Origin of the sequence: Nostoc sp., assembly GCF_036918015.1 — a bacterium.
Classification (GTDB): Bacteria; Cyanobacteriota; Cyanobacteriia; order Cyanobacteriales; family Nostocaceae; genus Nostoc.
In genome coordinates this window covers 57,672-173,014 of the sequence record NZ_JBALEO010000083.1, presented here as the reverse complement: position 1 = coordinate 173,014, position 115,343 = coordinate 57,672, and the positions used below count along the sequence as shown (strand labels likewise).

The following is a 115,343-nucleotide window of genomic DNA, read 5'->3' as shown; positions in this document are numbered from 1 at the left end:
CCCCAGCAACAGCGTCATTTATTCGGTATGGGTGGCTTGTTGATGCTGGTAGTGGCTCTGAGTTATGGGCTGAGTCGCTATGAACTCGTGTATTCTAGCCGTGGCGTGAGTTATGGTGCTAGCTATACCGATGTGACAGCCCAGTTGCCAGCTTATACCGTTTTGTGCGTTGTGGCAGTAGCGATCGCCTCGTACCTACTTGGGCGAACGTTTTTCTGGAAACCCAAATCTCAGTATCGTCGCTTGGTATTTTACGGGTTGGGGGTTTATCTAGTACTAGTTGTAGCTGCTGATGTTGTTTTACCTACGGTAGTGCAATATTTAATTGTCCAACCTAATGAGTTGCAACGAGAGCAACCCTACATTCAGCGGACTATTGCCTTAACTCGCCAAGCATTTGATTTAGAAGCGATCGATGTTAGAACCTTTAACCCGCAAGGAACATTGACTGAAGCTGACATCCAAAAGAACGACTCGACAATTCGGAATATTCGCCTTTGGGATCAGCGACCACTGTTAGAAACTAACCGTCAGCTGCAACAAATTCGACCGTATTATCGGTTTCCCGATGCCGATATCGATCGATATACTCTGAAAACAGATGCAACTTCACGCCGACCCTCTGCCCCACAAAAGCTACCAGAACCTAAGCAGGAAGCAGTTGAATCAACAGAACGGCGGCAGGTACTGATTGCCGCACGAGAATTAGACTACACTGGCGTACCACAGGAAGCTCAAACATGGGTTAACCGCCATTTAATTTATACCCACGGTTTTGGGTTTACTGTTAGCCCAGTTAATACAGTTGGGGCGGGTGGTCTACCAGAATATTTTGTCAAAGATATTAGCGGTGATAGTAGCGCTCTGACAACTTCTAGTAAAGCCATTCGTGAAAGTATTCCGATTGGGCAACCCCGAATTTATTACGGTGAAATCGCCAATGCCTATGTAATGACTGGCACAAGAGTTAGAGAGTTAGACTATCCTAGCGGTAGTGACAATGTTTACAACTCTTACGATGGTCTGGGTGGTGTTGAAATCGGTTCAGCATGGCGACGCTGGCTGTTTGCCACGTATTTGAAAGATTGGCAGATGGTGCTGACGCGGGACTTTTTGCCAGAGACAAGGGTGCTACTGCGGCGAAATGTCAAGGAAAGAATTCAAGCGATCGCACCCTTCCTAAAATTTGACAGCGACCCCTATTTAGTTGCTACTAACGCTAATCAAGATTTTCCCAGTAATCCCAGTTATCTTTACTGGATTGTTGATGCTTACACAACAAGCGATCGCTATCCCTACTCAGACACTGGTAGCGATGGTATCAACTACATTCGTAACTCGATCAAGGTAGTGATTGATGCTTACAACGGCAGCGTTAATTTTTATATTGCCGATCCCAACGATCCCATCATTGCCACTTGGTCAAGGATATTTCCCAACACCTTCAAACCACTCAGTACTATGCCAGTGACTCTCCGCAGTCATATCCGGTATCCAGTGGACTTCTTCAAAATTCAATCTGAGCGGTTGATGACCTACCACATGACCGACGCCCAAGTATTTTACAACCGGGAAGACCAGTGGCAGATTCCTAATGAAATCTATGGCAGTGAACCCCGTCCGGTAGAGCCGTATTATTTGATTACTAGTTTACCCACCGTAGATTTTGAAGAATTTCTGCTGTTTTTACCCTATACTCCCAGACAGCGGACTAATTTAATCGCTTGGTTAGCGGCGCGATCGGATGGCAAAAACTACGGTAAGCTGGTGCTATATGTCTTTCCTAAAGAACGCCTGATTTACGGAACAGAGCAAATCGAGGCGCGGATTAACCAAGACCCAGTAATTTCTCAGCAAATTTCCTTGTGGAATCGCCAGGGTTCGAGAGCTATTCAAGGCAATCTACTAGTAATTCCCATTGAGCAATCGCTGCTGTATGTCGAGCCAATCTATCTAGAAGCCACACAGAATAGTCTGCCAACTTTGGTACGGGTAGTAGTTGCTTACGAAAACCGGATTGTCATGGCGCAAACCTTAGAACAAGCATTGCAGGGAATCTTTAAACCAGAAGTTACACCAGCGCCGGCGATTATCCGTCCCTTTGAAGAAGCAGTCCCACCAGGTTAACCCGGATTTCTCACGCATAGTGTAGGCAGAGGGGGAAGGGGAGTGTGGGGAGTGTGGGGAGTGTGGGGGATAAGACTTCGATAAGTTTTATTATAAGTAATCACCCAAGCTTGATATCATGCGATCGCTACGTGATTTTTCATTGAATACAAGAGCCGACTGAAAGTATAAAAGTTATTCGCAGTCTTTGCAATTGCCCAGGAAAGCTATAGGACTCATATTTTATTTTTGAAATATACGTAGGGTGCGTTATGCCTCTGGCTAACGCACCATCCGAAGGCTTAGGTGCGTTACGCTACGCGATAACACACCCTACACATAAATCACTAAAAATTTATTCACCATTGATGAGCTAGAAAATTTATTATGTCTTTTTTAGATTGGAAAAGTCGATTTGTCAGTAAGTTTAATCGCCGAGATTTCAGGACTAGCCAGTTAAGTTCGCTGATTATATCTAGCATCTTTTTATTTTTAGGAACTACTGGTGGTGTAGTGCAAGTTAAAACAGCACAGAAGTCAAGGTTCACACTACAACTTTTACATACTTCCGACCAAGAAGCAGGTGTCCCAGCGCTGAAAGATGCACCGAACTTTTCGGCGGTGTTGAATGCACTGAAAAATCAGGATGCTAATGGTGATGGCAAACCTGATTATCCTAATACCTTAATCCTTTCATCTGGAGATGCTTATATTCCCAGTCCCTTCTTATTTGCCAGTGACACAGTTTTTGGTGGTCAGGGACGAGGAGATATTTTAATTTTAAATGCTCTTGGGTTTGGTGCGATCGCATTTGGCAATCACGAATTTGACTTAGGTACGGGTGTTGTTGCCGACTTACTCCGTGCTAAACAAGATTACCCAGGTACAAAATTTCCCTATCTCAGCGCGAATCTAGACTTCACCACTGATAAAGAACTGGCAAAATTAGTTACTGCTGATGGACAAGAGGCAAGTAAAATTCCGAATAAAATTGCCCGTAGCACCATCATTACTGTCAATGGTGAAAAAATTGCTGTAGTTGGGGCGACAACTCCCACACTGCGGACTATTTCTTCTCCTGGTGGTGTGACTGTGTTGCCTAAAGAATTTAATGACCGCGATGCCGCAGATATTGTCGCCTTAGCTGCTGAAATTCAAACTTCTGTTGACACGCTGCTGACAAAAAATCCAGAGATTAATAAAGTCATTCTATTGGCACACATGCAGCAAATAGCGATTGAGCAAAAGCTAGCAACATTACTTAAGGGAGTAGATATTATTGTTGCTGGCGGTTCCAATACCTTACTAGCCGACAAAACAGACCGTCTGCGAGTCGGTGATAAATCTGCTGGAACTTATCCAATCATCAAAAAAGCCGCAGATGGAAATCCGATAGCTGTAGTTAATACTGATGGAAACTATCGTTATGTTGGTCGTCTAGTAGTTAACTTTGATGCCAAGGGAGTAATTATTCCTAAAAGTATTGACCCTAAAATCAGCGGTGCTTATGCGACTGATTCTCAAGGGGTAGCAGCTGTAGGTGGAAAACCCGATGCTAAAATTGTCGCCATTACAGAGGCGCTCAAAAAAGTGATTATTGCCCAAGATAGTCAGATTTTTGGGAAAACCAACGTTTTTCTTAACGGCTGGCGGGGTGATGTCCGCACCCAAGAAACCAATTTAGGGAATTTGACAGCCGAAGCTAATTTAGCGATCGCTAAACGATACGATCCTAAAACTGTCATTTCTATCAAAAATGGTGGTGGTATCCGTGACAATATCGGTATCTATACTTTTCCCCCAGGTTCGACTCGTTCGCAAGATGCTATCAAACTGCCACCCCAAGCAAATCCTGTAGCAGGCAAGAAAGAAAAAGAAATTTCCCAACTTGATATCGCCAATGCTTTACGGTTTAACAATAGCTTGACTTTAGTGAATTTGAATGCTAAAGAACTAATAGCAGTGATTGAACACAGTGTAGCAGCCATAGCGCCGGGTGCTACCCCTGGCAGTTTTCCCCAAGTAGCAGGATTAGCCTTTAGCTTTGACCCGGACTTGCCAGCAGGTAAGCGTGTTAAATCCCTGGCTATCAAAGATGGAAAAGGCAAAATTATTGATGTAGTGGTGAAAAATGCAGAGTTAGTGGGTGACTCTAATCGCATCTTCCGCGCTGTCACCCTAAACTTCTTAGCAAATGGTGGTGATGGTTATCCTTTTCCTAAAAGAGAACGGGTTGATTTGATATCAAAAGATACTAAACGTACAGGTTTAGCCACATTTGCTGCTGATGGTTCTGAACAAGATGCATTAGCAGAATACCTGGCTGCTAACTTTAAGCAGATTCCATTTGCTCAGGAGGATGTACCACCTAGCGAAGATACTCGCATTCAAAATCTGAAGCTGCGTAAAGATGTGGTATTTTAAATCAATGGTGAGAATTCCAGTAATTGATTTCACTAATTTTACTAAGGGCAACGCAGCAACTCGGCAAGCTGTCATCAAACAAATCTATGAAGCTTGTCATGAAATTGGCTTCATGTACTTGCAAAATTCGGCAATATCAAAAGACCTAATCGAGGAAGTATTCACTCACAGCAAATCTTTTTTCAATTTACCTTTAGAAGTTAAGCAAAAGCAAGCTTGGAGTGATGAATTTATTAATATGGGTTACGTTGGGATTGAGAGAGAACGTCTAGACCCCAATAAACCAGGCGACTTAAAAGAGGCGTTTAATGTAAACAAACAAGCGGTAGGGATAGATGCTTCTCTTGTTAGCTTCTATGATAGGTGTACAGAATTTGCTAATACGATATTACAAGCTTATGCGTTGGCGTTGGAATTGCCAGAAGATTTTTTTACTATAAAACATAATCAACAAAATCATACCTTGCGACTATTACACTATCCGCCATTGCAGACACCACCGAAACCCGGACAGGTGCGTGCTGGTGAGCATTCCGATTATGGCAGTATTACCTTACTTTTCCAAGATGACGTTGGCGGGTTAGAAGTAAAGAGAGCATCTGGAGAGTGGATTGTCGCGCCTGCAATTCCTGATACTGTAATAGTCAATACTGGCGATTTAATGCAACGGTGGACAAATCATCGATTTTGCTCAACTAAGCATCGAGTGATGATTCCCACTGATAATAGGGTGAACCAATCGCGGTATTCTATGGCTTTTTTCTGTCATCCTAATGATGATACAGAAATTACTTGTTTGGAGAGTTGCCAGAAAGAACAATCACCTATCTATCCCCCTATCCTGGCGGGAGAATATCTTTTAAGCCGTTTACAAGCAACTTATGGTAATTCGTAATTCGTAATACTTCGGCTACGCTCAGTACAAGTTCGTAATTCGTAATTAAGAAAGACATTTAATAATGAAAACCTACGACTGGATTGTGGTTGGCGGCGGAATTACGGGTGCTGCACTCGCTTATGAACTGGCTAAAACTGGCTTTTCTGTACTTTTGTTGGAGCAACACAGCAGACCAGAGAATGCAACTCGCTATAGTTATGGTGGGCTGGCCTATTGGTCGGGTACTACACCACTAACTCGGCTATTGTGCGAAGAAGCGATCGCACGTTACCATATCCTATCTCAAGAGTTAGACGCTGATATTCAATTTCGGGAATTAGATTTATTACTGACTATTTCAGCCCATAACGACCCAGAAACAACTGCGGCATCATATAATGATTGTGCCATTCCACCCCGTTTACTCAGTGTCCAAGAAGCTTGTGAGTTGGAACCGCAGCTAAATCGAGAGGCGATATCTGGGGCTTTAACTGTCAAACACGGTCATATTCATCCAGAAAAAACAGCACAAGCTTACATCCAAGCTTTTAAGCGGGCTGGGGGTGAAATGCAGATTACCCAAGTATTGCAAATATTGCAAGATGGCGTCCAAACCACCAGTGCAACTTTCCACAGCGCTAACGTTGTCGTTTGTGCGGGTGGACTCAGCCGCCAACTTCTCAAATCTGCTGGTGTTTCCATCAAGCTGTATTTTACCCACGCAGAAATCATTGAAACCCCAGCCGTTGATGTCAGATTACGCACCTTAGTTATGCCAGCGAATCAGCAACGGTTTCAACTAGAAGCTGAATCTACTCAAGTTGATGAATTATGGGATGAACTTGGTAATGAGTTAGTACCACCGATTTTAGATGTGGGTGCGATTCAGTTTCAAGATGGTAGTATTCGCATTGGGCAGATTAGCCGTGCGATCGCAGATCCTCATGCCAATGTAAACTCAGAGGTAAGCGAAAAATGGTTGCGAAAAAGTGTTGGTCAAATTTTACCAGCATTGGAGAATTTACCAGGGACTTGGTATCACTGCTTAGTGGCATTTAGTAGCAATCAACTCCCCTTAATTGGTGCTATCCCAGGATTGGAAGGCGTTCATGTTTTCTCCGGGTTTAGCAATCCCCTAGTACTTATACCACCTTTGGCAAATCGCTTTGCTAATTTTGCAACTGGCCAGGAAGATGAAATTATTACACAAATGCTAATCTAAAAGCCCACAGCGAAAAACACAATCAGAGCAAGGATTATCAGGACTAAAGTCCTTACTACAAACTTTAAATTTATTTATGCCTAGATACTTATACCAATTCTGTATGAAGATGCGCTAAACCATATTGAAGTACAAGAAATAAGAAAGAGAAACGAACCGCAAAGGACGCAAAGGACACAAAGAAAGAAAGAAAGAAAGAAAGAAAGAAAGAAAGAAAGAAAGAAGTTAAAAGGGTTTGGCGCAGCCTCACAAAGAAATGGTATTAGCAGTTTTTAACTGTCTAGAATCAAAGATGTTCGTGAAAGAGAAAGGTTTTCTTCTTCCATAACATATTGCATAGATATGAGAATATTTATAAAGTTCACAAAGCTTAATCTTAAAAAGTTTGTTTTTTATTACAAAAACAAGCTTTTTTGTATAAGGCGTCACTTTTTACTAGTAAACTATCGCACTAATATCACACTTTAAAGATTGATATTGTCAGCTTTCTATAAGTTGGCTGATTCATCAACAGGAAAATTCATAAAAAGATGAGAAGACAATTTAACCGACGCAAGTTTATAATCTACGGTTCTTTAACTTTTGGTAGCAGCTTTTTTTTGAAAGCTTGCGCGAATAATTCTCCAACTGCTACAGAGAGTCCAGCCGCACCTCCTACTGCTTCACCAGCGGCGGCGACTGCTGGTGACACTATCAAAGTCGGTATTTTGCACTCTCTGAGTGGTACGATGTCTATTAGTGAAAAAAGCGTTGTTGATGCTGAAAAGTTAGCAATCAAAGAAATTAACGCTGCTGGTGGTGTTTTAGGTAAACAAATTGAAGCAATTACCGAAGATGGTGCTTCTAACTGGGATACTTTTAGAGAAAAAGCAACGAAGCTAATCGATCAAGATAAAGTAGCTGTAGTCTTTGGTTGTTGGACTTCTGCTAGCCGCAAGAACGTTAAGCCAGTATTCGAGAGCAAAAACCACATGCTCTGGTATCCTGTGCAATACGAAGGTCAAGAGTGTTCTAAAAATATTTTCTACACTGGCGCTGCACCAAATCAACAAATTGAACCATCTGTTGATTGGCTGTTAAAAAATAAGGGCAAAGAATTCTTCTTAGTTGGCTCTGACTACGTTTTTCCCCGGACTGCTAATACAATTATTAAAGCTCAACTAGAAGCTTTAGGCGGAAAAACAGTTGGTGAGGATTATTTACCTCTTGGTAATACAGAAGTTACACCAATTATCACTAAAATTAAGCAAAATTTACCCAATGGTGGCGTGATTTACAACACCTTAAATGGTGATAGCAATGTTGCTTTCTTCAAACAATTAAAAGGGGCTGGATTGACACCAGAGAAATATCCCTCTATGTCTGTAAGTATTGCTGAAGAAGAAGTTAAAGCGATTGGTGTAGAGTATCTCAAAGGTCACTATGCAGCTTGGAATTATTTCCAAACAGTAGACACACCTGCTAATAAGAAGTTTGTCGCAGCTTTCAAAAAAGAGTATGGTGAAAATCGGGTGACAAATGACCCAATGGAAGCAGCATACATTGCAGTTTATTTGTGGAAACAAGCAGTCCAAAAAGCTGGTACTACAGATATAGCTAAGGTAAGTGCTGCGGCTTATGGTCAAACTCTAGATGCACCTGAAGGTAAAGTGACAATGGGTGCTAATCATCACATATCCAAAATTGTGCGGATTGGTCAAGTTAGACAAGATGGTTTATTTGATATTGTCTATGCTACTCCGACAGCAGTTGAGCCAGTTCCTTGGAATCAATTTGTGAAGGAAACTAAGGGATTTGCTTGTGATTGGAGTGACCCTGCTAAGGGTGGTAAGTACAAGAAAGTTTAATTCATTAGTCATTAGTCATTAGTCATTTGTCATTAGTCATCGGTTAATAGTTACAAGCAACAAATGACAAAGGATAAAGGACAAAGGACTGATGACTAAAAAAGCTGATAGCTGTTGTGGAGAAATAAGTGTTAGCAGGATTTTTGGAAGCTGTATTTAATGGTATTAGTATTGGCGCTGTATTATTGATTGCCGCGTTGGGATTAGCCATTATATTTGGATTGATGGGCGTCATCAATATGGCGCATGGTGAATTGATGATGTTCGGCGCTTATACAACTTATGTTGTGCAAAATGTTTGCAAACAATTGGGTGGGGTGTGGTTTGAAGTCTATATATTTTTGGCTTTGATTATCGCGTTTATATTCACGGCTGGTGTGGGATTAATTCTAGAAAAAGGTGTGATTCGTTATCTCTATGGACGCCCATTAGAAACTCTATTGGCAACTTGGGGAGTAAGTTTAATTTTTCAGCAGTTTGTCCGCAGTGTGAATTGGGTATTGATAATTGGTCTAGGCCTATTTTCTCTGCTGTTTTTTGGAGGTTTATGGATTTTAAATTCTCGCACAGATTTGGGAAGGGTTCGTAACTGGATTGTGGCGGTGATATTTTTATTATCGCTGGGGGTGACAATTACAACAGGCAATTTATTGAGTCAAACTTATCAGTTAGCAGTAACTCAACCTTGGTTTGGCGCTCAAAATGTAGATGTAACAGCACCGACTTGGTTACAAGCAGGGATATCTTTAGGTGGTGTGCAATTGCCCTTTGCCAGATTATTTATTATTGCTTTAACAATAATCTGTGTAGCAGGAATTTACTTATTTTTACAACGTTCTAGCTGGGGTTTAAGGATTCGGGCTGTGACGCAAAATCGGAGTATGAGCGCTTGTTTGGGTATCCCAACTGAAAAGGTTGATGCGATTACTTTTGCGCTGGGTTCTGGTTTAGCTGGTGTGGCTGGATGTGCGATTAGTTTGCTTGGTTCTGTAGGGCCAAATACGGGACAAAACTATATTATTGATACTTTTATGGTGGTTGTCGTTGGGGGTGTGGGCAATTTAGCCGGGACGATTGTGGCGGCGTTGGGTATTGGTACGGCTAATTTTTTAATTGGTTCTGGTACTTTGGCTTTGTTGTTGACTCCTGTTAAACCTTTGGCTGATTTGTTTACTTTTTTTGCGACGACGAGTATGGCTAAGGTGATGGTGTTTGCGCTGATTATTGTGTTTTTGCAGTGGAAGCCTGGGGGGATTTTTCCGCAAAAGGGACGTACTGTTGATGTTTAACGAACCGCAGAGACGCAAAGGACGCAGAGAATGAGAAGAAAGGGAGGAGGGTTATTAATTGAGGTGGGGGTGGCGATCGCGATCGCACTTTTCCTTATAATTATCATGCCACTGGTGCTGTCGGAGTTTCGCCTGAATTTGTTGGGACGATTTTTGTCGCTGGCGATCGCAGCTTTGGGTATCGATTTGATTTGGGGGTATACTGGTTTATTGAGTTTGGGACATGGTATTTTCTTTGGTTTGGGTGGATATGCGATCGCAATGTACCTGAAACTGCAAGTCCCGACTGGAGAATTGCCTGATTTCATGGGACTTTATGGGGTTACAGAACTTCCCGCCTTTTGGCAACCTTTTTATTCTTTTCCTTTGACAATAGCTTTGGTGGTATTAATTCCAGGGTTATTGGCGGGATTGTTGGGATATTTGGTTTTCCGAAATCGTCTCAAGGGAGTTTATTTTTCCATCTTGACTCAAGCCGGAACTATTGTATTTTTCAACTTCTTTAATGGTCAACAACAATTTTTCAACGGTACGAATGGACTGATAGATTTTACAACTTTGTTTGGGGCAACGGTGAGCGGTGCCAAAACGCAGTTTGTTTTCTACACGCTGACGGTAATATTTCTCACAATCACCTACGGTATTTGTCGCTGGTTGACAACTGGGCGCTTTGGGAGGTTGTTGATAGCGATTCGGGATGATGAAAGTAGGGTAAGATTTTCTGGCTATGACCCTACAGATTTTAAGGTGTTGGTGTTTGCAGTTTCCGGTGCGATCGCAGGTATAGCAGGAGCATTTTACACTATTCAAAGTGGTTCTGTATCACCCAGAGCAATGGATATTGCCTTTTCGATTGAAATGGTGATTTGGGTAGCAGTAGGCGGACGCGCTACTTTAATTGGGGCAATTGTCGGAACTTTGTTAGTAAATTATGCCCGCACTTTTTTAAGCGAACAATTTGCCGAAATCTGGCTATTTTTCCAAGGCGCACTATTTTTGATAGTCGTCACAGTCCTTCCCGACGGTATCGTGGGATGGTTGCGTAGTCAGAATATTTCTCTTTTCCACCGTCATCAAGAAATTGCTACATATCCCACCTTGGAAGAAGACCCGGAAGTGCAACATGAACGCGAAAATATTGGAAACTGAAAACGTAACTGTTAGTTTTGACGGTTTTAAGGCTTTAAATCAGCTTAATTTTAGTATGGATGTGGGTGAATTACGAGTAGTAATTGGCCCTAATGGTGCGGGAAAGACAACATTTCTGGATGTGATTACAGGTAAAGTTCAGCCAACCGTGGGGCGAGTTTTATTCAAAGGAAGAAATCTGCGTTCTTTACCTGAATATAAAATTGCCCGATTGGGAATTGGACGCAAGTTTCAAACACCCCGAATTTACCTGAACTTAACGCCCCGTGAAAATTTAGAAATTACCAGTAACAAGAAGAAAAATGTCTTCTCTACTTTGTTTGAACATTCTAATGCTGTTGAAAAGAATAATATTAAAGGATTATTAGAAACCATCGGTTTAACGCCAAAAGCCGATATCAGAGCAGCTTTACTTTCTCACGGAGAAAAGCAACGTTTAGAAATTGGGATGTTAGTAGCACAGTCACCTGATTTATTACTAGTTGATGAACCAGTTGCTGGTTTAACAGATGAAGAAACATACAACATCGGCGAATTACTTTTAGCATTAGCGCAGAATCATTCAATTTTAGTAATTGAACATGATATGGAATTTGTACGTCAAATTGCCAAGAAAGTAACGGTCTTACATGAAGGTTCGGTGTTGTGCGAAGGAAATTTTGAAGAAGTGCAAAATGACTCTCGTGTAATTGAAGTATATCTGGGAAAACAAGAAGACTAAATTTTTAGCTCTACAAGGCTTAGATATACTATAGTTATAAGCTTAGTGGATGAGGAAATATGAAGTTCAATGTAACGCTTGATCGTGATGAAGATGGTGCATGGATTGTAGAGTGCCCCAGTATTCCGGGTTGTGTTAGTCAAGGTCAGACTAAGGAAGAAGCATTAGAGAATATCAAAGATGCAATAGCTGCCTGCCTACAAGTTCGTGCCGAGCGCGGTTTGCCACTTACCATAGAAACTCACCAAGTAGAGGTTGTGGCTTAGTTATGGCGTCTACTCTTCCTATTCTTAGTGGACGTGAAGTTGTTCGTGTATTTGAGTCATTTGGTTGGGAAGTTGCACGTCAAAGTGGAAGCCATATCATCCTGGTTAAGGAAGGAGAGTTAGCCACACTGTCTGTTCCTGAGCATCGTGAAGTAGCAAAAGGAACGTTGCGAAGTTTGATTCGCACTGCTGGGCTTACAGTCAACGAGTTTGTTTCTGTAATTTGATGCGGAGTGCATCCCAGTTTTTATTTTTCAATAAGATTCTATTCGCCTGGTAATTTTGGTAGGTTTGCGCTGTTAAACACCTGCTCTACTGTTAGCGCCCAATCACCAACTACCACTGATTCCATACAAGTTGCACCTGTAAATATCTTATCCTCATACTGTCCCTCCACCCACTGACAAATTGTAATAAATTTATTGTTTGTAGTAAGGACTTTAGTCCTTATAATCCTTGCTCTGAGCGATAAATCGCTCACTACAAACTAGGAGTTTATTTTATATTTAATTATGTCTATAGGACTAGTATTTGATTTTTGAAATACACGTAGTGGACTGTCTAGGCTAAAATAGTACATTAGACGTAGGTTGGGTGGAGCGGAGCGCAACCCAACATATATCAGGATGTTGGGTTACGCAAAGCCTCCACCCAACCCAATACTGCACGCTTTGTGCATTTTTAACTCGGAATTGGGTTTTGGGAAAAGGTTAAAGGGTAAAGGTTAAAGATTTTTTCTTTCCCCTTTCCCTTTTCCCCAAAACCCGACAAGTATTGCCACCCAACCTACAATTTTTTTGCAACTTATCCCTGTTTTGTCACTCTCGGAAAACAATAATAGAAGCAAGTTTCCGAAACTTTTATTGAGTCAAGCTTTGAGCCTTTATTTTCTAACAGCAACTCAAGTTTGTAGCTAAAACCTGAAAATTAAAGCTCTGAAAGGCTTTCAGTGATTGGATTCTCCCAAAGTGATAAAAGAGGGTTATTATCCTATATCCTATTATCAAAACTTGATTATTCAGTGGATAAGAATTTGTCAAAGCCAGTTACCAACTAAAACATAGGGTGCCCAGTAACCAGGACGACTGTAATTGGGATAATCTTTTAACAACTTTACTTGGGCACGACGCAAGGCTTCAGCTTTTGTCACCTCATTTTTAACTAACTCACGATAAAATTCACCGATTAAGATCGCAGTAGATTTATCACTGATATGCCATAGTGAAGCCAAGGTACTACGGGCACCGGCTTTCACGGATGCTCCTGCTAGCCCTAGCGTGGCGCGATTGTCACCAGTAGCGGTTTGGCAAGCACTTAACACCAGCATTTCCAAGGCTTCTGAGCGAGTTTGATCTCGACGGCGCAGTAGGCTATCAAATTGCGTAACGTTGATCGGCCCATCATCTGCAAGTATAAAAGTATTCTCAACACTGGAGCTAAATTGACCGTGAGTTGCCAGATGTAATACATTAAATGGTACAGTATTTACCTTACTCTCTAGGTTTTTGCTGTTGAAGTCTCGATCTAGTAACTGGGTGGTAGAGGCGATCGCTTGGGAAATAGAGTCGAATTCTGCTTTAATTTCTGGTAGCGGTGGAAACTGCTGTTGAAAGCCTTGTGGTGGTTGCACTAACCCGGCAGCTAGGACATTGAGTTTTGTTTGTGCCAAGGGTTTGAGTGCGAGTAACTGGAGTCCTAAGCTGAGTGCTACAGCGTATTTTTCTACCAGATATTGCTGACCGTCATACAATATGGCCATTGGCACATTTCGCAATATTCCATCCAGTACAAATACAAGGGTTTTGACTCCACTATCTTTTAAATCTGACTCAATTTCTTTGATTAACCACCCATAGACTTCCTGTGATAACGCTTGCACTTCCTCATTGCGATCGGGTTCTAATAGATACTCTCTGAGTTGTTTTATAGTACCTTCTACCTGATTCTGTGACTTGTTTACTGTATAATTACGCAGTGGTTGTTTAGGAATTTTGACAATTACTTGCAGTTGATCGGGCAGAATAATTGGATAAATAATTGCGGCTGTGGGATTATCTTTATCTACCACTGTGTCAAGCAAAACAGTTTTAGCATTAATGCAAGCTTCCCGGAAAAAGTCGTCTAATTCCGCTAGTTGCAGTGCTTCAATCCTCTGTCTAGCTTTGTCTAGGATTGGTTCGCTGGGATGAGTTTGCTGAAACTGCAACAATAATTCTACGGACTCTCGATATACAGGTTCTACACTTTCTTTAAAGGAAAACTGGACATCTCGATTCACAACTACTAAGTCACTACGGAGAGTCTGCAACTCACCGATCGCAGTATCATAGCTGGCAATAGCACCCTCAATCTCTTTTTGCTGTTTTAACAAGCGTCCCAACTGCCAATGCCAACGATAAGCGATATCTGGGGCGTTGATTGTTTGGGCTATGTTCAGTGCCTCTTGGGTGAGGTTCTGGGCTATTGACCATTGTTTTGTTTGTTCGTATACACTGCCCAGAGTCCCAAGGGCAAAGCTCTCGGCTCGTTTATCTGCCAAATTTTGAGCTTGTTGCAGGGCCCTCGCGCAGATTTGAGCGATCGCTTGGGGTGTAGTTCCGAATTTCATCAAGCTTTGAGCTAGATTAATCTGCGCATAAATAGTTGTCACAGAAGCAGGTAGTTGTGTCAGTTGAGTTTGGATTTGCGGCAATAGTGTCTGCACGGCGGCTGTTTGTCCCGTGTTCACTAGTAAGTTCAACTGATTAACTTGAGCCTGAACTTTGCTAATCGGGTTAGGAGCGATCGCAGCAGCTTGCTGATAAAACTGTATTGCACCCTTAAAATCTTGCTGTACTTGTGCCGTGTTGCCTAAACTGAATAAAGCCGCGCTCACATCTTGAGGAGAATCCAATTTTTGGGCAATTGACAAACTTTGCTGTAATACCTGACGAGATTGATTCAAATCTCCGGCTAATTGCAGAGCATTCCCAAAAGACCGTAATTCTACTGTTTTACTGACTGAATTAGGTTTTGATTGTAACTCCTGCTGCAATTGAGTCAAGATTGTCAAACCCCGACGGTAAAATCCCAAAACTTGCCATGCTTGTGCTTGATTGATGCGATCGCGGATAATGCCATTGCGATCGCCTAATTGCTTATAGCTGGCTTCCGCACGTTGCCAGGTGTTAAGTGCTTGTTCAGCTTGTCCCAAGTCTAGTTGAATACTACCTTGAATATCTAGAATTGGAGCCAAAACCTGAAGATTTTGGGCAGGAGAGGATTTTTCGAGCAACTTCAAGCTATCCGTAATTGCCTGTTGCGCTGGTGGCAAATTACCCAGCTTTTGATATGCCAACGCCAAATTACTTAATGCCACAGCTTGCTGCAATTCATTGCCTTGGCTGCCAAAACTTTTAACTGCTTGTTGCAAAACTCTAACCGCTTCTGCAAATTTTCCTGCCTCATACAGCAGTTTACCCTGTTGCAGCAAGTCTTGTGTTTGTGCAGGAGGATTTTGGATTGACACTCCAAGAGTTACGATATTTTGTGTCTCTATAGTTGCAGCAACAGGAAAAGCAATAACGCACAAAAAAGCTGTCACCAGAACCAAGAGTATGAAAACAGGCAACTTATGGATTTTAAAGGGATGAATCAACCATATATTAAATCCGTCACATATCCGTTGCCACTGATTGTTTTTATGAATCTTGGGTTTCATCAGAATTCCTCCCTTGAATCTTGGAGTAATGAATTATTGACCACAAGACATGACAGAGGGAATAAAAGAACTTTGCACAAATGGAGCCACAAGCATAATATCACCGTTACCATCAACAATCCATCCTTGAGCCTCCACAATCTAATTAACCTGAGTTTGGGATAAGAAAAAGGACAGGTAGTAAGCTGAAAATAACAACAAATCCAGTAACCTGTCCTATGTTTAGTTTAGATGCTTTGTTTTGTCATGTAGATGATTTCTATAAAGCGTTTTGTCGTTATTAAACCAAAACGATGTCAACACTAGGAAGAAATCCGCTCCCTAAGTTGGTTTGGAGAGAGGCAAATTGAACCGATCCGATCGCATCAAACGGAGATTTATCAAAAGACAAAGCACCTGTGCTGTTGTTATAACTAAACTGACTGGTAGAACTCGCACCAAATCCAAATTTAGAAATCTGAATTTTATCTCCTTCAAAGTACTTAAAGTCTGCAATGTAATCAATTCCATCAGACAGAGAGTCGAAGACAAATTTATCGGCTCCACTTCCTCCCACAAGGTAATCGTTGTCTGTACGACCATTTAAAATATCATTGCCGTCTCCTCCGTAGAGAGAGTCGTTACCACTGCCGCCATTAAGATAGTCATCGAAAGCCCCAGCATCCAAGATATCATTGCCACCATTGCCGTATAGGGTGTCAGTGGTATTGTTGAAGGTAAAATTATCAACTCCGTTACTGCCATTGAAGGAAACTTTTTCGATGTTATTGAAGGAAAAGCTGTACGGATCGCTGACATTAAAGTAGTCGACTACGAGTAAATCAATCCCCGTGCCGCCATCTATATAATCATTAACTCCAGATCCAGGATTAAGGGTATCGTTACCATCGCCTCCGTAGATAGAGTCACTTCCACTGCCGCCATTAAGATAATCATCGAAAGCCCCAGCATCCAAGATATCGTTGCCACCATTACCGTATAGGGTATCAGTGGTATTGTTGAAGGTAAAATTATCAACTCCGTTACTGCCATTGAAGGAAATTTTTTCGATATTATTGAAGGAAAAGCTGTAGGGACTGCTGACATTAGAGTAGTCGGCTACGAGTAAATCAACCCCCGTGCCGCCATCTATATAATCATTAAGTCCAGACCCAGGATTAAGGGTATCGTTTCCTCCAAACCCAAAGATACTATCAGTAAAAATACTACCGATAATATTGTCATTTCCGTTAGTTCCACTATAGGTTGGCATTTTAATTATTCCTCTGAGTAGTAAAAGTAAAAGGTTTTAGTTTTTTGGTTTCAGCAAGGTCTATCTAGGGTGATATTTCATCACACAGAGACGCAATCGGAAGTCCGGTTTTAGCTCGACTTTATCGGTTTTGTTGCTAATAAGATATCTGCAACAAAACGCTAAATAAGGTCTACACTATCCTTGAAACCTTTAAGGGAAGTTAGTTTTACTTAAAAAGCATTTTCCCAAGAGCCAGGGTTTTTGCTGAATAAAGTTGAGCTAAGTGAATCTCCCTGCTGAACTTATATACGATGAGTTTTATTTTTTATGCACCCCAAGCAGAAATTTTGTATTATCGGTCGATAGACTTCTTGCACAAGTAGGGAAATGGTATAAGAAAAAACCCTTTTCCCAAACCACCGCAGAAGTTGTTGGCACAGTGATGACAGTATTGCCTCTGCCTCCTTTGACAGGTGTAAGTAGGTAGGCATAAAAAACCAAACTATGTGAAGATAATACCAATTAGAAAAAAGAATGCGACAAATAGACCATTTGTAGAGACGCGATTCATCGCGTCTTTACGCAAAGATGTGTTGCAATCATTAATTGAATTGGTACAAGTAAATACGGAGAATATATCTGCCGAGGTAACTAAAATATATGAGCGATCGTTTAAGAGTATTCCTGAGTTCGGAATTCCTCCCTTGAATTTTGGAGTAACGAATTATTGACTACAAGACATGGCAGAGGGAATAAAAGAACTTTGCACAGATTGAGCCACAAGCATAATATTACCGTTACCATCAACGATCCATCCTTGAGCCTCCACAATCGGATCGGTAGATTTGGTCATAGATGCAGTAGATGATTTATCCGCGATGGCTGTTGCTTGTGCGGGCAAATCTACCCAACCAGTAATCACTGCTCGTCCTCGCAACGGTTCATTAGGGCTTTGGGGTAATCCACCGCGTCCGGTAGCGATAAAACGACTGGCATTTTGTCCTCTTCTAGCAGTGCAACCTTGAGCAATTTGTCGGGATGCATCCACGAGGTTGGAGGGTAGTTGAGTTAATCCGCGACTAGGGTCAGTATCAGGACTGTTGATAGTTACTTCCCCGCTCACCCCCAATTCCGAACTCGCTGTAATGTCGCTCTTTTCGGTTAGGCGTTTTTGCGGCAGAATACCGAAAATACCGTTTGTTGTAATGTCAACTCTACCACCAGTTCCCGTAAAGGCGTTAGCGCTGATATCGCTATTTTCTTTGGGAACAGCGACAATGAAAGGGCTATTAATGGTGATGTTACCGCCATTGCCACCGAATTCGCTACTGCCGGCAGTGGTAGAAATTTGACTATGATTGCGTAGTAATAATAAGTCTTGCAACTTCAGGGTAATATTACCACCATTCCCCGCTCTGGTTATGGCGGCGATCGCTCCTTGATTATTCAGGCTCAGAGAACGAGCTTGGATCTCAAGATCGCCTGCCGTCCCCGCTCCGGTACTACTGACAGTGACTTCACCTCCATCCCGAACACTCATCTGCTCAGTTTCAATCTTTAAACTTCCCCCACTACCAGTACCTTCTGACGTCACCGCAGCGCTGATTTGGCTGTTAAAGTTACCATTTGGTGATTTCCCAACAACTTCCACAGATTTCGACGCATGAATTCGCAATCTACCTGCATTGCCCACTCCAGCAGTGCCAACCGATATTATTGCACCACCTCTCACACTCAAGCGATCGGTTTCAATTGTTAAATCGCCACCATTGCCTCTGGGTGGAATAACTGTTTCGTCTGCGTCTAGTTCAATACCTGCATTGATCCCTGTAGCAAAGAGGTTATCAACAGGTGTATCAAATACCTCTACTTCAGAAGCCCGAATAGTGAGATTACCAGCGTCGCCTTGACCAAAAGTAGCGACTTGCACTTTGCCTCCATGACTGACACTCAAGCGTTTTGTCTCAATAGTCAAGTTGCCACCGCGACCCTCACCTCTAGGGTTTACCTGAGCGAATAAGCCAGCAGGATTTTCAATATTAGATGTAAACGATTTGATTTTTCCACTGATTTCCACTGACTCGGCAGCGTGAATAGTCAAATTTCCTGCAAACCCTTTACGGTAAACACTGCTTCCCACTTGACTATCAATGATATTCATCGTGACAGTTTCAATGTTTATATTGCCAGCATTCCCTTGTCCAAAAGTACTGGCAGATAGTTGTCCTTCTCGGACAATCAACTGATTGGTATTAATTGCCAAATCTCCTGCTGTTCCTGTACTCAATGTTTGAGTCAACAAGCTGCTGGGAAAGGGAAATAGACTATTACTATTAATAGCAGATCCTATCAGTTTAACTGATTGCGAGGCATTTACCGTCAAACTTCCTCCAGCGCCACTACCGCTAGTTCGAGATGAAATAGCTGCTCCATCTTGGATTAACAACTGATTGGTATTAATCGTAATCTTTCCTGCGGGCCCAGTGGTATAAGCGTTAGAACTTATTTTGCTAGGATACCATCTATTAGGAAACTGTGGAAGAATAGCAGTACCGACTAGCTGCACTGATTCGGCATTTACTGTTATACTCCCTCCAACCCCTTTACCTTCGTTATCAGTTGTGATTCCGGCTCCGTTTTGGATGAGTAACTGTCTAGTGTTAATCGTGATGTCTCCGGCGTCTCCCACTCCATTAGATGCAGCAAATATACCAGTAGAGCCTAAATTGGGATTATCTGGAATGCCAATTAGTTGTACTGATTCTGAGGCATTCACGGTCAAATTTCCTGCCACACCTGCATTTGTTGTACTAGATGAAATTTTTCCTCCTGCTAAGAGTTGTAACTGTCTGGTGTTAATTGTCAGGCTTCCTGCATCTCCTGCCCCAAAAGTTTCAGCAAATAAACCACTACGAATTCCAGTAGGTGATTCTCCAACGACTTGCACTGATTCGGAAGCATTTACACTCAATCCTTTTCCAGGTAATGCTCCTAAAGTGCTGGCTTCAATCTGGGAACCTCCATTGACTGTAACTCCTTTACCCCACACCTGAATAGCGCCGCCACCTTCGCCACTGGTACTGACCAAGGCTTGATTACTGAGTGAGATATCGGCTTTAGCTACATTATCAGGAACAATCAAACTCAAATTATTACCATCCACATTCAGTCCGACTGTCCCCTCACCTGCAATTCCTGCCAATTCCACTCGCCCACCCGGAGCATTCAATTTACCTTCGTTGATGGCAATTTCTCCACCCACTAATAGCAAACTCCGACCATCTGGCACTCGTAGACCAAAGATATTATCTTCTACTGGTGCAATTGACCTGTTTTCAATTCTGCCAGCCGGAAGTTGATTGAATAGCAAAGCGGAAGGATTAACTGTTAGTAACGAAGAAGGAGTCTGAGGATTAGTTGCACTAAATTCCAACCCATTGCCAAACACAAAAGAATTCGCCGTACTTGCTACAAAGGAACCCGCTACATCCAGCCGTGCATTGTTCCCAAATAAAATGCCATTAGGATTGATCAAAAACAAATTTGCGCCACCATCTACCCCTAAAGTGCCGAGAATATTGGAGACGTTACTTCCCGTCACCCGTGTGAGAATATTGGAGATTCCTGTGGGATTGGCAAAATAAACACGCTGCAACTCTCCCACATTGAATTCCTGGAAACTATGGAACAGGTTTGCACCGCGAGTTGCACCACCATCAATGCGGTCAGCCGGAAGTCCTTTAATATTGACATTGGGAGTGATTCTTGAAGAGTTATTACCCAATGTTCCATCAGGCGTAATCTGAGCTAACGCGTGATTTTCAGCACAAAATATGCCATGAGCAAGCACTCCAATAATGCCAAAAACTTCTAATAAATCTGAGTGCCAATTCCTATCTTTACAGGTTCTCATATCAGAACCAGCCTCGCTTGCTCATTTCCTACCTGTGAATATGCAATTTTCTTACGCCACAGCTTTGAGCCACATCTTCAAGGATTTTCAGCTAGCCGTATTGATAAATTTTTCTACAATTAATTTCAGCAGATATTTTAACTAGATAAAAGTAAACTTTTTAAAACTTAAAATTAGGTAATGCATCTGATTGTTTTGATCGCTCTTGGGTTTCATCGTAATTCCTGCCCTGACTCCTGGAGTAACGAATTATTGACTACAGGAAATAGCAGAGGGAATAGAAGAACTTTGCACAGATTGAGCCACAAGCATAATATTACCATTAGCATCGACAATCCATCCTTGAGCCTCCACAATCGGATCGGTAGATTTGGTCATAGATGCAGTAGGTAATTTATCCGTGATGGCTGTTACTTCTGTGGGCAAATCTACCCAACCAGTAATTACTGCTCGTCCTCGCAACGGTTCATTAGGACTTTGGGGTAATCCACCGCGTCCTGTAGAGATAAAACGACTGGCGTTTTGTCGTCTTCTGGGAGTGCAACCTTGAGCGATTTGTTGGGATGCATCCACGAGGTTAGAGGGTAGTTGAATTAAGCCGCGACTAGGGTCAGTATCTGGACTGTTGATAGTTACTTGCCCACTCACTCCCAATTCCGAACTCGCTGTAATGTCGCTGTTTTCGGTTGGACTTTTTTGCCGGACAATACCGAAAATACCGTTTGTTGTAATGTCAACTCTACCACCAATCCCTGTAAAGGCGTTAGCGCTGATATCGCTATTTTCTTCGGGGACGGCGACAATGAAAGGGCTATTGATGGTGATGTTGCCGCCATCGCCACCGAATTCGCGATTCCCGGCAGTGGTGGAGATTTGACTGTTGCGACGGAGTAGTAGCAGATCCTGTACTGTTAGCGCAATATCTCCACCTTGACTGCTGTTTGCTATTGCCGAGAGGAAAGCCTTATTGTCGAGGGTAAGAAAGCCTGCTTGTACCTGTAAGTTGCCACTCTTCCCGGTTCCTTGGCTATCTACGGCGATACCCCCACCATCTGCGATCGCTAACCGCATCGGGTCAATGAAGATACTACCACCATTTCCACTAGAGCCAGTCGCGGTGTTGGCAAACAACCCTGCTTCTGGGCGAACAGGATCAATTGTAGCCTTGGCTTGCTCCTCACCAAAGACTTTAGCAACAGAGTTAAAGCGATCGCTGAAGGTGGAATCACTGCCTGAAATAGTGATCCGGTCTTTAACTTTGACGGCGATGTTACCTGCATCGCCGCTGTTGAAGGCAGTGGTAAGAAATTGCCCACCATTTGTTACTTCAAGCACATTAGCATTAACAGTGATATTACCACCCTTGGAGCCGCTTTGGCTGCGGGCGCTCAAAACCGCCCCATCTGATACACGTAAAATACCAGTAGTAACGCCCAGTTCACCACCTTGTCCAGTGGCTCCTTTGTTGGTGGTCGTAAACAACCCACTAGAGAATCCGCCTGCACGACCATCTTCAAGGATTGGGAACGAAGCAACTCCAGAGAGTTCAACAGAATCTGTTGCATTGACCAAAATATTTCCTGCATTTCCCCGCCCTTCAGTGCTAGCTGCTAGTTCAGCGCCACCCGTTACAGAAAAAGACCGGGATGAGATGTCGATATCACCACCCTTGCCTACTCCTCCACGATTTACATTACTGAAGATACCAGTGCCACTACCTGCCAGATAAACCGAATCTTTAGTTTGCACAAATACGTTACCAGCATTCCCCTGTCCACGAGTACTCGAAATTAGTGCAGCGCCATTGGTCAAAAAGAGTGAGCCAGTGGTAATATCGATCTCGCCACCCTTGCCTACCGCTTCAGAAGATACATTACTGAGGATACCAGTGCCACTGCCTGCTAGATAAACTGAATCTTTCGCTTGGACAAATACGCTACCAGCATTTCCCTGCCCACTAGTACTAGTTTCCAGTTGAGCACCATTGGTCAAGGAGAGTGAACCAGCAGTAATATTGATATTGCCACCCTTGCCATTGCCCAAAATTCCTTGATCTGGTACCAATCCCAAACCCAAAAATCCGAAAGCCTCGAAGAACTGGCTAGCTGAGAACCCTCCCACTCCGCTGTAAACGCTGCTTGGTACAGGGATACCACTTATTTCCCCCACACCGTCCAATAAAACTGCACCGTCAGCTTTAATAGTTACGTTTCCTGCATTCCCCTGTCCACCAGTGAAGGTATTCAATTGAGCGCCATTGGTTAGAGAAAATGAACCTGCGGTGATATTGATGTCGCCACCATTGCCAATGCCCACACTTCCTAGAGTTGCTACTGGTATCACCCCGCTGTAAGCCCCGCTAGCTATAGGAAAGCCATCTATTACCCGCACACCGTCCAATAAAACTGCACCATCAGCTTTAATCATCACATTTCCTGCATTCCCCTGTCCAAGAGTGGCAGTAAATAGAGCAGCGCCATCAGTTAAGGAAAGGGAGTCGGCGGTGATATTGATGTCGCCCCCCGTTCCTACTCCTATAACATTGCTAGAGATGTAGCTGCCACTCGCAAGGGAGACTCTACCCGATGCCTGTACAAATACGCTGCCTGCATTCCCTTTTCCAAAGATGCTGGTAACTAGAGCAGCTCCATCAGTTAAGGAAAATGTCTTAGCTTTAATATTGATATCGCCACCATTGCCGGCTGCCCCACTATCTACACTGTTAAGCATGTTGCTATTTGTGAGAGAAACCAAGTCCGACGCTTGCACAAAAATGCTGCCACCATTCCCCTGTCCAGAGGTGCCGGCATTCAGAGAAGCGCCATTAGTTAAGGAGAGTGACCCAGCGGTGATATTGATGTCGCCACCATTGCTGCCGACTACTTCTTTTGCTACATTGCTGCCAATAAAGCTATTATTTGCAAGGGAGACTCTACCCGAAGCTTGCACAAAAATGTTACCGGCATTCCCCTGCCCATCTGTGCTGGCAAACAGGTTAGCGCCATCACTTAGAGAAAGCGCCCCAGTAGTAATATTAATATCACCACCATTGCCGACCGCTTCATTTTGTACAGGGCTGCCAATGATGCTATTGATGAGAGAAACCGAGTCAGAGGCTTGCACAAATATGTTACCTGCATTCCCCCGTCCAAGGGTACTAGAAATTAGGTTGCCATCAGTTAAGGAAAGTGTCTTAGCTTTAATATTGATATCGCCACCCAGTCCTTCCGCTTCATTTCCTACAGCACTGAGGATGTTGCTATTTGCGAGTGAAACCGAGTCAGACGCCTGCACAAATATGCTGCCAGCATTCCCCTCTCCATATATACTGGCATCCAGTTTAGCGCCATTGGTTAAAGACAGCGACCCGGTGGTGATATTGATGTCACCCGCATTGCCTATCGCTCCGTTGTCCACATAGGTGTAAACTGCACTAACACGTCCGTTATTCACACCATCAATAGTGACAGCATCACGGACATCAATATTCACATTGCCAGCATCGCCACGCCCAGCAGGGGGATCAGAAGTTCCCCGAACGAAGGTTAGCAGTTGAGCACCATTGGTCAAAGACAGCGACCCGGCAGTGATATTGATGTCGCCACCCGCTCCGACTGCTCCTGTTTCTACAGTGCTGTAGATGTAACTATTCACCAAAGAGACAGAACCTGATGCCTGCACAAATACGCTGCCAGCATTCCCCTTGCCAAAAGTGCCGCTCTCTAGATAACTCCCATTGCTAAGAAAAAGTGACTCAGCATTAATACGAATACTACCACTGTTACCAGATGCATTATATACTGAATCCCATATTGAACTTGCATCAACTTTGATTGCTCCCGTTACGTTGAGTGTAATATCTCCTGCCTGACTATCCACAGATCCTAAAGACGGTCGTATTCCTCCCACAAGCTCGCTCATTCCACCAATATTTAGATTTCGCCCGTAGATGGCAATGTTGCCGCCATCTCCAGCAGCGACATCTAATCTAGCTGCGTTAGTAACAGACACATCTGTTCGCTCTACTCCGTCAGGAAAACTCAGACTTAGATTATTACCATCTATATTTAGTCCAACTGTTCCCGCTGCTGCTAATCCTCCTAACTCCACCCGCCCACCAAAGGCATTTAACCTCCCGCCATCAATGCTGATATCGCCACCAACTAACAGCAAACTTTTACCATCTCCTACTCGTAAACCAGATGCATTAAAACCTGTGGGATCTATTCCTGCTGGTGCGACTGAGTTGTTTTGAATCGGTGCAGCAGTAATTTGATTGAATAGCAAAGCGGAAGGATTAACTGTTAGTAACGAAGAAGGATTCTGAGGATTTGTTGCACTAAATTCCAACCCATTGCCAAACACAAAAGAATTCGCCGTACTTGCTACAAAGGAACCCGCTACATCTAGGCGTGCATTATCCCCAAATAAAATCCCATTGGGATTGATAAAAAACAAATTTGCGCCACCATCTACCCCCAATGTGCCGAGAATATTCGAGACGTTACTTCCCGTTACCCGTGTGAGAATATTTTTAATTCCCGTGGGATTGGCAAAATAAACTCGCTGAGATTTTTCGACATTGAATTCACGAAAACTATGGAACAGGTTTGCACCGCGAGTTGCTCCACCATCAATGCGATCAGCCGGAAGTCCTTTAATATTAACATTGGGAGTGATTTTTGAAGAGTTATTACCCAATGTTCCATCAGGGGGAATCTGGGCTAAGGCGTGATTTTCAGAACAAAATATGACATGAGCAAGCACTCCAATAATGCCAAAAACTTCTAATAAATCTGAGTGCCAATTTCTATTTTTACAGGTAGTCATATCAGAACCAGCCTCGCTTGCTCATTTTCATCTGTGAATATGTTACATTCCGTTACACATTGGTTGCCCGAATTCAATCAACGACTGCCCGAATTCAATCAACGACTGCCCGAATTCAATTAACGATTGCCCGAATTCAATCAACGACTGCCCGAATTCAATTAACGATTGCCCGAATTCAATCAACGACTGCCCGAATTCAATTAACAACTGCCCGAATTCAATTAACGACTGCCCGAATTCGATAAACGACTGCCCGAATTCAATCAACGACTGCCCGAATTCAATATAGGAATTAAAAAAGTTACAAATCACTAATCAACCTCGCCTTACGGAGGACAAATTGCAGCACAGTTTCTTCACGGGAAATAATATCAACCCTACCTTCCATGCCCAATTGAATGTGACACTGGTTTTTCCCTTTACCTAAAACCAGAGCTTCCGGTTCAATTGTCACTTCATAAAAAGCACCAGGTGCAGTAGCTTTTGGGCTAGTAGTCCCATTCATCGATGAATTTGTGCCATTCTTTTGAGGTGCGATCGCATCTGGAGAAATCGTTTGTACTTGACCATTTAGAGTACCATAATCTGGGTAGGGGCAAGCGCTGACCCGCATTTGGACTTTTTGACCAATTTTTAACTTACTTTGCTCATCTGATGCTACCGCAGCCTTCAAAACTTGAGGTGCATCAGTGGGGACAATTTGCAATACTTCTTCGCCAGCACGTACAGTTTGACCTGGGTTTCGCAGATTGAGTTGGGAAATGATACCATCGGCAGTAGCTGCAATCGCAGTTTGAGCTAAATCTATTTTGGCTTGTTTGAGTTCGCTAGTATCATGCTCTAACTGCTTTTCAATTTCAATCCGTTGGTTAACTAAGGCTTGGCGTTCCTTTTCTATTGTTGCTTTGTTGCTTTCCCCTCCGGCTTTTTCTTGAGCGATTCGCTCAGTAGCAACAGTTACTGCTACATTACTTGGATTGACGGCAACTTGGGCGCGTTGTTTTCTGGCAATCACAGCAGATACCGCTTGTTGTAACCGTTCAATTGTCTGTTTTTGCGCCTCCACTGCTGCTTGTTGCGCCTTTACCGCTTGCTCTTGCTGTCTGGCAGATAATTGTGCTTCTTCCAATTGATCCTGAGATAGCGCCCCTTGGTTGGCTACACTCTCATATCGCTTCTGTTTTGACTGGGCTACACCCAAAGCAGCTTCAGCAGCATGGAGATTTGCTTGTGTTGTTTTTAACTGTGCTTCCCCAGCCAGCAATTCTTTCTCAGCAATTTTGACGTTAGCATCAGCTTCTTGGAGTTCGGAAACAGTAGTCAGATTTTTATCTTGATATTCCCGACGGCGGCCGCTCAATTCGGCTTGGGCGCCAGTAATAATCCGGTTAAGGCGGTCAGTTTCGGCTTGAATCTGGCTATCAAGGGAACTAATCTGGGCATTGATTTGCACTAGTTGTAACTTAGATTGTTGAATACTAGTTTGCAATTGGCTTTTTTTGGTTTGCAGACGGGAGTCATCGATAGTTGCGATCGCATCTCCTTTTTTGATAAGCTGATTTTCTTTGACATAAATGTGCATAACCTGACCTTCGGTGGCCGCTTGCACAATTCGCAATTCACCCGCCGGACGCACAACCGCCTGTGCTTGGACTGTAACCTTATATTTACTAATAGCAGCAAGTGGCCCAGCTAATCCGAGAACGCAGAGAATAAACATACCGCCCCATGTTGTCCAACGAGTAATTGGTGGGAGAAATTCGTTTGTTTGAATGGGGGGAAGAAAATTTGTGTTGCTAACCATGTCTCTTACAAATTACGAATTACGAATTACGAATTATCTTAATTAATGGTGGCAGTCTTACCGTTATGATGAGCCGGGGAAGATATCAGTGCCAACCCATTATGAGAGGGAAAAATATCATCTAAGAAATCTAAATGTTCGCCAGGTAAAGAGCGCAATTCTTCTGGTGTCCCTTGGATTTTTAAGCGCCCTTGTTCTAAAAATACAATTAAATCTGCCCTCTGTATCACCTTGGGACGGTGACTAATTAAAATAGTCGTTTGATTGTGACGATGGGATAAAAGTCTATCTAATACTTGTCTTTCGCTTACGGGGTCGAGTGCGCCCGTGGATTCATCTAAAATTAAGACTGGTGACTGAGTAACTATGGCTCTGGCTATGGCTAATCTTTGGCGTTGTCCGCCAGATAGATTTGCCCCAAATTCTCCTAAAACAGTTTGATATTTATCAGGGAGTTTGCTAATAAATTCATCTGCACCTGCAATTTGACAAGCTTTGACAATTTCTTCAAAACTAATATGGGGATAGCTAAAGTTGAAGTTATCAATAATCGAACGACTCCAAAAGTGGGGTTCTTGAGGAACTAATACCACTTGTTGACGCAAACATTCTAAGGATAAATCTTGCTGATTATATAAACCATAACGAATATTCCCAGACTCGACTTTATATAAGCCAGTCAGCAATTTTGCCAGGGTACTTTTACCACAGCCAGATTTGCCAATTAAAGCAATAACTTTACCGCCAGGAATAGTTAAGGAAAAATCTTGTAAGAGGTCAACTCTACCTGCGTGATGAAAGTTAAGTTCAGTGCAAGTAATATCTGCATTACCAGGAATTTGTGCCCAAGGCTTTTTAAAATCATTTTCGGATTCTGGGGTAGCGTCAATAACTTCTGTCATCCGTTGAAGAACTATCTGGGCTGTGATAAACTCATCTACTAAGCCGATGGCAGCACCTAAGAAGCCGAGAAAGTTGCCACTCATGCCGTTATATGCCATTAATTGACCGATTGTTAAGGTGCGATTAATGACTAAATAGCTACCTATCCAAAGGATACCAATACTAATGAAGGTAGAAAGAATGCCAGTAACTGTACTGCTATACAGTCCCAGTTTCATCATACTCCAGCCCAAGTTAGCAAGACGACCATAATTCCCTTGGTATTCTGACCAAGCTTGGGGAGTGGCTTGGGTAGTTTTTAATACTTGGATGCCGCGAAATGTTTCTACCAAAAAGCCTTGATTTTCTGTACCAGAAATAATCAGATTCCGGGTTTTCTGGCGCATCGCGGGTAAGAAAAGCAGGTTAACACCCGTGACAACTATAAATGCAACTATGGAAGCGAGAGTTAGTTCCCAACTGTAAAAGAGCATAAAACCCAAGGAAATTACAGCAATAAAGAATTGACTGGGTAATCCGAGGACAATTTGGGAAACTAAGTTATTGATGGCTTTGACATCGGCAATGCGGCTGACAACTTCTCCGCTGCGTCGTCCTTCAAAGTAGGATAGGGGTAAATGTAAGAGTTTGCGTCCGTATTCTAGAATTAGTCCTAATTGCAATCTTTGACCGAAGTGACCGATGAGGTGAGATTGGACTAAACTAATGGCGCTTCTAATTAAGTTCATGGCGATAACGCCAATGGCGACGGTGGTTAGTAGTTGAGTATCACCTCGTACTAAGACATCATCGGTGAGGAGTTGCATCATGAAGGGAGATGCCAAAGAAAGTAGTCCAATGGCGATGTTAAGGGCGATCGCTTGAGCGAGAATAGAACGATAGGGCCAAACCCGTTGCAGATATCTTCCCAGTCCGCCAATTTTATCTGATTCTTGTTGATAAAAACGACTGTCGTCTGGAGTCAGCAGTAACATGACGCCATTACCCCAACCTGCCATTAACTCTTGACGGGTAAGATGACGGATACCAACACCAGGGTCGGCAATGACGTATTTTTTGCCTTTTTGCCCGTATAATACCACCCAGTGGTAGCCTTTCCAGTGGATAATTGCTGGTAAGGGAGCTTGATCTAATTGGTCGATTAATTGGGGACTGGCTTTTACTTGGCGGGCGTTGAATCCTAGTACTTCTGCACCCCGCTTCAATCCCAGCAAGGATGTTCCTCTAGAACCAGTACCTACGGCTTCTCGGACGCGGTTGAGGGTAAATGTGCGTCCGTAATGTTTGGCAATGGTGGCTAGGGACGCTGCACCACAGTCTTCTTCAGTGTGTTGGAGGACTATTTGGTATTTCATAATTCGAGCTTTTTGGTAGCCAAGAAAGAAGGTCGGGTTTAAAAGCCCCGACTTATGGGAGTGTTTAGCTTGTCAGCCCAGATTTGTGACAGCTTGTTTATTTCAGCATTTGCGCTGAAGAATCAGATTCAAATATCCACCACCCATAATTTGGAGTTTAGGCAGTGATTTTGTAAATATTTTTTTCAAATTGCACATTAGCCTGAAAACGAAAAATCAAGGTTTTCAGACATATTTGACAAAAAGAAGTGGGGATTTTTAAAATAGTGGGATAGGTTCTACGGAATAGAGATCGATATCAGATGGATTGTCAGTATTTAAGTTGTTTTGAAACTCATATACTCCATCAGTCAAAGTGTATTTTTTTAATTTTATGTAGTCAATTCTAACGTCAGCATCAAATTCAATGGTTAATCCATCTCCACTGTACACAGTCCATATACGATCGGAGCCAGGTGCTGGATCGCCTGTTACTGTACCATCGATAGCGTAGGGGACATTATATACCGTTTTATTTTTAATTTCAAAAACCCCGTAGCCGCCACTAATTGTTTCAGTAGCTTGTTCGTCAAGTTCTTCAATTAAACCAAAAGATTCTAGGCAGCTTTGATTAGTTAACATGGCTTTTCTCTCTTTGTTAATTAGGTCATGCAGAGATAATTAGGCAACTTTTAAGAAGTTGCAGTTCAGACTTTTGATAGCTTGGGTGACGCGCTAAAAAGTCATTGCGCTTGCCATAACCCTCTTTACGACTACTTTGAGTTTTTATGCACTTGGAGTATAACTATTTTGAAAAATCTGGCAAATCCTTATGCATAAAAAAAATCGGGGCACTTGCCCCGACGTTATATTGTATTCAGCTTTTTAGCCCAGATTTTTGAGTAGTTAGCTCTTTGAGCTGAACCGAGATAGGACAATCTAACCTTGAAAATTCAAATCAGTAAATTAACTTGAGAATTGCAGATTAGTCTACCCGATAGAGTTCGATATCATAGGGATTGCCAGTAGTATTTAGGTTGTCTTGAAACTCATACACTCCTCCATCGGCCAGATTGTATTTTTTATATTGTTCGTAGCCACTTCGACCGTCAGTGTCAAATTCAATGATTCCTCCACTGTAAGCAGTCCATATACGATCGGAGCCAGGTGCTGGATCGCCTGTTGTTGTACCATCGACAGTGTAGGGGATATTGTATCCCGTTTTGTTTTTAACTTCAAAAACTTCGTAACCGCCACTAATTGTTTCAGCAGCTTGTTCGTCAAGTTCTTCAATTAAACCAAAAGATTCTAGGCAGGTTTGATTAGTTAACATGGTTTTTCTCTCTTTGTTAATTAGGTGATGCAGAGATAATTAGGTAACTTTTAAGAAGTTGCATAATTGGGGGATAAATTTGCGGATGTAACTATCGAAATTTTGTTCTGTAGACGAACTTCTTCAATGATTCCGCTAGTCCCCAAAGAAAGCATCTTTTTAAATGAACTTCTCTGCATATCACTCTCTACGATGACTTTTAGTCTTTATGCACTGAAATCGGAAAATTTTTGAAAAATCTGTAAAATCCTTACGCAGCAAGGAATTAGCTTTTGGACATATTGTTGTATAATTGAAATCGGCTATGTTTCAAACAGCGGCAAGTATTCCATGCAACCCCGACAGGGCATTGTTGAAATCTTTTCTACCTTTGTGCAATTCGATCTAGATCAATTTAGTGGTTGGGCAACAGATGCCAAACTGCGACGCAGTATGAAAGTTTGCCTGGAGTCGTCAACTGAGAAATCAGATACATTTTGGGCACTTTACTGGTATAAAGCTTGGCAAACTCAATCTAGTGCTGTGGCACTTGCACATATTTCTGCTTACTTACAAGAGGTTTGCTATTGGACTGCCAAAAAATTCGCCCTCAACTTTCCCACGCAGTCGTCTGTAGCAGACTGTTTTCAGATGGCGATCGCTAATACTCACAAAATACTCAAAAATTTCAATCCTCAATACAGTTCGCATTTAAAAGCCTATGCACAATTAACTTTTGAATCGATTATCAAAGATGCAGTGCGTTTACAGCGGGAAGCAAACATTTGCTCAGACTGGGCATTATTGCATAAACTCAGCCGCAAACGACTAGTGCAGTCATTACAAAATGCCGGATTTAACAAAGAAAGCATCGAGAGTTATGTTTTAGCCTGGGAATGCTTTAAGGAACTCTACACAGGTGACAATACAAAAATTCGTCAGCTTCCCAAACCAGATGCTTTGACTTGGGAGGCTATTAGTAATCTTTATAATGCACAACGTTTCAGCCAATTGAGTTCGCCCGCTGCCGCAGTCAATCAGCAAACCATAGAAACCTGGGTATTATCTGCTGCTAAAGCTGCCCGTACTTTCCTTTATCCTCAGATTGTTTCCGCAGACGCTCCCCTCAAAGAAGATGAGGGTAATTTATTAGATATATTGCCTGTAGATTTGCAAACATCTTTACTAACGGAAATTATTGAGCAGGAAGAAGCGGTGAATATGCGATCGCAGCAAGCTCAGTTAAACCAAGTTTTGTCCCAAGCGATCGCTGCACTCGATACTGAGTCACAAAAAATACTACAAGCTTACTACGTTCAACAACTGACTCAACAAGAAATTGCTGCCCAGTTAGAAATTAAGCAATATACTGTTTCTCGTCGCCTGAGCAGCATTAAAAAGTCATTGCTGCTGACTCTCACGCAATGGAGTCAAAACACCTTGCATATTTCCCCTAAATCCGACGTAGTAGATGCCATAAACACAAGTTTAGAGGAATGGCTCAAAGTCCAATATAGCCATACCCAAATTCAATCAGCAGACAAGAAATAATTTTGTCTCTCCCCTCTCCCCAATATTGGTCTTTATATGGAGCCATTCTAGAATTTTTATGTTGAACCCACCTGCCCCATTCACTATTGACTCACAGCATTTATACTTGGAAATTACTCAATTTCCAGAAGTGCAAGAACAACCATACTCAACAGCTGGTGCTTGTCAACGTGGGTGGATAAATCAAAAATGCTTGCAAGCATTTTTGCCTTGGTTCCAGGAGGAAATTGCTCCCACCGCCAGGGTTTATCCTCACAGTGCGGCATTGCCGAGTTTTTGGGAAGTAGTCAATGGCACAGCTATTACTTTCGATCGCGATCGCCTGGTATTAATTCCCACCCTGGCGATGGATGACGATGAGTTACGCGTACCGCAGGAATGGGTAGATATACCAGAGTGGGTTGCTGACTATTACATAGCAGTACAAGTTAATCCCGATGATGGCTGGATGAAGATTTTTGGCTACACAACCCATCAAATTCTGAAAACAAAAGGGGTTTATGATGCTGGCGATCGCACTTACAGCTTGGAAAAAGAAGATTTAATTCCAGATATTAATGTGCTGTGGGTTACACGCCAACTTAATCAGCTAGAAACCTTACGTGCTGAGATTGCACCTTTAGATTCTATTAGCAAAACCCAGGCAGAAAACCTTTTAGAAAGATTGGGCGATCGCGATGTGAAATTCCCGCGTTTAGCAGTTCCATTTTCACTCTGGGGTGCGCTCTTGGCACATAGCGGTTGGCGAAAAAAGTTGTATGAACTGCGTCAGGGTTTACTTATACAGCGATCGATTCCGCAATGGTTGCAGGCAGGAGTAGCCAATTTAGCCCAACAGTGGGGATGGGAAAAAAGAGAATTCGTTGTGCTACCTGCCGGAATGCGGAGTGCAGAACCAGTTCTCGGCTTGTCTCGGCAAATAAAAGTTGCAGAGCAAACATACGAGTTACGCATTTTCCCAAAAAGCGCTTCTGAGGATTATGTTTGGCGTTTTGAATTGCGAAGTACAACTCTTGATGGTCAAATTCCGGCTGGATTTAAGCTTCGACTACTAACGGAAGACTTACAAGCTTTTGAAAATAATCAAGATACAGCAACAACTCCTGTAGATATGTTGTATTTGGAAGTAATTTTGGAACTAGGAGAAGGATTGGTTTGGGAAATAGAACCCACACCTGAAGACTATGAGCGAGAGATTTTGCGGTTTTAAATATTACCTTCAAAAATCTTCACGTTCAGCCTCTATTATTTACTCTTAAACTGAATTTCACAACACACAACAACCTATTTAAGAATCAAGATATATATAGCAGGGTTAAAGGTGTTAATTTAACGTGAAACCCTTGTCAAGACGTGATATTGAGTTCATTCACTTATGCTTACTCACAGCGTCACCTCACCCCGGTTTTGTCTAAAGCCAAAACCGCCCCTCGCCTTGGTAAGGGGCTACGGGTGTACACACAAGTCAAATTACCCCCCTCAATCCCCCCTTGTAAAGGGGGGAAGCCGGAAATCGAGTTCCCTCCCCTTTACAAGGGCAGGGTTAGGTAAGGGGATAAGCCGGAAATCGAGTTCCCTCCCCTTTACAAGGGGAGGGTTAGGGTGGGGTAAAGCGTATGTGGGACAAGCATTTAAGCTTAAGTTGACACCAATAGTCAATGCCCTGCCCCTACAGGTGTACTCAACATCTAGGAAGAACTAGCTGTGGACAAGTTAATCATCTTAAAGTTAGGGGAGGGAAACTTTGAACAAGGGTTTACCGTGACTCTACAGATTGGCGATGAAAATGTCCGCCCGACTGTGGAAATCACAGGTGAGCTTCCCCCCAACCCGGAAATTCTCCGCGATTATCACCGTTGGCAATCTATTTATCGTAATTTAAAGTTGCCATCTCGTCCGATTGGTTTAGCTAAAGAACTTAACCAAGCCCCCAGCCTAGAATACTGCCAGCAGGTGAGTGAGGAATTTAAAGTCAGTTTTAATACTTGGCTTGCTTCCGATTCCTTTCGTTCTATCCGCGAGAAATTGTTAGAAAAACTCATGCTTGCGGATAATATTCGGATGCTTTTACAAACCAAAGACCTGCGATTACAGAAACTCCCCTGGCATCTTTGGGATTTGATAGAACGCTATCCCCAGGCGGAAATAGCCCTGAGCGCTTCTGGCTACGAACAAGTCAACCTTAACCGCATAGCAACTACATCCGACAAAGTAAAAATCTTAGCGATTTTGGGTAATAGTCAAGGTATTGATACCAAAACAGACAAGGCGCTACTTAATTTGTTACCCAATACAGATATTACTTTTTTAGTTGAACCACAATGCCTTGACCTTACCGATCAGCTATGGGAACAGAATTGGCAGATTCTATTTTTCGCCGGACATAGTTCTACTCAGGAAACGAATCAAACAGGAAAAATCTACATTAATCAAACAGAAAGTCTCACAATTAGCCAGTTAAAGTATGCCTTAAAAAAGGCAGTAGAACGGGGTCTAAAACTAGCGATTTTCAATTCCTGTGATGGCTTGGGGTTGGCATGGGAGTTTGCAGATTTACATATTCCTCAAATTATCGTCATGCGAGAGCCTGTACCCGATCGCGTGGCGCAACAGTTTTTAAAGTATTTTTTGGAAGCCTTCGCACGGGGAGACTCGTTGTATTTAGCCGTCAGGGAAGCACGAGAAAGATTACAGGGACTAGAAAACCAATTTCCCTGCGCTACATGGTTGCCTGTCATCTTTCAAAATCCGGCTGAGATGCCGTTGAATTGGGGAGAATTGTTTAGAAATACACCCAATCTCCCTGCATCTTTGTCTCAAACCACGCCTGTTAGAGAAACCACAAATCGGCTTGGCTTCTCATCGATCTTACTGGCGAGCATGGTAGTAACTGGAATATTAATTGGGGTAAGGTATTTGGGTGTGCTGCAACCATTAGAGTTAAGTGCATTTGACCAACTGGTACGCTTGCGTCCTCCTGAAAAACCAGATTCACGCCTACTGATTGTGACTGTGACTGAAGAAGATGTCCAGGCGCAAAAACCGGAAAAACCTCAAGGTTCGTTGTCAGACAAATCACTTGCCCAACTGTTAGAAAAATTAGAGGCATATCAAGCACAAGTTATTGGTTTGGATATCTACCGAGATTATCCAGTGGGTAAGGATTATCCAGCATTGGCAGCAAGGATGCGAAAAAGCGATCGCTTTGTGGGAGTGTGTCAACTCAGCGATTCCCAAGCAGGAAAACCAGGTGTAAAACCACCCCCAGAACTTTCTTCACAGAATCTAGGTTTTAGCGATATTGCCATTGATTCAGATAATGTTGTGCGTCGCCATCTGTTAGCGTTAACTCCTGCGCCCTCATCTCCTTGTACTGCGCACTATGCCTTGAATGTTCAACTGGCGCTGCGTTACCTGTACGCAAAGGGAATTCGGTTGCAATTTACCCCTGATGGCGCATGGCGATTAGGGAAGGTGACATTTAAACCAATAGAAGCTCATACCGGAGGTTATCAAGGGGTTGACGCTTTTGGACACCAAACTTTATTAAATTATCGTTCTTCTGGTTCCCCAGAAGCGATACCTTCGGCAGGCTTCTCTACGAGAGGCTACGCCAACGCCAACGCACCAAGTATGACCTTACAAGAAGTGCTAACAGGTAAGCTAAATGCCAATGCAGTCAAAGGCAAAATAGTCATTATTGGCACAACAGCAGAAACTTTTGGTGATTACTGGTTAACTCCCTACATCACTCCTCAAGGAAAATTACAGGCAATACCAGGAGTATTTTTACAAGCCCAAATGGTCAGTCAACTGCTAAGGGCTGCTTTGGACGGACAACCTTTGTTGTGGACTTGGCCGCTTTGGGGTGAGGTAATTTGGGTTTGGGGTTGGTCTTTTTTAGGCGGTTTGTTTACTGCTTATCTGCACCGATTCATTTACTTAAGCTTGGCAGGAGGAATAGCCATTATCAGTTTATACGTTAGCTGTTTTATATTTTTAATTGTATATAGTTGTTGGGTTCCGCTAATTCCTGCTATGTTGGCTTTAGTAGGTAATAGTTTAATAGCTACAACTTACTTAAACATGAAATTTAAAAATTAATATTGAAGAAGAAGTCAGAATTCAGGAGTCAGAATTCAGATGAAAAGCTATTGGCAAAAAATACAATTAATCGCGGCATTGGGAATTACTTTATGGGGAATTATCGGCTATTCTCCAATGATTTGGATGACACCAGTTGCGGCCGCTCCTAAGAAATTTTCGCCTCCTCCGCCTCCTCCAGACAGGGGTGCAGCAGGCGATCGCGGCGGGGCTGCAAGTCGTGGTTGTGGTGTTGGTAATAAGTCTATAGTTGCACTTACACCTGTATATAAACAGATACTCAATCAAGGACAAACAGAAGCTGTTGCTGTTACTAAAGTTTGGGGCTTGACGAATGAGGAATATCCAACTTTTTGGTTTTTTGTCCCCTATCAAAAATCTCTAATTGATTCCATTGAGTTTGTTGTCAAAGATGAGTCAGGTAAACAAAGTCAAACTCTTTACCGAACAATAGTAACAACACCAGAAGTACCAGGAATTGTTAACATTCGCTTAAACGCAAATACTCCCCCATTGCAAGTAGACAAGATGTATCACTGGTTTTTTAAGATAAAAATCATTTGCAATCCCCAACAACCTCCAGAACGAGAATATGTGGAAGGATGGGTGCAACGAGTCAATCCAAATCCTCAATTAGTAGATAGCTTGAAGCAAGCAACTCCTCAGCAACGGGTAAACCTTTACGCCGAGAATGGTATTTGGTACGATGCCTTGACTACTTTGGCTGAATTACGTCTTAGCAAACCTGAAGATCCAACTCTAGCGGTGGAGTGGATGAATTTGCTTAAATCCATAGATTTAGAGAATTTAGCTAAACAACCTTTGATAAAATGTTGCCAAGCCAATGCAAAGTAGGGGCGCAAGGCCTTGCGCCTCTACTGTGTGGTCTATTTACCTGAAAATAGCTGTAATGCACAGATGTGCGCCCCTACGGGTGTATCTCACGCAAACGAGAAGCGCTATATGTAATGTATTGAGCAATTTTAAGTATTTTTAATTTAGAACTAAAAGTTATGTCATTCAACCAAAAAGTTAACTTACCAAAGGTAACGCTTCCTAATAGTAGTGAGATTCTTTGTCTGCAAAAAAATGAAGAAATATTTTTAATGTACGAGCAAGTACAAGAGTATTTTAGACATGGAATTGAACTAAATGAAGGTGATACAGTATTTGATGTAGGAGCTAATATTGGTATGTTCTCTTTATGGGTATATAAATTGTGTAATAAAAATATAAACATTTATGCCTTTTAGCCTGTTCCTCAAACATATAAAGTGTTAGAGCAGAATGTTAAAGCCCTCGATCCAGAAAAAATAAAGGCAATAGCTTGCGGTATTTCACGAACATCAAAGGTTGAGACATTTGCTTACTATCCTAATACTACATCTATATCCACTGCATACCCAGATGGTTCAAGAGAGGAAATAGATAAATTTAAAAAAGCTGCTTTTCAGAAAATCGATGCTATTCGTGATAGTGAAGATTTATCTTCGCCTTTGTATTGGTATACTAAAATACCTCGTTTCTTGCTTTCGTTGATACTTGACTATAAATTCAAGAAAGCTTTCATCGTAGAACAAGTTACCTGTCAGTTAAGAACTTTATCCGAAGTTATACAAGAGTACAAAACTCATAGAATTGACTTACTAAAAATAGATGTAGAAAAAAGTGAATTAGATGTACTTTTGAGAATCGAAGAACAAGATTGGTCAAAGATTAAACAGATTGTTCTTGAAGTACACGATCTAGAAAATAGAGTAGAGAAAATTTCAGTATTATTGAGAGATAAGGGATTTAATAAAGTTATAGTAGAGCAAGAAAAATATCTCAAAGGTACTGATATCTGCAATATGTATGCTTTGCGAGAGTTCGGTATGCCGAGTTGAAAAAACAACGATTGCTTTTTGCAACGAACGTATACATAGAACTTTAGTATCCAGGCATTGTGATAATTCGGAAATATCGGGGACATATATGAGACGCACGGTTGGGCTAAAGCGGACTGGGGTCAACTTTGCTGTTATTCCTGCGGGTAAAGAATCTTTTGTTTACCATTCCCACCACTGTGAGGAAGAATGGATTTATATTTTATCGGAATAAGCGATCGCAGAAATCGACAAAGAAGAATTTGAGGTTTTCCCAGGAAACTTTATGGCATAGTAAAACACGATACGATTTAGGAGTAATATCTTTGATAAAAAATATCTTCATCTGTGCAGTTGTAATCTGCACAACTTGTATTTACCCAATTAAAATATTAGCAGGAGAAAAACCTTCTGCAATTTTTCATGCATTTGACCAGCAGTACACTGATATCGAAAAGTTTGTCTGTGAAATAGGGAAGCAAGGATATTCTCACATTCAAATTTCTCCAGCCCAAAAATCTAATCCCGCTCCAAAATGGTGGACACGCTATCAACCAGTAGACTACAGCATTATCGAAGGTAGAGGTTCACTCTTCAATTTAAAAAACCTTATTAGTAAAGCCCACAGTTGTCAAGTCAAAGTGATTGCTGATGTTGTTTTCAATCACATGGCTAATTTAGATGGCAATGATGATTTTGAAGATTTAACTAAATTTCCAGGTCTTTCTATCAATGACTTTAATTCGGACTCAAACCGTCCAGGTAAAAAATCTTGTAGCATTAATTATAGTGATGGTAACAGAGATTCAGAAATTAATTGTTGGTTAGGTGGACTTCCTGAATTGAGATTTACCAATAATGTTAAAAAAATTCAAAAAGCTCATTTAAAAAAATTGCTAGATTTAGGGATTGATGGATTTCGGTTTGATGCTGCCAAGCATATCCCAGTAGATGTTGTCAAAGAGTATATCAGCTATGTGGATCAACAAAGTCAAGGAAAAGCATGGAATTATCTTGAGGTAATCACAGATAGCGACACCAGTGCAGAAAATTATAATTGGATTGCTGCTGTCACAGATTTTGTTCTCTACAATTCAATGAAAAATGCCTTCAGCTTTGGTGGAGATTTGCGTTTTCTGCGAGTTCCTACAGCCATAAACGATCCGCGTAGTGTCACTTTTGGCAGAAACCACGATACTATCCGCGAGATTAATTCCAATGCTATTAACCCCTATAGCGATCCTTCTGACTCTTTCCTCGCAACAGCATATATCCTGGCGAGAGAAAGTGGCACTCCTTTAATACTGAACTGGGATAATAGAGATGCTGCTTTTATCAAATATGGTGTCAAATTCCGTCAAATTATGCATCAACGAGGAACTCAAGGAAAAAATACTAAAGAAAATGTTTTAGCAGCAATTGATAATCCGACTGTATTACTAATGGAGCGGGGCAGTGAAGGATTTTTTGTTGTCAATAAAGGGGAGAATAAATTTAATATCCCAGCACTGGATTTGACCTTGACGAATTTGGATGGATGTTATCGGGAACTCCGTAATAATTTTACTGTTGCTATTGAACGTCGCGATCGCAAGAAAAAATTTATAACTCGTTGGGGAAGCTGGAATAGAGGCGGTATGGAAGTTCAAAAACGCGATGCACTCTATTTTATTCGAGAACCTTTTAATCAATGTCAAGTGTAGATGCTCCCTCATGCTCTTAGGCAAGAGACGCGATGAATCGTAGGCAAGAGACGCGATGAATCGTAGGCAAGAGACGCGATGAATCGCCGTCTCTACAATAATTAGTCTGGCGATTTATTGCGTCTTGGTGATGATTTATGATTATTGCAAGCGTACAGATACACTACCTGCATGGGCTGGCAAACCTTCTGCCTCTGCTAAGGTGACAGCTGCTTTGCCTATTGTCTGTAATGATTGTTTGTCACATTCTAAAAAAGTAATTCGTTTGAGAAAGTCGTAGACACTCAAACCAGAAGCAAAGCGGGCAGAACGGGCAGTTGGCAGTACATGATTGGGGCCTCCTAAATAATCGCCAATCGCTTCTGGAGTATAACGTCCTAAAAACACGCTGCCGGCGCACTTAATTTGATTGGCCAGGAGTTGCGGGTTGTCCACACACAATTCCACGTGTTCTGGAGCTAGTTGATTGAGCAGTGGTATACTCTCGGCTAAATCGCTAACCAGAATCACGGCTGCATAATTTTGCCAACTTGCACTGGCAACTTCTCTGGTGGGTAAATCGGCGAGAATTTTCTCAACAGCCTTGATTACTTGTTGCGCGAAGATTTCGGAATCAGTAATTAAAATTGACTGGGCATTAGGATCGTGTTCTGCTTGCGAAAGTAAATCCCAGGCAATCCAATCTGGGTTGTTTTGGCTGTCGGCTACCACTAAAATTTCTGAAGGGCCAGCGATGCTATCAATGCCAACAGTGCCAAAGACTTGACGCTTGGCTTCAGCAACATAAGCATTACCAGGGCCAACAATTTTATCTACCGGGGCAATGCTTTCTGTACCATAAGCTAATGCTGCGATCGCTTGCGCCCCACCAATGCCATATATTTCTGTAACACCAGCAACTTTTGCAGCAGCCAATACGACAGGATTAATCTCACCGCCAGGCATCGGTACTGTCATGACAATTCTTTCAACACCAGCAATCTTAGCTGGTAAGGCATTCATCAACAAAGAACTCGGATAGCTAGCCCGTCCCCCTGGTACATAAATTCCCACTTGCGACAGCGCTACCCAATTCAATCCCAGTTTTACCCCGACTGCATCGGTGTAGCCAATATCTTGCGGTAGTTGTTTTTGATGGAAAGCCACAATCCTTTCAGCAGCAAATTCCAGCGCCGCCAAGACATTGGCAGGACATTGCGTTGCGTGTTCGGCAATAAAGGTTTCACTAAGATGCAAAGACTGGAGATTGTTGCGATCGAAGCGGCTAGTATAGTCCTTGACTGCGGCATCACCACGCACTTTGACATCAGCTAGAATCTCGCGTACTGTCCCACTAACATCAACTGTAACTTCCCGGCGATCGCTTACAAGAGCTTTAAATTTGACAGAAAAATCTTTGTCGGTAGTTTGAAGTAGCTGCATGGACAGTATCTTTAAAGCAGTGAGGTCAATAATTAGTTTAACTCCTGATTAACTTGCTAGATATGACTGTGGTTTATATCCATCACTCTTTTTCAGATGTAAGCTAAAAGCACAAAAGATTATGAGTTAACATCCTATGCAGCAGTCTACAAGAGGCAATTACCAGGATCTTTGGCGGCAGCTTGTTACTTTGGCTGCAATCTTTGGTGCTTTTGTTATCAACGTCGTATCGAATATTTTTCCGCTTAATGGACTTAGCATCGGGGAAATTTCCAATACTTTGTTTAAAAATGTCCTGATTATCCCTGCAAATTACGCCTTTGCGATCTGGGGGCTGATTTACCTGGGGTTGTTTGCTTTTGGGGTATACCAAGTTCTACCTAATCAACGACATGAGCCTGATTTACGTAAGACAGGTTATCTGTTGGCGATCGCCTGTATTGCTCAAAGCATCTGGGTATATCTATTTTTGTCTCGGCTTTTTGCTCTTTCTATCATTGCAATGCTCTTGATTCTGTTACCCCTGATTGCTATCTATGTGCAGTTAGAAATTGGCAAATCGCGTGTACCTCGGCTGAAAAAATGGTGTATTCACTTTCCAATTAGTATTTATCTAGGCTGGATTAGCGTGGCGACAATTGTCAATGTAGCGTGTGCTTTGGATTTTCACAGGTGGAACGGTTGGGGGATTTCTGCTGTAATCTGGACTCTGATCATGGTATTGATAGCAACAGCAGTTGCAGCAGTTATAGTTATCCAGCATCGAGACATCGCTTATACAGGAGTAACAATTTGGGCATTGGTGGCGATCGCACTTAAACACTTTGATAACTCAATGCTCAGAAATACCGTATTGGTTTTGGCAATTTTCCTAGTTTTAACCGCAACGATTAACAGCTTACGCACCCAACAAGAACATATTTAAGTATGATGACATACCCGCCTAGCGTTTCTCAAGAGAGAACTTTTTGCAAGCGTTCGTTAAGCACGCACAATAATGGTCGGTTGTTACACACACCAGTCTGATTCTTATTAGCCAGAATAGATAGTTAGAGCCGTAATCGTCTGAAAAGACCAAAATTTATAGAAATGAAAAATATTATCTCGACTAGTTGGAATAACTGGTTAAAACGGCATAAAGAATCTATTTTACTATTTGACTCAATTGCTGCCGCTAATGAGATTGCCCTGATGCTTAACGGTCAATGGGATGGCTGCAATGGTGTAATCGTGGCTTCTAGTGATGAGGTAGCTGTTAACACTGCTGCCAAACTATTACAAGCTACATGGTGTTATCAAGGCGCATCAAAAGCTGTTTTAGACAGAGTAACAACGAATGAAATTTTACGCCGTTATGCAATGGGAGAAAGAAATTTTGTTAATGCTAATTTGAGGTGTGCAGTACTTGCATCAGTGAAGCTGAGTGAAATTAACCTAAGTTATGCCTCCTTGAGTTGGGCGGACTTAAGTCAAGCCAATTTAAGTAAAGCTGATTTAACAGCAGCAGACCTCAGTCAAGCTAATTTAAGTAGAGCCGACTTGACTAAAGCATACCTAATGAGGGCAAACCTAAGCGAGGCAGACTTGCAACGAGCTTCACTTCAAGGGGCTAACCTAAGTAGTGCTAACTTAAGTGAAGTCAACCTCAGTGGTGCAGATTTAACAGGAGCTAATCTGTCACTAGCAGACCTAAGAGGGGCAAATTTTCACTTGTGCAATTTGAGTGGGGCTAATCTAACAAATGCCAAGTTAATTGAAAGTGACTTAGCTTTTGCTCAACAATGAGCGATCGCCGGACTCCAGTATTACCTCTAGTAGTCTGTCAAGAACTAATTGACGGATAAATTCCTTGTAGAGACAGCGATTTATCGCGTCTCTCTAACCTTCCGCCTTGCGGTACTAGTCAGTTCCACCCCAAGTCCAGTTAGGATTGCCATTCTTTAAACTATTTTTTAGCACTACTAGGGGATAAGCATTAGCATCAGAGCCACCAGCCAAATCTAAGATGAAGTAAACTTTACCTTTAACAAAGTGCATCCGTAAATAATTAATCTTTCCAGAGTAGTCTTGCCCATCAACCTTAGTCATTCCAGCAGAAGCAAAGCATCTAACATATTTTGGCTTGAGTGTACCAACCCATGTAACACTAAAGCTATTACTGGCTTGAACAGAGATATTACTGGCATAAGCACTCAGGTTAATAGAGCCATCTGTTGCAAAACTGCCTTCTTGATAAGGGCGGGGTTTTTCAGTAACAATTACCTTGTCTGGACAGCTTTGTTTTTGCTCGTTTTCACTATAAACTTTTAGCTCAATTTTTTGTGATTGATTTTGTGCTTGGACGCACCAGTTGGATAACAGAGGCAGTAAACCAATACTTGTGCCTATAATCAAAATCAAAGGTCTAAATGAAATCATACTCATATCCCAACAAATACTAAATTGAATTGGGTTAGCGCCAAAAACCTTAAGTTGTGTAGTTGTGTAGGTTGGGTTGAGGAACGTAGACCCAACATTTTCATAGCTTTGTTGGGTTGCGCTTTGCTTCACCCAACCTACAATTTTTATTAACTAAGAAAAGGCTGTTTATCAAGCAACAGCCTCTTGCTTAGGCTTTCGCACCGGACGCTTGCGATCGCTTCGACGAACGCCCCCTGCCATTTTATACTCATCGCTATTCTTGCCATACTTTGCAGCTACACTGAGTAACATATGTTCTGTTAGTTCCATCAGCGACTTTTCGGCAACTTCTAAGGCTCCCTGAGTCAGATCCACGGTAGAGAGGCTTGAGTTATAAGCTTCCAACTTGTCTTGCGTTGTTTTGATGACTGCTGCAAAGGAGTCAATTGTTACCCCATTGCCTAAATCTAAGGTGGGACTGATCGATTTCAAAGCCGCAATCCGACGCTGCGCTCTATCAATTACTTTAGACCCGCGTTTTGGACGTGACATAAATCACTTTCCTGTTATTAATAATGCGCCAGGATAAAAACTGACTTCCACCCTGAACTTTACAGCACTAGGATAAACAGAATTAGGGTTACTTGACACCAGCATTATTCAGTATAAATTGATTTATTTATCACAAATATATTGAGTGGCTTTATGTAAATTCTTGGGGATTGTCCAAATTCAATCAACGACTGCCCGAATTCAATAAACAACTGCCCGAATTCAATAAACAACTGCCCGAATTCAGTAAACGACTGCCCGAATTCAGTAAACGACTGCCCGAATTCAGTAAACGACTGCCCGAATTCAATAAACAACTGCCCGAATTCAATAAACGACTGCCCGAATTCAATAAACGACTGCCCGAATTCAGTAAACGACTGCTCAAATTCAATATAGGAACTTAGCAAACTTGCTTTTATTCGTCACTAGCACTCTCGTTCCCAGTCTCAGACTGCTACGGTGTACACACAAGTTGAATTACCCCCCTTAATTCCCCCGATATATTGGGGGGAAATCAGAAATTTGGTTCCCTCCCCTTTATAAGGGGAGGGTTAGGGTGGGGTAAAACCTTGGTTAATCAGCTATTTCAGACTTGTGTGTACACCGTAGGTCTCAGACTGGGAACGAGGAAAAACGAGGAAAAATTTACACCAATTCCTCATGGATATTTCTATGTAACAATACTTAAAGAACAGGGATAATGTGAAGAATATGCTTTAGATGTGTTTTTAAGCAAAGACATCTAAGTAAATACGGTAGTATATGGTTAGTGTTAGGTTATTTAAATATTTTGTATTTTTAAGGTAGATATGCACGCAGAATGTCTCAGAACGAATGTGTAAAGTGCGTAAGTCCTAAGTACTACTGAAAAGCCTTTTCATAGGGTAAATCTTTGATGAATATTACTGTTCCTAATTCTTAAGGTATACGTCAACTTCGGTAAGTATTGTGTGCCCGAAAATAGCACCAAATTCAAGGTTAAGAACTGATAATTACTGAAAAAATGGAATCAGGTAGGTAAAAATTATGGCAAATATCATTGGAACCGACGGCTACGACATACTACAAGGTGGTACTGGGAATGATACTCTCATTGGTGGTCAGGGGGATGATTATTTAACTGGTGGCGGTGGCAAGGATAAATTTGTTTACAACTTGGGTGACGGCACTGATACAATCACTGATTTCGGTGGCATCGGTAAAGGAACCAACCCGACAGCAGCAGTTATTGCTGAAGTGGACACCATCAAATTCCAGGGTGCAGGATTAACTGCTCAAAATTTATTGCTGATTCAGAATGGCAACAATCTGGAAATCTCCTTTGAAGGGAATGCTAATACCCTAGTTATCCTGCAAAACTTCAAACTAGAAAACTTGGAGAATCTAAAAGCTTCTGGAGGCAAACCAGCACTTGGTAATATCCTGTTTGATGGGCAAAATAGTATCACTGACAGCTTTAATGTCCTCGATTCCAACTCTACTGATACTAGCCTGGGCATCAAGAACACAGTAACTTTCCTCAATGACCTCAACAATAACATTACGGGGTTAGAGGACTCAAATGATGTAGTTAATGGTCAAGGCGGTAATGACAAAATCGATGGGTTGAGTGGAAACGATTTGCTGCGAGGTGGTGCGGGCGATGATACCCTCATTGGTGGTGCGGGAAATGACTCCCTCATTGGTGGTACGGGGAATGATTCCCTTGCTGGCAATAATCTGCTTTCTGGGGGCGATGGCAATGATTATCTCTCCATCTCTGGCTACGAGAGCTTTAGCTACCCAGACTACGAATACAACTCTCGCTCGTCTGGTAAGAATACCCTCAACGGTGGCGCAGGTGACGATAACTTGAGTGCTAGCGGTTCAACAGGCAATAATTTGCTCTCTGGGGACGATGGCAATGATAATCTCTCCATCTCTGGCTACTACAATGGAGGTAACTACGGAGCCGACGACTCTCGCTCGTCTGGTAAGAACACCCTCAACGGTGGTGCAGGTAAAGATACCTTGAGTGCTGGCGGTTCAACAGGCGATAATTTGCTCTCTGGGGGTGATGGCAATGATTATCTCTCCATTTCTGGCTACTACAATTACACTCCTAGCGACCCCTACTCACCCCGCGATGTCTCCATTACATACGACTCTCGCTCGTCTGGAAATAACACTCTTAACGGTGGTACTGGGGATGATAACTTGAATGCTAGTAATTCAAAAGGTAATAACTTACTGGATGGTGGTGCTGGCAATGATTATATCTCCGCCTCTAGCGCCTTTGGTAAGAACACAATCTATGGTGGCAGCGGGAATGATATCCTGATAGGTGGTTTTGGTAATGACACCCTCTATGGAGGCACTGGTACTGATACCTTTGTTTTCAATAGTTACAATAAAGGTGTTGACAGTATTTATGACTTCAACGCGACTAATGAACTGATTCAGGTATCGGCTGCTGGCTTTGGCGGCGGGTTATCAGCAGGTTCACTTAAGACAAGTCAGTTCACCCTCGGAACATCTGCAACGACAAGCAATCAACGATTTATCTACAACAGTGCTACAGGTGGACTGTTCTTTGACATTGATGGCAGCGCGTCTGGGTTTACTCAGGTAAAATTTGCCCAACTATCTGCTGGATTGTCACTCAGCGTAAATAATTTTGTGATTGTTTAATCGGAATTAGCGCTTTTTGATCGCCAAGCGGTAGGGTTTGCGAGGTACTATTTTTAGCGTCTCGCATTCGATTAACCATTTTATTGAGGGATAGCGATTCTTGCAGAGATAAGTAAGATATTCTAACCTGGATTTCTCACAAGTGAGAAATCCAAGGGGTGTGGGAGGTGTGGGAGGATGGGGAAGAAGTCTTACCCCCCACACTCCCCACACTCCCCACACTCCTCTTCCCCTGAAGCCTACACTATGCGTGAGAAATCCGGGTCTAAGGGTTTTCCTAATGGGACTTTTTGTATTCAAGGTAATCTTATACAAGATTGCCACACTTAATCTTCATAAACCTTCTACTTAGTTGCATTCGCAATCAGGTATCATAAGGGGTTAACCAGACTCTTAATACATTGTGGTTAATCATTTCTGAACAGAGCGATCGCCAGTTAAAAACTTAACATCAAAACTAAACAGTTAAAAATTCTTTTATGCTAAAAATTTCTAATCTTAACGTTTATTATGGCGAAAGCCATATTCTCCGCAATGTAGATTTGAGCGTACCATCTGGGCAAATGGTTTGCCTAATTGGACGCAATGGTGTTGGAAAAACTACCTTACTCAAAACTATCATGGGTTTACTCAAACCCCGTAGCGGTACGATTAATTTAGCTGAAGAATTAATCAATTCCAAATCCCCAGACCAAAGGGCAAAGTTGGGAATTGGTTATGTCCCCCAAGGACGAGAGATTATCCCTCGTTTGACAGTTAAAGAAAATCTACTGCTGGGGTTGGAGGCTAGACGCAAACCAGTCAAAAAAGCAGAAATTTCAGAGGAAGTTTTTAGTTTATTTCCGGTGTTAAAAACCATGCTTTCGCGGATGGGTGGTGATTTAAGCGGAGGACAACAGCAACAATTAGCGATCGCACGTGCTTTAATGGGAGAACCTCAATTACTCGTCTTAGACGAACCCACTGAAGGTATTCAACCCTCCATCATCCTAGAAATTGAAGCCGCAGTCCGTCGCATCGTTGAAACCACAGGTATTTCGGTGTTATTAGTAGAGCAACATTTACACTTTGTCCGTCAGGCTGATTACTATTACGCCATGCAAAAAGGTGGTATTGTCGCCTCCGGTTCCACCACCGAACTTAGCCAAGATGTGATTCAGCGCTTTTTAGCTGTTTAATTTTTGATATTTCTATATCAATTGTGTCGGCAGCAATCAAGTCTGCTGCTTCTTGTAAAAGCTCATGTTGTTCTTTTTGAATTGCTGCCAAACGACTAGAAATTTCTACTAATCGTTGTTGTTTATTTGGTTGAAAACTTTCAGGTAGTAAAGTAGGCAGGTTCTCAGTTTTTTTGACACCTGTGATTCTTTGAACAGCAAAACTCCCAACTTTAATTAAGGATAGAAAGCTAACTTTAATCAAAGCCTGAAGCAATTTTAATGGAACTTTGAGTATTGACCAACTAGCGGTTTCAATTAAGCGGACAATTGCTTTGATGATGCTCCAAAGTAGAGCAAGTGCAAACAGCAAAATTACTACACTAATAATTGGGTGATTAGCCGTCCAACCTAGTATTTGAACTAATCGAAAAAATATCGGGTGTTGTGTCAGCCAATCACTTGCAGAAGATGCCATTGCATCTTTAACTGCTCCCGATGTTGTATTTTTAAATTGCTCTGCTGTTTGCCAAGTTTGCTCTAAACTTGTTGTAACTGTATCAATTGCTTTATCAGTCGTTGTAGTGGCTGTTGTCTTCAAAGACTCACCAGCTTGTTGTGCTGAGTTACTTAGAGAGTTAACGCTTCCGCCCACAAAATCTTTCACATTTTGCAAGCGTTGTAAAACTCCGTTAGGTAAATGTACGTTTATTTGGGATGCCATAGAACATTTCACCAAGGTTGAAATCTAACCCGCAACCCATCTTTAGGGCGATTGCTGGGAAAAAACATGGTTTCTAAACTTTGATTGGGTAATATCTCCCAATGATAATTGCGTAGAAGATGAGCAGCAACAATCTTCATTTCCATTTTGGCAAAGGCTATACCAATACAGATGCGTGGCCCACCGCCAAAACCAACTAAACTAAAAGGATACTTTTTATGTTCTTGGCGCTGGGGACTGAAATGGTCTGCTTCAAATATCCTTGTCTCTTGCACCAATAGCCCAAAACCTGTCATCTGTCATTATTTTTCCTAAGATTACATAATAAATTTACATAAATTTAATATTACTTTTTATTCAATAAAATTGCTGAACGTTAAGATGTTGTGGATCTATTGTTGAAAAGTAAAAATTTTATGCATCTGGATTTACCACAACTGATTAAATCACTCGGCTATTTTGGGGTCTGGGCGATTGTATTTGCTGAATCTGGCTTGTTAATTGGTTTTTTTCTGCCTGGGGATAGCTTATTGTTCACTGCTGGATTTGTTGCATCTCAGAATTTATTGAACATTTGGGTTCTGATGATTGGTGCTTTTATTTGTGCAGTCTTAGGTGACAATGTTGGCTATGTGACTGGGCATAAATTTGGCAGAAGACTATTTAATAAGGAAGATTCATGGCTGTTTCATAAAAAACATCTTGTGAAAACTCAAAACTTTTATCACCAGCACGGTAAAAAAACGGTTGTTTTAGCACGCTTTTTACCGATTGTACGGACTTTCGCGCCCATTGTGGCCGGGATTGGTGCAATGCATTATCGCACATTTATGTCTTACAACTTAATTGGTGGCTTTCTTTGGACATTCGGCATTACCCTGTTAGGGTTTTTCTTAGGAAAATCTCTGCCACCTGAACAGGTAGATAAGTATTTATTACCGATTATTGGATTAATTATAGTTATTTCTTTAGTACCATCGATTATTCATTTGGTACAAGAAAATAGAGCAAACAAAAGTTGAAATGTTTTTTGCAGATCCTTAGTAGATGTTTTATTGTAGAGACAAGTATATTGATTTACTGAAGCCATAAACATCAGAGCTTGATCGTACCCTCATGAGCGACAAACAAAAGGATACAGAGCAACTAAATTTATTTATGGGAATTTTGAATTTTGAATTTTGAATTCGGAGCGTTCGCCCTTGGCGTCTCGAACAGAAGCGACATGACTTCCTTAAACATCAACCTCTATCTGTTCCTAGAAAATCTCCTGTTTTTCCTTATTGCCACACTTTTCATTGTGGTTGTGAACTGGGGATGGAAAAACGCAAAGCCTTATACTCTACCTTTACCATTTCCCGGTTGGTATAAAATCTGGTTTGGCTCGGTGCAACTGCTAGCAGTAGTGCCGCCATTAGTGGTTATGCTATTGTGGGGTGTATGGTGGGGCGATCGCACGGTGTTAACTGTGCTTGCTTGGTATTTTATCGTCTTAGGGCTGCAAATCATCTCTGAAAGAGTAACGCTTGGGCAGTTGCAAAATGTTGTGTGGGTGATGGTTCCTTATATATATCTCCCTTACCGCTTTTGGCAGTTGTATGAGGGTTTGACACTTTTGGATTCTACAAGCGAGTTGCAGTGGGTACGATATTTATTGATTTTTGAATTGGTGATGTGGATTGTTAACTACGCCATAGATGTATCTCAATTGCCGCGGCTGTTTCGTTGGGAAGTAGAATCAAATGACGTGAGCTAGGGATTAATCGCAGAATTAGCCATTTTTACTAAAGAAGTGCGATCGCCTGCTTTTAATCCAAAAACATATTGCACACCTTGTTGTCTCCAAGTCAAGGTAGCATCTGAGCAACCAGCACCACAAGTAAAATCTACAAAATAACCAGTAATGCCCTTAGCTAAGGATACACGTTTCCCAGTCAGGCTGGGTGTTTTGCGGGTTATGGCTTCAGCAGAAACAACGCCTAAACGACAGGCAGAAGCACCATTACAGTCGGAAGTGTAACCCAGTAAAATATCATACTTTTTTTGCGTAGCAGCTTCTATAGTTGCGTAAATTGGATTTTCCCCATCCGACTCAGGAATAAACTTCGGTAAAATAATCCGAATTTGAGTTTTTTGCTTTAATTTAGGCAGAATAGATTTAAAAACTGGGTTTACCTGAGTTTTACTCTGCTGTGCTATTATTTGGGACTGGTTGTTTATATTTGCTATGGCTGACTTGTGAAAGCTGCTGACACTGACTAATAAAAATACGGCACATACAGCACTAGTATTTCTAACGCTTAAAATCATCTTTGAAAACCTATTCGATCGAAAGTACTTATTTGTAATACCCAGTTTTAGTATAAAAATACGCATTTAACAGCTGAAGCGATCGCTGGGAATAAGAAATACAAAATTAATCAGTCATAACGGCATATATGGCAGCTTTACTCATTTCTGGGAGACGTTCATAATCCTTACTGAGACGACGGTAGTAGTTATACAGAAATATTCTAATGTTGATGAGAAATATTCCAGCATTAATAAGGAATATTCTAATGTTGATGAGGAATATTACAATGTTCCTTATAGATGTTGTAATGTTGATGAGAAATATTCTAGCATTAATAAGGAATATTCTAATGTTGATGAGAAATATTACAATGTTCCTTATAGATATTGTAATGTTGATGAGGAATGTTGCAATGTTGACAAGAACTACTTGTACATTGAGAGTGACGGAGAAAAAAGTGGCGATCGCTAGTGCATGAATATAGGTTGCGATCGCACCAGAGATAACTCTACACCACATCCTGTACTACTTGGCAAAACTCTGTGTCCCTCTGCATTTAAAAAAGTAATATTTTGAAACGCTCCAGGCTTTAGTAAAGTATGGCGTGTTTAGACCTGAACCTGTCCTAAATTGTTTTAGAATGAGCAAAAAGACGAAAATGAGTAGTTTTGCTGAAAAATTTGCTCAGTTATCCTTAAACGACCAGCGAAGCATCCTCATTGACCCTCGTGTTCAAGCCAACATAGGAAAGTGGAAACCGTTTTATAAAATACTGACTGATTTTAATTTTATCGATGCTAAAATCAAGCATTCTGATTTTGGTGTGCAGTCACTAATTGCGGATTATGATTTAATTAATGATTCAGAACTATTAAACAACTCAGAATATAATCCAGATCAAGTTAAAACGCTGAAATTGATTCAAGGAACCTTGCGACTGTCAGCGCATATATTAGTAAAAGATAAAATGCAATTGGCTGGGCAATTGTGGGGGCAAATGCAGCACTTTGCAGTACCGGAAATTCAAACGATGCTGGAAGTAGCAAAGCAGCAGCAAGTTTTACCTTGGTTGCGTCCGTTAACATCTAACTTAATTTCCCCTGGCGGAAGTTTACTTCTCACCCTTGCAGGTCATAGCGACCGGGTAAATGCAGTAGCCATCACCCCCGATGGCAAGCGGGTGATTTCTGCTTCAGATGACAAGACACTCAAACTCTGGAATCTAGAAACTGGGGAGTGTGAGCAGACTTTCCAGGGTCATAGCTACTCGGTAAATGCAGTAGCCATTACCCCCGATGACAAACGGGTGATTTCTGCTTCAGATGACAAGACACTCAAACTCTGGAATCTAGAAACTGGGGAGGATGAGCGGACTTTCCACGGTCACAGCAGTTACGTAAGAGGAGTAGCTCTTACTCCCGATGGCAAGCAGGTGATTTCTAGTTCAGCTGACAAGACACTCAAACTCTGGAATCTGGAAACTGGAGAGTGTGAGCAGACTTTCCACGGTCATAGCGGCTCGGTAAATGCAGTAGCCGTCACCCCCGATGGCAAGCAGGGGATTTCTGGTTCAGGTGACAAGACACTCAAACTCTGGAATCTGGAAACTGGGGAGTGTAAGCAGACTTTCCACGGTCATAGCGACTGGGTAACAGCAGTAGCCATCACCCCCGATGGCAAGCAGGTAATTTCTGGTTCATGGGACAACACACTTAAACTCTGGAATCTAGAAAATGGGGAGAATGAGCGTACTTTCCACGGTCATAACGGCCAGGTAACAACAGTAGCCCTCACTCCCGATGGCAAGCAGGTGATTTCTGCTTCATTGGGCGGCGACACACCCAAACTCTGGAATTTGGAAACTGGGGAAGATGAGCGGACTTTCCACTGTCATAGCAGTTGCGTAAGAACAGTAGTTCTTACTCCTGATGGCAAGCAGGTAATTATTTCTAGTTCATGGGACAAGACACTCAAACTCTGGAATCTAGAAACTGGAGAGGATGAGCAAACTTTCCACGGTCATAGCGACTCGGTAAATGCAGTAGCCCTCACCCCCGATGGCAAGCAGATGATTTCTGCTTCAGATGACAAGACATTTAAACTCTGGAATTTGGAAACTGGGGAGGATGAGCGGACTTTCCAGGGTCATAGCGACTCAGTAAATACAATAGCTGTCACCCCCGATGGCAAGCAGGTAATTTCTGGTTCAGATGACAAGACATTCAAACTCTGGAATCTGGAAACTGGGCAGTATGAGCGTACTTTGCATACTTTCCAAGGTCATAGCTACTGGGTAACAGCAGTAGCCGTCACTCCCGATGGCAAGCAGGTGATTTCTGCTTCAGATGACAACGCACTCAAACTCTGGAATCTGGAAACTGGAGAGGATGAGCAGGCTTTCCACGGTCATAGCAGTTACGTAAGAGCAGTAGCCATTACTCCCAATGGCAAACAGGTGATTTCTGGTTCAGATGACAACACACTCAAACTCTGGAATCTGGAAACTGGGGAGGATAAGCGGACTTTCGACGGTCATGACAACTCGGTAACAGCAGTAGCCCTTACCCCCGATGGCAAGCAGGTAATTTCTGCTTCAGGTGACAACACACTCAAACTCTGGAATCTGGAAACTGGGGAGGATGAACGTACTTTCCAGGGTCATAGCGGCTCGGTAGATGCAATAGCCCTTACCCCCGATGGCAAGCAGGTAATTTCTGCTTCAAGTGACAACACACTCAAACTCTGGAATCTGGAAACTGGTGAAGAAATTGCCACTTTTACGGGAGAGTCCGCATTTTTTTGCTGTGCTGTTGCAGCAGATGGGGTGACAATTGTGGCAGGGGAGTTCTCAGGGAGAGTGCATTTTTTGCGGTTAGAGAATGTCTCGTAAAGTATGAACACTTCACCTCGACTCGTTTCGGAGAGAGGTCAGAGTGCATTCGATAATAAGAACGCGTCTGCCATACACTAAAATTCGTGAGAGAGTTGACCTGGGGAACATCCTAGAGTCAAGATAAAAGGGTTGATATATCTTGTCAAAGTACTAAGCACATCCGATATCGCCTGATTTTCTTTCATTTCCCTGCTTTTGGGTTAAAGAGAAAGGCTATGGGCGATACTTATTAACGTGGCAAAAAACTGAAAAAAGTACGCGCGGATTGCTAAGACGTGCCTGGACGCAGAGGGTTAAGCCGTTGCACCCCGATGAAGCGTCAAGAAATAGCTGATTAAATCAAATTCTAAGCGATTTAATCATATATTTTGTAGCAGATACTTGTGGAAAAGAAAATGCTAGGTGTAAATGTTGTTATGAAAGTTGGCGATCGCGTCCGCGTTAAAGATTCGGTAGTGGTGTATCATCATCCTGAACATCGGAATCAGCCTTTTGATATCAAAGGTACAGAAGGCGATGTAGTAGCTATTGCCACCCAATGGCGAGACAGACCAGTAAGCGCTAATCTGCCGATTGTAGTCCAGTTTAGTAAAAAGTTTAAAGCCCACTTACGTGAAAATGAGTTAGAAGTCATCTAAAGCACTTATCTGCGGCGAAACCACTGAAAAATATTCAGTTCGCCGCGCATTCTTTTAAGCTCTTGGCGGTTTTGTTCTGCTGTGGTATAATACCAATCACAATAACGCTGAAACTCCGACCGTGACCGAACTTCGTGGTAAAACTGATGGGTTGTTTGGTAAGAGGCAAAAGCTTCCTCAACTTCAGGTTGAGCAACTGGAATAATATAAGGTAAATTTTTTGACATAAAGTTGATTTAGTTTGTCATTTGTCATTGGTCATTGGTCATTAAGAGTTTCAAATTCAGGCAATTACCGCACTTCCTAACTCATAATTCCTAACTCATAATTCCTAACTCATAACTCATAACTCATAACTCCTAACTCCTAACTTTAATTAAAGCCAACCGCGTAAGCGATAAACGAAAGAACCAATATATTCTTTTAAAGCGGTGGTAAATTGGTGTAAGTTATCAGTATCAGGTAATAAATTTAGTATAGCGGCTTTGGGAGTACTACCGAGTTCTTGCAACTCACCCTCACTAACTAGAAAGTCAGTGGGTGCAGGAATGGCATTGATTCCTTGACGCTGGAAAATCTGAAGCGATCGCGGCATATGCATTGCCGAAGTAACTAATAATACTTTATTTATCCCACGAGATAACAAGATTTTGCGGACATTTACAGCATTTTGATAAGTATTGAAAGAGTCAGGTTCTTGAACAATTGCCTCAGATGGAATACCAATAGATGTGAGTATTGTGGCCATATCTGCCGATTCTGGTGAACCACTTCCACGCCAATCAATGCGCCCCCCGCTCAGAATGATTATAGGCGCTTTTTTCTGGCGATAGAGTTGTGCGGCGTAGATGACGCGATCGCCTGCTTCACTTAAATCGACGGTAGGTCTGGGAGGAAAAGCTGATTTTGTTGCGCCACCCAAAACCACAATTGCTTCTGCATTAGTTATTTGGGCGGGTGGAAGATTTTGCCATTCTAGCGATCGCACTAATGATTTAGCGATCCAAGCATTGCTACAAAATAGCAATAAAGTTAGGGAAAAAGCAATTGCGATCGCAGCAGTCCTTGGTCGTTTCCACAAAGTCACTAATGCTACTACCAAGCTTACACAGGCTAATCCTAGTGGATAAAAAAATAGCGGCAGTAATTTGGATAGATATAAAAACATATTATTAGGGCGTGGGGCAGGGAAGCAGGGGAGCAGGGGAGCAGGGGAGCAGAGGAGAAGTTGCAGTAAGTCTTTCCCTCTGCCCCTCTGCCCCTCTACCCCTCTGCCTTTTGTGCCCAATGCCCAAATTACTACCTTTCCCAAAACTTGAAATTGAAACTACTTCCAGGAGCGCGACGATAACGGCGACCGGCTCTTCTGATTTGCCGTTTGTTGATCCTTTCATTCGTTGGCTCAACTTCAACCTCTTCTGATTCTTCAACTTGCAACTGAGTTCTAGTTTCTTCCTTACTTCCCCACCAAGCAGTAATCCAGCCTCCAGCTAAAGCGCCTAATCCACCTAGCAAGATACTCATAGGTGCTGGATAGCCCAAATATACAAAGCCCAGCATGAAAAATAACCAGTATTTCAATCCCGTATCGACACCATCAGATGAGGCGACAGCTGGAGCCTGGGGGCTATTATCGGTTAAATTTGTGATCCAGCTTAAGATGAAACCGCCCATGATTCCTAAAAAGATGCTCAGGGCTGGTGCGGAGCCGGTCATTATTAATATAAATGTTAAAAATGCTCCAAATAATAGTTGAGAAAAGAAACTGGGAGAAATACTGAAAAAGTCGTTCTTTTTGTCTGCCATAAAATAAAAAACTTATTTAACTAATTACTAATTCATAATTCGTAATTGAGTTGAAAATTACGAATTACGAATTACGAATTACGAATTACGAATTACGAATTATTTTAATTGTGCCTGTTGTGGCTGAGTTGTATCCCAAATCTTTACATAAGGTTGTTCCTCTTCAGTGAAAGGTTCAGCTTGTTTGATTTGTGAGGCTAATAAATCGGCGGTGGCATCAGCAATATCACCAGTGCGATTGTTCAAACGCTCTTTTAGGACTTCCAGCGGTGCTGTGCATTGGATAATCTGAAGGGGAAGTTGATGTTTTGTAGCTTGGGCGATCGCTTCTTGCCGTAACTGTTGTTTATCATACTTGGCATCCAAAATCACCGAAAAACCTTGTTCAGCCAAGATAATTCCCAATTCTAACAGCCGTGTGTAAGTTTTCTCGGTCATCTCCGGCGTATACAAATCATCGCCACCCCGTTCCCACAAAGGAATTCCCCCTAAATGCTTCCGCACCGCATCCGAACGCAGGTGAATTGCTCCCTGTTGACGGGCTAAAGACCTTGCTGTGGTACTTTTACCAGAACCCGACAATCCCGACATCAATATTAGTTGTCCCAGATTTGGTTTAGTGTATTCCCAAGCCTGTTTGTAATAATCAGCAGCCGTTTTTGTCGCTTCTTCCTTCACCGTCGCGGGTACGCTTGGATCGTCTAGCAAAAAGGATGTCACCTTAGCTCGGACATAAGCCTGACGACTTAAATACAAGGGCAACACCTGTAAACCTTCCCAGTCTCCAGTTTGCTCTATATAGGCATTCAAAAACGCATTACCCAAGTCTTTGCGTTGGCGAGCTTCCAAATCCATCACCGTGAACGCCACATCATACATCACATCGACAAAGCGAAATGGCTCATTAAATTCAATGCAATCGAACAACAAGATTTTATCGTGCCACAGGGCAATATTTCTCAGGTGTAAGTCTCCGTGACATTCACGAATATAGTCGTTGTGAATTCTGCTAGCAAATAATTCTGGACGTTCAGCAAAAAATTTATCTGTATATTGCTGTGTTTCTGTAAATTGCGCCTGAGTCTGGGGGCCACCAATATACTTCTCAGTTTGCTGATAATTCTCATCAAAGGCAGCCCGGACATTTGGCACTTCGCCAAAAGTGCGAATGTAATCATTCGTCTGTGCTTCGGCATGATATTGAGCCACCACCCGTCCCAACTCATCTAGCCGCGTCTCATTTAACTTACCTTCTTCAAAAAGTGTGCTTAATAGCGACTCTTGAGGAAACTGGCGCATTTTCAGCACATATTCTACAGCCTCGCTCGCTCCCCCTAACTGGTATTGCTCCCCTACCAAAGTTATGGGCAAAACTTCTAAATATAATTCACCAGCACCCCGCTGATTTAACCGTAACTCTTCCTGACAAAAATGCTGCCGCTTATCTAAGGTGGAAAAGTCCAAAAAGCCAAAATTCACAGGTTTTTTCAGTTTATAAGCGTAATCTCCAGTCAACAGCACATAAGAAATGTGAGTTTGAATTAGTTGAATGGGTTCTGTTACCTTATGGGGATAAACTCCCGGCTGCAACATTTGCTGAATTAAAGCTGGAAGAGTCGCTTCTGTCATCTCTGTCCTCTGCGCTCTCTGCGCCTCTGCGGTTCAAATACAAAAAAACCAGGAGTTCCCCCCTGGTGTCATCAAAAATTATTACACAGTTTACCTAGCTTAAGAAGCTGCTTCAGTTTCAGTTTCTGTTCCAGCATCTTCAGCGCTAATTTGTGGTGGCAAAACGCTGACAACAAGTCGCTCTGATTCAGCTAGAGGTGTAACACCTTCAGGAAAGGGTATATCACTAATACTCAAGCTGTCTCCAATTTGCAGGTTAGAGACATCGATTTCGATAACATCTGGGATGTTTTCTGGCGCACAACTAACTTGCAATTCAGTAATTACGGTGTCTAACACGCCACCTTCTTGTTTAACACCAACAGCAGTTCCCACAAAACGCAGACGTACTTCTACAGTGGTGTCACCGTGGCCAGCAACCGCGAAAAAGCTGAGGTGGTAAGGCGTACCTTTGGCTGGATGGATCTGAAGTTCCCGCAGCAAGGTTTTACCACGCCAAGGTGCATCAGCAACATTCAACTCAATCAAGGTATTGTTGACGGAAGCTTTTTTGAGCAAACGCTCAACAGTTTTAGCTTCAATGGTCAAAGAAATGGATTCTGTACCCTTATGACCATACAAATTGGCAGGTATCAATCCAGCACGGCGCAAAGCTCTTGGCTTGCTGCCTTCTGGACGTTTTTGAGATTCGACTGTAATAGCCATAAAAGTTGTCCTTTGTCAGTTGTCAGTTGTCCTTTGTCCTTTGTCATTAGTCATTTACTAATGACCAATGACAAATGACTAATGACTAAATTTACGCACTAAGTAGGGTAGCAGGTGTACCGTCGGGGTGCAATAAAGCGCGTTTGGGCCCGTGGATGGGGTCTTCTACGATTATGGTTTGATCGCGGCTGGCTCCTAATGAGACGATCGCGATCGGGACTTCCATCAATTCGGCTAAGAATTTGAGATAATCCAATGCTGCTTGTGGCAAGTCTTCTAGGGTGCGGCAGTGAGTTGTTGACACTTTCCACCCTGGCAAGGTTTTGTAGATGGGGCGACATCTAGCAAATTGACGAGAACTGGTGGGGAAGTGTTCGCTGCGTTGGCCATCTATGTCATAAGCGACACAAACTTGGATTGACTCTAATTCATCGAGAACATCCAGTTTGGTGAGCGCCATACAATCCATACCGTTAATCCGCACGGCATAGCGACCGATGACAGCATCAAACCAGCCACAGCGCCGTTTGCGTCCGGTGGTTGTGCCAAATTCGGCACCGCGATCGCACAGCAATTCTCCTAACTCGCCATCCAATTCAGTCGGAAATGGCCCCTCTCCGACACGGGTTGTATAGGCTTTTGACACCCCAATTACCCGGTCAATCATTGTCGGACCTACCCCTGCACCAACGCAAGCCCCACCCGCCACCGGGTTAGAGGAGGTGACATAAGGATAAGTTCCATGATCTAAGTCTAGGAGTGTACCTTGTGCGCCTTCAAACAAAATATTGCGCCGTCGCTGAATTGCATCGTATATTTTTAACGATGTATCAATAACGTAAGGCCGCAAGCGTTCTGCATAACCCAAATACTGTTCAATCACCTCTTGTGGATCTAGAGGCGGCAAGTTGTAAAGCTTTTCTAAAATGACGTTTTTATAATTAATCGTCCACTCCAGCTGCTCGCGCAGCCCATCAGGGTTCATCAAGTCTAAAACCCGAATGCCTGTACGTTCAGATTTGTCAGCATAAGTCGGCCCAATGCCCCGACCTGTTGTGCCGATCTTATAGCTTCCCCGTCGTTCTTCAGATGCCTGGTCAATCAATCGATGATAAGGCATCGTTACGTGGGCTGTCTCAGATATCAGCAGGTGGTCAGTGGAAATATTTAACTCTTTTAGTTGGTCGAGTTCTGCGATCAAAATCTGTGGATCGATGACTGTTCCACAGCCGATAATGCAATCGGTATTTGGATACAAAATCCCAGAGGGTATCAAGTGCAGTTTAAAGGTCTGACCTTTAACTACAATCGTGTGTCCAGCATTGACACCCCCTTGGTAACGCACCACAACATCTGCGGAACGGCTGAGTAAGTCAGTTATTTTACCTTTTCCTTCATCGCCCCATTGGGCACCTATGACAATGACGTTAGCCAAGAGCTTATATTAAGAAGTAAAGTTTCCACAAACTATTATTATTAACATATTGCTTGGGTCGTGTCAAGATAATTGTAGTAAGAGCGTACAGACGTGCGCCTCAACAGCAAATTCCATTGTTGATGTATGATGTCACCCTGTTATGACAGCGATTACCATCAACTTTAATAACGTTATCAAACTTACCAGTGACCAATTTTACCAACTGTGTGATTCCAAAAATTGGATAATTTATTTTTTGGAGTTCCCTAATTAAAATTCCAAATCAGAGATGTTGCATTGCAGCGTCTCTGCAAATATTATGGATAGGCAAATTACCCGATCCGAAGTGTATTAGCGATACTACAGATCAAAATGAATTTATATTAAAATTTCGCGGATTTCTTTGTGAGTATCATGTATAAATCATCATCCTTAAAAATCCAGATATTTACAACTATAACAGATTGTATTTTGCTACCCGTGTTATTAAAATCCTTAAAATATTCTCAGTATTTGTTTTTAATCTTTAATCTTAACTGATGAAGGGCATCTGCGGCAGAAGGGGCGATCGCATGAGCAAAAAATGGTATCGAGTCCAAAAGCTGAAAGCAATATTCGTCCTAGCATTGGCTGTTGTATTTACTAATGCTGTAGTTTCGTATAGCAACACTGTGAAGCTGATTCACAACCAGCAATGGCTAACATACTCCTATAAAGTTATTACCCAAATTGAAAGTATCCAATCTACACTCAAAGATACTGAAACTGCACAACGTAGTTATTTAATTACAGCAGATGCAGATGATTTACAAACTTATCTTACAGCTGATCAACAAACAAATAGCAATATTCAGATTCTCAAGAATTTAACTGTTAATAACCCTAAAAAGCAGCAGTGGATTGCTTTACTAGAGCCGAAAATTACCAAGAGACTCAATATTCTCCAACAAGAAATTTACCTCAGAAAAAATCAGGGATTAGAAGCAGTTCGGCAGCAAATATTATCTGATAATGACAAGCAAATTGGTAAAGAGATTCAACAACTGATTAACGACTCTTTGAAAGCGGAGAAAAATTTATTACAGCAGGAAATGCAGCAGTCACAAGCGAATTCCCAAAAGGCGATAGTGACATTTTTTATCGCTGCGATTGTGGATTTGGTGCTAGTGGCGTTGCTGTATGATTTGTTGTGGCGTTATATCAGGCAACTTCAGCAGACGGAACTGGCCCTACGCCAAAGCGAAAATCGTTTACGAGCCGTGATAGATGCAGAACCAGAATGCATCCAGCTAATTGCCAGAGATGGCACCCTTTTAGAAATTAATGCAGAAGGGCTGGCAATGATGGAAGTGGAAAGTGCTGATATCTTGATTGGTAAACCAGTTGATGCTGTAGTTGCGCCAGAGTACAAAGCAGCCTTTGCCGACTTGCATGAAAGTGTCTGCCAAGGTAATAAGGGGACTTTGGAGTTTGAAATCGTGGGATTTAAAGGCACTCGCCGCTACATAGAAACTCATGCCGTACCACTACGTAACGAATCTGATGGCACGTTTATCCATTTGGCAGTGACGCGAGATATAACCCAACAAAAACAGGCAGAACAGAAAATTCGCGAACAAGCAGCGCTATTGGATGTATCAACTGATGCAATTATGGTGCGAAATATCCACCACCAAATCTTATTTTGGAATAAAGGTGCTGAACGTCTATACGGGTGGAAGGCTGAGGAAGTTGTGGGGAAGAATGTTTTACAACTTTTATATAAAGAAATTTCACCACAGCTAAAAGATGCTTACTTGAGGGTGATGAATACAGGTGAGTGGCGGGGTGAGTTGCATCAACTGACAAAAAAAGGCAAAGTAATTATCGTTGAAAGTCGGTGGACATCGATCCGAGAGGATAATGGACAACCCAAATCTATTTTGAGTGTGAACACTGAGATTACGCAACAGAAACAACTAGAAGCTCAACTTCTGCGATCGCAACGTTTGGAGAGTATCGGCACTCTAGCTGGCGGTATCGCTCACGACCTCAACAACATACTATCGCCAATTTTAATGTCAGTTCAACTGTTGCAGAAGAAATTGCCCGATGCGCAGAGTCAGCAAATACTGCAAACTTTAGAAAATAATGTCAAACGCGGCGCTAATTTGCTTAAACAAGTATTATCTTTTGCACGGGGTATTGAAAGCAAACGGACAATTGTGGAAATTCAGCCTTTGATGGCAGAGATTGAGCAAATTATCGCTCAAACATTCCCCAAATCCATTAGTTGCCAGATAGATATCCCTAAAAATCTCTGGTACGTTCGTGGAGACATAACTCAACTACATCAGGTATTGATAAACTTGGTAATCAACGCCCGCGACGCTATGCCCAATGGCGGTATTCTCAGGATTGCGGCGGAAAATCTGGTGATTGGCGAACATTCTGCCCAGATAAATATAGATGCGAAAGTTGGTTCTTATATTGCGATCGTGGTGACGGATACTGGTATGGGAATGTCGTCAGAAGTCCAGCAAAGGATTTTTGAACCATTTTTCACTACCAAAGAGGTAGGCAAAGGTACAGGTTTAGGACTTTCTACGGCGTTGGGTATTATTAAGAATCACGGTGGTTTTGTAAATGTTTACAGTCAAGTAGGCAGAGGTACTCAATTTACAGTCTACTTGCCTACCTCAACATTTAGAGACACACATTCGCTGTCTCAACAATTGGAATCAGTTATAAAAGATGGCTAATTTATTTTGCTGGTGAAAATATCACAGACTACAAAAATAATATTAACCAATTTCTATACACGTTAGAAATTGGTTAATAGAAATAAAAAATATTCAGTTAACATGATATGCCGTTATAGCGTTTCCTAATCACATAAGGTACATCTTAGCCCCCTCTTCGCTTGCGGGGAGGGGGTTGGGGGTGGGGTTCTTGTACCTCACAAGGGCCGAGAACCGCTATATCACTATTCTCTTGTCTGAACTATAGGAATCCGGTTTGATTTCTGAAAAAAATTAAGTATTTGTAGGGTGCGTTATGACTTTAGTCTAACGCACCAAACCCTTGAAAATGGTGCGTTACGCTTCGCGATAACACACCCTACGTGTTGTTCAAAAATCAAATAGTAATCCTATATATACGGACTCGACTCTTGGGTATTCGTTATGAATCCACCATACTTTTATTCTATTAGACTGTGCAGGTGCGCTACCTGAGATTGAATATCCTGCCTGAGTCATTAAGGTTTCAAAAGTATTTGAGTCGAGAACTGTACTTTTTAATTGCTGTTAGTCCCTGTATTTGATGTCTGTTTAGGGTCATAGCTACCCTGGTAAGTCGTAAAAATTCTATATCCTGGTAATACTAAAGCAATTCCAGTGTTACTGTAAATTTTACCGGGATATTTATAGGGAATATCATCTGGTACGCTTCCACCAATGCGAAAACTAAAACCAAGTAGCCATATATACAAACCAGGTAGTAGTAAATCCATGCTATATGCGATCGCTCTCATTGCTTCATTTTCTTTGAAAGAAGCAGAATTTCTGGCTAGAGCGAATTTTTTGGAGATATTTTTTAGGTTTGTGTTTCGTAACATGGTCTTAATTTCAATCCCCAATAGGGATTTAGTAATTTTCAAGCGTTTCAATCTCTATGAGGGACAAGGTGTTTTGCAACGCTTGCCTCTTAATTGTAACAAGTGGTTTCCATTGAGTAGAGCTTTTGAGAGCATTTTTACCATCAGCCAAAAATTAGCGATCGCCCAGAAACAGAAATATCACAGAGTCAGCGTCAATTACTTTTATGCTTAATCCAGTTTTTAAAACTTTGATTTTTTGCGGTTCATTAGGTAGTAACCAACGCGCAAAACTGTGAAGGTATTTTTCTGCTAATCTTTTACAGATGTTGTCAAAGTATTATTAAATCAACTTTGTTTTAGCTAACCGCAAGTGAGTTTAAAAGTGAGAAAAATCAAACTACTGGCTTTGATATTAATTAGTTTGGCAATGGTGTTGTGGTTTAATTTGCGTTTTTCAACACCTTCAATACCCACTATTGCGGCTTCACCACCAAAAACTATCCGCTACTTCGATCGCACTTTGCCCCAAAGCATCGCTCACGTCGTGTTGATTCCAGCTAATAGCAAATTCTTGGTGACTCCTGCATTATCACAGAAGGTAGCCACTGTAGAGGAATTTGCCCAAAAGTATCAAGCCGTGGCTATTTTGAACGCAGGATTTTTTGACCCAGCCAACCAAAAAACTACATCTTATGTTGTCCGACAAGGAAAGTTGATAGCCGATCCCAAGGAAAACGAGCGGCTGGTGAACAATCCCAACTTAAAATCTTATTTGGATCAAATATTCAATCGCACAGAATTCCGTCGCTACTTATGCGGGCAAACTACCCACTATTCCATTGCCCTACACAATCAGTCACCACCAGCAGGTTGTCAGTTAGTTGATGCTATAGGTGCTGGCCCACGCCTATTACCAGAACTCACCTTAGAAAAAGAGGGCTTTGTAGATAATGCCAATAAACGAGATGCCCTTGGCAGCAATCAACCCAATGCCAGAACTGCTGTAGGTATCACTCGTGATGGCAGCGTTATTTTAGTTATGGTGGCTCAAAAACCCTCGGCTTCGGCGAACTCTGGGGTGTCGTTGCCAGCATTAGCTGATTTGATGAAAACTCTTGGTGCAGATCAGGCGATGAATCTGGATGGGGGAAGTTCATCTTCGCTTTATTACAATGGGAAAACCTTTTACGGGAAGGTTGATTTGGAGGGAAATTCTATCAAGCGTCCTGTGAAGTCAGTTTTGCTGGTTCAGGAAAAGTAGGGGCTGTGGGAATTATACCTACCCACTGGTAGATTTTTGCCATATCCTCAATTCCCGAATCCGAATTGAGTCACAATAAGAATAGGCAATCATTAAAGGTGCTGTTATGCTTCGTCTAACCCAAATTATTCGGAACTTGTTCCTTCGTATTGAAGGCTTGTTTGGTGTTTTATTCCAAAGTATTTCTAATTTTTTCGGAAATTTATTTGGTTTTTTTGGCAAGCTTTTCGGATTTTCTCAGTCTGGTTATTTCTTGGAATCGGATGGGGTGCAAGACGTAAAACAAGCTTCAGCTAAACAGCCAATTGAAACGAATCGGGATAACATTGCTAAAATTCCTGCCACTAACCGCCGTCGTTCTAATGCCAAACTTGACGACTACTACCTAAACATGGCTCGTGATGTGAAAAAGAACTAACAAAAGCCATAAATTAGATTTTTATCTCAGAATTTTATCAATTATTGTTCTCTATGCTAGTGGTCTGTCCTATTAGTTACGAGGGGTGAATAAGTTTGTAGTAAGGACTTTAGTCCTGGATTTTTAAGCACTGAAGTGCTTACTACAAACTCATTATATTGAATGGGACAAGCCACTAGGTAGTGTAAGGTTGCGAAAAGCATCCAGCCATAATTAACAGATTTGTATGTGCGTAGACATCGCACCTTTCGCAAAAGTTTTGTCCAGTTTGAGGCTGGACAATAGCTAGAAATATTTTTGAGCTTGAATATTTACTTAGTTTTTAGCTTACCAAATCAACTAAGGCGTTGCTTTGGAAGCGAACTATAGATGAAACTGAGCAACCGCGATAATTCTCAGAGGTGAATACTGATAGTGTGATATTAGCTTGACCTGGATCTAAAATGCGTTTTACCTTGCAGGTTTGCATTTTATTGTTGCAGTAAGCAATAATCCGATCGCCAGCCTTGACTTCCAACGCTTGAATTTTCAATTAATACCAACCTTGCCAGGAATTTGCTTTGTTAAAGGAAAAATATATTGCTATATCTCACTCGTTTGACAATAGCAATGTTTTTTTAGTATAGCACAAAAATTAAGGATATCAATGCTATCAATTTAATCTTGGTAATGTCAAGTTTATTCATACTGCAAATACTAGTGCAGGAGGTAGGAGGCAGAAATTGATCTGTTGCTCTCAACCCTATCTAATTCCAAGCCACCAAATCGTTTGCCCAGTTTATCAGTCGGAGTATTTGTTGAAATTCAGATGGAGGGAAACCTCTACTCTAAAGAAGTTAGAGCTAAATTTTTTTGGTGGAAGATTTTTCTCTCAATGTTTTTGTTACAATCATTGAAATTTTTACCTAAAAATAACACTATGGCTTTATACGCTGAACTACATAGACATCTAGGCGGCTCGGTCGTACCACGAGTTTTATGGCGATATTTCGAGCGGCATTCTTCGGAGTTAATTTCCCGCTTTGCTGACTATTCAGATTTTGAAGATTTTTATACCCGCCCACGTAACACTCTAGATGAGTATCTAGAATTACACACCTTGGTAGAAAGCGTGCAAACTGTGGAGACTTTGCCTTACTTTATCTATCGCTTGGTGCGGGGTGCTTACATATTTGAAAATTTGGCTTATCTGGAACTGCGCTACACTCCTTATTTGCGGACACCTGAACATCTGAGTCAATCGGAAAGAATTGACAAGATGGCAGAAATTGTGCGAGTAGTAGGACTTGCCAGCCATCAGCCAGAATATCCGATTGTTACTAGCCAAATTCTCTGTATGCACACACGCCTACCTTATGAGGTGAACAAGGCGATTGTTGATTTGGCGGCGCAAAATAAACAGTATGTCTGTGCAGTAGATGTAGCAGGAGGTGATAGTTATTACGCCGATCGCTTAGAAGAATGGATTAGCTTATATGATTATGCGCGATCGCAGGGTGTTAACACCACGGGACATCTATATGAAACTACCGCTGGTTGTTACCCAGAACTGCTACCCTATCTGATGCGGATTGGTCACGGTATTCAAATTCCCCTACTATATCCAGAGCTACTTAATGATGTGGCTAGACGCGGACAATGTTTAGAGGTTTGTCCGACAACTTACCTAAAAACTGGAACCTTGCAGGATATACGTCAACTCAAATTAGTTTTTGATCGTTGTTTTGATGCTGGAGTCGAGATTGCTATATGTACTGATAATGCTGGATTGCACAATGTGCGTCTACCATTTGAGTATGAGAATCTCTTGACTTACAACATCATTAGTTTTAAACAACTACAAGCTTGTCAAGATGCAGCTTTCCGTCATGCTTTTGCTTGGCCTTACAGTCAACCTCCTGCATCACTGTTGAACGGTTTGCTCAAACCTGAACCAGCTAAAATTTTGTCCCTGAGAGATACTAATTAACAAATCGCCTAAAGATATTCATAAAGTCAGGTGATTTAATGTTAATTAATGTTGCAATTACTAATTTCTTCTGATGCCATAGAGAAAGTTGTAATGCACAATAGATATCTTGCAATAATTAATGTTTTAGAAATTAAACCACAGATGCACACAGATAATTTATCAGTGTTTATTTGTGGTTCTTTTGTTGCTGAGAAAGGATTCGTTGCTATAAGTCGTATATAGCGTGCCCCCAGAAGCTATAAACTATAATTTATGGCATCTACTATTCAAGCTCTACCAACAGAAGTCGTATATCTCATTACAGCTGGTGAGGTAATCGACTCTTTAGCTTCTGTGGTGCGGGAATTGGTAGAAAATTCCCTAGACGCAGGTGCAACGCGAATTGTGGTTTCTCTGTGGCCGCAGCAATGGCGAATTCGTGTAGCAGATAATGGTTGTGGAATGAACTTAGATGATTTGCAACAAGCAGCCACAGCCCACAGCACTAGTAAAATTCGCTCTAGTGCCGATTTGTGGAAAATTAACAGTTTAGGGTTTCGTGGTGAGGCGTTGCACAGTTTAACGACTCTGGCTGATTTAGAAATTTTGAGTCGTCCTCTGGGGGGAAATTTAGGATGGCGGATAATTTATGGCGATGGCGGGAAAGTTGTACAAGTTGAAGCAACTGCGATCGCACCTGGTACAGTAGTTACAGTTTCCCATCTTTTCGGTAATTGCTCATCTCGTCGTCAGGGATTGCCCACAACAGCACAGCAAATGAAAGCCGTGCAAGCCACAATTCACCAAATCGCCCTGTGTCATCCCCGCGTCACCTGGCAGATTTGGCAAAATGACCGTCAATGGTTCACCATTTGTCCTGCTGCCACAACTGGACAACTACTACCGCAGATTTTACCGCAAGTGCGACAAGGTGACTTGCAAGAAATAAGACTCGAAATACCCAACCCACTAAACTCAGAACTCCTAACTCCTAACTCCTCACTCCTCACTCCTCACTCCCCACTCCCCACTCCTCACTCAGCACTCAGCACTCAGCACTCAGCACTCACTTTAGTGGTAGGATTACCCGATCGCTGTCATCGCCATCGTCCAGATTGGGTACGTGTAGCCATTAACGGCAGGATGGTGAAGACACCGGAACTAGAGCAAACGATATTATCAGCATTTCATAGAACATTACCGCGCGATCGCTATCCAATTTGTTTCTTACATCTTGCCATTTCCCCCGATCAAATTAACTGGAATCGCAATCCAGCAAAAACAGAAATTTACCTCAACGAAATCATTTATTGGCAAGAGCAAATTACCCAAGCAATTAACCAAGCACTCAGCATTTCTTCTAACAATCTCAAAGAAGCTGTTCACACCACACGAGTTAGTAAATTACTCAAAGCCGCAGAAGCAAAAGGCAGCTACAATTTCAATTCTCAAAATCCTAACGAAAATCCTAAAACTCCTAACTCCTCACTCCCAACTCCTAACTCTTTAAAAGCTGTCGCTCAAGTTAGCAATACTTATATCGTGGCGGAACATTCAGGTGGTATGTGGTTAGTAGAACAGCACATTGCCCATGAGCGAGTTTTGTATGAGCGATTATGCGATGATTGGCAACTTGTCCCCGTCGAACCGCCAATAATTCTTTATCAATTATCGCCAGCGCAAGTATCGCAACTGCAACGCATCGGTTTAGACATAGAACCTTTTGGCGAACAACTTTGGGCTGTCCGTAATATCCCCGCACCTTTGCAGCAGCGAGACGACTGTGCAGAAGCAATTTTAGAACTTAGTTGGGGAGGCGATTTACAAACAGCCCAAGTAGCCGTCGCCTGTCGCAGTGCCATTCGTAACGGTACACCGATGAACCAACAAGAAATGCAGACACTTTTAGATAATTGGCAACGCACTCGTAACCCCCGCACTTGTCCTCACGGACGCCCAATTTATCTATCTTTAGAAGAATCAGCATTAGCTCGGTTTTTCCGGCGTAATTGGGTAATTGGAAAAAGTCATGGAATTTGATGTTTTTGGTAATGCCAAATCTCTTTTTTCTCTCTGCGCCCTCCGCGTCTCTGCGGTTCAAAAGCATTACTAATCATAATCTATTGTCTTCTTGTTTGGCTTTAAGATAATCAGCAATTTTTGTTTTATAATTAACAGACAGATCAGAATCACCATTAAAACATCCAACTAAACCAAGTTCTTGAAATATTTGTAATGGAGGTTTATTAGTGGTGTTAATTTGGTTGTAATATTGCTCAATAGCTTGTTTAATCGCTGCGCTAAAATCTTGATTTGTTTGTTCCTGAATATACGCAAGTTTTTGAACAGAGTCATCATCAAGGGGAGCATCCCAGTTTTTATTTTGCATCAAAAGAATAATATTGTCATTGCGAGGAGGAACGACGAAGCAATCCCACAATCTTCAATATTAACGAATTGATGGGATTGCCACGCTCCACTTCGTTGCGCTCGCAATGACAATCCCAGTTTTTATTTTGCATCAAAAGAATAATATTGTCATTGCGAGGAGGAACGACGAAGCAATCCCACAATCTTCAATATTAACGAGTTGATGGGATTGCCACGCTCCACTTCGTTGCGCTCGCAATGACAAGTAAAAAAGTGGGATGCTTCATCATCTAGTTGAATTTCTAATTGCATAATCTTATCTCATTAGTTGACGATTTGACTGAAAAAATCAGAGAGTGTTTGTTTAGTTGATGAAAGTTAAAAAAAACTGTCGTTTTTGCGTAACTACACTCTACCTACTATATTTACAGTACCACCAGCAGTTAAAACTTGTTTTGCAGTTAATTGTAAACTGGGAAAAATAGAAGAAACAAGGAGATCATCATTTTGAAACAATTGCTTTTGATACTCATCTTCTATTAACTTACAAATTGTAATCGTTGGCTGCTTAGTTTTGCCAATATATTCTCTACCACCTAGCCCCAAATAATCTATAATCCAATATTCAGGTACACCGAGTAAAGCATAATCTTCAACTTTTCGAGCGTAATCATTTTGCCAGTTGCTACTAACAACTTCCGCAATTATTTTAATAGATTTCCCCGATGTGATTACAGGTTCTTGTTGCCATAAAGGTTCATTAATTAGTTGTGTTTGATCGAGTACAATTACATCGGGGCGAAAAGCCGTACTTGTTCCCAATAGTTTAATCAAACAGCGATGGGGTGTAAAGTATAGTAAATTATGACGATCAATTTCTACATTCAGTTTTCGACTCGTAAAAGATGATACTTGTTCATGGGGGCCTGTGGGTTCCATCTCGATTAATTCCCCATCAATTAGTTCATAATGATTGTTATCGCCATATTGAGTAATAAATTCATTAACATTGATTAATTTTGGTACTGCTTGTAGCATAATGGTTTTAACCTAATTACAACTAATTCAGTGCATTAGACGTAGGTTGGGTGAAGCGGAGCGCAACCCAACATTAATCCGGGCGTTGGGTTACGCAAAGCCTCCACCCAACCTACAATTTTATTGCTATTTATTATTCTTATATAACAAGCAGCACATAACCGAATCGGCTCAAGCTTCATCCCCACCGCAGCAGGTGGTAACATCTGCGCTAACTTATCGGCATCAACCCCCCCCAAAACCTTAGCCAATACCTCCAACTGCTGCCGAGAAGGAGGAGGATTAAAACGGCTCCGCCCGCCGCAGGCATCGCACCCCAAAGTCCTGCGGTTTTACCTAAACCAGTAGGGGTTAAATCATTTAGTAACTAACACTTTCAGATTTTACGCAATAAAAAACCCCACTAACTTATAGAAAGTGGAGCAATTAATGTTACAAGTTTAGGAGTCAATCATCGATAAAATCGCTATTTGCACTCGACAAGCGAAATTATTCTAAAGCTTTCTTAAGTTCGTCTTTAATATTTTCTACGGTGTGAGTAACTTGGGCTTCAGCTTGCTTTGCTTGTCCTTCAGTTTTATCTTGTGGATTACCTGTTATTTCACCCACAACCTCTTGAATTTTTCCTTCAATATTTTTTGCAGTTGCTTCTATTCTCTTTTCGGCACTCATGGTTTTTATCTCCAGCTTGTAGTTGATTCAGGGAACTCCAAAAATAAATTACTACTACTTGCAAAGTGGGCCGAAAAGCCCGCCCATTTCACAGGACGGGCAAGACGCTCACCCTACAAATAATAAAATATTGATTATTTTATTACTTGGAAGTCCCTAAGCTATTACATAATATAACATCTATGTATTCTTTTTTACTTCCATCAACCGAGGGAATATTTTGGTAAATTATATCAACTTAAGATAGATGTCGATCGGGCTAATAGCACACAATGTAAAACATGAACATCTGATAAATAAAATTTATATATATTAAAAAAATAACTTTTTCGCAGATAAATGAACTATAAGTTAAAGCAAAATTTAAATAAAAGGAAAATAAAGGAGTGCCAACAAAAAGTCAAAAAAATGTCTGGAAGAATGAGATTAATGACATCATTCGAGGTGCTTGTGGAGGTTTTTTATTTGGCATACCCTTGCTGTACACAATGGAGGTTTGGTGGATTGGATCGCTGGCAAAAGCACAACTGATAATGACGGCGATCGCATTAATGTTTATTGTGGTTTACTTACTCAATCAGATAGAAGGCTTTCGCAAACGCAGATATAGCTGGCTAGCTGCTCAAACCGCAATCGATACCGTCGAAGCGATCGCGATCGGCATAGCTTGTTCTACCTTTGTGCTGTTACTATTGCGAGAATTGACACCAGAAACCTCCCTAAAAGAATCTTTAGGTAAAATCATCTTTGAAAGTGTGCCCTTTGCTCTTGGTGTAGCATTAGCGAATCAGTTGTTGGGAGATACTGAAAACAGTAATGGAAAAGGACAAGGAAGCGATCGCGAAAATAGCACAACCAAGAACAAAGGTGATGAGTTACACGCCACCTTTACTGATGTGGGTGGAACCCTGATTGGTGCAACCATAATTGCATTTAACATCGCTCCCACAGATGAAATTCCTATGCTTGCAGCCGCAACCTCTCCACCTTGGGAGTTGGCAATGATCGCCGCATCTTTGCTGATTTCTTATGGCATTGTATTTCAGGCAGGTTTTTCTAACCAGCAAAAACGTAAAGAGCAAAAGGGAATTTTTCAACGGCCATCGAGCGAAACCATTATGTCCTACTTAGTATCATTGCTAGCAGGTGCTTTTATGTTGTGGTTCTTTCAAAAGTTAACTCTTAGCGATCCTTGGACAATGTGGTTAGATCACACATTGATACTGGGTTTACCTGCAACTATTGGTGGTGCAGCCGGAAGGTTAGCAATATGACTGAAACAGAACAACAACCAAAGCGTTCAATGGCTGAGTGGATAACATTCAGCATCGCCTCATTCATCTTAGCAATCATTGTGAGTCTAGTAGGCTACACTTGGCTGAACGAAAAAAATCAACCTCCGATCCTTTCTGTCACTAAAAAACAAACAATTCGAGAAATTAATGGCCAGTTTTATGTTCCTTTTGAAGTTGTGAATAGTGGAGGAGATACAGCTGAGTCAGTTCAGATTATGGCTGAGTTACTGATTGACGGCAAAGTTACAGAAACAGGAGAGCAACAGATTGACTTTTTATCTAGTGGGGAAAGCGAAGAAGGCGCATTTATATTTAGCCATAACCCGCGCCAAGGTGAATTAAATCTACGTGTTGGTAGCTATAAATTGCCATAGGGGACTGACAAATAAAAAAATACCCCACAATATTGCATAATCTATTTGTTGGAAGTATACCCGAACTCAACCCTCACCACACTTGTGGCATGGGGAATTAGTGTCAGTCAACCAATATTGAACAGCTTAATTTCCCAGATGACAGCCGCAGAAGAACAAGGACAAATATTAGGAATTGCCAGTTCTTGCTCTGCATTGGCACGCATCGCTGGGCCAACATGGGCAGGGGTTAGTTTTATAAAATTTGGGAGTTCTGCTCCTTTTTTGAGTGGAACTTTAGTAATGGTAGTAGCTTTGACTCTTAGTTTACGAGTAACTAAAAGTGCATCTGAACCAAAAACAGAACGTGTAGCCTAAAAAGCTAGGTCTTAATTTAAGAATTACGAATTACGAATGCACTCATGTAAACCGTTGGTGGACATTTACTTTGGAGGCTTCAGTGCTTTTACACAGTGTAATTGTGTCATTAATACTAGGACAAAGCAAGTGGCCCACATTTCTTTTTGGTTTTTTTGGCATTCTGGTACTTACTCAGCTTCACGGACTACCTGTGGGTATCTCGGCGAAACGTACTATTTACGGAGCTTTTTTAGTGAGTGTTCTGGTCGTTTATGCACTGACTGAACGTGGCTTGGGCAGAATTTACGAAGTAACCTATATTCCTCTGATTGAGTTTGGATTAGTTGGTGCAATTTACTTAATCTTCCTACTCATCTTATGGACAATTTCTCATTTACCTGTCAAGACATAATGTCGTGTTAGTATTGTAACTCGTTGAATTCCAGCAGGCTGACACGCTTGATGCTTAAAATGCTAGGTTCGTTCCTTAACCCAGACTACCGGGAATCTGCGATCGCATTGCCGCTCACCTGGAGATCGCACTACGCCCCTATCGACAGATTGAGGGCTAACGAGACACAAGATAAGCGATCGCACCCAAGAGCGCGCATGGCTGCAAGGTGGACAAACACACTATACCAAAGCCACGCATTGCATCAGGGCGCGGTTCGCTGCATCGCCTGGTTAGACGTTTTGAGGCGGCAGTATGGAGACTAGCCGAGTGGTTTGCCTTTACGACTGAATGAATTCGAGGAGATCGGCATTGATCTGGTCTGCGTTTGTCGTCGGCATACCGTGCGGGAAACCCTTGTAGGTTTTCAATACCGCGCCCTTGACCAACTTAGCGCTCAGTGGGGCGGAGTCGGCATAGGGAACTATCTGGTCATCATCGCCGTGCATTACCAAAGTCGGCACAGAGAACTTCTTAAGATCCTCAGTAAAGTCGGTCTGGGAGAAAGCCACGATGCCATCATACTGCGCCTTGCTACCGCCCATCATGCCCTGACGCCACCAATTCTCAATCACGCCTTGCGACGCTTTCGCACCCGGTCGGTTGTAACCGTAAAAGGGCCCGCTCGGCACATCCCAATAAAATTGCGCCCGATTGGTGGCAACCTGCGTCTGAAAGTCGTCAAATACCTCTTTAGGTAGACCGCCGGGATTCTCTGGGGTCTTCACCATCAGTGGTGGCACGGCGCTAATGAGAACGGCCTTCGCGACGCGGCTTTCGCCGTGGCGCGCAATGTAGCGTGTCACCTCACCGCCGCCAGTCGAGTGTCCAACGTGGATGGCGTTTTTTAAGTCGAGATGCGCGGTAAGGGCAGCGAGGTCATCGGCGTAATGATCCATATCGTGTCCGTCGGCGCCTTGGGTCGAGCGTCCATGCCCTCGTCGGTCATGGGCGATGACACGATAGCCGTGATTTAAGAAGAACATCATTTGGGTGTCCCAGTCATCGGACGATAGAGGCCAACCATGCGAGAAAACTATGGGCTGACCGCTGCCCCAATCTTTGTAGTAAATCTCTATGCCGTCTTTCACTGCGATCGTGTTCATGTGTTTTTCTCCAGTAGGCTGACTCACATTTTGCAGGTAAGTGAAGAGATTGATGATATTTTTGATAAATGACATCATCAGCATCAGAAATAAGAGTACAAGATATTGACCACTGCGGGATAGTGGCAGGCCAGGCATAATCGACCAAATGTGTTTGGTAGAAGAAATCAACCAAATACTAGGTGTAGCGAACTGCAAACATAAATACTTCAAACCGCAAATAAGGCAATTTTGAAACCACATTATTTGCAAATAAGAGCAGTCTCAAAATAGAACTGCGGAATGTAGGACAGAATTTTTGGAAATGTCTATTAAAAAACTAACAATTTTACTCACCACTACTAAGAATTTTTTGCTGTTGATAACGCTGTTTAAATTGCTGTTGCTGTATTTTATGATCCACAATTGGGTCAGGATAGCCAACAGCATGACGTTCTAAAGGTGGAATTTTCCCAGTAACTAAATATTCTGTATCTACAGACCGCAATTCCGACACCCATTGCCGAATATATTCCCCTTCTGGATCGAATTTCTGTGTTTGACTGGCTGGGTTGAAAATCCGCACAGGTTTGGGGTCCATGCCGCTAGAAGCACTCCATTGCCAACCGCCATTATTAGCAGATAAATCTCCATCAATCAACTTCTGCATAAAGTATTTTTCTCCCAATTGGGGATTAATTAGCAAGTCTTTAGTGAGGAAACTCGCAACAATCATCCGACAGCGGTTATGCATCCAGCCACTTTCGTTTAACTGACGCATTGCTGCATCCACAATGGGGTAGCCTGTTCTCCCCTCACACCAAGCTTGGAAATGTTCTTCGTTAGTTTCCCAAGGAAAGTTCTTGAAGGTGTCGCGGAAAGCACCATCAGCTAATTCCGGGAAGTTATACATTGCGTGTTGATAAAACTCCCGCCAAGCTAATTCCTGTTGCCATGTGCGGATATTAACTGCTGTTTCCTCACTGCGGCTATTTTCTAGTGCTTCTACCGTGGCTTGCCAAACGGTGCGAATGCCAATTACCCCAAATTTTAAAGCTGCACTCAGTTGCGATGTTCCTTCCACTGCGGGAAAATTGCGCTGTTCTTGATATTCAGTAATAGCTTTATTAGTAAATTCTTCTAATCGTTCTTGTGCCGCCGCCTCTCCTGGTGAAATAATTAATTGTTCATCCCAGATGAATCCTAAATCTTTTGCTGAAGGTAGTGTCAAGGCTCCTGCAAGTTTGGCAATTTCCTGTTCAGCTTCCGTTAATCCCTCAACATTTTGCAGTGTTTCTACTGGTTGCGCCTTTGGTTTAGTAATCCAATTTTTCCAGAAGGGTGTGTAAACAGTGTAAGGACTGTTACTACCCGTGCGTAACTCCTCTGGGGAGTTGAGGATTTGATCCCAGTTTTGGTTAAGAAACTCAATGCCTTTTTCTTTGAGGGCATTTATGATGGTGCGATCGCGTTCTTGTGAATAAGGTTCTACATCCCAATTCCAAAAAACAGCTTTGGCATTTATTGCTTCGGCTAAGGCTGGTATCGCTTGTACAGGATCGGCGTGGAGTATTAACAACTGGCTACCAACTTCAGCATATCGCTCTTGAAGTTTCTGCAAACAGCCAATCATATAAGTTACTCTCACAGGAGCAACATCATCCCGTTCTAGAATATGCGGATCTAGGCAAAACACGCCCACCACCTTCGGACTTTGCCGTTTTGCCGCAGCTAGTCCCGTATTATCAGAAATGCGTAAATCGCGCCGATGCCAAAACAGAATTAAGTCAGACATTCCATGCTGGATATAGTTCACCCGTACTAGCTTAGATGCTAGTGGTACCAATAAGCATCATTCTGGCGATAAATTTATTCTCTTGATGGGCATTGAGGATTTAACTATAGCGGTTTGCGATCGCGTGGTGTAAGGGAGCACATCTGCCATCCTTACGAATTCACATGAAAATTGCGATCGCAGGATGTCAACAGTCAATTAAACCCCGGTTTCTCAATCGGGAATAGTGGCTTTTCATCTCAAAATTTAGTATACTCTTCTTAACAGTTAATTAGTCTTTTTGTCATGGCTAACCTACTACTTGACGACGGTACGATTGAGAGCGATTTAGGCGAAATAGCTCGTGAACTTGCGCCTCTTGGCATTCAACTCAAACACTACGACCCAGGAACATCGCTACTCTTCCCTAATTTGCTAGACCAGGACGTTTTAACTGAGGCCGAGAAACGTTATTGCGTAGAACTCCATAACAGCGTCTTTGAATTTCTTCAGCAAGAAAATGGCGCTCTCTGGTGTGACTTACTAAATGTGCATCCAGGTTCGTTCAATCTTCACCACCTGATCGCAACCTACAGTCGTTACCATACTCATGTTGCGCCTGAACCCCTCTATATGCTGTCAGGAGAAATGATTTATGGCTTCGTGCGACTTGATGGCAGCCAGGTACAGCTTTTAGTTCAGGCACAAGACTATCTCTACATCCCCGGCGGCGTTGAGCATTGGTGCAGCCCAACTGCATCGTTGAATTTCAAAGGGATACGCTATTTTGCAATTGCAGAAGGTTGGGTTCCCAATTATACAGGGACTCAAGTGAGTGATTCGATCCAAAAACCGCGTTAAAGCTTATTTGAGTACTCCAAGTAAAAAAATGCCCAATTGTCATTGCGTACGCCAAGGGCGAACACGATGACGGGTTTTGGATCATTTATTTTTTGGAACACTCTTATACACGTCCTTTGACCCACCTCACGAAATCGCGTTGCTCCCGCCTAAGCCTTGTGAAATGCGCTGTCTTTGAGTATATCCTGTAGTCTTTAAAGCAACAGTCTCAATTCGACTGTAAAGGAACTGGGGCAAAAGCCGAAGGAAATAGGCAGCTCCCAGGGTCAACAGTGTACGGCGTGGTTCTTTAGAGAGAATATGCCAGTTCGTTGCTAATGCTCGATTCACCAACTTCACAGCCATTTCACCATCTTGCAGGCTGACTGCTCTACGGGCTAAGTACCGCAACTGGTAAGCTCTAGCCAGTGTTTCCCATTGATTAACTATTTCTGGGGCGTATAAACGTGCCCTAGAGATTGCCAATTCCCAAGAATCTAACTGCTTAAGCAAGTTTGCTGATAGTCCCCCTGAATTTACCCTATATAAGGTCAAAGCTTCAGGAATACCCTCTATTTCCAGATCGCTCTTAACAGACATCCGAAACCAACATTCAACATCTGTTGAGTCACCATTAGTATGACGCGATCGCTCATCGAAATAAAAGTTTTCAACTGTACCGTAAAGATTGTCTTGGAATTCAATAGCTTCAAAAACTTCTCTTTTAATTACTGCTACCGAACCATTGCTAACTGGATTGCGGCAAAGAATAATCGCTGGAGTTATTCCCTGCATCTGAGGCATTTGATAAATACCTAAAGGGTTGCCATTATCATCAATAAAAGCAGAGCGGCTAAAGCTTACCCCGACATTAGGCGAATTATCTAAATGCTTAACGTGTTTTTCTAATTTTTCTGGCAACCATAAGTCATCAGCATCTAAAAGAGTTAAATATTCTCCTTGTGCATGGCGAATACCAGTGTTTCTTGCCCCAGGTAAACCCCGATTCTTTTGACGAATAATTTTAATTCTAGGGTCTGTAAATTGCTGACAAATTTCTATACTTCTGTCAGGAGTGCCATCATCAATAATTAAAATCTCGAAGTTTTCGTAAGTTTGTTCCAGAGCCGATTGCAGTGTAGCAGCTATATACTTTTCTGCTTTGTAAACCGGAATAATGATAGAAACTTTCTTCATTGTTGACTATTCCCATTGATTTATTTTAATTAATATCTAATTAAATTTACTATGCACTAGGCAAGAAATCTAATTATGCTTTAGGCATAGAAAGTTCTTAATTATTGATAGAAAAATTCTTAATTATTTCTAGATATCTTCTTGAAGAATACGACGTTTTTGGTTAGCCCCTACTATATTATTTGAAACCAGAGCTTCAAATTTATTGTAAACATTTTGAGGTAAGAGTAAAAGTAAATAGGCTGCTACCATTGTCAAAAGTGTACTTCTGGGATTTTCAAGAAGAATATGCCAGTCAGTTATTAAGGCTCGATTAATTAATTTTACAGCCATTGAACCTTCTCGTAGTCTTACGGCATTACGAGCTAAATACTGCAACTGGTAAGCTCTAGCTAGTGTTTCCCCTTGAGTAAATATTTCTGGAGCGTAGGAGCGTGTCTTTTCAATTAGCTTTTCCCAAAAATCTAACTGCTTGAGCATATTTGCTGAAAGCCCTTTTGAATTAACTCGATACAAAGTCAAGGGTTCTGGAATGCCCTCTATTTGCCAATTGCTTTTAATGGAAATACGAATCCAAAATTCGTTATCTTCTGATTGGAGTAAGCGTTCATCAAAATAACAATCTTCATTAGTACCGTAAAGATTATCTTGAAATTTAATCGCTTCCAGAACTTCTCTGCGCATTACCGCAGCAGAGCCATTACCAACCGGATTGCAACTGAGTAAATAGGATGGTGTGATTTCTTTAAGCTTGGGCATCTGATACGTACCTAAAGCTTGTCCAGCTTCATCAATAAAAGCAGAACGACTGAAGCTAACACCGACTGCTGGTGAATTTTCTAAGTGAGCAATCTGTTTTTCTAACTTTTCTGGCAACCAAAGGTCATCTCCATCTAAAAAAGCTAAATATTCTCCTTGAGCATGACGAATACCAGTATTCCTAGCTCCAGATACTCCTCGATTTGCCTGACGAATAATTTTAATTCTGGGGTCAGTAAATTGCTGACAGATATTTATACTCCTGTCCAAAGAAGCATCATCGATAATTATAAGCTCGAAATTTGTATAGGTTTGCTCAAGAACAGATTGTACAGTAGCAGCTATATATTTCTCGACTCCATAAACCGGAATAATTACAGAAACTTTTTTCATTTTCCAGACCGATTTTAGTTTCAGTTTGCTCTCAGGTTTTACTGGTAGTACAGTAATCTTTGATATGCCAATGGGAATACTATCTGATGGATACGATCGCACCTTCTAGTGATAGCATCTAAAAAAGTGAGATATTTATCCACCTGGCTATCCACCTAGTTATAAGACAAACCCCACTTCCTAACTTTTCACCGGATAATGTAAAATACTTACTTCTAGTATTCGTTACTTAATACAATTTACTGTGTTTCACAATACATTATATTCTGCGTGTGGATAGTCTGATTGAAATTCTTAGCAAGCGATCGCTCCACCATTATCCAGAATAAGACTGAGTAACTATCCCATTGAGTTACCAAGTGGCAAGTACTACAACTTACCTCAACCGATTCTTTTTTCATGAATATTTAATTTTTGAACATGAGTAACGCGAATTTTACTAATAATCTGGAGCAAGTATGCAGAAATATTTTCTACAAGTATTTTTTTCAACAACAATTTAATAATTAGCTTTTGAGTTTCCTTTTCCAGAAGAATTTTTGGATATAGCTGAATTGCCTTCCCCAATTTTTTGCTTGCTTTTTCAACTCCTTCATCACCTGTAATTCTTGTGAGACACAGCCTACAAGAATATCGGTAAACATAAGCTAAACTATGATTTTTCAAGATTTGAATTTTTGGCGATCCTGATTGAAAAGCTCGCTCCAAGACTTTGAACTGACAGTCTTCCATAAATTCAACTTTAGATGACATTGAATTTGAAGATTGACGATAAAAAATCTGCGGTTTAGTAACTACAACAAAAGACCATTTGGCAGCTAAACGTAGCCAATAATCCCAATCTGCTGCTCCTGATACTGAAGGTTCAAACTCTCCGACAGATTCAATTGCTTGCTTACGGATTAGGGGATTTGAACCACTAGCAATAAAGTTCCAGGTTAATAAATTCGCCAAAACCTTACCTTGGAAAAAGATCGGCCGATCAATATGGCAATTTCCAGTTTGTTCATCCATAAAATAAGTCCAGCTATAAGCAACACCTGCCTCTGGATTTTTCTGCAAAGCTTCTAACTGAAGTTCTAGCTTATCGGCTGTCCATAAATCGTCAGCATCAAGAAAGGCTACAAAATCTCCCTTGGCATGAGAGATACCACGGTTACGAGCTACTGATAAACCCCCATTCTCATAGGAAAAGACTTTTATACGACTATCTTTCAACTCATCCAGTAGCTTAAGAGTTCCGTCTGTTGAACCATCATTGATCACAATTATCTCAAAATCAGAAAAAGTTTGTTGTTGTACTGAGACAATTGTATCGACAATTGTGCGCTCAGAATTGTAAGCGGGAATAATGACAGATATAGTTGGCATATGATTTCAATAAGTTGCTAAATTCTACTAGCTAATTAGTATCAAAAGGTTGCTTTCTCATAAAAGCCTCTATTGCAGCTTTGGAACCGCAACAGACCTAGCCAAAGAAAAAGGTCGAGTCAAGTACTTAGCAATTCGAGGAGAAAGGACTTGCATTACTAGCCATTTCATTAAATAACGCTGAGTTACTCTTTCTCGCAAAATCTGAGGATATAAAGAAACCGTCTTCCACAATTTACGACCAGCCTGGTTGACCTGTTCTCTATTAGTCACATGAGCTAGTTCCATGCCCGTTAAATATTGATAGATATTTGCTAGGCTTTGATTTTTAAGATTTTGTAACTCTGGCGGTGCTGCTTGAAAGCCTCTCTCCAAGACAATAAGCAAATATTTCTCCATCTTCTCAACTTTAGTTGACATAGATTTTGAAGAGTGACGATAGAGAATTTGAGGTTTGGGAACTACTGCAAAATCCCAATGCTGTGCTACACGAAACCAATAATCCCAATCTTCCACAGAAGAAAGTGTTGGGTCAAATTCTCCAGCAGATTCAATTGCTTGTTTACGAATTAAAGGATTGGAACCATTGGAAATAAAGTTACTGAGCAATAATTTGTCATACACATTACCTTCATAAACTACATTATGACCAGGGTGAAAAATCTCTGCTGTTTCACTCATGTTCAGAGTCCAGCTATAAGCAAGTCCTGCCTCTGGATGTTTTTGCAATGCTGCTAGTTGTAGCTCTAATTTATCAGGTGTCCATAAGTCATCGGCATCGAGAAATGCCATAAACTCTCCAGTGGCATGAGAAATACCACGATTACGAGCTACTGATAGACCAGCATTACTGTATGAAAAAATCTTGAGACGAGAGTCTTCAACAGTCTTCAATAGTTCTAAAGTCCGATCGGTTGAGCCATCATTAATAACAATTAGCTCAAAATCAGAAAAGGTTTGTTGAAGAACGGATTTTATCGTTTCTAAAATAGTGCGTTCAGCATTGTAAGCGGGAATAATAACGGATATAGTTGTCATAGAGTTTAACCAGATAGAAAGTAGAAGGATTTTTGTAAGTCTTAGTGTAGTAAGAATTCAGGAGTCAGAATTCAGAATAGTTAAAGAATTAGGAGAAAATTTGATACATAAATGTACTAATCATGCTGCATTTATTTTAAATTCTGACTTCTGACTTCTGGGTGCTGAATTATTACCTAGTGTAGGCAGAGCATAAACCAGTTAGTTTGGGAATAGTTCCAAGAGTTCTTGTGCAGCCATCTGAATTTGTGAAGGTTCTTTTACAAATCTGCAAAAGGGAATCGAGTGAGTCCAAGCTTGATAAAATGCCTCATTTTTATGGTAAGCATTAGGTAGAAAGACATGAGGAATACCCATAAGAATGCAGAGAATATGTCCATGCAAGCGGTTTGTAATAATTAGACGATGCTGCTTGAATTGATACATTCCATGATGCATATAACTTAAGGATTTAAGATGCATTGAGGAGTTATATAAGCTATTGAATCCAAAGGAATAATGATGGAAGTATTTCCAGAGATGTCGGTATATCCACTCACCAGGAATCACTGTACCTTTTTGCAAACCTTCCCGAACTCGCTCCATGCGTTCAGTTGTGTCATATTTGAAAGAAGTCCAATCTTCTACAACTAAATTAGGGAGATCAATAGAAGTCTGAGAATCACTTGGATTCAACTCTTTGTCATTTCTATAGTGATACAAAATAGAGTTGCTGCCGTTATATCTCGATAATAAACCAGGTAAGTTGACCATTTCAAAAGCCATATCAGGTGCTTTAATCACCTGACAGTTGTAGAAATATTTTAGAGCAAGTTCATAGCTGTAGTCATCACGGACAAATAAAGTCAAATTAGGATGTGAGTTGAATACATTTGCTGCTTCCATCAAATTGGTTGTTTCAACAAAATAAATACTTTGTGGTAGAATAATTATTGGTTGATCCCGGTACTTGGAAATAATCTGTTCGCGAAATTTTTGATGAGCAGTCCAAAGATCGCCTAAATTCCCTCCTCCTTGCAGGAAAATAGGAGATTTTCCAATTCTTTCTTCCATTACTTCGCTAGAAAAGTTATTAGGACTGGCAGTATATTTAATTTTTGTTTTTTGCACATTGATTAAATAGAGTACAGTACCTAACCCGATAAGGTGATCGCCAATATTAGGATAGTCGGGATAGTCTAGTAATGCACACTCTTGAAATCTCTCTAATTTTCCTAGTGATTTATGCAGAACTTCTTTCAGCTGTTCCGGTTGGGGGGTAGCCATGAATTTTAGTTCCTCGTTGTTATTCGTTATTTCTCAATGAATTAGTGTAGCTAGAAGCAGCTATTTCTATAAAAAGCCAAATTTTTACTTAGCTTTAATTAAATCCTGAGAGCTATTTAATTTTTATTTTGCGATTGATAAAGATTGCGTTTTATCTAAAACATATTTGCTAGCCCAAATGCTGTAAAGAGGTAATGCTAATAGATGAGTCATTAGCACCGCAACGGCTACCCAAAAAATTCCCCATTTTACAGCTACTAGTAATGAAATTGTAAAAATCACAGTAAAAATTAGATTCCAGTAAAGATTAATGTGACTTTTATCTACAGAGTTAAGTAACATAGAAGCGCCATCAGCAAATGGGCGTGGTAGAGCTGACAAACAGATAACTATCAATATTGGAATTGCTGTTACCCACTTTTGCCCAAAAACAATTGGGACATAAAATGGAGCTAGACTTGACTGTAGCAAAACTAATGGAAATACAATTAAGGCAAATGTTTTGAGGCTACTAAAATAACGTTCTTGAAACTCCTTAACGTTTCCCCTAGCGGCACAAAGATGGGGGTATAAAGACCAAGTCATTGTATTTATAACATTCATGCTGATTCCTAACCCAGCATTAAAAGCGAAATAGTAAATTCCTAGCGCCTGGACTCCTAAAAAACGTCCAACGATCAGGTAATCAAGATTACCTCTTAGCTTATTTAGTAACTCAACTCCAAGAATATTTCTAGCATAACTAACAACTTCCTGCCACTTATTAAAACTAAACGACATGGTAGGACGCCAAGGATGATTCATCAGATTGATAACAATCCATACTGGAGTCGTAATAACAATAGGTATAACAACAGCCCACATTCCCATCCCTAATAGAGCTAAAGCTATAGTGATAATATTGATTAGGATTGACTGCGTGGCATTGCATAATGCTGTAATTTTCAGGCGGTTCTCTCGCTGGATTAAGGCAGATTGAACTGCAAAGATTGGCAGCATTAAGTAGACTAATGCCATAACGCAGATAGGCAAGATAACTTGGTTATTACTATAAAACAAAGCAATCGGTAAAGCGGCAAGACACTGAAGAATAAACATTACTCCACATAGTATCCAATTAAGCCAGTAAGATGTCTGACAAATAATTTTCAGATCCTTCTCTGCTGCCTGAATAATTTTAGAGCCAATTCCAGCTCTTAAGGTAAAAACAGTTGCAAATTCATTGGTAGTCAAAACGATTGCTATCAATCCATAATCGTAGGGATTTAACAGGTGAGATAAAGTAATTGTTGTTCCTAACCGGAAAACACGATTTACTAACTCCGCCCCCCCCATCCAACCAATATTACGCACATATTGACTAGATACTTTTTGCCTTAGCTTTTTGATTAACATGAGGGCATCCTTAAGAGACAATTAGAAAATATTTTTTATCAATCAATTTAAAATTTAAGTATAAGCAGCTTCAGGCTTCTTATGAAGAGAAGCTTTAGGAAGCTGCACTTCTTCTTTAAATGCAATTCCCATGATGATTAAACCGGGATAGTATAGATAAGCTAAAGCCTCTTGGCTATCATTAAATGTAAAAAGTAATAGAGTGATAAGAAAATACAATGCTACCCTGGCAATTGTGCTTTTCTGGGCTTTAATCAGCAAAACTATAAAACTCAATAAAATTGGTACTAAAAAGGCAATGAAGCCAACTATCCCTTTAACAAACAAGAGACCAAACCAAGTATGGTGAGAGCCGATAGGCATCTCTGCTAATGCTTTCGGCCCTGGTGCTTCTCGAAAACCATGACCCCAGATAGGAGCTTCTTTCCATTTCTCTAAGGCAATTACACCTAAAGCTTCATGCACTCGCGAAGAGTCTGGTCTAGCATTATAAAATGCTTCTTTAGCATCCCTAATAGTACTAACAAGTGCCGTGCTAAAAATACCTGCTAAAAAGCTAACAAACCCAATCGCAATTTGCGTAGTAGGTTTAGTAATCTTTGTAAGCAACAAAACTAATATGAAAACTATCGGTAAAGCTATAAAAGATAAGCGAGAAACAGATACTATACTCATAGCTAAAGAGCCGACTATACCAATGAAGCGCCACTTATTGTTACGTTCTTCAAGAGCAAGGAAGAAATAGATGTTTCCAATGAGACCTAGCGCAGGTGCCCAAGGTGCAAATAGAAATAGACGGACATCATTTGTACCGTAATCACTACCATAGAGATTTACATTGTAAAAAAGCTCACCATTCTGTATTAATCTTTCAATTGGAGAAGAATAGAGTAGTGCAGGTAACTTTAATATCCAAGCTAGATAAAAGAAGGGAATTAAAATCAAACTTTGAAGGCATAAGATACAGACGGCTCTATAGATTAGTTGTGGTCGAATATTGAGACAGCCGCTTAATGGAAATAGTGCTAGCAAAGCCCAATCTGTAAACCAATTAATTAATGACCTAAGAGTTTGATTTGTACCTACATCATAATTTATACAGCCTACAATTGTAGCGATCGCTATGACCAGAATAGAGACAATCCAAACCCAATGTATCCAATAAACTTTGATTCTTTTTTCAATAATAGTGTGCGCTGTTTGGTTCCAAAGCCGCTTACATAGGTAAAAAAACAGTATCCAGGCTAATACGAAATTTACAGGATATAAAATACCAATAAAATAAAATACATAGGTACTAATTACCCAATACCAAACAAGACTTTCTTCAAAGTTTTGAGGTTTCATTGTTCCATTCTCTTCCTCTCTGTACTTCCAGTCTTATCGGATATTAAATTTTTACGTTCGCGCCACCAAAGTAACACCAGTCCAAGGGATACGAAAAGGGAGCCTAAAGTTGAACCCAGTAAAACCAATTTATCTTTTGGTGAAGTCGGTTTCTCAGGTAATGTAGGCTGTATAACAAGTTGAATCAGTGGATAAGATCCAAAAGTATTGGACTTGCCAATATCCAGTCTGGTCAAATTGGAAGAAAAGACCGCTTCCGCAATTTGCGTATTTCGTTTCAGCGAATCCAAGGTGCTTTCCAACTGTGTTAAATTCTTGAGCCTACTCTCAAGCTGGTTAATCTGTTGTTCTATTGCTTGAGCTTGAGCGGTGAATCCTTTTTGGTCTGCCTGAACTACAACTAATTCTTGGGAAAGAGCGTCTCGAGGAACGCTGTTACCAGAGTTATTGCTACTAAGGCTTAACTGCTTTAGAACTGCCAAAGTGACTTTTCGCCCTAAAAGAGACTCACCTCGAGCTAGCAGGGCCTGTTGAGCAGCATCTCTTTTCGCTTGCTCTGTAATTAATGTCGGATGGCTAGGCAAAAATTTGGATTCTAAAACAACCACAGAAGCGGTAGCATCACTATAATTTTTTAAGTTCTGTTGAAATATCTGGTCTGTTTGAAGGGTAAAAGCATCTGTAGCTTGTCCAGCAGATAGTTTTAAATTATTCGATAATTGTGCCAGACGAGTAGTAGCCTGTTGCTGTTGACCGATTATTTCAGATCGTTGTCTACGTAACTGTTCAATGTTAGTTGTCAGATCCTTAATTTGATCTTCCGAGTTCAAACCTGAACGTGCTTTGTAATCGGCAAGGCGCTTATGAGCAAGTGCTAATTTGTTTTGCGAAGAAATTAGGGAAGTTTGATAACCTATATCTCTTTGAACAGCTTCTTGATTTCGTAGCATACTGAGTCTTGCTTGCAAGGCTTTGTAAAAAGCTAAAGATTTATTTCGAGCTTCCTGGGGACTCGCGCCTTCAAAGTCAACGCTCATCATGGAAGTATTAATTATTAGCTTGAGCCGAGGTTTGCCAAACTCTTCTAAAGACATATTAAGTTGATCCGCTGCCGCTTTTAATATAGGGTCGCTTTCAGCAATAAATTTATAAATTTCTCTTGGATCTTGAGAAGCAAGAGCAGCGTATGGAGAGACATTTTCATAATTAGCATAGCCAATGTCTGGTAAATTAATATTGGCATTTGACCATGCTCCTGGCAGATTAATAGCTGAAGAACTAGTATAGGTCGGTGGTGTAAGCTTTAAATAAAGAAAAGTTGCAGTCCAAAATGCTATGTTGGTAGCTAGACCTAGAAGTAAGTAACGCTGCCAACATCCTTGTTTGGTTACTAATTTTCTCAAACTGCTAGGGTAAACCGCAGAGATTTCTGTATGATTGGCCATTAAAAATCCTCTAAAGTCGGGAACTGGCTGCGGAATTACAAAATCTAGGTGGGGTTTTGCGATTCGCCTAAGTAAACTTACAGGATCGTACTACATAGTCGCTTAAAAATTTATTAATAATTCTTATTAAAGTTTCCTTCTTAAACAGCAATGAAAAAACTGCCTGATGGTCAATATTGTCTCAATGCAGACAGCATCCTCTAGGGTTCAATAAAATTATCCACCCAGATATCCACCTAGCTGTACGTGATTTACTTTGCTTTAAGTTACTTCTTGTAAAGTAAAGTAAATACTTGCAAATCTTATGAAAATAGCAATGAGCGATCGCCGTTTCTGGAGGCTGCTAGCGCAAACAATTTGTATTGCTATACTTACGCTAGCTATTGTCGTCAAATTTACACCCCTTAAATCTAGTTGGAGTACTACATCAGGCTATCACTGGGCTAATGTATCTATCGGAGGAGGTGGTTATGTTACAGGCATTTATTTGCATCCACGAGAGCGAAATCTAGCCTATATCAGAACTGATATGGGGGGCTTTTATCGTTGGAATTCAAAAGACTACAAATGGATTCCGCTAACAGATATATTTAGCTTGCGACACAGCAATTACTACGGGGGAGAAGCCTTAGCACTTGACCCAAATAACCCAGATATTGTCTACATCGCAGCAGGGAAATATACTACTGATTGGGGTGGATTAGGAACAATTTTTAAATCGAGCGATCGCGGTAAAACCTGGAATAAGCTGAAAATAGACTTGCCAATGGGTGGCAATGAAACTAAACGTTGGCTAGGAGAGAGGCTAGCCCTGAATCCCTTTAATTCCAATCTTATTTTATTTGGCTCGCGGTTGAATGGGCTATGGAAGTCTTCAGATGGTGGTACAACATGGGGCAAGGTTAGCTCCTTTCCCGAAAAGTCGGAAGCAAAGATTGGAATTGCAGGTATTGTATTTAGCAAAAATGTATCTGGACTAGTCTATGCCAATGCCTATGGAGATGGCATATATAAATCCACTGATGCAGGTGTTACCTGGAGCAAAATACCAGGAAGCCCATCACACGTGAATCGAATGGCTCTCGCAAAGGACAAAGTTCTGTATGTCACGCATACGTCAGGTGTCAGCAAATATGCAAACAGTACTTGGAGCAATATCACACCAAGTAACGCGAAAACTACATTTAATGCCATTTCTGTAGATCCAAGGAATCCCAATCACCTTTTAATTGTTTACGACCAGTATGTTTCCACAACAAACGATCGTGTAATATTTCAATCTACTGATGGTGGAGCTACATGGCAACAGAAACAGCATACCTTGAAACCCCAAGTGCCCTGGTGGCCTGACTGGTATTTTGCCTCCGCAACCTCAGCTATTGAGTTTGACCCAAAAACTCCTGGACGGTTATGGTTAACAGACTGGTATGGAACATGGCGGACAGACAACATCAACGCAGAGTCATCTGTTTGGTCGAACTATGAAAAAGGACATGAGCAGATAGTTAGCTTCGCCCTAGCCTCGCCTCGAAGTGGCTCTAAATTGTTGAGCGGTGTTGCTGATACGGATGGGTTTGACCACAGCAATGGGCTAGATGTCTACCCATCTACGCAGTTTGGCGGCAAAAATAGTCCTCGGTTCCAGGATACCTATGGCCTTGCTTATAGCGAAAGCAATCCTTCACAAATGGTACGTGTTGGTGGTAATCGATGGAACAATACTTATACGGGAGCAACTTCGGGAGATGGGGGCCTGACATGGAAAAAATTTTCCTCGTTTCCGAAGAACACAATCCCATTGCGTGTAGCCATGTCAGCTACAAATCCAAATCTATTTGTCGCAATTATTCATCAAGGACAGCCTATTCGCACAACCAATGGCGGATGTTCTTGGAGCAAAGTATCAGGATTACCCAAAGGTCCTAAAGGCCCGTGGTACTGGGGTCAACCATTAGTAGCTGACAAATTAGATGGCAACACTTTTTACTATTACAGTCGTGGCCAGTTATACCGTAGTAAGAATGGAGGCGCATCCTTTAGGATTGTAAACTCATCATTGCCTTCAGAAAGTTGGTCTATGCTCAAAACAGTTCCGGGGGTTAATGGCGAAGTTTGGCTCAGTCTTAACTCTCACGGACTTTATCGCTCAACAAATGGCGGTGTGAACTTTGCCCAGATTCCGAAAGTGAAGAAAGCTCATTTATTCGCTCTTGGTAAAGCACAAAAGGGAAGCAAAATTCCTGCACTGTATTTGTATGGGGAAATTGCTGGTATGGGCGAAGGAGTATTTCGCTCTCTCGACAAAGGAAAAACATGGATAAATATCACCTTTTTACACCAACCTATGGGCAATGAGCCTAATGTAATGGAGGCTAGCTGGCAGAAATTCGGACTAGTCTTTATTGGCACTAACGGTAGAGGAATATATCGAGGTAGCCCGTAAAAAAAATACCATTGTTTGTACAACTGACATCAGTTGGATGAAAACCACAAAGCTAAAAGATTATTAATTTTTGTGTTCTATGTTAATTTTTGTAAAAAACAGAGGAGGATAATTTTTGCAACGTTATTTAATACAATTAGGTTGTTAATATGAGGTATACGGATATGTAGTATATGTATAGTTAACGCTTATGGAATGACAGCTAAACATCAGCAAAGCTTTTGGGGTGCTGTAATATACGGGTTTTAAGTAGTATTCTAGGTAACTTTAATTAAGGTGGTAGAGATATTAGATAGTGATAGCTATTAGCTTGATACCTTTCTTAATTCATTCATCTAGGAAAGGTAATTTTTTAAACCCTCTGCATACTAGTATTTTACTGCTAGTGTTGTATTTATTCGGACAGCAAGTCTTCAACCTCTTGATAGCACACCTAAATCATGAAGTATATGACCGGGTAACTCATGCTTTAATCGTAGGGCGAGAAGGAGAACGTCTACTCAATGCTGTGATAGATAATCAAGAAAAAGGTTTTCTAGAAAATTCCACTCAGGGACAAACTAATCTTATAGATTATCGTCAGAAGAGGCCCAACTTCCACAACAGCTTCAACCATCTGTACAATCTCGTACAAGACAACCCCGATCAAATAAAACAACTCGATAAAATTAGATATATCTATAACCAGTGGCAAAGGGAGTTGAAGCAAAAAGCGCTTTCTGGTTCTGTAAGGAATTCTGCTCTCACAAAAAGCACTTTATTTGATTCCTTGCACTACGAGATTAGGAAACTCATGCAGCACGAAGAGATGCTTTTGAGGGTTCGCAAAAATCGCGTACAGTATTTAAATGATATTAACACTGCGATCAATATTTTCAGCACATTAATCATTTTGTTAGGAGCAATTTTAAATCTCCAGTTGTTGCATTGGCGAGTCAAACTTCCATTAAGCAAATTGACACAAGTTTGTAAACTTTGGCAAGCGGGACAAATGGAAGTGCAACTCTCCCATTCTTCTCTAGATGAGATCGGGCAACTAGCTGGAGTTCTTAACGCGATCGCTGATAAGACTCGTCATCGTCAACAAAGTATTGAGGTGCGTAACCAACAGCTTGAAGACATGATATCTGCACTTTCCCACGACCTACGTATTCCTTTACTTGCCACTCGTAACACTTTAGATTGTATGCTCAAAGGAGCTTTTGGTTCAGTAAATGACACTTGGAAGGAAGTTTTTCAAGAGTACCATGAAGCTAATGAGGATCTGCTTAAGCTTGTGGAACTGCTCTTAGATATCTCCCGTTATGAAGCACACAGCACTTGTTTAATGTGCGATCGCCTGAATTGGGAAAAGATTTTAATTAAAGTAATTAGTCAGATAAAAGCAACATCTACATCTGAGTTAGCCTTCATTTGTAAAACTTCTCAATTGCTGCCAACTGTCTATGGTGATGAATTAGAAATTCAAAGGGTTCTACAAAACTTACTTGATAACGCTGTGCGGGTAAGTAAGCCTAACGGGGAAATTCTGATTGAGATAACGCCTGATGGAGAAGAACAAGTGCGGGTTTCGGTGCGCGATTACGGTTCAGGAATTGCACCGCAAGCTCAGGAAAAACTATTCCACCGCTTTATTCAAGGACGGGGGCATCGTGGGAGAAGTGGGCTTGGTCTGTACTTATGTCGTCAAATTATTGAGGCTCACGGAGGAAACATTGGTGTTGAAAGTTCTCTTGGAAAAGGAAGTACTTTCTGGTTTACTCTCCCAAGTGCCATAAATAAACTTGATTGCAACGATGAACAGAATATAACCAGATGTAGTAATAATGATACCTAATATTGACAAAGAGAAAACTGTACGGGTTCTATTAGTTGACGATCACGCTTTAATCCGCCGAGGGATGAAAGGGCAGTTTAGCCTAGAACCTGGTTTTAGTATAGTTGGAGAGGCATTGGACGGTGGAGAGGCTGTTGAATTAGCTAGCCAACTCCAACCAGATGTAGTTTTAATGGATATCGATCTACCAGTTATGGATGGGATTACAGCCACCCAGCATATAAAAAGTAACTCCTTAACTACTTGTGTTCTAGCCTTAAGTGCCTTCGACGACGATATCCAGGTAATGGGGATGCTTGCAGCTGGTGCTGATGGTTACTGTCTTAAAACCATTGAATGGGAACAGCTCATCGCTGTTATTCAATTGATACTTCAAGGTGGTGCTTACTTAGATCCTCTAATCGCTCAAAAAGTTGCTCGGATGCTTAGGTCAACTGCTGTCGCTCCTGATGTTCCTGTATCTCAGGTAATAGCGCAACCTATTCTCAGTAATCGCGAACGCGAGATTCTTAAACTTATTGCACAAGGACGCTCAAACCAGCAGATTGCAAACCAACTCTACCTCTCACTTGGAACCGTCAAGTCTTATGTACGTATGGTTCTCAACAAACTTAGCGTTGACGATCGCGTTCAAGCAGCAGCTTTAGCTGTACGCCAAGGGTTAATTTAAGCTTAGAGGAATTTATGTAAACAGTCAGATAATTCTGTAAAAGTTGTAGCCAGTGGTGAGATGTTATTCACGAGTTGTTCTGACCACAAAATGTAAGGCTGAAGTAGTTGATGCTGGAATTGCTCAGGTATGGGTAGACATAGCACCAATACATGAGGTTCAAACAAAGCGATCTCTTCCGGCGTGGGAATACAATAATATGGAAAAACTTCTGCATTTTGTTTTAGGCAATGACTGCTGACGCGCTGCACGGTCATGACATTGCTACCAACAACCATAATTCGGTGTCTTTTCATAGTCTTTTCATATCTTTAGACTTATCTGCAAATGGGAAATTCCTACTAGAAAATGGTTTTAGCGATCGTCAAGGAAGTGCGATGGCGTAACCGCCTTGAATGGACGTAATAATAAGGCTTTGGGCGAATAAGTTGAGCTAAATCATCAGTTAAGAGCAAAAAGATAGAAAGAATAAAGGTAAGAATTCAGCACCCAGAAGTCAGAAGTCAGAATTTAAAAGGAATGCAGCATGATTAGTACATTTATGTATCAAATTTTATCCTCATTCTTTAACTATTCTGAATTCTGAATTCTGAATTCTGACTCCTGAATTCTTACGAATAAAGATTGATTTTTTCCCAGGCAGGCTCAAGTCATTAACAGATAAAGAGCATAAGCAATTAACTTGCAATCTGACAACTCCACAGACTGCCATTATTATCTGACTAGAGAAATGACGAGATAAACAAAGCTTCTCACTCGCTACTTGAAATATTTTCACTCAACATATCATTTGTTCAACACCAATTCTGTGTGGCAATAATTGTTTGTTATCTTAATTTCCGTAGTTGTCAAAATCTCTGATTTTTTTGGTTTTTTATATGGTGTAGTCGGTCAGTCGGCGTTAAAAAACAAAGCTATGTGAAGAAATGTAAATTCACCAAATAGCTTATAAATTGGTTATTGTATAGGTTTGAAAAAATTAAACATACGTTTGTTTTATCCTGCCTAATTACCTTATTATGAAATTTAGACTATCTGTACGCCACAGCCAAACGGATAGTTAGCTGGATAATTTTATTCCTCATTAGGATACTGTATAAAAAATAATTTAAGTAGCCACCAGATAGTATTTTATATCGGTATTTGCGTACGAAAGTATACGTAGGGTTCACTAGGTTTTTACTCAACCTTGTGAATAAATTCTCAATTCGGATCAAATTTTTTATTGGTACTTACACATTAAAAAGTTAAGTATCTCAAAAGCCCTGACAGATCAAGGATTTCAGTTTTGTTGCAGGTGATGCTCACTTACCAGCAGCCATAATTTTTTGTGTCAATTAATCTATAACACTGTCAGTAAATCTCCGGTGAGCAGAAAATATGGGCAATGCTCTGAATCCTACTATTTTGCAACTCCAGATGGCGAGCATTAAATTATATGGCAGACCGAGTTAGTTTTCTCGATACTGATTTTGATCGTATGCCTTTATACGAGGCAATTGAACTATTACTGGCGCAGTTGCTGAAGCGGCAGGGTGGTCGAGTGTATTATGCTAACGCCCACACGATGGTAACTGCTGCCAAAAACCCAGCATTGGCAAAGGCGTTAGAACAGAGTGATTTGTTGTTGGCAGATGGGAGCGGAGTTCGTTGGGGTAGTGCTTTATTGGGTACGCCATTGGTGCATAATCTCAATGGCACTGACTTAGTTCCAGCTTTGTGCAAAGAAGGGGCAGCAAAAGGTTTATCAGTCTATTTTCTCGGTGGTAAGCCGGGTGTAGCTGAAGAAGCGGCAGCTAACCTCAAGAAAGCATATTCTGGATTGATAATTGCCGGAACTCAGCACGGCTATTTTCCTGAATCGCAAACGCAGCAAGTATTAGAGGCTATTAGGATAGCCCGCCCGCACCTGCTGTTAGTGGCGATGGGCGTACCCCTACAGGAAATTTGGATTAACCAATACGCTAGCCAATTGCCTCGTATCACTTGTATGGGTGTGGGCGGTCTGTTCGATTTTATGGCTGAACGTGTGACCCGTGCCCCCTATCCAATTCGCTCTGTTGGTATGGAGTGGCTGTGGCGACTGGCAATGGAACCGACTCGACTTTGGCAGCGCTATCTTCTAGGCAACTTTATCTTTTTACGTTTACTACTAACCTACGCGTTTGCTCGACGCCAAAGTGAAGAACAAAGTAGCCAAATCACATTAGCTGCACGAAATAAGTCTGGATTTGAAAACGATTTGAACTTTTAATTCATCACCAAGAGTGATTAAAAGTTGCTTGTAACACTACTCTTTGGGTTATTCATCTAGTCAAAGTAGATTTTATAGATAGTTCAGGCTTAATCGCTTTACTTAAGGGGGTTTAGTCTATACGTTCAAGTGCCTGTCGTTCGTTAATTTGCAATTTGCAAGCACCTGTTCGGACGATCTTGGAACTGACTCAGATGGATTCAGTGTTTGAAATTTATGAGAATTATGACGCCGTTGTAACGATGTTGAATGCTTAAACATGAAGTATTGATCGCTACCGTCATTGCAAATATCTTAAAGAACAGATTGACCAAATAATTACTAATTCGTAATTCGTAATTAAAGAGGGTACAAAAATAATTACGAATTACGTTAGCGACGCAGGAGCGTCATTATCAATTACGAATTATGTTGACTGGTGACATATTTACTTGCTTAACCTATTAGAAAGTCTCATTCCCGCTTTTACAGGTTACTAAAATAAGTAAATATACAGGCTAACAAGTTCATAAATTTACCTAATGAAACTGTAATTACCCATGTCTAATACTTTTACTTCCCATCGTTTTGATATGCAAGTTCTAGATAATACCCATACTCTTCCTAAAGTTAAGGTTCCAGTTCATCCCTCTGTCATCAGTAAAGCCAAGCGAATGATTGACATCTTGGGTGCTGTTATTGGGCTATCGATTACAGTATTCTTAGCAATTCCTATTGCGATCGCTATTAAGTTAGATAGCCCAGGTTCTATATTTTACAGTCAAATTCGCTGTGGTTTGAATGGGCGTCACTTCCGAATTTGGAAATTCCGTTCGATGTCAGTCGGAGCTGACCAACTTAAGCATCTAGTTAAGAATGAAGCTCAAAGCGATCAGATATTCAAAAATGAGAATGACCCCCGCATTACCTGTGTAGGAAAGTTTCTCCGCCGCACTAGCTTAGATGAACTTCCTCAGTTTTGGAACGTGCTGCTGGGGGAAATGAGTCTAGTCGGTACCCGCCCTCCCACTCCTAATGAAGTGATACACTACTCAAAGCACCACTGGGAAAGGTTGAATGTCAAACCGGGTATGACTGGTGAATGGCAAGCTCATGGTCGCTCCAGTATTAAAGACTTTGAAGATATTGTTCACATGGACTTAGACTACCAACGTAAGTGGTCTATAGTTTATGATATGACTCTCATCTTGAAAACTTTAAAAGTTGTGTCAAATAAGAGCGGTGCTTGCTAACCTACAGTTGACAGAAAAACAGTTATAAGTTTACTCAAAAATAAGCTTGCAATAATTGCTCTAAAATTATGTAAGCAAACGCAAGTGTGTCTCCAAGAGTTGCCCGTCGTAAACATCGCAGATGAAGTATTGTCTCTGACTCAATTAGATGATTTCAGAGGTTGTTTGAAAAGTGTTTTGCTATGACGTTAGATACTTTTAAATCCCCTCTTAGCCACCTTAAAAAGGGGCTAACTGGAATCAAAGATCCCCTTTAAAACGGGGATTTAGAGGGAGCTAAAACTTTTGATATCGACAACATAACTTTTCAAACATCTTGTAAGATCGACTTTATTCAAAATTACGTTAAGGCAAGAGACGCGATGAATCGCCGTCTCTACAATAATCATTCTTTTGTAGAGACGGCGATTTATTGCGTCTTTGTGATGATTTATCTTTACTCAACTTCCTCACAATGAATTAACAGCTTTTCCATCGCTTCTGCTAGAGAAATCAACTCTGTCCAAGAGGAACCACTAACTAAACTTTGGGCGTGAGCTAATCGGTTTCGCAACTGTTCAGCAGACTTGAGGAAACGTTCGCCAAACCGTTTTGATTTTAGTCCTAGTTGCTGGAGAAGTTCTGGTTGATTTAAAATCAACTCTCGCTTATCGCAGAATTGCAGATAATCTAACAAATCCGTGGCTTCGTTTCTTTCCTGACTCTCTCGCCATAGTCTTTGAGCAACTTCTAAACGCTCAGGTTTAAGGACTTTTTGCCAAGAATCTTGAGGATAGTAAATCCGCACCAGCCGCAGCAAATTCATTTCTAGCAGCGTTACTAAGCCAAACAGTAGCATTCGCACGGGTGCTTTCTGCAAATCACCGCAGGTAACAATACCACTTACCTGATTGCAATCCAAGACAAACAATCGCGGAGTTTGTTGCAAAATGGGTAGCAACTTTATCAGTGGAGTGGAAATGGCAATTAGTTCTTTGGGATGAAACACCCGTTGATAGTCGCTACATTTACCAGATTTACCTGGGATCAAACTAGAGCGTTCTACATAACCACTAATAATATCTCCTGTCTCAACGCCGATAACATCAAAATTTTGTGCTTGCATCCAATGCAGCACTTCTTTCGCCTCCGCATCAGCTGGCATAGCTTTCAGCGGTTCTGCCACGTATTCAATGGTGATATTGTTCTCAAATAAACTCCGCAGGTCTTGAGAACGTGATTTTAGGTGTTTCATCCCCCGGCTGTAAACTCACGTTAAATAATCCTACGGCACTCACGCGATGTCTGCGACGGGCTACGCCTACGCCAGTGGAATTTTCTGTTAGATTATCCTTGCGTAAGCGTAGCTATCCCAACAAATACTATAGACCAATGTTATACCATCTTAGTTGGTATCATTTTAGTGACGATTTAGACAATTTCAAGTAACAAAATATTTCGCATCTACAAAAAAATAAATATATATGTAGTTAACTATATGAGAATAGTTGATTAGTTTGCGATAAAAATGCCGAAAATACCGACAAAAAATGTTATTACTAAAACGACGTATCGAATTGACACTTGGTAGAATTTTACCAAGATAACCAAAATTGATAATATTATTATGCCAAGAAAAGAACAAGGATGGGTTACATTTCAAACCTCAGAGGACGAGCGGAAGATTCTAGAGGAGTTCTGCGAACAGTCTCAACGCACTAAGACTGAGATTCTGCGGGAACTCGTGCGTAGTCTCACTCAGCAGTCCTCAACACCAATATCACCAGCAACTCAGCAAGAAAAACAGGAAGATATCTATTACACTCAAAAGCCTGACATAGAAAGTAATATTCAAAAGAAATCACTAAAAGTTAGCTCTCGCAATATTCTTAAAGGTGTGGTTAAACGAGTTGTTTATGGAGCAGTTAATAGTGAGGTTACTTTGGAGATTATTCACAAAGTAGAATTAACTTCGATTATCACCAGAGCTTCCGCAGAAGAGTTGGAATTATCTGAGGGAAAAGAAGCTTATGCAGTTATTAAATCTAACGATATTGTCATTGCTAGAGAATAGAAATACCTTGATTTTGGGCATTAGATATTAAGAGAATAAACTTTCTTCACTTGAGTATATATAAATGATGCGATCGCTTATGTACATAACTGTTTTCGTATCAATGGAATACACGATAAGAGGTTGTTTAAAAAGTGGTTGGCTGTGTATTTTAGGCACTAATTGATCCCCCCTAGCCCCCCTTTTTAAGCTGCGGTGTACACATAAGTCGAATTACCCCCCTTAATCCCCCCTTTTTAAGGCTTGTCATTACCAACATTTTTCAAGAGACTGGGTTGTAAAATCAGCAGCCCAGCACATATCTATCAATCGACACCATCCGCGCCATAAAGTTTGCCAACCAGGAAGCCCATCACTTTTACGACCGAGAAAACCACCCAAACGAGCAACGGATTTCCAAAACTCACCAATAGTGAAATTATTTGACAACAAACCAAGACGAGCAATCAAAATATTCAGCATCATCGGGGGCACAAAATGTTGAGCAGGCAATAGCGGATTATTGCGACTAAGTTCGCGTAACTGTAACAATCGCACAGCAACGATGGCAAAAAAACCAAGTAATGTAACTAAACCATTTGCTGAACCCACATTGAATCTGACTGTGGAGCTTCTCCGATTGATTCGACCATCTGCGACCAAATTTCACCCTCACTTTCGGTTCTCAGTAATTCCTGTGAAATGTTCTCGATTTGTCGATTTTGGCGATCGCTACCACGTACCCAAGGTATTTGTCCTGCCAGTCCCAATATCTCGCTCGTTCCTGGTACTGGTACTACTGCCAAGCAATTGTGCAGCATAATTCCTCGCCCTTTTCCATCACCTATATGTCCTAATCCCTCAATGTTTCGCGCTGCTGTGTAGTCTAGTTCTGATATGTCTTGGATAAATAGGACGACTGAGTCAGAACTATTTTTCGCTATTGCTTTTGTTGCTGCTGTGTGTGGTTTGATCAACTCACTGTGGGTAACGTCTTCTTCAGCAAATAATCTATACCCTGCCCTGACTTCATTCCAGCCTGACATAATATTTGGCAGACTTGCCCCTGGGTTGCCTACCATTGCTGCTCCGACAGCGATCGCTCTATCTGTACGACGACTATCGCCTAATTCGGCATCTGCCCATTGCTCAACTGCCCAAGCATTGAGGTCTGTGAAATTTTCCAACTTCATACTCTGACTCTAATACACCCCTACCTCACTTTAAAATATGTTGGTAATGACAAGCCTTTATAAGGGGGGATTAAGGGGGGTAATTCGACTTGTGTGTACACCATAACCCCGCTCTTCGGGAGGGGAGACGAAGCGTAGTGGGGTTATTGGGGTTTAGTAAGTAAATATTGGTTTAAAACCTTGTCCTTTGTAGGCAAAAATAAGTATTACATATTACCATTCCCAAACTCTATCCTTTTTTGGGTAGAGTATTCTGAATTCTAAATTCTGACTCTTGAATTCTGAATCCTGAATTCTGACTCCTGACTCCTATATTTATGATTTCTACTCAACTGATAATTTTTTGTATAAATCCACGCTGTAATAGCCCCATTAATCCTATGGGAGATAACGTTTGTGCTAGTTGCCAAACTCCTTTGGTTCATCGCTATCTTTGGGCGACTGGCTCATTGTCTGCTTACATCCCACCAGGCACAAAGGTAGCCGATAGGTATGAGGTAATTAAACAACAGATTTGGCTGGATACTCAACCGGGACTGCCGCCAGATGTACCTGAAGAATTGCCAACAGAAGTAATTCCTTATTTACAGTTATATCAAGAGCGGTTACATCTGCCCCAGGCTTATGGGTTTGTTAGTAATCTTGAGCAAGATACAACTGATATCCTCTTATTGGAAAATGCGCCGATAGATAAGACAGGAAATATCTATCCAACTATTGTTGAGGCTTGGGAGGAAGCCACGGCAGTAAGACAAGTTTATTGGCTGTGGCAAATTCTCCAACTTTGGACACCTCTAGCAGAATTGGGACTTAGCCGCAGTTTATTAGTAATAGACAACTTGAGAGTCGAAGGTTGGTGTGTGCAACTGTTGGAACTCTACCAAACACCAGCTGATGAAAAGCTGAGTTTACAAAATCTGGGGGAGTGTTGGCAGTTTTGGGTAGCTTCTGCAAAGGCATCAGTAGCCAAGGGGTTACAGAACATTGTGCAGGAGATGTGTGAAACTGAGATTGAGTTAGAGGCGATTAATATTCAACTCAATAATTTACTACTAGCAGCTGCGGCAGAATTGCCATTAGTCTTGAACGTGGCAGGTTCTACAGATATTGGCCCAATAATGGCGCAAAATGAAGATGCTTGCTATCCCAATAGTTTGAGTGATTTAGATGAACCTTTATTGCGCCACTTGTCAATTGTTTGCGATGGCATTGGCGGGCATGAAGGCGGTGAGGTTGCGAGTCAGTTGGCAGTGCAGTCTGTAAAGTTGCAAATTCGCGCTTTACTAACTGAGGTGACAGAACAAACTGCACTTTTTCCACCTGAGTTGTTGCAGGAACAATTAGAAGCAAGCTTACGGGTGGTAAATAATGTAATTTGTGCCCGCAATAACGAACAAAAACGCCAGGGCAAAGAACGCATGGCTACAACTATTGTCATGGCGTTGCAAGTTCCACAACGAGTCCAGACAAGTACTGGGTGGCAATCAAATAATACCCATGAGCTTTATTTGGCTAATGTTGGCGATAGCCGGGCCTATTGGATTACTCGCAATTATTGTCAGCTACTAACAGTAGATGATGATGTGGCAACGCGAGAAGTACGTTTGGCTAAAAGCTTGTATCGAAAGGCACTTTTTAGACCAGATGCAAGTGCCTTAACTCAAGCATTGGGAACAAGAGATTCAGAATCTTTGCGTCTCAAACTTCAGCGATTTATTCTGGAAGAAGATGGCATTTTGCTGCTGTGTTCTGATGGTTTAAGTGATAATAACTGGGTGGAACATTCTTGGCAGGATTATGCAATACCCGTGTTAACAGGGCAAATGACTGTTGAAGATGCTGTCCGCAACTGGATTAACTTGGCAAATGAAAAAAATGGGCGTGATAATACTTCGGTTGTGATGACCTATTGCCGTGTTTCTCCAGAATATTTAGTACCTGTGACTCCGGCGTTGCCAGAAGAGATTATAGAAGCAGAAATACAGGAAGAGGAATTAGAAGAACTAAAAGAACTAGAGGAATTAGAAGAACCAACTTCTTTTACAGAAAGTTCGCAAGCTTTGCTAGATTTGGATCTAGATTTGGATTTAGATTTGGATCTTTCAGAGGAACCACCTCTCAACCCAGAAATTCCACCAACTTTAATTACAAAACCGAAGTGGGATAAACGTTTGGTAATGCTGGGGGGAGTGTTGGCGTTACTTGTGGGGGGTACAAGTCTGGGATTATTTGCTTGGTGGCAAATTAATCCTCAAGGATTCCAACAGATTTGTCGGCAACTTCCCCAAAAAGTGCAGTCAGCGTGTTCGACTGGAAAGTAGGTTATACCGAAATATTTTAATGTTGATGAGAAATATTGCAGTATTGATAAGGAATATTGTAATGCTGATGAGGAATATTACAATATTCCTTATGAATGTCGTAATGTTGATGAGAAATATTGCAGCATTGATAAAGAATATTGTAATGTTGACGAGAAATATTACAATATTCCTTATGAATGTCGTAATGTTGATGAGGAATATTGCAATGTTTCTCTCAAACATTGCAATGTTGACAAGAACAACTTGCAATACTTTTCGATTAAGGCAAGAGACGCGATGAATCGCCGTCTCTACAATAACCAGTCTTTTGCAGAGACGGCGATTTATTGCGTTTTTGTGATGATTTATAGTATTTTTAGCGATCTAAAATTTTCATCAAAAAACCTTAACCGAACTGTATTGGAACAACTTGTACATTCAGAGTGATGGATAAGAAAGTAGCGATCGCTTAAAAGCTGCCATTCGTGCGATGATCAGAAGGCTTTGGGTTTGATGAACTTGAGGGTCATGCGATCGCTTTCCCCAATAGTAATGAAGCGTTCCCTATCCTTTTCACCTTGGCTCAAGGTTGGTGGTAGTGTCCAAACTCCGCCCGGATAGTCTTTGGTATCTTTTGGATTGGCATTAATCTCTGATTTACCTACTAATTTGAAACCAGCCTTCTCCACAGCAGCAATTACCCCATCTTCAGACATATAGCCTGTTTTGATACTCTCTTGTAAAGAAGTCCCTTCAAGGGCGCGGTGTTCTTCTACCCCTAAAATGCCCCCTGGCTTCAATGCTTTGTAAGCAGCTGCGTAAACTTGCTCGGCATAGCCAGCTTTCACCCAGTTGTGAATATTGCGGAAAGTAACAACTATGTCCACAGAGTTTTCTGGGGCTAGGGTAAGTTCATTTGGGGGATTGATTTGGGCTACTTTGACCTTACCAAATATCTCTGGATTCGCTGCCAGTTTCTCTTGCAAAGCCAAAGCGGGTTTACTTGTGCTAGAAGCCAAGTTAGTAATTATGAGTTGTCCCTTGGGTGCTAAAAATGGGGCTAATATCTCAGTGTACCAGCCGCCTCCTGGCCACAATTCAACCACCGTCATATTTGGGCGCAGACCGAAGAATTCGAGAGTTTGGGCTGGGTGGCGGTATTTGTCTCGAAGGCGATTCTGCTCTGAGCGATGACTGCTGGTGAGTATAGTTTGAAGTGTGGTTGTGCCGTTGAATGTCGCTTTTTCGCTCTCGTTGGCTAGAACATTGGGAGATATTACAGCTGCCAATACAAGGAAAGCTAGAGTCAGGGCTTTCAGTAAACCTTGACGGGGGATGAGATTTTGTAAAAATTTCATAGCTGTTGTTTTTATTTTCCCTTTCAGCATAAGGGTTAATAGCGACAGCAAACCCTTTGGGTATATAGGATATAGAAAAGTCTTACATCTCTCAACAATGCCTAACCCTAAAGGTAATCCAAAAAATTTAAAACCACTTAAGTCTGATAGAGAAGAACCGCTAACACAAAATCTTAATTTTCGTGTCACCGAAAAAATGAAGGAAGAGGTAAAAGCACAAGACGACCCTCCTGAATTTTGCAGAGAAGCTATTCAGAAAGCACTGGATGAGAAAAAAGAGAAGTAGTGCCGCGTTATTGGACTTTAGGGCAACACAAATTCAATTCTTTTTTTAAGTGTTCTCTTAAATCATGGACATCATTCCAGTGAGCTTTCAGTGTTTTACTTTCCAACGATATAGCGTAAGTGTTACGACGACTCCACTTGACTTTAATTACATCTAACTCAACAGGAATTTTGCGGCAGTTACTGAAATCAGTAATCCAATGAACCTTAACCCATCGAAAAATCCCCCACACTTCTTCTCCCCACTGAGGTTCATCCTCACTTGCCTCATTAACCAGTTCAACTACGTGCGTCAGGTATCTCTTTTTGCACCCATCTGGTATTTTTTTATGCTCTACTGTGGTATTGTCTTTACAGTCATGCGGTATTTGAGAAAGGATGAGAAGAGATCCTTTTGGTAGTTTACGCGCGTGAGATTCTACTACTGTTGTACTTTCACGTCTTTTAAAATTCAACCGAAAGTAAGCTCCAATAGGATATTCAGGATACGCCCACTGTTTGTCATCACCTTGGTCAGTGACACTTTTGATATAATCCAGACGATTACAATCCATTATTTCTTACTACTGCCTTGTATCAACTAGACCTTTTTCCATATCTAGTTTGCCCAAACTCTCATAAAAAACTTTGAGGTTTATTTTCGCCTTACCTCGCCAAGTGCAGATGTACGCGCAAAATTCCTTGAATTACCTCTTGCACAGCTTCTTTACTCAAGCTGCCATCTACCCGAACAATTCGTGAGGGATGAGATGCTGCTAAGTGTGCGTATCCTTGCTGAACGCGCCGATGAAAAGCGATCGCTTCTTGTTCAATGCGGTCTAGTCCTACTTTATCTGAGAGTTTGCGGGCTAGTCCTACTTCAACATCGACATCTAGCCAAATAGTTAGATCGCTTTCTAAACCACCAGTAGCAATATTATTAAGCTGATTGATTAAACTCATGTTCAGACCGCGACCATATCCTTGGTAGGCAATGGTAGAGTCAGTGTAGCGATCGCATAAAATATATTTCCCAGTTGCGAGATTTGGTTTAAGTTCTTGTTCAACGTGTTGCGATCGGTCAGCAGCATACAATAAGAGTTCTGTCACTTCTGCAACTGGCTCGTCTTCTGACTTTTCTAGTAGCAAGCGGCGAAGATGTACACCTAACTCTGTTCCTCCTGGTTCGCGAGTTACCACCACAGAAACACCGAGACTTTCCAACCACTCAGAACAAAGCTGCATTTGGCTGGTTTTGCCACAGCCTTCCACCCCTTCAAATACAATTAATTTCCCACCCATGCTTTTTTGTTCGCTGCTATAAACTGATTCGCTGACGTTTCATCAGATCAAGAATAGCGCGAAGTGTAAAATTATAAATAGGACTTACGCAAAAACCCTCTCAAACTCTCATTCCTCCGTGAACTCTGCGCCCTCTGTGGTTCGTTTTCCGTTACCCGTGCGTAAGTCCTAATAAACTGCGATCGCGTAGGCGTAGCCCATCGTAGATATCGCAGTTTATGATTCAATACAGTTCAGATAAGACCAAAACACTTGTAGAGACGGCGATTTATCGCGTCTATGATTTAGTTGTCTGAAAATTGCCGTAACTGAGACGGTACAGTATCTCGCCAGCCTTCGGCACAAGTAAAATGCCTTCATCCTCTCGATTTGCCCATTCTGTGGGTTGAATGGTCGCCGGATCGCGATAGTTTAAGTTATGAGCAGCACACCGTTCAGCAGAAATCCCAGTAGCTAAAGTCACGCGAATCCGCGCTTGTTCTCCTTCTATCGGATCAAAAGTACCCATTCCTTTTAAGTGAGTACTATGGGCTAGCACTCCAGCAGGATAGTCTTGGAATTTATCCCACTGTTTGAGAAAGTAATCCCGCACATGATAGCCAACTTCGGATAAAATTTCGCCGTGTGTATAGCTAAATTCGGTGATGTGAGGAGCATATATAATTACCTCGCCTCCATCAGCTACTACTGGCTCTAGCTTGTACATTCCTTTAGCTGCTGTCCAAATGTCATCATACATTTGGGGCATGACTGAAAGCACTTGTTTAAAAGGCCGATCTACATATTTAATATGCAGTTTAGCTGATAATTTTGCAGCATCTTCCCAAGCTGACTCTGGTCGATCTATATAAAGTCCAGCTAGCTGATTTGTTTTGGGTGCGACCACCATCGCCAAACAAAGTTTTGGGGTAGAAATCAGGTTAGCGGCTCGGTTAATCAAACGCCGGACTGGTGTTATTCCCAGCGTGCCAATAATTTCGTAACAAGTAATTAAAGCACCTAACCAGTGAGAGAGATTAATTACTTCTTGACCACCAATACCAGGGAAAAAATATTTATTTCCACCAGAGAAACCGACAACTTCGTGGGGAAAAACTGGCCCACAAATCACGATTAAATCGTATTCTGTTACAAGCTTATTAATACGCACATCAACTGACTGATGTAGCATTCCACCGCTAATTTCTGCTATCTCGTCTGCCGAAATTACTCCACAAGAAATAAAGGTATCCGGCTCATTCCAAAGGTGGTTAAAGATGCGAACTTTTTTAAAAGTTGTCTCTCGCTCCTCTGGTGTCACTCCTACTAAGTGATTGATTTGTTCTTCACTCATAGAATTGTGTGTACCCAGAGCAATTAAAAAATCCAGAGCCGCTACTCTTTGACTCAACTCCTGATGAAGCAATCGAAACATTTGAGGGATGGGAGCAGTGCGGGTACTATCTGGAATTAACACCAAGATGCGCTGTCCATCTAACTTAGGGTCTGCCAAAGCTTGATGAACTAGCCCAGAAACTTGCTCATCTGAAAGTGTCCCCTTATTTACAGCCAGTGAATACATGATTAAACTCCACTGTAGATACTAAATCCACCATCTACCGGCACGACTACCCCGTTAACAAAACTAGAACCAGAACTACATAACCAAATCAAGGTGCTGAGTAATTCATCTGGTTTGCCGAAACGTCCAGCGGGGGTATGGTCAATAATTTTTTGCCCGCGAACGGTCAAACTACCATCTGCATTTAAGAGTAAATCTCGATTTTGTTCGCCAATAAAAAACCCTGGTGCGATCGCATTTACTCGCATTCTATCACCATATTTTTGGGCGAGTTCTACCGCTAGCCAGCGAGTAAAGTTATCTATCCCCGCTTTTGCAGCTGAGTAGCCAACCACCCGACTAATCACTCGAATGGCAGACATAGAAGAAATATTGACAATGCAACCGTGGGGTTGACTTCTTTCCACCATTGCTTGACCAAAAACCTGACAAGGTAGGAGAGTGCCAACTAAATTGAGGCTAACCACTTCCTCAAAGGCTGTGTGTGGCATATCAAAAATAGTCGCATCAGGAGAAATTGTGGCAGCCGGAATATTACCGCCAGCCATATTAACCAAGATATCTATTTCACCCCAACGCTGTATAATAACATCCCTAGCGATTTCTAATTGGGAGCGATCGCTAACATCTGCCACCACAGCCATACTTTCTCCACCACCAGCAGTAATCTCAGCCACCACCGCCCCCGCCCTAACTTCATTGCGACCCAAAACGACAACTCGCGCTCCAGCCAGAGCCAAACCCCTTGCCATAGCCCCCCCAAGCACACCAGAACCACCAGTAACTACCGCAACCCGCTCCTTCAAACTAAAAAGTTTACTCAAAATCAAAATGATTCCCCCACTTAGTAAAATTCTCTGCGTACCTCTGCGCTTCCCTCCGCGCCCCTTTGCGTTTAAACTCCCCCTCAATTCCCCTCAATTCCCCTCAAACTTATAAGCAACCTTAGCAAGGTCATAAGCCAAAGCACGAGCCATACCATACCCCTCCTCCTCCTCAACCAATCCCCGCGCAACCAATCCAGCCAACCAATTACAAGCTACCCGCCGCCAGACATTATGACGAGCCGGAATCGAAACAAAAGCCCGCGTATCATCATTAAACCCGGCAGTATTATAAATTCCCGCAGTTTCCATTACCTGATTGAAATAACGCTCCATACCATTTACGCTGTCATGAAACCACCAAGGGGGCCCCAGCAATACACTGGGATAATGACCAGCTAACGGAGCCATCTCGCGGCTATAAGCGCTTTCATCCATACCAAAAATGATTAAATGGAAGCGGCGATCGTTACCATAAGCTGACAACAACGGATGCAGATTTTGAGTCCATTCTATTTTTACGGGAATATCAGCACCTTTATCAGATCCAAATTTCTCAAATAAAGCCGGATTATGGTTACGCATCACACCACAATGCATTTGCATCACCAAGCCATCTTCCACACTCATCCGCGCCATTTCCATGAAGATATGACCGGTAAAATTTTCGACATCACCCGGATTCAGCTTGCCGGCTAATGCTCTCGCAAAGATAGCTTCGGCTTCCTGGTCAGAAAGACGTGTAGTATAAGGTGTGGCTGCACCTTGATCGGTAGCTGTCGCCCCCATTTTTTTAAAGAAAGCTCGACGTTCTTCTAAAGCTTGCACAAAATTGGCGTAAGTGCTAATTTCTCTACCGATACTGCTTTCCAACTTGGTAAGATTTTCCCGCCAGCCAGGAGCATCCAGATTAACCACTGCATCTGGGCGAAAAGTTGGTCTAATTTGAGTAAAACCTTCTTCATGGAGCGATCGCTGATTCTCTAGGTTATCACTGGCGGCATCGGTAGTACAAAGCACTTCGATATTAAAGCGTTTGAATAAAGCACGAGGGGAAAACTCCGGTAAGGCTAACAAACCTTCTAGACAATCATAGATATATCCGGCATTGCGAGAATTTAAAGGTTCATCCACCCCAAAGACGTTAGTTAATTCCTCTTTCAACCACAACCCGGATGGAGTACCTTGGAATAGATAAAAATGGTCAGCGAACAATTGCCAGATTTTGCGGTGGTCTGTTTCTCCTGGCGAACCATCATTGCTTAGTATCCCCAAAGCTTGCAGAGATACGCCCCGACTATAGAGCATCCGCAACAGGTAGTGGTCAGGGATAATCAGTAATTCCGTCGGCGAACCAAACCTGGCTGCGGGATTAGCTAACAAAGCTGGATCTACGTGTCCGTGTGGGCAAACTAAAGGTAACGCAGATATACTATCAAAGAATTGATGTGCCAGTCGTCTTTGAACTGGTTCTGGAGAAAAGCAGCGATCGGGAGATAAACTCGGTTTTTTAGTTAACATAATTTTTGTATAAATTGTTTTGAATTTTAAATTGTTAATAATGCTGCACTGCTACCACGCTCTACTAGAAAAGGAGATAAAACACGATTTTCCACAGTTTTTTCTTCTATTAAATCGAGTAACATTTGCATGGCATAGCCACCAATTTCTAACATTGGCTGACTAACTGTGGTCAGTGCAGGCGTAACGTAACCGCCCAGAGCAATACCATCAAATCCGACGATACTTAAATTTCGCGGTACTAAAATACCTAATTCTTGACAGGCTAACAGAGCGCCAACTGCCACCATATCGTTGTAACAAAAGATGCCTGTAACTTCCGCAGCCAATAGTTTAGACAGCATATTTTGTCCGGTGTTCACATCGCTGGTTCTGGTATCATATTCGTCACTAATTGAAACCCAATCACTATTTTGTGGAATACCAGCTTCCGTAAGGGCCATTTGATATCCTTTTAGGCGCTGCTGGTTCGATCTGCTGCGATCGCCTACACCCAGATAACCAATGGCAGTATGTCCCAGACTAATTAAATGCTCTGTGGCTAATTTAGCACCTAAGCGATCGTCTATTGCAACTGAATGAAATATTTCCGATTGATCTTCAGTTTGACTATTAATCAAAACTGTGGGCACAGCAATTTGTGTAAGTTGTTTAGTATGCTGTTTACTAATTCGCGAGTCGGCTATTAAGATCCCGTCTACCCTGCGGCGATGAAAAGTATCAATAGCTGCCATTTCCTGCTCAAAATCTCGGTGTGAAGCACTCAATAAAACACTCAAACCCGCTGGTTTGGCTATCTTCTCGATTCCCTCTACTACCTCAGCGTAAAAGGGATCTGAAATTGAAGTTACTACTACACCAATAGTATTAGTACGTTTATTTTGCAAACTTTGAGCAATAGCATTCGGCACATAGCTCATCTCCTCTGCTAGTCGCTTAATTTCTTCTCGCACTTTCGGGCTAATGAGAGCGTTATCTCGCAAAGCGCGTGAAACTGTAGAATGAGAAACGCCTGCTCTGCGGGCAATATCTTCAATTGAAATTCTTCGTTTATTCATTATTTTATCTTAGCTTTTAAATATTGCACACGTGTGCATTTGTATGTATTATAGAAAATAATCGTTATTTGTCAAGAGATTTTAATACAACTCACATTTCGCATGGAAAGGAGTTAATAGTCTTGATTTTTACCTCCGTCCATGATTACAAGTTACAAATTACCAATTCCGAATTAGTTGAACTTTTATTAAGAAAAAAATGATTATTATCGTCATGGGTGTATCTGGTTCTGGAAAAACCACCATCGGAAAACTACTAGCAGACTCCTTAGAATGGGAATTTAGCGACGCTGATACTTTCCATTCGCCAGAGAATGTTGAGAAAATGCGGTGCGGTATCCCTCTGAGTGAAGATGACAGGATGCCTTGGTTACAAGATTTGCAAACAGCTATTAAACACTGGCTGCAAGAAAATAAAAATGTGGTGCTGGCGTGTTCGGCTTTAAAAGATAGCTATCGGAAATTTTTGGTATTGGATAGCGATCGCACCAAACTAGTTTACCTCAAAGGGTCTTATGAGTTGATTCAAATGCGCTTACAAGAGCGTAGCAATCATTACATGAGCGATAAACTACTCAGTAGTCAGTTTTATACCCTTGAAGAACCAGTAGATACTCTATGTATGGATGTTGCACAGCCACCCCAGATAATTGTCCAAAACATTAGGACTGCTCTAGAAATTTAGCTTATTGGTGACAACCGTAATATTAAGATTAATCACGTATATAGGAAAACACGAACTTTTGGCAACTAAATCACATCAGATGTAAGTCTAAAGGAATATCAAAGCAAGCAGATAACTGTAATGGTAGGAGAAAAGTAGTGTTTCTAAGATTAGCGCAACAGCATCAGCAATTCGTCCAAGATTTGGTAATGAACCTGCAAGCCTTGACAATTATACTTGAGCGGCGTGGCTATACTGCGTCTTGTTATACATGTGGCGATCAAATGAAGAGTGCTTCATTTATGGTTAGTCTCAGAGAAAAGCACCTGATTCGGTTTTTAGTGTCTGATTACGGAATTACTTGGATGGAATTGTGGGACGATCGCGAATTAATGAAGTTGGAAGGTGCAGAAGCGATCAACCAGTTACAAGAGTTGGCTAACCTTATTAAGTATTCCACTGCTGTACAGTTGACAAATTGATACTGCGCTGATTTAGTCCGACATAAAATTAATAAGTATAGCTTTTGCACATATTATGTGTAATACAAAAGATTAATATATATTTAGTAAATTTATGCACAGATGTACAAAAAATAGAAGCACCATTTTTATTCTGAACCAAACAGATCGGATAAAACACTTGGTGAAGTAGAGCGTGCATGGGTATGCAAAGACGAAATGAAACTTAACACATATTTTTGCACACGTGTGCAAAAATAATAAATAAGTCCAAGGCAACTTATGCACACCTGTGCAAAAATATGTGTGAAAGTACCATTTAACAAATACAATATCGACAAGTAGGAAGATATGTCTCAAACTTTAAATAATGCCATTCTTCAGCTTCAAAACAACCCTTTACACTCACTAGAAGAGTGGGAAGAAGACTTACTTAATCGTTATCCCGATCCAGACAGCATAGTTAAAGAAGGTAAAACCACCGAAGAGTATAGGAATTACGAAACGACTATTAGAGATACGGTGAAAGAGTTTTATCGGTTAAATCATATTAATCAAACATATAATTTTGTACTTCAAAAAGAAAAAGAATTTTTGAAGTTTGATAAAAAAGAAATGTCTGTTTGGGATGCGGTCGAATTTTTAAATCAATTAGTCGATGATTCCGATCCTGATACAGACATGGATCAGTTACAGCATCTATTGCAAACATCAGAAGCTATTCGCGCCGATGGTCATCCTGATTGGATGGTACTTACTGGCTTCTTTCACGATATGGGGAAAGTGCTTTGTCTGTTTGGTGAGCCTCAATGGGCTACCGTAGGCGATACTTATCCTGTAGGTTGTGCATTTTCTGATAAAATTGTTTTCTCAGAATTTTTCAAAGAAAACCCTGATTATAATAACCCCGATTACAACACTAAATATGGCATTTATGAGCCTAACTGTGGATTGAATAATGTACATATGTCATGGGGGCATGATGAGTATTTTTATCAGATGATGAAAAACTATTTGCCCGAACCTGCATTATATATGCTTCGCTATCACTCATTTTATCCTCAACATCGTGACAATGCGTATGAACATTTGATGGATAAACAAGATCGAGAAATGTTTAAATGGGTACGTTTGTTCAATCCCTACGATTTATATTCAAAAAACCCTATTCCTCCTGATTGGCAGAAATTAAAACCATACTATGAAGATTTGGTGGCTAAATATTTACCCGCAACATTAAAGTTTTAAACTGCTTGAAGAAGAATTCAGGAGTCAGAATTCAGGAGTCAGAATAGTTAGAAAATCAGAATAACTTTGATGAATAAATATACTAATTATTCTAGATTCCTTATAAATTATGACTCCTGACTCACCTCTCCTGCCGGAGACGCTGTGCGTAGCTTGCTTCCCCGAAGGGGTACGGCTACGCTCGGCGACCACCTGGGTGCTGAATTCTTACAATATTATCTTGTTTACTCCTCTATTGCCTGCAAGTGATGGAGGAGGAATAAGAAATAAATACCCTTGGCAAGCTGATTAGAGTTCATTTAGAAAATCTAACAAAAGGATGTTTACATTTTTCAAAATCTAGCATTCACAATCAAAAACCTCTCTAGTCTAATAGTATCTTTTCTGAGAGATATTGGTTGAGAAATGTTAACGTTTTTAACATTGACTCTAATATTGAATAGGTTAATTTATGCGAATGCTTTGAAAATAAGACCTGGGGTTCGATCGCAAGATTTAAAACCTTTTTCATTTGTAAAGTTCGATAAACAAAATTAATTTTTGCACAGGAGCGGGATAAAATGAAAAAAGTCAAAAGCAAGATTGACAACTTTAATAAAACTAATTTTTGGAAGTTTCACTTAAAAGCTGTTTTCAGGCTATGAACTACGAAGTAATTTCACCAAAATAATGTGATTATTTGAAGTAGTGTAATGTTCATGATTCTGCTTTAAGAATAAACCATTTTCTTTCGTAACACTAATAGCAATAACTCCATTTACGTCATATCAAAAGACCCTTGGAGTTGAAATTACAAAAGCTAGTAGTATCACTAGGTTAGGTCTAGGATTTTCATACCTAGTTTACATTGTCATGACCTTTCTCAAATTTAAATCCGTTGTTATAAATATGAAGAGAATTTCACTCATAGTTGGCATATTAGGTTTCGCGGTTGTTGGTTGCACAAATGGTCTTAAAAATGATAATACTGCAACTAATACCAACAACAAAGCTACTAACATAAGTGCAGAGAGTCTTACTAGTCCAAATAAAAAATTGCAAACAATCGGCGTAGCTTTGGGTGACTTAGGCAATCCTTTCTATAATGCAGTGCAGAAGGGGGCTGAGACAGAAGCCCAGAAAATCGGGGGTAATATCAGAGTTAATGCAGTTTCTAGTGCCTTTGATTTGAACCAACAAAGCAACCAAATCGAAAATTTTACGGCTGCGAATACTGACCTAATTATCCTCAGCGCTGTTGATAAAAAAGGTGTTAAACCAGTTATCGATCAAGCAAGGCTTGCAGGTAGGGTTGTGATTGCATTAGATTCAGCCGTTGATGCAGATGTGGATGCGATGATTAGTTCCAACAATACCCAAGCTGGTGAGGTTGCTTGCCAATATATTGCCGATCGCCTCAAAGGTCAAGGTAGTGTAGTCATTCTCAACGGGACTCCGATGGACTCAATCAATCAGCGAGTGGGTGGCTGTGAGAAGTCATTGTCCAAATATCCGAATATTAAACTCATCTCTAAAGACCAAAATGCTGAAGGGACAAGGGATGGAGGACTAAGAGTCATGAGCGATTTGCTGACAACCTTTCCGAAAATTGATGCTGTTTTTGCCACTAACGACCAAAGCGGTGTCGGCGCAGATTTAGCAGCGAAACAAGCAAGACGTAAAGAATTTTTTATTGTTGGGGTTGACGGATCGCCAGATGCAACCAAAGCAATGGAAGATAAGGATGGTGTATTTGCCGCAACTGCTGCTCAAAATCCCGCAGGGATGGCTCAAAAAGCGGTTCAGATTGGTAACGATATCATTCAGGGTAAAAAACCTGAGTCACCGAATATTCTGATTCCAGTCAACTTGGTTACTAGAGAGAATCTTAGCAACTATAAAGGCTGGTAATTTGTAATTCGTAATACTTCGGCTACGCTCAGTACAAGTTCGTAATTCGTAATTACAAAACACAGAAAAAGGCTTGATAAAGCAAGGTTACGCGATGTGCAACTTATCCTTAGAACCCCTCTCCAAACCTCTCCCCCACAGGGAGAGAGGCTTTGATTCTTGCTCCCCTTCCCTTGTAGGGAAGGGGTTGGGGGTTAGGTCTGAGAGAAAGTTGCACACGGCGTAAGGTTAGTATATTTTACCCGGTTTTTTAAAATACATCGTTTCCAAATTTGGTGTAACTAAGAATCACTTGTAGGAGATATATGAATGTGAAAAAGATTGCGATCGCAGCTAGTCTAATAGGTATCATCAGTGGTAGTCTTGTCGGCTGTACAAATGCTTCTCCTGATGGCACTGCTACTAACCCTGAAACCAAACCTGCTACCAATACCAGTGCAGAGACTCAAACTGCCACTGGCAATGGAAAATTAAAATCAGTTGCCTTTACCGTTGGTGATTTAAGTAATCCCTTCTTCGTCCTCATGGGACAAGCAACTGAGGCAGAAGCGAAGAAAATCGGCGGTAAGGATGTCAATGTTACTGTAGTTTCTAGTGCCTATGACCTCAACCAACAAGCTAATCAAATTGAAAATTTCACGGCTTCCAATACTGACATCATTATCGTCAATGCTGCTGATAAAAGTGGCATTAAACCAGCAATTGAAAAGGCGAAACAAGCAGGTAGAATTGTCATTGCGGTAGATACAGGTGCGGAAGGAGGTGTAGATGCCACCATTACGACTAATAATGTCCAAGCTGGAGAAGTTAGTTGCAAGTATATTGCTGACCGCCTCAAGGGTAAAGGCAATGTTGTCATAGTTAACGGGCCGCCAGTGGACTCGGTGACTCAGCGAGTTAGTGGCTGCGAGAACGTATTGTCTAAATATCCTGATATCAAAATACTCTCCAAAAATCAAAATGCAGAGGGTAGTCGGGATGGAGGACTCAGAGTTATGACTGATTTGCTCACAACCTTTCCCAAGATTGATGCGGTTTTTGCCATCAACGATCCGAGTGGAGTCGGTGCAGAATTAGCAGCGAACCAAGCACAACGTAAAGAT

The 115,343-nt window shown here is 41.5% G+C and carries 98 protein-coding genes and 2 pseudogenes (2 of these 100 cut by a window edge); 51 read left to right on the top strand and 49 right to left on the bottom strand.

The window, feature by feature from the left end:
• The 10 genes from V7K61_RS24760 to V7K61_RS24715 form a co-directional block, all read left to right on the top strand.
• Positions 1–2,127, top strand: the 3' portion of a protein-coding gene (locus tag V7K61_RS24760; protein ID WP_335057415.1) for a UPF0182 family protein. It extends 867 nt beyond the left edge of the window; 2,127 of the gene's 2,994 nt are visible here — the last part of the coding sequence; its start codon lies off the left edge, out of view; the stop codon is at positions 2,125–2,127.
• 366 nt (positions 2,128–2,493) lie between these two features.
• Complete coding sequence (locus tag V7K61_RS24755; RefSeq protein WP_335057413.1) at positions 2,494–4,530, top strand: bifunctional metallophosphatase/5'-nucleotidase; 2,037 nt, start codon at positions 2,494–2,496, stop codon at positions 4,528–4,530.
• Positions 4,531–4,534: 4 nt separating this feature from the next.
• Positions 4,535–5,425, top strand: coding sequence for an isopenicillin N synthase family dioxygenase (locus V7K61_RS24750; RefSeq protein WP_335057412.1), 891 nt, complete (start codon positions 4,535–4,537; stop codon positions 5,423–5,425).
• Positions 5,426–5,489: 64 nt separating this feature from the next.
• Complete coding sequence (locus V7K61_RS24745; RefSeq protein ID WP_335057410.1) at positions 5,490–6,629, top strand: NAD(P)/FAD-dependent oxidoreductase; 1,140 nt, start codon at positions 5,490–5,492, stop codon at positions 6,627–6,629.
• Between the two features lie 530 nt (positions 6,630–7,159).
• Positions 7,160–8,476 carry an urea ABC transporter substrate-binding protein gene (gene urtA, locus V7K61_RS24740; protein ID WP_335057408.1) on the top strand — a complete coding sequence of 439 codons (1,317 nt, stop codon included), beginning with the start codon at positions 7,160–7,162 and terminating at the stop codon, positions 8,474–8,476.
• A gap of 128 nt (positions 8,477–8,604) precedes the next feature.
• Entirely contained in the window at positions 8,605–9,765 is a 1,161-nt protein-coding gene (urtB, locus tag V7K61_RS24735; protein ID WP_335057406.1) for an urea ABC transporter permease subunit UrtB, read from the top strand.
• Positions 9,766–9,795: 30 nt separating this feature from the next.
• Positions 9,796–10,914, top strand: a complete 1,119-nt coding sequence (gene urtC / locus V7K61_RS24730) for an urea ABC transporter permease subunit UrtC (RefSeq protein ID WP_335057404.1) — start codon at positions 9,796–9,798, stop codon at positions 10,912–10,914.
• Positions 10,889–11,635 (top strand): urea ABC transporter ATP-binding protein UrtD, encoded by a 747-nt coding sequence (gene urtD, locus V7K61_RS24725; RefSeq protein ID WP_335057402.1) that lies wholly within the window; start codon positions 10,889–10,891, stop codon positions 11,633–11,635. Before urtC ends, urtD begins: the two co-directional genes overlap by 26 nt.
• Positions 11,636–11,694: 59 nt before the next feature.
• On the top strand, positions 11,695–11,901 hold the full coding sequence (locus V7K61_RS24720) for a type II toxin-antitoxin system HicB family antitoxin (RefSeq protein ID WP_073550950.1): 207 nt from the start codon (positions 11,695–11,697) through the stop codon (positions 11,899–11,901).
• 2 nt (positions 11,902–11,903) lie between these two features.
• Positions 11,904–12,128 carry a type II toxin-antitoxin system HicA family toxin gene (locus V7K61_RS24715; RefSeq protein WP_335057397.1) on the top strand — a complete coding sequence of 75 codons (225 nt, stop codon included), beginning with the start codon at positions 11,904–11,906 and terminating at the stop codon, positions 12,126–12,128.
• Positions 12,129–12,937: 809 nt separating this feature from the next.
• Here V7K61_RS24715 and V7K61_RS24710 read toward each other — a convergent pair.
• The 4 genes from V7K61_RS24710 to V7K61_RS24695 all read right to left on the bottom strand — a co-directional run bounded on the left by V7K61_RS24710 (position 12,938) and on the right by V7K61_RS24695 (position 25,578).
• The gene (locus V7K61_RS24710) at positions 12,938–15,601 is read right to left on the bottom strand and encodes a CHAT domain-containing protein (RefSeq protein ID WP_335057395.1); all 2,664 of its coding nucleotides are present in this window, start codon (positions 15,599–15,601) and stop codon (positions 12,938–12,940) included.
• A gap of 280 nt (positions 15,602–15,881) precedes the next feature.
• Positions 15,882–16,853 (bottom strand): calcium-binding protein, encoded by a 972-nt coding sequence (locus V7K61_RS24705; RefSeq protein WP_335057393.1) that lies wholly within the window; start codon positions 16,851–16,853, stop codon positions 15,882–15,884.
• Positions 16,854–17,559: 706 nt separating this feature from the next.
• Positions 17,560–20,748, bottom strand: a complete 3,189-nt coding sequence (locus tag V7K61_RS24700; protein WP_335057391.1) for an S-layer family protein — start codon at positions 20,746–20,748, stop codon at positions 17,560–17,562.
• 249 nt (positions 20,749–20,997) lie between these two features.
• Complete coding sequence (locus V7K61_RS24695; RefSeq protein WP_335057389.1) at positions 20,998–25,578, bottom strand: two-partner secretion domain-containing protein; 4,581 nt, start codon at positions 25,576–25,578, stop codon at positions 20,998–21,000.
• A gap of 17 nt (positions 25,579–25,595) precedes the next feature.
• Between V7K61_RS24695 and V7K61_RS24690 the strand changes: the two genes are divergently transcribed.
• Positions 25,596–25,826 (top strand): hypothetical protein, encoded by a 231-nt coding sequence (locus V7K61_RS24690; protein ID WP_335057387.1) that lies wholly within the window; start codon positions 25,596–25,598, stop codon positions 25,824–25,826.
• A gap of 56 nt (positions 25,827–25,882) precedes the next feature.
• On the opposite strand, the gene V7K61_RS24685 is transcribed toward V7K61_RS24690, so the two are convergent.
• From V7K61_RS24685 to V7K61_RS24670, 4 genes are all read right to left on the bottom strand, one after another.
• Entirely contained in the window at positions 25,883–27,385 is a 1,503-nt protein-coding gene (locus V7K61_RS24685; RefSeq protein ID WP_335057385.1) for an HlyD family efflux transporter periplasmic adaptor subunit, read from the bottom strand.
• A gap of 38 nt (positions 27,386–27,423) precedes the next feature.
• Entirely contained in the window at positions 27,424–29,643 is a 2,220-nt protein-coding gene (locus V7K61_RS24680; RefSeq protein WP_335057383.1) for a peptidase domain-containing ABC transporter, read from the bottom strand.
• Positions 29,644–29,901: 258 nt separating this feature from the next.
• Positions 29,902–30,264, bottom strand: a complete 363-nt coding sequence (locus V7K61_RS24675; RefSeq protein WP_335057381.1) for a hypothetical protein — start codon at positions 30,262–30,264, stop codon at positions 29,902–29,904.
• Between the two features lie 343 nt (positions 30,265–30,607).
• Entirely contained in the window at positions 30,608–30,955 is a 348-nt protein-coding gene (locus V7K61_RS24670; RefSeq protein ID WP_335057379.1) for a hypothetical protein, read from the bottom strand.
• Positions 30,956–31,285: 330 nt separating this feature from the next.
• Here V7K61_RS24670 and V7K61_RS24665 point away from each other — a divergent pair, with 330 nt between their 5' ends.
• From V7K61_RS24665 to V7K61_RS24630, 8 genes are all read left to right on the top strand, one after another.
• Entirely contained in the window at positions 31,286–32,485 is a 1,200-nt protein-coding gene (locus V7K61_RS24665; protein ID WP_335057377.1) for a sigma-70 family RNA polymerase sigma factor, read from the top strand.
• A 58-nt stretch (positions 32,486–32,543) separates the two neighbouring features.
• Positions 32,544–33,695 (top strand): DUF1822 family protein, encoded by a 1,152-nt coding sequence (locus tag V7K61_RS24660; protein WP_335057375.1) that lies wholly within the window; start codon positions 32,544–32,546, stop codon positions 33,693–33,695.
• Positions 33,696–34,189: 494 nt separating this feature from the next.
• Positions 34,190–36,589: a CHASE2 domain-containing protein gene (locus V7K61_RS24655; protein WP_335057373.1), complete on the top strand. Its 2,400-nt coding sequence runs from the start codon at positions 34,190–34,192 to the stop codon at positions 36,587–36,589.
• A gap of 39 nt (positions 36,590–36,628) precedes the next feature.
• A complete protein-coding gene (locus tag V7K61_RS24650) occupies positions 36,629–37,444 on the top strand; it encodes a DUF928 domain-containing protein (protein WP_335057371.1) in 816 nt (271 codons plus the stop codon).
• Positions 37,445–37,602: 158 nt separating this feature from the next.
• On the top strand, positions 37,603–37,842 hold the full coding sequence (locus tag V7K61_RS24645; protein WP_335057369.1) for a hypothetical protein: 240 nt from the start codon (positions 37,603–37,605) through the stop codon (positions 37,840–37,842).
• 21 nt (positions 37,843–37,863) lie between these two features.
• The gene (locus tag V7K61_RS24640) at positions 37,864–38,475 is read left to right on the top strand and encodes an FkbM family methyltransferase (protein ID WP_335057367.1); all 612 of its coding nucleotides are present in this window, start codon (positions 37,864–37,866) and stop codon (positions 38,473–38,475) included.
• An 88-nt stretch (positions 38,476–38,563) separates the two neighbouring features.
• Positions 38,564–38,689 (top strand): hypothetical protein, encoded by a 126-nt coding sequence (locus V7K61_RS24635; RefSeq protein WP_335057365.1) that lies wholly within the window; start codon positions 38,564–38,566, stop codon positions 38,687–38,689.
• Between the two features lie 91 nt (positions 38,690–38,780).
• Entirely contained in the window at positions 38,781–40,157 is a 1,377-nt protein-coding gene (locus V7K61_RS24630; RefSeq protein WP_335057363.1) for an alpha-amylase family glycosyl hydrolase, read from the top strand.
• Between the two features lie 141 nt (positions 40,158–40,298).
• Here the strand turns inward: V7K61_RS24630 and hisD are convergent, their stop codons facing one another.
• Positions 40,299–41,579 carry a histidinol dehydrogenase gene (gene hisD, locus V7K61_RS24625; protein WP_335057361.1) on the bottom strand — a complete coding sequence of 427 codons (1,281 nt, stop codon included), beginning with the start codon at positions 41,577–41,579 and terminating at the stop codon, positions 40,299–40,301.
• 136 nt (positions 41,580–41,715) lie between these two features.
• Between hisD and V7K61_RS24620 the strand changes: the two genes are divergently transcribed.
• Both V7K61_RS24620 and V7K61_RS24615 read left to right on the top strand, forming a co-directional pair.
• Positions 41,716–42,504, top strand: coding sequence for a tryptophan-rich sensory protein (locus tag V7K61_RS24620; RefSeq protein ID WP_335057359.1), 789 nt, complete (start codon positions 41,716–41,718; stop codon positions 42,502–42,504).
• A gap of 164 nt (positions 42,505–42,668) precedes the next feature.
• Positions 42,669–43,364, top strand: coding sequence for a pentapeptide repeat-containing protein (locus tag V7K61_RS24615; protein ID WP_335057357.1), 696 nt, complete (start codon positions 42,669–42,671; stop codon positions 43,362–43,364).
• 114 nt (positions 43,365–43,478) lie between these two features.
• On the opposite strand, the gene V7K61_RS24610 is transcribed toward V7K61_RS24615, so the two are convergent.
• The gene (locus V7K61_RS24610) at positions 43,479–43,997 is read right to left on the bottom strand and encodes a hypothetical protein (protein ID WP_335057355.1); all 519 of its coding nucleotides are present in this window, start codon (positions 43,995–43,997) and stop codon (positions 43,479–43,481) included.
• Between the two features lie 171 nt (positions 43,998–44,168).
• Positions 44,169–44,531 (bottom strand): hypothetical protein, encoded by a 363-nt coding sequence (locus V7K61_RS24605; protein ID WP_335057353.1) that lies wholly within the window; start codon positions 44,529–44,531, stop codon positions 44,169–44,171.
• A gap of 1,029 nt (positions 44,532–45,560) precedes the next feature.
• Here V7K61_RS24605 and V7K61_RS24600 point away from each other — a divergent pair.
• Together V7K61_RS24600 and urtE are read left to right on the top strand one after the other, a co-directional pair.
• Positions 45,561–47,204: pseudogene (locus tag V7K61_RS24600) on the top strand (calcium-binding protein); the annotation flags it as partial.
• Positions 47,205–47,683: 479 nt separating this feature from the next.
• Entirely contained in the window at positions 47,684–48,382 is a 699-nt protein-coding gene (gene urtE / locus V7K61_RS24595; protein WP_099101646.1) for an urea ABC transporter ATP-binding subunit UrtE, read from the top strand.
• Here urtE and V7K61_RS24590 read toward each other — a convergent pair.
• On the bottom strand, positions 48,345–49,085 hold the full coding sequence (locus V7K61_RS24590; protein ID WP_335057349.1) for a hypothetical protein: 741 nt from the start codon (positions 49,083–49,085) through the stop codon (positions 48,345–48,347). The two genes, urtE and V7K61_RS24590, sit on opposite strands and share 38 nt — an antisense overlap.
• An 8-nt stretch (positions 49,086–49,093) precedes the next feature.
• A complete protein-coding gene (locus V7K61_RS24585; protein ID WP_335057347.1) occupies positions 49,094–49,381 on the bottom strand; it encodes a cytochrome P450 in 288 nt (95 codons plus the stop codon).
• A 120-nt stretch (positions 49,382–49,501) separates the two neighbouring features.
• On the opposite strand from V7K61_RS24585, the gene V7K61_RS24580 reads away from it, so the two are divergent.
• Both V7K61_RS24580 and V7K61_RS24575 read left to right on the top strand, forming a co-directional pair.
• Positions 49,502–50,107 carry a DedA family protein gene (locus V7K61_RS24580; RefSeq protein WP_335057345.1) on the top strand — a complete coding sequence of 202 codons (606 nt, stop codon included), beginning with the start codon at positions 49,502–49,504 and terminating at the stop codon, positions 50,105–50,107.
• Between the two features lie 203 nt (positions 50,108–50,310).
• Entirely contained in the window at positions 50,311–50,841 is a 531-nt protein-coding gene (locus V7K61_RS24575; protein ID WP_335057343.1) for a hypothetical protein, read from the top strand.
• On the opposite strand, the gene V7K61_RS24570 is transcribed toward V7K61_RS24575, so the two are convergent.
• Both V7K61_RS24570 and V7K61_RS24565 read right to left on the bottom strand, forming a co-directional pair.
• Positions 50,838–51,395 carry a hypothetical protein gene (locus V7K61_RS24570; protein ID WP_335057341.1) on the bottom strand — a complete coding sequence of 186 codons (558 nt, stop codon included), beginning with the start codon at positions 51,393–51,395 and terminating at the stop codon, positions 50,838–50,840. The genes V7K61_RS24575 and V7K61_RS24570 overlap by 4 nt on opposite strands.
• A gap of 106 nt (positions 51,396–51,501) precedes the next feature.
• Positions 51,502–51,585: pseudogene (locus V7K61_RS24565) on the bottom strand (IS5/IS1182 family transposase); the annotation flags it as partial.
• Between the two features lie 451 nt (positions 51,586–52,036).
• Here V7K61_RS24565 and V7K61_RS24560 point away from each other — a divergent pair.
• Positions 52,037–54,268 (top strand): hypothetical protein, encoded by a 2,232-nt coding sequence (locus V7K61_RS24560; RefSeq protein WP_335057340.1) that lies wholly within the window; start codon positions 52,037–52,039, stop codon positions 54,266–54,268.
• 419 nt (positions 54,269–54,687) lie between these two features.
• Positions 54,688–54,909 carry a ferredoxin-thioredoxin reductase variable chain gene (locus V7K61_RS24555; RefSeq protein ID WP_190240834.1) on the top strand — a complete coding sequence of 74 codons (222 nt, stop codon included), beginning with the start codon at positions 54,688–54,690 and terminating at the stop codon, positions 54,907–54,909.
• Between the two features lie 5 nt (positions 54,910–54,914).
• Here V7K61_RS24555 and V7K61_RS24550 read toward each other — a convergent pair whose 3' ends face one another.
• The 6 genes from V7K61_RS24550 to V7K61_RS24525 all read right to left on the bottom strand — a co-directional run bounded on the left by V7K61_RS24550 (position 54,915) and on the right by V7K61_RS24525 (position 60,484).
• Complete coding sequence (locus V7K61_RS24550; RefSeq protein ID WP_292812697.1) at positions 54,915–55,136, bottom strand: hypothetical protein; 222 nt, start codon at positions 55,134–55,136, stop codon at positions 54,915–54,917.
• A 149-nt stretch (positions 55,137–55,285) separates the two neighbouring features.
• A complete protein-coding gene (locus V7K61_RS24545) occupies positions 55,286–56,077 on the bottom strand; it encodes a YdcF family protein (protein ID WP_335057338.1) in 792 nt (263 codons plus the stop codon).
• Positions 56,078–56,208: 131 nt separating this feature from the next.
• Positions 56,209–56,715 (bottom strand): hypothetical protein, encoded by a 507-nt coding sequence (locus V7K61_RS24540; RefSeq protein WP_335057336.1) that lies wholly within the window; start codon positions 56,713–56,715, stop codon positions 56,209–56,211.
• A gap of 99 nt (positions 56,716–56,814) precedes the next feature.
• Positions 56,815–58,344 (bottom strand): bifunctional aminoglycoside phosphotransferase/ATP-binding protein, encoded by a 1,530-nt coding sequence (locus V7K61_RS24535; protein WP_335057334.1) that lies wholly within the window; start codon positions 58,342–58,344, stop codon positions 56,815–56,817.
• A 99-nt stretch (positions 58,345–58,443) separates the two neighbouring features.
• Positions 58,444–59,049, bottom strand: a complete 606-nt coding sequence (locus V7K61_RS24530; RefSeq protein WP_335057332.1) for a 50S ribosomal protein L25/general stress protein Ctc — start codon at positions 59,047–59,049, stop codon at positions 58,444–58,446.
• Positions 59,050–59,140: 91 nt separating this feature from the next.
• A complete protein-coding gene (locus V7K61_RS24525; RefSeq protein ID WP_334837410.1) occupies positions 59,141–60,484 on the bottom strand; it encodes an adenylosuccinate synthase in 1,344 nt (447 codons plus the stop codon).
• A gap of 554 nt (positions 60,485–61,038) precedes the next feature.
• Between V7K61_RS24525 and V7K61_RS24520 the strand changes: the two genes are divergently transcribed.
• Entirely contained in the window at positions 61,039–63,207 is a 2,169-nt protein-coding gene (locus tag V7K61_RS24520; protein WP_335057330.1) for a PAS domain S-box protein, read from the top strand.
• Between the two features lie 536 nt (positions 63,208–63,743).
• Here the strand turns inward: V7K61_RS24520 and V7K61_RS24515 are convergent.
• Positions 63,744–64,064, bottom strand: coding sequence for a hypothetical protein (locus V7K61_RS24515; RefSeq protein ID WP_335057328.1), 321 nt, complete (start codon positions 64,062–64,064; stop codon positions 63,744–63,746).
• A gap of 364 nt (positions 64,065–64,428) precedes the next feature.
• Between V7K61_RS24515 and V7K61_RS24510 the strand changes: the two genes are divergently transcribed.
• Positions 64,429–65,307 (top strand): phosphodiester glycosidase family protein, encoded by an 879-nt coding sequence (locus tag V7K61_RS24510; RefSeq protein WP_335057326.1) that lies wholly within the window; start codon positions 64,429–64,431, stop codon positions 65,305–65,307.
• A 106-nt stretch (positions 65,308–65,413) separates the two neighbouring features.
• Complete coding sequence (locus tag V7K61_RS24505) at positions 65,414–65,725, top strand: threonine dehydratase (protein WP_335057324.1); 312 nt, start codon at positions 65,414–65,416, stop codon at positions 65,723–65,725.
• Between the two features lie 322 nt (positions 65,726–66,047).
• Here the strand turns inward: V7K61_RS24505 and V7K61_RS24500 are convergent, their stop codons facing one another.
• Positions 66,048–66,257 carry a hypothetical protein gene (locus V7K61_RS24500; protein WP_094352741.1) on the bottom strand — a complete coding sequence of 70 codons (210 nt, stop codon included), beginning with the start codon at positions 66,255–66,257 and terminating at the stop codon, positions 66,048–66,050.
• Positions 66,258–66,644: 387 nt separating this feature from the next.
• On the opposite strand from V7K61_RS24500, the gene V7K61_RS24495 reads away from it, so the two are divergent.
• Together V7K61_RS24495 and mutL are read left to right on the top strand one after the other, a co-directional pair.
• Positions 66,645–67,694, top strand: coding sequence for an adenosine deaminase (locus tag V7K61_RS24495; RefSeq protein WP_335057322.1), 1,050 nt, complete (start codon positions 66,645–66,647; stop codon positions 67,692–67,694).
• Between the two features lie 255 nt (positions 67,695–67,949).
• Complete coding sequence (mutL, locus tag V7K61_RS24490) at positions 67,950–69,716, top strand: DNA mismatch repair endonuclease MutL (RefSeq protein ID WP_335057320.1); 1,767 nt, start codon at positions 67,950–67,952, stop codon at positions 69,714–69,716.
• 73 nt (positions 69,717–69,789) lie between these two features.
• Here mutL and V7K61_RS24485 read toward each other — a convergent pair whose 3' ends face one another.
• The 5 genes from V7K61_RS24485 to V7K61_RS24465 form a co-directional block, all read right to left on the bottom strand.
• Positions 69,790–70,065, bottom strand: coding sequence for a CopG family transcriptional regulator (locus V7K61_RS24485; RefSeq protein ID WP_335057318.1), 276 nt, complete (start codon positions 70,063–70,065; stop codon positions 69,790–69,792).
• Positions 70,066–70,214: 149 nt separating this feature from the next.
• On the bottom strand, positions 70,215–70,358 hold the full coding sequence (locus tag V7K61_RS24480) for a hypothetical protein (RefSeq protein WP_335057316.1): 144 nt from the start codon (positions 70,356–70,358) through the stop codon (positions 70,215–70,217).
• Between the two features lie 93 nt (positions 70,359–70,451).
• Positions 70,452–71,084 (bottom strand): Uma2 family endonuclease, encoded by a 633-nt coding sequence (locus V7K61_RS24475; RefSeq protein ID WP_335057314.1) that lies wholly within the window; start codon positions 71,082–71,084, stop codon positions 70,452–70,454.
• A gap of 35 nt (positions 71,085–71,119) precedes the next feature.
• Positions 71,120–71,335, bottom strand: coding sequence for a hypothetical protein (locus V7K61_RS24470; RefSeq protein WP_335057312.1), 216 nt, complete (start codon positions 71,333–71,335; stop codon positions 71,120–71,122).
• A gap of 238 nt (positions 71,336–71,573) precedes the next feature.
• A complete protein-coding gene (locus V7K61_RS24465; RefSeq protein WP_292742794.1) occupies positions 71,574–71,756 on the bottom strand; it encodes a CsbD family protein in 183 nt (60 codons plus the stop codon).
• Positions 71,757–72,142: 386 nt separating this feature from the next.
• Between V7K61_RS24465 and V7K61_RS24460 the strand changes: the two genes are divergently transcribed.
• The 5 genes from V7K61_RS24460 (at position 72,143) to V7K61_RS24440 (ending at position 74,481) form a co-directional block, all read left to right on the top strand.
• A complete protein-coding gene (locus V7K61_RS24460; protein ID WP_335057307.1) occupies positions 72,143–73,030 on the top strand; it encodes a TIGR02587 family membrane protein in 888 nt (295 codons plus the stop codon).
• The gene (locus V7K61_RS24455; RefSeq protein WP_335057305.1) at positions 73,027–73,425 is read left to right on the top strand and encodes a TIGR02588 family protein; all 399 of its coding nucleotides are present in this window, start codon (positions 73,027–73,029) and stop codon (positions 73,423–73,425) included. The genes V7K61_RS24460 and V7K61_RS24455 overlap by 4 nt, the downstream gene beginning before the upstream one ends.
• 45 nt (positions 73,426–73,470) lie before the next feature.
• On the top strand, positions 73,471–73,782 hold the full coding sequence (locus V7K61_RS24450; RefSeq protein ID WP_335057303.1) for a hypothetical protein: 312 nt from the start codon (positions 73,471–73,473) through the stop codon (positions 73,780–73,782).
• Positions 73,783–73,885: 103 nt separating this feature from the next.
• Complete coding sequence (locus tag V7K61_RS24445; RefSeq protein WP_335057301.1) at positions 73,886–74,176, top strand: hypothetical protein; 291 nt, start codon at positions 73,886–73,888, stop codon at positions 74,174–74,176.
• A 50-nt stretch (positions 74,177–74,226) separates the two neighbouring features.
• Positions 74,227–74,481, top strand: a complete 255-nt coding sequence (locus V7K61_RS24440; protein ID WP_335057299.1) for a hypothetical protein — start codon at positions 74,227–74,229, stop codon at positions 74,479–74,481.
• 15 nt (positions 74,482–74,496) lie between these two features.
• On the opposite strand, the gene V7K61_RS24435 is transcribed toward V7K61_RS24440, so the two are convergent.
• Positions 74,497–75,321, bottom strand: coding sequence for an alpha/beta fold hydrolase (locus tag V7K61_RS24435; protein ID WP_335057297.1), 825 nt, complete (start codon positions 75,319–75,321; stop codon positions 74,497–74,499).
• Between the two features lie 328 nt (positions 75,322–75,649).
• Complete coding sequence (locus V7K61_RS24430) at positions 75,650–77,095, bottom strand: deoxyribodipyrimidine photo-lyase, 8-HDF type (RefSeq protein WP_335057295.1); 1,446 nt, start codon at positions 77,093–77,095, stop codon at positions 75,650–75,652.
• Positions 77,096–77,380: 285 nt separating this feature from the next.
• Between V7K61_RS24430 and V7K61_RS24425 the strand changes: the two genes are divergently transcribed.
• The gene (locus V7K61_RS24425) at positions 77,381–77,935 is read left to right on the top strand and encodes a 1,2-dihydroxy-3-keto-5-methylthiopentene dioxygenase (protein ID WP_335057293.1); all 555 of its coding nucleotides are present in this window, start codon (positions 77,381–77,383) and stop codon (positions 77,933–77,935) included.
• Positions 77,936–78,061: 126 nt separating this feature from the next.
• On the opposite strand, the gene V7K61_RS24420 is transcribed toward V7K61_RS24425, so the two are convergent.
• The 8 genes from V7K61_RS24420 to V7K61_RS24385 form a co-directional block, all read right to left on the bottom strand.
• Entirely contained in the window at positions 78,062–79,111 is a 1,050-nt protein-coding gene (locus tag V7K61_RS24420) for a glycosyltransferase family 2 protein (protein ID WP_335057291.1), read from the bottom strand.
• Positions 79,112–79,240: 129 nt separating this feature from the next.
• A complete protein-coding gene (locus V7K61_RS24415; protein ID WP_335057289.1) occupies positions 79,241–80,263 on the bottom strand; it encodes a glycosyltransferase family 2 protein in 1,023 nt (340 codons plus the stop codon).
• Positions 80,264–80,644: 381 nt separating this feature from the next.
• Positions 80,645–81,634, bottom strand: coding sequence for a glycosyltransferase family 2 protein (locus V7K61_RS24410; RefSeq protein WP_335057287.1), 990 nt, complete (start codon positions 81,632–81,634; stop codon positions 80,645–80,647).
• 69 nt (positions 81,635–81,703) lie between these two features.
• The gene (locus tag V7K61_RS24405) at positions 81,704–82,672 is read right to left on the bottom strand and encodes a glycosyltransferase family 2 protein (protein ID WP_335057285.1); all 969 of its coding nucleotides are present in this window, start codon (positions 82,670–82,672) and stop codon (positions 81,704–81,706) included.
• A 201-nt stretch (positions 82,673–82,873) separates the two neighbouring features.
• Positions 82,874–83,938: a polysaccharide pyruvyl transferase family protein gene (locus V7K61_RS24400; RefSeq protein WP_335057283.1), complete on the bottom strand. Its 1,065-nt coding sequence runs from the start codon at positions 83,936–83,938 to the stop codon at positions 82,874–82,876.
• 123 nt (positions 83,939–84,061) lie between these two features.
• A complete protein-coding gene (locus V7K61_RS24395; protein WP_335057281.1) occupies positions 84,062–85,333 on the bottom strand; it encodes a lipopolysaccharide biosynthesis protein in 1,272 nt (423 codons plus the stop codon).
• 54 nt (positions 85,334–85,387) lie between these two features.
• A complete protein-coding gene (locus V7K61_RS24390; protein ID WP_335057279.1) occupies positions 85,388–86,680 on the bottom strand; it encodes an O-antigen ligase family protein in 1,293 nt (430 codons plus the stop codon).
• Positions 86,677–88,125: a GumC family protein gene (locus V7K61_RS24385; protein ID WP_335057277.1), complete on the bottom strand. Its 1,449-nt coding sequence runs from the start codon at positions 88,123–88,125 to the stop codon at positions 86,677–86,679. Before V7K61_RS24385 ends, V7K61_RS24390 begins: the two co-directional genes overlap by 4 nt.
• Positions 88,126–88,429: 304 nt before the next feature.
• Between V7K61_RS24385 and V7K61_RS24380 the strand changes: the two genes are divergently transcribed.
• The 3 genes from V7K61_RS24380 (at position 88,430) to V7K61_RS24370 (ending at position 93,075) form a co-directional block, all read left to right on the top strand.
• On the top strand, positions 88,430–90,568 hold the full coding sequence (locus V7K61_RS24380) for a WD40/YVTN/BNR-like repeat-containing protein (protein ID WP_335057275.1): 2,139 nt from the start codon (positions 88,430–88,432) through the stop codon (positions 90,566–90,568).
• A 385-nt stretch (positions 90,569–90,953) separates the two neighbouring features.
• Positions 90,954–92,405 (top strand): sensor histidine kinase, encoded by a 1,452-nt coding sequence (locus V7K61_RS24375; RefSeq protein ID WP_335057273.1) that lies wholly within the window; start codon positions 90,954–90,956, stop codon positions 92,403–92,405.
• On the top strand, positions 92,395–93,075 hold the full coding sequence (locus tag V7K61_RS24370; RefSeq protein ID WP_335057272.1) for a response regulator transcription factor: 681 nt from the start codon (positions 92,395–92,397) through the stop codon (positions 93,073–93,075). Before V7K61_RS24375 ends, V7K61_RS24370 begins: the two co-directional genes overlap by 11 nt.
• A 2-nt stretch (positions 93,076–93,077) precedes the next feature.
• Here the strand turns inward: V7K61_RS24370 and V7K61_RS24365 are convergent, their stop codons facing one another.
• On the bottom strand, positions 93,078–93,371 hold the full coding sequence (locus V7K61_RS24365) for a hypothetical protein (RefSeq protein WP_335057270.1): 294 nt from the start codon (positions 93,369–93,371) through the stop codon (positions 93,078–93,080).
• A gap of 1,142 nt (positions 93,372–94,513) precedes the next feature.
• Here V7K61_RS24365 and V7K61_RS24360 point away from each other — a divergent pair.
• Positions 94,514–95,329 carry a WecB/TagA/CpsF family glycosyltransferase gene (locus V7K61_RS24360; protein WP_335057268.1) on the top strand — a complete coding sequence of 272 codons (816 nt, stop codon included), beginning with the start codon at positions 94,514–94,516 and terminating at the stop codon, positions 95,327–95,329.
• Positions 95,330–95,901: 572 nt separating this feature from the next.
• The gene (locus V7K61_RS24355) at positions 95,902–96,561 is read left to right on the top strand and encodes a sugar transferase (RefSeq protein WP_335057617.1); all 660 of its coding nucleotides are present in this window, start codon (positions 95,902–95,904) and stop codon (positions 96,559–96,561) included.
• Between the two features lie 436 nt (positions 96,562–96,997).
• Here the strand turns inward: V7K61_RS24355 and V7K61_RS24350 are convergent, their stop codons facing one another.
• Positions 96,998–97,795, bottom strand: a complete 798-nt coding sequence (locus tag V7K61_RS24350; protein WP_335057266.1) for a hypothetical protein — start codon at positions 97,793–97,795, stop codon at positions 96,998–97,000.
• A 372-nt stretch (positions 97,796–98,167) separates the two neighbouring features.
• On the opposite strand from V7K61_RS24350, the gene V7K61_RS24345 reads away from it, so the two are divergent.
• The gene (locus V7K61_RS24345) at positions 98,168–98,614 is read left to right on the top strand and encodes a TOBE domain-containing protein (protein ID WP_335057264.1); all 447 of its coding nucleotides are present in this window, start codon (positions 98,168–98,170) and stop codon (positions 98,612–98,614) included.
• A gap of 249 nt (positions 98,615–98,863) precedes the next feature.
• On the opposite strand, the gene V7K61_RS24340 is transcribed toward V7K61_RS24345, so the two are convergent.
• Positions 98,864–99,205, bottom strand: coding sequence for an IS4 family transposase (locus V7K61_RS24340; protein ID WP_442936360.1), 342 nt, complete (start codon positions 99,203–99,205; stop codon positions 98,864–98,866).
• Complete coding sequence (locus V7K61_RS24335) at positions 99,184–99,786, bottom strand: IS4/Tn5 family transposase DNA-binding protein (RefSeq protein ID WP_335057262.1); 603 nt, start codon at positions 99,784–99,786, stop codon at positions 99,184–99,186. Before V7K61_RS24335 ends, V7K61_RS24340 begins: the two co-directional genes overlap by 22 nt.
• A 317-nt stretch (positions 99,787–100,103) precedes the next feature.
• Here V7K61_RS24335 and V7K61_RS24330 point away from each other — a divergent pair, with 317 nt between their 5' ends.
• Positions 100,104–102,107, top strand: a complete 2,004-nt coding sequence (locus V7K61_RS24330) for a PP2C family protein-serine/threonine phosphatase (protein WP_335057260.1) — start codon at positions 100,104–100,106, stop codon at positions 102,105–102,107.
• A 476-nt stretch (positions 102,108–102,583) separates the two neighbouring features.
• On the opposite strand, the gene V7K61_RS24325 is transcribed toward V7K61_RS24330, so the two are convergent.
• Positions 102,584–103,447 (bottom strand): class I SAM-dependent methyltransferase, encoded by an 864-nt coding sequence (locus tag V7K61_RS24325; RefSeq protein ID WP_335057258.1) that lies wholly within the window; start codon positions 103,445–103,447, stop codon positions 102,584–102,586.
• A 97-nt stretch (positions 103,448–103,544) separates the two neighbouring features.
• On the opposite strand from V7K61_RS24325, the gene V7K61_RS24320 reads away from it, so the two are divergent.
• Positions 103,545–103,733, top strand: coding sequence for a hypothetical protein (locus V7K61_RS24320; RefSeq protein WP_335057256.1), 189 nt, complete (start codon positions 103,545–103,547; stop codon positions 103,731–103,733).
• A gap of 7 nt (positions 103,734–103,740) precedes the next feature.
• Here the strand turns inward: V7K61_RS24320 and V7K61_RS24315 are convergent, their stop codons facing one another.
• The 6 genes from V7K61_RS24315 to V7K61_RS24290 all read right to left on the bottom strand — a co-directional run bounded on the left by V7K61_RS24315 (position 103,741) and on the right by V7K61_RS24290 (position 109,977).
• On the bottom strand, positions 103,741–104,286 hold the full coding sequence (locus V7K61_RS24315) for a hypothetical protein (RefSeq protein WP_335057254.1): 546 nt from the start codon (positions 104,284–104,286) through the stop codon (positions 103,741–103,743).
• A 91-nt stretch (positions 104,287–104,377) separates the two neighbouring features.
• Positions 104,378–105,013 carry a dTMP kinase gene (gene tmk, locus V7K61_RS24310; protein WP_335057252.1) on the bottom strand — a complete coding sequence of 212 codons (636 nt, stop codon included), beginning with the start codon at positions 105,011–105,013 and terminating at the stop codon, positions 104,378–104,380.
• Between the two features lie 277 nt (positions 105,014–105,290).
• Positions 105,291–106,574: a lactate racemase domain-containing protein gene (locus V7K61_RS24305; RefSeq protein ID WP_335057250.1), complete on the bottom strand. Its 1,284-nt coding sequence runs from the start codon at positions 106,572–106,574 to the stop codon at positions 105,291–105,293.
• A gap of 2 nt (positions 106,575–106,576) precedes the next feature.
• Positions 106,577–107,398, bottom strand: a complete 822-nt coding sequence (locus V7K61_RS24300) for an SDR family oxidoreductase (RefSeq protein ID WP_335057248.1) — start codon at positions 107,396–107,398, stop codon at positions 106,577–106,579.
• A 93-nt stretch (positions 107,399–107,491) separates the two neighbouring features.
• Positions 107,492–108,919 (bottom strand): glucuronate isomerase, encoded by a 1,428-nt coding sequence (uxaC, locus tag V7K61_RS24295; RefSeq protein ID WP_335057246.1) that lies wholly within the window; start codon positions 108,917–108,919, stop codon positions 107,492–107,494.
• A gap of 26 nt (positions 108,920–108,945) precedes the next feature.
• The gene (locus V7K61_RS24290) at positions 108,946–109,977 is read right to left on the bottom strand and encodes a LacI family DNA-binding transcriptional regulator (RefSeq protein WP_335057244.1); all 1,032 of its coding nucleotides are present in this window, start codon (positions 109,975–109,977) and stop codon (positions 108,946–108,948) included.
• A gap of 199 nt (positions 109,978–110,176) precedes the next feature.
• Between V7K61_RS24290 and V7K61_RS24285 the strand changes: the two genes are divergently transcribed.
• The 5 genes from V7K61_RS24285 to V7K61_RS24265 form a co-directional block, all read left to right on the top strand.
• Entirely contained in the window at positions 110,177–110,662 is a 486-nt protein-coding gene (locus V7K61_RS24285; protein ID WP_335057242.1) for a gluconokinase, read from the top strand.
• Between the two features lie 137 nt (positions 110,663–110,799).
• Complete coding sequence (locus V7K61_RS24280) at positions 110,800–111,123, top strand: DUF1815 family protein (RefSeq protein ID WP_289796118.1); 324 nt, start codon at positions 110,800–110,802, stop codon at positions 111,121–111,123.
• A 330-nt stretch (positions 111,124–111,453) separates the two neighbouring features.
• Entirely contained in the window at positions 111,454–112,350 is an 897-nt protein-coding gene (locus V7K61_RS24275) for an inositol oxygenase family protein (RefSeq protein WP_335057240.1), read from the top strand.
• An 888-nt stretch (positions 112,351–113,238) separates the two neighbouring features.
• On the top strand, positions 113,239–114,240 hold the full coding sequence (locus V7K61_RS24270) for a substrate-binding domain-containing protein (RefSeq protein WP_335057238.1): 1,002 nt from the start codon (positions 113,239–113,241) through the stop codon (positions 114,238–114,240).
• A 305-nt stretch (positions 114,241–114,545) separates the two neighbouring features.
• On the top strand, positions 114,546–115,343 hold the 5' portion of the coding sequence (locus tag V7K61_RS24265) for an ABC transporter substrate-binding protein (RefSeq protein WP_335057236.1). 228 nt of this gene lie beyond the right edge of the window; 798 of the gene's 1,026 nt are visible here — the first part of the coding sequence; the start codon lies at positions 114,546–114,548; its stop codon lies beyond the right edge, outside the window.

What these genes read in the sequence shown, in the direction of transcription:
- V7K61_RS24755 (WP_335057413.1), top strand. Translation starts at nt 2,494, where the DNA reads ATGTCTTTTTTAGATTGGAAAAGTCGATTTGTCAGTAAGTTTAATCGC.
- V7K61_RS24750 (WP_335057412.1), top strand. Translation starts at nt 4,535, where the DNA reads ATGGTGAGAATTCCAGTAATTGATTTCACTAATTTTACTAAGGGCAAC.
- V7K61_RS24745 (WP_335057410.1), top strand. Translation starts at nt 5,490, where the DNA reads ATGAAAACCTACGACTGGATTGTGGTTGGCGGCGGAATTACGGGTGCT.
- urtA (WP_335057408.1), top strand. Translation starts at nt 7,160, where the DNA reads ATGAGAAGACAATTTAACCGACGCAAGTTTATAATCTACGGTTCTTTA.
- urtC (WP_335057404.1), top strand. Translation starts at nt 9,796, where the DNA reads ATGAGAAGAAAGGGAGGAGGGTTATTAATTGAGGTGGGGGTGGCGATC.
- urtD (WP_335057402.1), top strand. Translation starts at nt 10,889, where the DNA reads ATGAACGCGAAAATATTGGAAACTGAAAACGTAACTGTTAGTTTTGAC.
- V7K61_RS24720 (WP_073550950.1), top strand. Translation starts at nt 11,695, where the DNA reads ATGAAGTTCAATGTAACGCTTGATCGTGATGAAGATGGTGCATGGATT.
- V7K61_RS24715 (WP_335057397.1), top strand. Translation starts at nt 11,904, where the DNA reads ATGGCGTCTACTCTTCCTATTCTTAGTGGACGTGAAGTTGTTCGTGTA.
- V7K61_RS24710 (WP_335057395.1), bottom strand. Translation starts at nt 15,601, where the DNA reads ATGAAACCCAAGATTCATAAAAACAATCAGTGGCAACGGATATGTGAC.
- V7K61_RS24705 (WP_335057393.1), bottom strand. Translation starts at nt 16,853, where the DNA reads ATGCCAACCTATAGTGGAACTAACGGAAATGACAATATTATCGGTAGT.
- V7K61_RS24700 (WP_335057391.1), bottom strand. Translation starts at nt 20,748, where the DNA reads ATGAGAACCTGTAAAGATAGGAATTGGCACTCAGATTTATTAGAAGTT.
- V7K61_RS24695 (WP_335057389.1), bottom strand. Translation starts at nt 25,578, where the DNA reads ATGACTACCTGTAAAAATAGAAATTGGCACTCAGATTTATTAGAAGTT.
- V7K61_RS24685 (WP_335057385.1), bottom strand. Translation starts at nt 27,385, where the DNA reads ATGGTTAGCAACACAAATTTTCTTCCCCCCATTCAAACAAACGAATTT.
- V7K61_RS24680 (WP_335057383.1), bottom strand. Translation starts at nt 29,643, where the DNA reads ATGAAATACCAAATAGTCCTCCAACACACTGAAGAAGACTGTGGTGCA.
- V7K61_RS24675 (WP_335057381.1), bottom strand. Translation starts at nt 30,264, where the DNA reads ATGTTAACTAATCAAAGCTGCCTAGAATCTTTTGGTTTAATTGAAGAA.
- V7K61_RS24670 (WP_335057379.1), bottom strand. Translation starts at nt 30,955, where the DNA reads ATGTTAACTAATCAAACCTGCCTAGAATCTTTTGGTTTAATTGAAGAA.
- V7K61_RS24665 (WP_335057377.1), top strand. Translation starts at nt 31,286, where the DNA reads ATGCAACCCCGACAGGGCATTGTTGAAATCTTTTCTACCTTTGTGCAA.
- V7K61_RS24660 (WP_335057375.1), top strand. Translation starts at nt 32,544, where the DNA reads ATGTTGAACCCACCTGCCCCATTCACTATTGACTCACAGCATTTATAC.
- V7K61_RS24650 (WP_335057371.1), top strand. Translation starts at nt 36,629, where the DNA reads ATGAAAAGCTATTGGCAAAAAATACAATTAATCGCGGCATTGGGAATT.
- V7K61_RS24645 (WP_335057369.1), top strand. Translation starts at nt 37,603, where the DNA reads ATGTCATTCAACCAAAAAGTTAACTTACCAAAGGTAACGCTTCCTAAT.
- V7K61_RS24635 (WP_335057365.1), top strand. Translation starts at nt 38,564, where the DNA reads ATGAGACGCACGGTTGGGCTAAAGCGGACTGGGGTCAACTTTGCTGTT.
- hisD (WP_335057361.1), bottom strand. Translation starts at nt 41,579, where the DNA reads ATGCAGCTACTTCAAACTACCGACAAAGATTTTTCTGTCAAATTTAAA.
- V7K61_RS24620 (WP_335057359.1), top strand. Translation starts at nt 41,716, where the DNA reads ATGCAGCAGTCTACAAGAGGCAATTACCAGGATCTTTGGCGGCAGCTT.
- V7K61_RS24615 (WP_335057357.1), top strand. Translation starts at nt 42,669, where the DNA reads ATGAAAAATATTATCTCGACTAGTTGGAATAACTGGTTAAAACGGCAT.
- V7K61_RS24610 (WP_335057355.1), bottom strand. Translation starts at nt 43,997, where the DNA reads ATGATTTCATTTAGACCTTTGATTTTGATTATAGGCACAAGTATTGGT.
- V7K61_RS24605 (WP_335057353.1), bottom strand. Translation starts at nt 44,531, where the DNA reads ATGTCACGTCCAAAACGCGGGTCTAAAGTAATTGATAGAGCGCAGCGT.
- urtE (WP_099101646.1), top strand. Translation starts at nt 47,684, where the DNA reads ATGCTAAAAATTTCTAATCTTAACGTTTATTATGGCGAAAGCCATATT.
- V7K61_RS24590 (WP_335057349.1), bottom strand. Translation starts at nt 49,085, where the DNA reads ATGGCATCCCAAATAAACGTACATTTACCTAACGGAGTTTTACAACGC.
- V7K61_RS24585 (WP_335057347.1), bottom strand. Translation starts at nt 49,381, where the DNA reads ATGACAGGTTTTGGGCTATTGGTGCAAGAGACAAGGATATTTGAAGCA.
- V7K61_RS24580 (WP_335057345.1), top strand. Translation starts at nt 49,502, where the DNA reads ATGCATCTGGATTTACCACAACTGATTAAATCACTCGGCTATTTTGGG.
- V7K61_RS24575 (WP_335057343.1), top strand. Translation starts at nt 50,311, where the DNA reads ATGACTTCCTTAAACATCAACCTCTATCTGTTCCTAGAAAATCTCCTG.
- V7K61_RS24570 (WP_335057341.1), bottom strand. Translation starts at nt 51,395, where the DNA reads ATGATTTTAAGCGTTAGAAATACTAGTGCTGTATGTGCCGTATTTTTA.
- V7K61_RS24560 (WP_335057340.1), top strand. Translation starts at nt 52,037, where the DNA reads ATGAGTAGTTTTGCTGAAAAATTTGCTCAGTTATCCTTAAACGACCAG.
- V7K61_RS24555 (WP_190240834.1), top strand. Translation starts at nt 54,688, where the DNA reads ATGAAAGTTGGCGATCGCGTCCGCGTTAAAGATTCGGTAGTGGTGTAT.
- V7K61_RS24550 (WP_292812697.1), bottom strand. Translation starts at nt 55,136, where the DNA reads ATGTCAAAAAATTTACCTTATATTATTCCAGTTGCTCAACCTGAAGTT.
- V7K61_RS24545 (WP_335057338.1), bottom strand. Translation starts at nt 56,077, where the DNA reads ATGTTTTTATATCTATCCAAATTACTGCCGCTATTTTTTTATCCACTA.
- V7K61_RS24540 (WP_335057336.1), bottom strand. Translation starts at nt 56,715, where the DNA reads ATGGCAGACAAAAAGAACGACTTTTTCAGTATTTCTCCCAGTTTCTTT.
- V7K61_RS24535 (WP_335057334.1), bottom strand. Translation starts at nt 58,344, where the DNA reads ATGACAGAAGCGACTCTTCCAGCTTTAATTCAGCAAATGTTGCAGCCG.
- V7K61_RS24530 (WP_335057332.1), bottom strand. Translation starts at nt 59,049, where the DNA reads ATGGCTATTACAGTCGAATCTCAAAAACGTCCAGAAGGCAGCAAGCCA.
- V7K61_RS24520 (WP_335057330.1), top strand. Translation starts at nt 61,039, where the DNA reads ATGAGCAAAAAATGGTATCGAGTCCAAAAGCTGAAAGCAATATTCGTC.
- V7K61_RS24515 (WP_335057328.1), bottom strand. Translation starts at nt 64,064, where the DNA reads ATGTTACGAAACACAAACCTAAAAAATATCTCCAAAAAATTCGCTCTA.
- V7K61_RS24505 (WP_335057324.1), top strand. Translation starts at nt 65,414, where the DNA reads ATGCTTCGTCTAACCCAAATTATTCGGAACTTGTTCCTTCGTATTGAA.
- V7K61_RS24495 (WP_335057322.1), top strand. Translation starts at nt 66,645, where the DNA reads ATGGCTTTATACGCTGAACTACATAGACATCTAGGCGGCTCGGTCGTA.
- mutL (WP_335057320.1), top strand. Translation starts at nt 67,950, where the DNA reads ATGGCATCTACTATTCAAGCTCTACCAACAGAAGTCGTATATCTCATT.
- V7K61_RS24485 (WP_335057318.1), bottom strand. Translation starts at nt 70,065, where the DNA reads ATGCAAAATAAAAACTGGGATGCTCCCCTTGATGATGACTCTGTTCAA.
- V7K61_RS24480 (WP_335057316.1), bottom strand. Translation starts at nt 70,358, where the DNA reads ATGCAATTAGAAATTCAACTAGATGATGAAGCATCCCACTTTTTTACT.
- V7K61_RS24475 (WP_335057314.1), bottom strand. Translation starts at nt 71,084, where the DNA reads ATGCTACAAGCAGTACCAAAATTAATCAATGTTAATGAATTTATTACT.
- V7K61_RS24465 (WP_292742794.1), bottom strand. Translation starts at nt 71,756, where the DNA reads ATGAGTGCCGAAAAGAGAATAGAAGCAACTGCAAAAAATATTGAAGGA.
- V7K61_RS24455 (WP_335057305.1), top strand. Translation starts at nt 73,027, where the DNA reads ATGACTGAAACAGAACAACAACCAAAGCGTTCAATGGCTGAGTGGATA.
- V7K61_RS24440 (WP_335057299.1), top strand. Translation starts at nt 74,227, where the DNA reads ATGCTTAAAATGCTAGGTTCGTTCCTTAACCCAGACTACCGGGAATCT.
- V7K61_RS24435 (WP_335057297.1), bottom strand. Translation starts at nt 75,321, where the DNA reads ATGAACACGATCGCAGTGAAAGACGGCATAGAGATTTACTACAAAGAT.
- V7K61_RS24430 (WP_335057295.1), bottom strand. Translation starts at nt 77,095, where the DNA reads ATGTCTGACTTAATTCTGTTTTGGCATCGGCGCGATTTACGCATTTCT.
- V7K61_RS24425 (WP_335057293.1), top strand. Translation starts at nt 77,381, where the DNA reads ATGGCTAACCTACTACTTGACGACGGTACGATTGAGAGCGATTTAGGC.
- V7K61_RS24420 (WP_335057291.1), bottom strand. Translation starts at nt 79,111, where the DNA reads ATGAAGAAAGTTTCTATCATTATTCCGGTTTACAAAGCAGAAAAGTAT.
- V7K61_RS24415 (WP_335057289.1), bottom strand. Translation starts at nt 80,263, where the DNA reads ATGAAAAAAGTTTCTGTAATTATTCCGGTTTATGGAGTCGAGAAATAT.
- V7K61_RS24410 (WP_335057287.1), bottom strand. Translation starts at nt 81,634, where the DNA reads ATGCCAACTATATCTGTCATTATTCCCGCTTACAATTCTGAGCGCACA.
- V7K61_RS24405 (WP_335057285.1), bottom strand. Translation starts at nt 82,672, where the DNA reads ATGACAACTATATCCGTTATTATTCCCGCTTACAATGCTGAACGCACT.
- V7K61_RS24400 (WP_335057283.1), bottom strand. Translation starts at nt 83,938, where the DNA reads ATGGCTACCCCCCAACCGGAACAGCTGAAAGAAGTTCTGCATAAATCA.
- V7K61_RS24395 (WP_335057281.1), bottom strand. Translation starts at nt 85,333, where the DNA reads ATGTTAATCAAAAAGCTAAGGCAAAAAGTATCTAGTCAATATGTGCGT.
- V7K61_RS24390 (WP_335057279.1), bottom strand. Translation starts at nt 86,680, where the DNA reads ATGAAACCTCAAAACTTTGAAGAAAGTCTTGTTTGGTATTGGGTAATT.
- V7K61_RS24385 (WP_335057277.1), bottom strand. Translation starts at nt 88,125, where the DNA reads ATGGCCAATCATACAGAAATCTCTGCGGTTTACCCTAGCAGTTTGAGA.
- V7K61_RS24380 (WP_335057275.1), top strand. Translation starts at nt 88,430, where the DNA reads ATGAAAATAGCAATGAGCGATCGCCGTTTCTGGAGGCTGCTAGCGCAA.
- V7K61_RS24370 (WP_335057272.1), top strand. Translation starts at nt 92,395, where the DNA reads ATGATACCTAATATTGACAAAGAGAAAACTGTACGGGTTCTATTAGTT.
- V7K61_RS24365 (WP_335057270.1), bottom strand. Translation starts at nt 93,371, where the DNA reads ATGAAAAGACACCGAATTATGGTTGTTGGTAGCAATGTCATGACCGTG.
- V7K61_RS24360 (WP_335057268.1), top strand. Translation starts at nt 94,514, where the DNA reads ATGGCAGACCGAGTTAGTTTTCTCGATACTGATTTTGATCGTATGCCT.
- V7K61_RS24355 (WP_335057617.1), top strand. Translation starts at nt 95,902, where the DNA reads ATGCAAGTTCTAGATAATACCCATACTCTTCCTAAAGTTAAGGTTCCA.
- V7K61_RS24350 (WP_335057266.1), bottom strand. Translation starts at nt 97,795, where the DNA reads ATGAAACACCTAAAATCACGTTCTCAAGACCTGCGGAGTTTATTTGAG.
- V7K61_RS24345 (WP_335057264.1), top strand. Translation starts at nt 98,168, where the DNA reads ATGCCAAGAAAAGAACAAGGATGGGTTACATTTCAAACCTCAGAGGAC.
- V7K61_RS24335 (WP_335057262.1), bottom strand. Translation starts at nt 99,786, where the DNA reads ATGAAGTTGGAAAATTTCACAGACCTCAATGCTTGGGCAGTTGAGCAA.
- V7K61_RS24330 (WP_335057260.1), top strand. Translation starts at nt 100,104, where the DNA reads ATGATTTCTACTCAACTGATAATTTTTTGTATAAATCCACGCTGTAAT.
- V7K61_RS24325 (WP_335057258.1), bottom strand. Translation starts at nt 103,447, where the DNA reads ATGAAATTTTTACAAAATCTCATCCCCCGTCAAGGTTTACTGAAAGCC.
- V7K61_RS24320 (WP_335057256.1), top strand. Translation starts at nt 103,545, where the DNA reads ATGCCTAACCCTAAAGGTAATCCAAAAAATTTAAAACCACTTAAGTCT.
- V7K61_RS24315 (WP_335057254.1), bottom strand. Translation starts at nt 104,286, where the DNA reads ATGGATTGTAATCGTCTGGATTATATCAAAAGTGTCACTGACCAAGGT.
- tmk (WP_335057252.1), bottom strand. Translation starts at nt 105,013, where the DNA reads ATGGGTGGGAAATTAATTGTATTTGAAGGGGTGGAAGGCTGTGGCAAA.
- V7K61_RS24305 (WP_335057250.1), bottom strand. Translation starts at nt 106,574, where the DNA reads ATGTATTCACTGGCTGTAAATAAGGGGACACTTTCAGATGAGCAAGTT.
- uxaC (WP_335057246.1), bottom strand. Translation starts at nt 108,919, where the DNA reads ATGTTAACTAAAAAACCGAGTTTATCTCCCGATCGCTGCTTTTCTCCA.
- V7K61_RS24290 (WP_335057244.1), bottom strand. Translation starts at nt 109,977, where the DNA reads ATGAATAAACGAAGAATTTCAATTGAAGATATTGCCCGCAGAGCAGGC.
- V7K61_RS24285 (WP_335057242.1), top strand. Translation starts at nt 110,177, where the DNA reads ATGATTATTATCGTCATGGGTGTATCTGGTTCTGGAAAAACCACCATC.
- V7K61_RS24275 (WP_335057240.1), top strand. Translation starts at nt 111,454, where the DNA reads ATGTCTCAAACTTTAAATAATGCCATTCTTCAGCTTCAAAACAACCCT.
- V7K61_RS24270 (WP_335057238.1), top strand. Translation starts at nt 113,239, where the DNA reads ATGAAGAGAATTTCACTCATAGTTGGCATATTAGGTTTCGCGGTTGTT.